Origin of the sequence: Paenibacillus sp. JJ-100 (assembly GCF_948329825.1) — a bacterium.
Taxonomy (GTDB): domain Bacteria; phylum Bacillota; class Bacilli; order Paenibacillales; family Paenibacillaceae; genus Paenibacillus.
The window spans coordinates 1-109,134 of record NZ_CAOJCM010000010.1; the positions used below are offsets into that span (position 1 = coordinate 1).

At 45.8% G+C, this 109,134-nt stretch carries 96 protein-coding genes, 3 rRNA genes and 1 riboswitch; of the genes, 76 read left to right on the forward strand and 23 right to left on the reverse strand.

Annotated elements, in window-relative coordinates:
* The 29 genes from PQG66_RS22940 to PQG66_RS23080 form a co-directional block, all read left to right on the forward strand.
* Nucleotides 1–115: ribosomal RNA gene (locus tag PQG66_RS22940) — 23S ribosomal RNA — on the forward strand; the annotation flags it as partial.
* Nucleotides 116–242: 127 nt separating this feature from the next.
* Nucleotides 243–359: ribosomal RNA gene (gene rrf, locus PQG66_RS22945) — 5S ribosomal RNA — on the forward strand.
* A 277-nt stretch (nt 360–636) separates the two neighbouring features.
* Complete coding sequence (locus PQG66_RS22950; RefSeq protein WP_272040158.1) at nt 637–1,641, forward strand: ketoacyl-ACP synthase III; 1,005 nt, start codon at nt 637–639, stop codon at nt 1,639–1,641.
* 385 nt (nt 1,642–2,026) lie between these two features.
* Nucleotides 2,027–4,156 carry a DNA topoisomerase III gene (locus PQG66_RS22955; protein WP_272040159.1) on the forward strand — a complete coding sequence of 710 codons (2,130 nt, stop codon included), beginning with the start codon at nt 2,027–2,029 and terminating at the stop codon, nt 4,154–4,156.
* Between the two features lie 168 nt (nt 4,157–4,324).
* Nucleotides 4,325–4,462 carry a hypothetical protein gene (locus PQG66_RS22960; RefSeq protein WP_272040160.1) on the forward strand — a complete coding sequence of 46 codons (138 nt, stop codon included), beginning with the start codon at nt 4,325–4,327 and terminating at the stop codon, nt 4,460–4,462.
* A 135-nt stretch (nt 4,463–4,597) separates the two neighbouring features.
* Nucleotides 4,598–4,861 (forward strand): DUF1294 domain-containing protein, encoded by a 264-nt coding sequence (locus PQG66_RS22965; protein ID WP_272040161.1) that lies wholly within the window; start codon nt 4,598–4,600, stop codon nt 4,859–4,861.
* A 176-nt stretch (nt 4,862–5,037) separates the two neighbouring features.
* The gene (locus PQG66_RS22970) at nt 5,038–5,472 is read left to right on the forward strand and encodes a universal stress protein (RefSeq protein WP_272040162.1); all 435 of its coding nucleotides are present in this window, start codon (nt 5,038–5,040) and stop codon (nt 5,470–5,472) included.
* Nucleotides 5,473–5,756: 284 nt separating this feature from the next.
* Nucleotides 5,757–5,858, forward strand: a riboswitch (purine riboswitch).
* Between the two features lie 171 nt (nt 5,859–6,029).
* Nucleotides 6,030–6,515, forward strand: coding sequence for a 5-(carboxyamino)imidazole ribonucleotide mutase (gene purE / locus PQG66_RS22975; RefSeq protein ID WP_090923373.1), 486 nt, complete (start codon nt 6,030–6,032; stop codon nt 6,513–6,515).
* Complete coding sequence (purK, locus tag PQG66_RS22980; RefSeq protein ID WP_272040163.1) at nt 6,512–7,717, forward strand: 5-(carboxyamino)imidazole ribonucleotide synthase; 1,206 nt, start codon at nt 6,512–6,514, stop codon at nt 7,715–7,717. Before purE ends, purK begins: the two co-directional genes overlap by 4 nt.
* Nucleotides 7,714–9,012: an adenylosuccinate lyase gene (purB, locus tag PQG66_RS22985; RefSeq protein WP_272040164.1), complete on the forward strand. Its 1,299-nt coding sequence runs from the start codon at nt 7,714–7,716 to the stop codon at nt 9,010–9,012. Before purK ends, purB begins: the two co-directional genes overlap by 4 nt.
* 273 nt (nt 9,013–9,285) lie before the next feature.
* Nucleotides 9,286–10,158, forward strand: a complete 873-nt coding sequence (locus PQG66_RS22990; RefSeq protein ID WP_272040165.1) for a phosphoribosylaminoimidazolesuccinocarboxamide synthase — start codon at nt 9,286–9,288, stop codon at nt 10,156–10,158.
* Between the two features lie 48 nt (nt 10,159–10,206).
* Nucleotides 10,207–10,455 carry a hypothetical protein gene (locus PQG66_RS22995; protein ID WP_272040166.1) on the forward strand — a complete coding sequence of 83 codons (249 nt, stop codon included), beginning with the start codon at nt 10,207–10,209 and terminating at the stop codon, nt 10,453–10,455.
* A 538-nt stretch (nt 10,456–10,993) separates the two neighbouring features.
* Nucleotides 10,994–11,239, forward strand: a complete 246-nt coding sequence (gene purS, locus PQG66_RS23000; protein WP_017690695.1) for a phosphoribosylformylglycinamidine synthase subunit PurS — start codon at nt 10,994–10,996, stop codon at nt 11,237–11,239.
* A 4-nt stretch (nt 11,240–11,243) separates the two neighbouring features.
* Nucleotides 11,244–11,933, forward strand: coding sequence for a phosphoribosylformylglycinamidine synthase subunit PurQ (gene purQ / locus PQG66_RS23005; protein WP_272040168.1), 690 nt, complete (start codon nt 11,244–11,246; stop codon nt 11,931–11,933).
* On the forward strand, nt 11,911–14,154 hold the full coding sequence (purL, locus tag PQG66_RS23010) for a phosphoribosylformylglycinamidine synthase subunit PurL (RefSeq protein ID WP_272040169.1): 2,244 nt from the start codon (nt 11,911–11,913) through the stop codon (nt 14,152–14,154). Before purQ ends, purL begins: the two co-directional genes overlap by 23 nt.
* Nucleotides 14,139–15,617, forward strand: coding sequence for an amidophosphoribosyltransferase (gene purF / locus PQG66_RS23015; RefSeq protein WP_272040170.1), 1,479 nt, complete (start codon nt 14,139–14,141; stop codon nt 15,615–15,617). Before purL ends, purF begins: the two co-directional genes overlap by 16 nt.
* 42 nt (nt 15,618–15,659) lie before the next feature.
* Nucleotides 15,660–16,073, forward strand: a complete 414-nt coding sequence (locus PQG66_RS23020; protein WP_334220804.1) for an immunity 26/phosphotriesterase HocA family protein — start codon at nt 15,660–15,662, stop codon at nt 16,071–16,073.
* Between the two features lie 248 nt (nt 16,074–16,321).
* Complete coding sequence (gene purM, locus PQG66_RS23025; protein ID WP_272040171.1) at nt 16,322–17,362, forward strand: phosphoribosylformylglycinamidine cyclo-ligase; 1,041 nt, start codon at nt 16,322–16,324, stop codon at nt 17,360–17,362.
* Nucleotides 17,362–17,979, forward strand: a complete 618-nt coding sequence (gene purN / locus PQG66_RS23030) for a phosphoribosylglycinamide formyltransferase (RefSeq protein WP_272040172.1) — start codon at nt 17,362–17,364, stop codon at nt 17,977–17,979. Before purM ends, purN begins: the two co-directional genes overlap by 1 nt.
* 335 nt (nt 17,980–18,314) lie before the next feature.
* A complete protein-coding gene (gene purH, locus PQG66_RS23035; RefSeq protein WP_272040173.1) occupies nt 18,315–19,862 on the forward strand; it encodes a bifunctional phosphoribosylaminoimidazolecarboxamide formyltransferase/IMP cyclohydrolase in 1,548 nt (515 codons plus the stop codon).
* A 208-nt stretch (nt 19,863–20,070) separates the two neighbouring features.
* Nucleotides 20,071–21,336 carry a phosphoribosylamine--glycine ligase gene (gene purD, locus PQG66_RS23040; protein ID WP_272040174.1) on the forward strand — a complete coding sequence of 422 codons (1,266 nt, stop codon included), beginning with the start codon at nt 20,071–20,073 and terminating at the stop codon, nt 21,334–21,336.
* 838 nt (nt 21,337–22,174) lie between these two features.
* Nucleotides 22,175–23,512: a hemolysin family protein gene (locus PQG66_RS23045; protein ID WP_272040175.1), complete on the forward strand. Its 1,338-nt coding sequence runs from the start codon at nt 22,175–22,177 to the stop codon at nt 23,510–23,512.
* A gap of 75 nt (nt 23,513–23,587) precedes the next feature.
* Complete coding sequence (locus PQG66_RS23050; protein ID WP_272040176.1) at nt 23,588–24,670, forward strand: hemolysin family protein; 1,083 nt, start codon at nt 23,588–23,590, stop codon at nt 24,668–24,670.
* A 379-nt stretch (nt 24,671–25,049) separates the two neighbouring features.
* Nucleotides 25,050–25,997 carry a ring-cleaving dioxygenase gene (locus PQG66_RS23055; RefSeq protein WP_272040247.1) on the forward strand — a complete coding sequence of 316 codons (948 nt, stop codon included), beginning with the start codon at nt 25,050–25,052 and terminating at the stop codon, nt 25,995–25,997.
* Nucleotides 25,998–26,015: 18 nt separating this feature from the next.
* On the forward strand, nt 26,016–26,621 hold the full coding sequence (locus tag PQG66_RS23060; protein WP_272040248.1) for an alpha/beta hydrolase: 606 nt from the start codon (nt 26,016–26,018) through the stop codon (nt 26,619–26,621).
* A gap of 323 nt (nt 26,622–26,944) precedes the next feature.
* Nucleotides 26,945–29,245 carry a beta-glucosidase family protein gene (locus tag PQG66_RS23065; RefSeq protein ID WP_272040177.1) on the forward strand — a complete coding sequence of 767 codons (2,301 nt, stop codon included), beginning with the start codon at nt 26,945–26,947 and terminating at the stop codon, nt 29,243–29,245.
* Nucleotides 29,246–29,550: 305 nt separating this feature from the next.
* Nucleotides 29,551–30,423 (forward strand): alpha/beta fold hydrolase, encoded by an 873-nt coding sequence (locus PQG66_RS23070; RefSeq protein ID WP_272040178.1) that lies wholly within the window; start codon nt 29,551–29,553, stop codon nt 30,421–30,423.
* A gap of 155 nt (nt 30,424–30,578) precedes the next feature.
* Nucleotides 30,579–31,880 (forward strand): threonine ammonia-lyase IlvA, encoded by a 1,302-nt coding sequence (ilvA, locus tag PQG66_RS23075; RefSeq protein ID WP_272040179.1) that lies wholly within the window; start codon nt 30,579–30,581, stop codon nt 31,878–31,880.
* Nucleotides 31,881–31,963: 83 nt separating this feature from the next.
* Nucleotides 31,964–32,569, forward strand: a complete 606-nt coding sequence (locus tag PQG66_RS23080) for a GNAT family N-acetyltransferase (protein ID WP_272040180.1) — start codon at nt 31,964–31,966, stop codon at nt 32,567–32,569.
* Between the two features lie 161 nt (nt 32,570–32,730).
* Here PQG66_RS23080 and PQG66_RS23085 read toward each other — a convergent pair whose 3' ends face one another.
* Entirely contained in the window at nt 32,731–33,705 is a 975-nt protein-coding gene (locus tag PQG66_RS23085; protein WP_272040181.1) for a hypothetical protein, read from the reverse strand.
* Between the two features lie 324 nt (nt 33,706–34,029).
* Between PQG66_RS23085 and PQG66_RS23090 the strand changes: the two genes are divergently transcribed.
* Nucleotides 34,030–37,179: a copper amine oxidase N-terminal domain-containing protein gene (locus PQG66_RS23090; RefSeq protein ID WP_272040182.1), complete on the forward strand. Its 3,150-nt coding sequence runs from the start codon at nt 34,030–34,032 to the stop codon at nt 37,177–37,179.
* A gap of 238 nt (nt 37,180–37,417) precedes the next feature.
* A complete protein-coding gene (locus PQG66_RS23095) occupies nt 37,418–38,329 on the forward strand; it encodes a helix-turn-helix transcriptional regulator (protein ID WP_272040183.1) in 912 nt (303 codons plus the stop codon).
* A gap of 99 nt (nt 38,330–38,428) precedes the next feature.
* Here the strand turns inward: PQG66_RS23095 and PQG66_RS23100 are convergent, their stop codons facing one another.
* Nucleotides 38,429–39,301, reverse strand: coding sequence for a hypothetical protein (locus tag PQG66_RS23100; protein ID WP_272040184.1), 873 nt, complete (start codon nt 39,299–39,301; stop codon nt 38,429–38,431).
* A gap of 413 nt (nt 39,302–39,714) precedes the next feature.
* Between PQG66_RS23100 and PQG66_RS23105 the strand changes: the two genes are divergently transcribed.
* The 3 genes from PQG66_RS23105 (at nt 39,715) to PQG66_RS23115 (ending at nt 41,965) form a co-directional block, all read left to right on the forward strand.
* On the forward strand, nt 39,715–39,948 hold the full coding sequence (locus PQG66_RS23105; protein ID WP_272040185.1) for a hypothetical protein: 234 nt from the start codon (nt 39,715–39,717) through the stop codon (nt 39,946–39,948).
* 293 nt (nt 39,949–40,241) lie between these two features.
* On the forward strand, nt 40,242–41,072 hold the full coding sequence (locus tag PQG66_RS23110; protein ID WP_272040186.1) for an alpha/beta hydrolase: 831 nt from the start codon (nt 40,242–40,244) through the stop codon (nt 41,070–41,072).
* 92 nt (nt 41,073–41,164) lie between these two features.
* Nucleotides 41,165–41,965, forward strand: coding sequence for a DODA-type extradiol aromatic ring-opening family dioxygenase (locus PQG66_RS23115; protein ID WP_272040187.1), 801 nt, complete (start codon nt 41,165–41,167; stop codon nt 41,963–41,965).
* 179 nt (nt 41,966–42,144) lie between these two features.
* Here the strand turns inward: PQG66_RS23115 and PQG66_RS23120 are convergent, their stop codons facing one another.
* The gene (locus PQG66_RS23120) at nt 42,145–42,357 is read right to left on the reverse strand and encodes a hypothetical protein (RefSeq protein ID WP_272040188.1); all 213 of its coding nucleotides are present in this window, start codon (nt 42,355–42,357) and stop codon (nt 42,145–42,147) included.
* Nucleotides 42,358–42,521: 164 nt separating this feature from the next.
* A complete protein-coding gene (locus PQG66_RS23125) occupies nt 42,522–43,061 on the reverse strand; it encodes a DoxX family protein (protein ID WP_272040189.1) in 540 nt (179 codons plus the stop codon).
* 348 nt (nt 43,062–43,409) lie between these two features.
* Between PQG66_RS23125 and PQG66_RS23130 the strand changes: the two genes are divergently transcribed.
* The 4 genes from PQG66_RS23130 to corA all read left to right on the forward strand — a co-directional run bounded on the left by PQG66_RS23130 (nt 43,410) and on the right by corA (nt 47,654).
* Nucleotides 43,410–44,477, forward strand: coding sequence for a DUF3048 domain-containing protein (locus tag PQG66_RS23130; protein WP_272040190.1), 1,068 nt, complete (start codon nt 43,410–43,412; stop codon nt 44,475–44,477).
* Nucleotides 44,478–44,725: 248 nt separating this feature from the next.
* Nucleotides 44,726–45,343, forward strand: coding sequence for a DUF47 domain-containing protein (locus tag PQG66_RS23135; RefSeq protein ID WP_272040191.1), 618 nt, complete (start codon nt 44,726–44,728; stop codon nt 45,341–45,343).
* Nucleotides 45,344–45,357: 14 nt separating this feature from the next.
* Nucleotides 45,358–46,347 (forward strand): inorganic phosphate transporter, encoded by a 990-nt coding sequence (locus PQG66_RS23140; RefSeq protein ID WP_272040192.1) that lies wholly within the window; start codon nt 45,358–45,360, stop codon nt 46,345–46,347.
* A gap of 347 nt (nt 46,348–46,694) precedes the next feature.
* Nucleotides 46,695–47,654 carry a magnesium/cobalt transporter CorA gene (gene corA / locus PQG66_RS23145; RefSeq protein ID WP_272040193.1) on the forward strand — a complete coding sequence of 320 codons (960 nt, stop codon included), beginning with the start codon at nt 46,695–46,697 and terminating at the stop codon, nt 47,652–47,654.
* A gap of 205 nt (nt 47,655–47,859) precedes the next feature.
* On the opposite strand, the gene PQG66_RS23150 is transcribed toward corA, so the two are convergent.
* Together PQG66_RS23150 and PQG66_RS23155 are read right to left on the reverse strand one after the other, a co-directional pair.
* Entirely contained in the window at nt 47,860–48,948 is a 1,089-nt protein-coding gene (locus PQG66_RS23150) for a DNA alkylation repair protein (RefSeq protein ID WP_272040194.1), read from the reverse strand.
* Between the two features lie 184 nt (nt 48,949–49,132).
* Nucleotides 49,133–49,765 (reverse strand): tyrosine protein kinase, encoded by a 633-nt coding sequence (locus PQG66_RS23155; RefSeq protein WP_272040195.1) that lies wholly within the window; start codon nt 49,763–49,765, stop codon nt 49,133–49,135.
* Nucleotides 49,766–50,262: 497 nt separating this feature from the next.
* Between PQG66_RS23155 and PQG66_RS23160 the strand changes: the two genes are divergently transcribed.
* Together PQG66_RS23160 and PQG66_RS23165 are read left to right on the forward strand one after the other, a co-directional pair.
* Nucleotides 50,263–50,553, forward strand: coding sequence for a YerC/YecD family TrpR-related protein (locus tag PQG66_RS23160; protein WP_017690665.1), 291 nt, complete (start codon nt 50,263–50,265; stop codon nt 50,551–50,553).
* 3 nt (nt 50,554–50,556) lie between these two features.
* Nucleotides 50,557–51,330 (forward strand): sirohydrochlorin chelatase, encoded by a 774-nt coding sequence (locus PQG66_RS23165; protein WP_272040196.1) that lies wholly within the window; start codon nt 50,557–50,559, stop codon nt 51,328–51,330.
* A gap of 184 nt (nt 51,331–51,514) precedes the next feature.
* Here PQG66_RS23165 and PQG66_RS23170 read toward each other — a convergent pair whose 3' ends face one another.
* Nucleotides 51,515–52,213, reverse strand: coding sequence for an NPP1 family protein (locus PQG66_RS23170; protein WP_272040250.1), 699 nt, complete (start codon nt 52,211–52,213; stop codon nt 51,515–51,517).
* 585 nt (nt 52,214–52,798) lie between these two features.
* Here PQG66_RS23170 and PQG66_RS23175 point away from each other — a divergent pair.
* The 5 genes from PQG66_RS23175 to PQG66_RS23195 all read left to right on the forward strand — a co-directional run bounded on the left by PQG66_RS23175 (nt 52,799) and on the right by PQG66_RS23195 (nt 59,125).
* Complete coding sequence (locus tag PQG66_RS23175; protein WP_272040197.1) at nt 52,799–53,683, forward strand: diacylglycerol kinase; 885 nt, start codon at nt 52,799–52,801, stop codon at nt 53,681–53,683.
* A 203-nt stretch (nt 53,684–53,886) separates the two neighbouring features.
* Nucleotides 53,887–55,557, forward strand: a complete 1,671-nt coding sequence (gene rlmD, locus PQG66_RS23180; protein ID WP_272040198.1) for a 23S rRNA (uracil(1939)-C(5))-methyltransferase RlmD — start codon at nt 53,887–53,889, stop codon at nt 55,555–55,557.
* A gap of 220 nt (nt 55,558–55,777) precedes the next feature.
* Nucleotides 55,778–57,421, forward strand: coding sequence for an S-layer homology domain-containing protein (locus tag PQG66_RS23185; RefSeq protein ID WP_272040199.1), 1,644 nt, complete (start codon nt 55,778–55,780; stop codon nt 57,419–57,421).
* 151 nt (nt 57,422–57,572) lie between these two features.
* Nucleotides 57,573–58,550, forward strand: coding sequence for a tRNA dihydrouridine synthase (locus PQG66_RS23190; protein ID WP_272040200.1), 978 nt, complete (start codon nt 57,573–57,575; stop codon nt 58,548–58,550).
* 236 nt (nt 58,551–58,786) lie between these two features.
* Nucleotides 58,787–59,125: a hypothetical protein gene (locus PQG66_RS23195; protein WP_272040201.1), complete on the forward strand. Its 339-nt coding sequence runs from the start codon at nt 58,787–58,789 to the stop codon at nt 59,123–59,125.
* A gap of 175 nt (nt 59,126–59,300) precedes the next feature.
* Here the strand turns inward: PQG66_RS23195 and PQG66_RS23200 are convergent, their stop codons facing one another.
* Together PQG66_RS23200 and PQG66_RS23205 are read right to left on the reverse strand one after the other, a co-directional pair.
* The gene (locus tag PQG66_RS23200) at nt 59,301–60,182 is read right to left on the reverse strand and encodes a GNAT family N-acetyltransferase (protein ID WP_272040202.1); all 882 of its coding nucleotides are present in this window, start codon (nt 60,180–60,182) and stop codon (nt 59,301–59,303) included.
* Nucleotides 60,183–60,219: 37 nt separating this feature from the next.
* On the reverse strand, nt 60,220–60,426 hold the full coding sequence (locus PQG66_RS23205) for a DUF2536 family protein (protein ID WP_272040203.1): 207 nt from the start codon (nt 60,424–60,426) through the stop codon (nt 60,220–60,222).
* Nucleotides 60,427–60,718: 292 nt separating this feature from the next.
* Here PQG66_RS23205 and PQG66_RS23210 point away from each other — a divergent pair, with 292 nt between their 5' ends.
* From PQG66_RS23210 to PQG66_RS23220, 3 genes are all read left to right on the forward strand, one after another.
* The gene (locus PQG66_RS23210) at nt 60,719–61,711 is read left to right on the forward strand and encodes a tRNA dihydrouridine synthase (protein WP_272040204.1); all 993 of its coding nucleotides are present in this window, start codon (nt 60,719–60,721) and stop codon (nt 61,709–61,711) included.
* Between the two features lie 102 nt (nt 61,712–61,813).
* Nucleotides 61,814–62,383 carry an SF0329 family protein gene (locus PQG66_RS23215; RefSeq protein ID WP_272040206.1) on the forward strand — a complete coding sequence of 190 codons (570 nt, stop codon included), beginning with the start codon at nt 61,814–61,816 and terminating at the stop codon, nt 62,381–62,383.
* A gap of 160 nt (nt 62,384–62,543) precedes the next feature.
* Entirely contained in the window at nt 62,544–63,704 is a 1,161-nt protein-coding gene (locus PQG66_RS23220) for a cobalamin-independent methionine synthase II family protein (RefSeq protein ID WP_272040207.1), read from the forward strand.
* A 162-nt stretch (nt 63,705–63,866) separates the two neighbouring features.
* Here the strand turns inward: PQG66_RS23220 and PQG66_RS23225 are convergent, their stop codons facing one another.
* Together PQG66_RS23225 and PQG66_RS23230 are read right to left on the reverse strand one after the other, a co-directional pair.
* Entirely contained in the window at nt 63,867–64,475 is a 609-nt protein-coding gene (locus PQG66_RS23225) for a GNAT family N-acetyltransferase (RefSeq protein ID WP_272040208.1), read from the reverse strand.
* A gap of 98 nt (nt 64,476–64,573) precedes the next feature.
* Nucleotides 64,574–65,377, reverse strand: coding sequence for a TVP38/TMEM64 family protein (locus PQG66_RS23230; RefSeq protein ID WP_272040209.1), 804 nt, complete (start codon nt 65,375–65,377; stop codon nt 64,574–64,576).
* A 161-nt stretch (nt 65,378–65,538) separates the two neighbouring features.
* Here PQG66_RS23230 and PQG66_RS23235 point away from each other — a divergent pair, with 161 nt between their 5' ends.
* From PQG66_RS23235 to PQG66_RS23250, 4 genes are all read left to right on the forward strand, one after another.
* Nucleotides 65,539–66,237, forward strand: a complete 699-nt coding sequence (locus PQG66_RS23235; RefSeq protein ID WP_272040210.1) for a response regulator transcription factor — start codon at nt 65,539–65,541, stop codon at nt 66,235–66,237.
* Nucleotides 66,230–67,552 (forward strand): sensor histidine kinase, encoded by a 1,323-nt coding sequence (locus tag PQG66_RS23240; protein ID WP_272040211.1) that lies wholly within the window; start codon nt 66,230–66,232, stop codon nt 67,550–67,552. Before PQG66_RS23235 ends, PQG66_RS23240 begins: the two co-directional genes overlap by 8 nt.
* A gap of 174 nt (nt 67,553–67,726) precedes the next feature.
* Nucleotides 67,727–71,101 carry a HEAT repeat domain-containing protein gene (locus PQG66_RS23245; RefSeq protein WP_272040212.1) on the forward strand — a complete coding sequence of 1,125 codons (3,375 nt, stop codon included), beginning with the start codon at nt 67,727–67,729 and terminating at the stop codon, nt 71,099–71,101.
* Between the two features lie 158 nt (nt 71,102–71,259).
* A complete protein-coding gene (locus PQG66_RS23250; RefSeq protein WP_272040213.1) occupies nt 71,260–71,838 on the forward strand; it encodes a DUF4256 domain-containing protein in 579 nt (192 codons plus the stop codon).
* Nucleotides 71,839–72,063: 225 nt separating this feature from the next.
* Here PQG66_RS23250 and PQG66_RS23255 read toward each other — a convergent pair whose 3' ends face one another.
* The gene (locus tag PQG66_RS23255; RefSeq protein ID WP_272040214.1) at nt 72,064–73,599 is read right to left on the reverse strand and encodes a carboxylesterase/lipase family protein; all 1,536 of its coding nucleotides are present in this window, start codon (nt 73,597–73,599) and stop codon (nt 72,064–72,066) included.
* Nucleotides 73,600–73,798: 199 nt separating this feature from the next.
* Here PQG66_RS23255 and PQG66_RS23260 point away from each other — a divergent pair, with 199 nt between their 5' ends.
* The gene (locus PQG66_RS23260; protein ID WP_272040215.1) at nt 73,799–74,623 is read left to right on the forward strand and encodes an AraC family transcriptional regulator; all 825 of its coding nucleotides are present in this window, start codon (nt 73,799–73,801) and stop codon (nt 74,621–74,623) included.
* A gap of 64 nt (nt 74,624–74,687) precedes the next feature.
* Here PQG66_RS23260 and PQG66_RS23265 read toward each other — a convergent pair whose 3' ends face one another.
* The 3 genes from PQG66_RS23265 to PQG66_RS25380 all read right to left on the reverse strand — a co-directional run bounded on the left by PQG66_RS23265 (nt 74,688) and on the right by PQG66_RS25380 (nt 76,515).
* The gene (locus PQG66_RS23265) at nt 74,688–74,891 is read right to left on the reverse strand and encodes a hypothetical protein (protein WP_272040216.1); all 204 of its coding nucleotides are present in this window, start codon (nt 74,889–74,891) and stop codon (nt 74,688–74,690) included.
* Nucleotides 74,892–76,061 carry a glycoside hydrolase family 27 protein gene (locus tag PQG66_RS23270; RefSeq protein WP_272040217.1) on the reverse strand — a complete coding sequence of 390 codons (1,170 nt, stop codon included), beginning with the start codon at nt 76,059–76,061 and terminating at the stop codon, nt 74,892–74,894.
* Nucleotides 76,062–76,434: 373 nt separating this feature from the next.
* Nucleotides 76,435–76,515, reverse strand: coding sequence for a putative holin-like toxin (locus PQG66_RS25380; RefSeq protein ID WP_442955162.1), 81 nt, complete (start codon nt 76,513–76,515; stop codon nt 76,435–76,437).
* A gap of 277 nt (nt 76,516–76,792) precedes the next feature.
* On the opposite strand from PQG66_RS25380, the gene PQG66_RS23275 reads away from it, so the two are divergent.
* Entirely contained in the window at nt 76,793–77,965 is a 1,173-nt protein-coding gene (locus tag PQG66_RS23275) for a DUF4317 domain-containing protein (RefSeq protein ID WP_272040218.1), read from the forward strand.
* A gap of 134 nt (nt 77,966–78,099) precedes the next feature.
* Here PQG66_RS23275 and PQG66_RS23280 read toward each other — a convergent pair whose 3' ends face one another.
* Complete coding sequence (locus PQG66_RS23280) at nt 78,100–79,086, reverse strand: AraC family transcriptional regulator (protein WP_272040219.1); 987 nt, start codon at nt 79,084–79,086, stop codon at nt 78,100–78,102.
* Nucleotides 79,087–79,263: 177 nt separating this feature from the next.
* Between PQG66_RS23280 and PQG66_RS23285 the strand changes: the two genes are divergently transcribed.
* The 8 genes from PQG66_RS23285 (at nt 79,264) to PQG66_RS23320 (ending at nt 89,031) form a co-directional block, all read left to right on the forward strand.
* Nucleotides 79,264–80,283, forward strand: a complete 1,020-nt coding sequence (locus PQG66_RS23285) for a glycoside hydrolase family 88/105 protein (RefSeq protein ID WP_272040220.1) — start codon at nt 79,264–79,266, stop codon at nt 80,281–80,283.
* 15 nt (nt 80,284–80,298) lie between these two features.
* On the forward strand, nt 80,299–82,473 hold the full coding sequence (gene gnpA / locus PQG66_RS23290; protein ID WP_272040221.1) for a 1,3-beta-galactosyl-N-acetylhexosamine phosphorylase: 2,175 nt from the start codon (nt 80,299–80,301) through the stop codon (nt 82,471–82,473).
* 233 nt (nt 82,474–82,706) lie between these two features.
* Entirely contained in the window at nt 82,707–83,414 is a 708-nt protein-coding gene (locus PQG66_RS23295; RefSeq protein WP_272040222.1) for a DNA alkylation repair protein, read from the forward strand.
* Between the two features lie 32 nt (nt 83,415–83,446).
* The gene (locus PQG66_RS23300) at nt 83,447–83,635 is read left to right on the forward strand and encodes a hypothetical protein (RefSeq protein ID WP_272040223.1); all 189 of its coding nucleotides are present in this window, start codon (nt 83,447–83,449) and stop codon (nt 83,633–83,635) included.
* Nucleotides 83,632–85,209 (forward strand): glycoside hydrolase family 43 protein, encoded by a 1,578-nt coding sequence (locus PQG66_RS23305; RefSeq protein WP_272040224.1) that lies wholly within the window; start codon nt 83,632–83,634, stop codon nt 85,207–85,209. Before PQG66_RS23300 ends, PQG66_RS23305 begins: the two co-directional genes overlap by 4 nt.
* 407 nt (nt 85,210–85,616) lie before the next feature.
* Complete coding sequence (locus tag PQG66_RS23310) at nt 85,617–85,946, forward strand: ArsR/SmtB family transcription factor (protein ID WP_272040251.1); 330 nt, start codon at nt 85,617–85,619, stop codon at nt 85,944–85,946.
* A 190-nt stretch (nt 85,947–86,136) separates the two neighbouring features.
* The gene (locus PQG66_RS23315) at nt 86,137–87,909 is read left to right on the forward strand and encodes a SulP family inorganic anion transporter (protein ID WP_272040225.1); all 1,773 of its coding nucleotides are present in this window, start codon (nt 86,137–86,139) and stop codon (nt 87,907–87,909) included.
* Nucleotides 87,910–87,984: 75 nt separating this feature from the next.
* Nucleotides 87,985–89,031: a phosphotransferase gene (locus tag PQG66_RS23320; RefSeq protein WP_272040226.1), complete on the forward strand. Its 1,047-nt coding sequence runs from the start codon at nt 87,985–87,987 to the stop codon at nt 89,029–89,031.
* 144 nt (nt 89,032–89,175) lie between these two features.
* Here PQG66_RS23320 and PQG66_RS23325 read toward each other — a convergent pair whose 3' ends face one another.
* Nucleotides 89,176–89,403, reverse strand: a complete 228-nt coding sequence (locus PQG66_RS23325) for a hypothetical protein (RefSeq protein ID WP_272040227.1) — start codon at nt 89,401–89,403, stop codon at nt 89,176–89,178.
* A 383-nt stretch (nt 89,404–89,786) separates the two neighbouring features.
* Here PQG66_RS23325 and PQG66_RS23330 point away from each other — a divergent pair, with 383 nt between their 5' ends.
* Both PQG66_RS23330 and PQG66_RS23335 read left to right on the forward strand, forming a co-directional pair.
* Nucleotides 89,787–91,160, forward strand: a complete 1,374-nt coding sequence (locus PQG66_RS23330; protein WP_272040228.1) for an amino acid permease — start codon at nt 89,787–89,789, stop codon at nt 91,158–91,160.
* A 190-nt stretch (nt 91,161–91,350) separates the two neighbouring features.
* Nucleotides 91,351–92,253 (forward strand): SDR family oxidoreductase, encoded by a 903-nt coding sequence (locus tag PQG66_RS23335; RefSeq protein WP_272040229.1) that lies wholly within the window; start codon nt 91,351–91,353, stop codon nt 92,251–92,253.
* Nucleotides 92,254–92,360: 107 nt separating this feature from the next.
* Here PQG66_RS23335 and PQG66_RS23340 read toward each other — a convergent pair whose 3' ends face one another.
* Entirely contained in the window at nt 92,361–92,492 is a 132-nt protein-coding gene (locus PQG66_RS23340; protein ID WP_334220803.1) for a LuxR C-terminal-related transcriptional regulator, read from the reverse strand.
* Between the two features lie 87 nt (nt 92,493–92,579).
* On the opposite strand from PQG66_RS23340, the gene PQG66_RS23345 reads away from it, so the two are divergent.
* The gene (locus PQG66_RS23345; RefSeq protein ID WP_272040231.1) at nt 92,580–93,038 is read left to right on the forward strand and encodes a GNAT family N-acetyltransferase; all 459 of its coding nucleotides are present in this window, start codon (nt 92,580–92,582) and stop codon (nt 93,036–93,038) included.
* A 221-nt stretch (nt 93,039–93,259) separates the two neighbouring features.
* Here the strand turns inward: PQG66_RS23345 and PQG66_RS23350 are convergent, their stop codons facing one another.
* Entirely contained in the window at nt 93,260–94,015 is a 756-nt protein-coding gene (locus PQG66_RS23350) for a GNAT family N-acetyltransferase (RefSeq protein ID WP_272040232.1), read from the reverse strand.
* A 243-nt stretch (nt 94,016–94,258) separates the two neighbouring features.
* Here PQG66_RS23350 and PQG66_RS23355 point away from each other — a divergent pair, with 243 nt between their 5' ends.
* Together PQG66_RS23355 and PQG66_RS23360 are read left to right on the forward strand one after the other, a co-directional pair.
* Nucleotides 94,259–94,918, forward strand: a complete 660-nt coding sequence (locus PQG66_RS23355; RefSeq protein WP_442955163.1) for a M48 family metallopeptidase — start codon at nt 94,259–94,261, stop codon at nt 94,916–94,918.
* Nucleotides 94,919–95,073: 155 nt separating this feature from the next.
* On the forward strand, nt 95,074–95,445 hold the full coding sequence (locus PQG66_RS23360; RefSeq protein ID WP_272040234.1) for an iron chaperone: 372 nt from the start codon (nt 95,074–95,076) through the stop codon (nt 95,443–95,445).
* A 212-nt stretch (nt 95,446–95,657) separates the two neighbouring features.
* On the opposite strand, the gene PQG66_RS23365 is transcribed toward PQG66_RS23360, so the two are convergent.
* Nucleotides 95,658–97,115: a CAP domain-containing protein gene (locus tag PQG66_RS23365; protein ID WP_272040235.1), complete on the reverse strand. Its 1,458-nt coding sequence runs from the start codon at nt 97,113–97,115 to the stop codon at nt 95,658–95,660.
* Nucleotides 97,116–97,272: 157 nt separating this feature from the next.
* Nucleotides 97,273–97,863: a hypothetical protein gene (locus tag PQG66_RS23370; protein WP_272040236.1), complete on the reverse strand. Its 591-nt coding sequence runs from the start codon at nt 97,861–97,863 to the stop codon at nt 97,273–97,275.
* 219 nt (nt 97,864–98,082) lie between these two features.
* Here PQG66_RS23370 and PQG66_RS23375 point away from each other — a divergent pair, with 219 nt between their 5' ends.
* The gene (locus PQG66_RS23375) at nt 98,083–98,532 is read left to right on the forward strand and encodes an SMI1/KNR4 family protein (protein WP_272040237.1); all 450 of its coding nucleotides are present in this window, start codon (nt 98,083–98,085) and stop codon (nt 98,530–98,532) included.
* Between the two features lie 159 nt (nt 98,533–98,691).
* On the opposite strand, the gene PQG66_RS23380 is transcribed toward PQG66_RS23375, so the two are convergent.
* Entirely contained in the window at nt 98,692–99,096 is a 405-nt protein-coding gene (locus PQG66_RS23380) for a CBS domain-containing protein (RefSeq protein ID WP_272040252.1), read from the reverse strand.
* A gap of 258 nt (nt 99,097–99,354) precedes the next feature.
* Between PQG66_RS23380 and PQG66_RS23385 the strand changes: the two genes are divergently transcribed.
* Nucleotides 99,355–100,491, forward strand: a complete 1,137-nt coding sequence (locus PQG66_RS23385; protein WP_272040238.1) for a hypothetical protein — start codon at nt 99,355–99,357, stop codon at nt 100,489–100,491.
* 23 nt (nt 100,492–100,514) lie between these two features.
* On the opposite strand, the gene PQG66_RS23390 is transcribed toward PQG66_RS23385, so the two are convergent.
* Nucleotides 100,515–101,006 carry a DUF4652 domain-containing protein gene (locus tag PQG66_RS23390; protein WP_272040239.1) on the reverse strand — a complete coding sequence of 164 codons (492 nt, stop codon included), beginning with the start codon at nt 101,004–101,006 and terminating at the stop codon, nt 100,515–100,517.
* A 157-nt stretch (nt 101,007–101,163) separates the two neighbouring features.
* Here PQG66_RS23390 and PQG66_RS23395 point away from each other — a divergent pair, with 157 nt between their 5' ends.
* The 7 genes from PQG66_RS23395 to PQG66_RS23425 form a co-directional block, all read left to right on the forward strand.
* On the forward strand, nt 101,164–103,341 hold the full coding sequence (locus tag PQG66_RS23395; protein ID WP_272040240.1) for a penicillin-binding transpeptidase domain-containing protein: 2,178 nt from the start codon (nt 101,164–101,166) through the stop codon (nt 103,339–103,341).
* Nucleotides 103,342–103,777: 436 nt separating this feature from the next.
* Complete coding sequence (locus tag PQG66_RS23400) at nt 103,778–104,920, forward strand: hypothetical protein (protein WP_272040241.1); 1,143 nt, start codon at nt 103,778–103,780, stop codon at nt 104,918–104,920.
* 12 nt (nt 104,921–104,932) lie between these two features.
* Nucleotides 104,933–106,084, forward strand: a complete 1,152-nt coding sequence (locus PQG66_RS23405) for a S1C family serine protease (RefSeq protein ID WP_272040242.1) — start codon at nt 104,933–104,935, stop codon at nt 106,082–106,084.
* Between the two features lie 195 nt (nt 106,085–106,279).
* On the forward strand, nt 106,280–106,885 hold the full coding sequence (locus tag PQG66_RS23410; protein WP_272040243.1) for a TetR/AcrR family transcriptional regulator: 606 nt from the start codon (nt 106,280–106,282) through the stop codon (nt 106,883–106,885).
* A gap of 20 nt (nt 106,886–106,905) precedes the next feature.
* A complete protein-coding gene (locus PQG66_RS23415) occupies nt 106,906–108,126 on the forward strand; it encodes an MFS transporter (protein ID WP_272040244.1) in 1,221 nt (406 codons plus the stop codon).
* A gap of 141 nt (nt 108,127–108,267) precedes the next feature.
* Nucleotides 108,268–108,435 (forward strand): DUF3934 family protein, encoded by a 168-nt coding sequence (locus tag PQG66_RS23420; protein WP_272040245.1) that lies wholly within the window; start codon nt 108,268–108,270, stop codon nt 108,433–108,435.
* Nucleotides 108,436–109,058: 623 nt separating this feature from the next.
* Nucleotides 109,059–109,134 (forward strand): 16S ribosomal RNA (locus tag PQG66_RS23425); the annotation flags it as partial.

Here is a 109,134-nt window from a genome sequence, read left to right on the forward strand (position 1 = left end):
GATGAGATTTCCCAGTATGTAAGACCCCTTGAAGACGACGAGGTAGATAGGCTGGGGGTGGAAGTGCAGCAATGCATGGAGCTGACCAGTACTAATCGGTCGAGGGCTTATCCAATAGCAGTTCTAAGCGCGTGAGTTTCGTTTCGAATCTAGTTTTCAGAGAACAACACTCTGAGTATATGCTGAACCATTGTTCCACTTGGAGAATGGGAAGGCGAACGCATTTGCACAACAAATGCCCGTTTGGTGGCGATGGCGGAGGGGTTCCACACGTACCCATCCCGAACACGACCGTTAAGCCCTCTAGCGCCGATGGTACTTGGACCGCAGGGTCCTGGGAGAGTAGGAAGCCGCCAAGCAAAGAACCACTGCCGATGAAATTCGGTGGTGGTTTTTATTTGTTTTAAATAAATTTACTTGATCAAGGCAGCTCATTAAAATATGAGCTGTTTTTTTGTTGTATCTCCATAGACGGTGCGTTTGCAGTTTCCTTGATCGAGGAGAGGAGTGTAAAGATTTAAATATAGTTATACTAACAAGTAGATGGGAAGTTATCTTGGATAAATAAAAAAATTAGTACCAAGTACTAGTACTAAGTGCTATAATGAAAAAAAAAGAAACGAGGTGATCTCTGTGATGAATCATCAATCGAAGGCAGCAATAACAGCGATGGGTACGTATGTGCCTGAACAAATTTTGAGTAATGCAGATTTAGAGAAGATGGTTGATACAAGCGATGAATGGATTGTACAACGGACAGGCATGAGAGAACGTCGCATTGCAGCAGAGCATGAGTATGTATCTGATCTGGCTACAAAAGCCGTAGAAGATATGATGCGTCGTTACGAGGTGGATATCACCGATGTTGATATGATTCTTTTTGCAACAAGTACACCTGAGTATTCCTTTCCAAGTTCGGCTTCACGCCTTCAGGCTAATCTGGGCATCCCGCACACTGGTGTGCTCGATCTGAATGCAGCTTGTGCTGGCTTCACATACGGGATGCAGCTCGCGGACAGTTTGGTGACCAGTGGGATGTATCGAAAGGTGCTGGTCATCGGGGCAGAGACGTTATCCAAAATAACGGATTATACAGATCGCACCACTTGCGTATTGTTTGGAGATGGAGCGGGTGCCTTTTTGGTAGAGCGTGCTTCGGGTGAGGGAGACTTTAAGTCGATCGTATCTGGAACCCAAGGAGAAGGTGGCATGCACTTATACAAAAGTGGACTTTCTACGGAGATGAATGGACAGCCTTTGAATGTGGAGGGGAAATTAGTTCAGAACGGCAGAGAGGTCTACAAGTGGGCAGTGCGTATGGTTCCAGAACAATTAGCTGAGCTTATTACTAGAGCTGACATGTCACCCGAGCAGATTGACTGGTTTGTGCCACACAGCGCCAATATGCGTATGATTGAAGCGGTGTGTGAGCGAGGTCCAATTCCACTGGAACGTACATTCACGAGTATGGAATATCGGGGAAATACATCAGCAGCCTCAATCCCGCTTGCACTTCAGATTGCAGTAGATGAAGGAAAATTAAAATATGGACAGAATGTTGCGTTGTTTGGCTTTGGCGGTGGACTGACATACTCGGGTCTGATCCTCCGATGGGGAATTTCAGAATCGAACAAGTCCTAATCTAAAGGGAGTTAGCCCATTAGCCCGTCATCATCTGAAATATCGGTAGCACCTGAGATCGAAATAAGAAGATTGTTCATTACTCACACTGAATATAAAAGTACACCCATCCCTATATTGGGGTTGGGTGTACTTTTTATGTTACATCCGATTACTACATAAATGTAAGGATGATTTCAATCCATTTTTTTATTAATGGCAGTAACCTTTCAAGGGGTTAAATGGGGTGCGTGGTGGTGGTTTATCCTTTCATGAGCCTGGCGACACCTGAAATAGAAGCAGTGGAATACCGAAGGGAGGTCAAAAACATGTTCCTGGTTGAAATGTTATAATAGACAAATAGATTCGCAGATCCTTAGTGTTCTGAAAGAAAGGGAGATACGAAGTGAAGACATTGGTACTCGCAGAGAAGCCATCGGTAGCTCGGGAGATTGCCCGGGTTATGGGTGCGCGTGATAAACATAAAAGCTATATGGAAGGTCCGAAATATATCGTCACCTGGGCACTGGGTCATTTAGTCGGATTGGCTGAACCAGAAGATTACGACAAAAAGTACGCGACCTGGAATCTTGAGGATTTGCCTATTTTACCGGAGCGAACCAAACTGAAAGTGCTTAGAGAAACGAATCACCAGTACAAAGCCGTACAGCAACTGATGAAACGTCAGGATGTGGGTGAGCTGGTCATTGCAACAGATGCGGCACGTGAGGGGGAACTGCTGGCAAGATGGATTATGCAGATGGCACAGTGGAAAAAAACATTCAAACGGCTGTGGATTTCATCTCAGACCGATAAAGCGATTAAAGATGGATTTGCCTCGCTGAAGCCCGGGAGTCAGTTCGACCGTCTCTATGAATCCGCACGCTGCCGCGCAGAAGCAGACTGGATGATCGGTCTTAATGTGACACGTGCGCTAACCGTACGTTTCAATGCGCAATTGTCAGCAGGGCGTGTACAGACCCCAACCTTGGGTATGATTATGGATCGGGAAAATGAAATTAACGGTTTTCGTTCACAAGAGTATGAGACGTTAACCGGAGATTTCGGAGATTTTCAAGCTGTATGGCGTGCAACCGGTGGGGATTCTAGGCTTTTTGACAAACAAGACATGCAGCAATTGAAAGAACGGGTGGAAGGGCGCAAAGGAACGATTGCCCAGGTGAAAAAAAGCGAGAAGGTCGAGCCACATCCGTTGGCTTACGACTTGACCGAGCTGCAGCGGGATGCGAACCGTAAACACGGATTTTCCGCCAAACAGACTTCCAATGTGCTGCAACGTCTATATGAACAGCACAAGCTGGTGACCTATCCGCGTACAGATAGTCGTTATCTGACATCGGACATGACAGGGACGCTGAAAGAACGCTTGGAAAGTGTGGCTGTTGGGCCATATGCATCGCTTGCGCGTCCATTGCTGCGTAAGAACCTGAACATCACGAAACGTATTGTGGATGACAGCAAAGTAACAGATCACCATGCCATTATTCCAACGGAGCAGACGGTGCTCTTGAATCAGTTAAGCCCAGAGGAGCGTAAGCTGTATGATCTCATTGTGCGCCGTTTCATCAGTCTGTTCTATCCGGCGGCCAGGTACGATTCCGTTGCCGTTACGGTACAGGTAGGGAAGGATTCTTTCCATGTAAAAGGTACTACAGTCAAGGACAGTGGCTGGCGCGAAGTATATGGCGGTGATTACACCGATGATGACGATGACCGTTCGGATGATTCTGGGGATCATGAGCGTGCACTGTTGCCAGATTTGCAGCAAGGTCAGTCGGTCACGCTTCAGCGTTGTCACATCAAGAGTGGACGAACCATGCCGCCGAAGCGGTACACGGAAGCGGCTCTGCTCTCCCAGATGGAGAAGCACGGGCTTGGCACCCCAGCAACACGTGCGGATATTATTGAGAAGCTGGTCAGCTCGGATACAATCGATCGTCAAGGTAACAGCCTGCATCCAACGGGTAAAGGCAAACAACTCATTGAGCTAGCTGCACCACAGCTGCGTACACCGGAGCTTACGGCTCGCTGGGAAGCTGAACTGGAGCGCATAGCGCGTGGACAGGGGAAGCCTGGCCCGTTCCTGGATGGCATTCGTTCTATGGCGAAGGAACTTGTATCTACCGTTAAAAGCAGTAAAGCCGAGTACAAGCCGCATAATGTGTCCAACAGTCATTGCCCGGATTGTAATGCAAGATTGCTTGAGAAAAAGGGGAAACGCGGGAAGTTCCTCGTATGTCCTACGGAGGACTGTGGTTACCGCCGCTCCAATGAGAAACGAATGTCGAATCGGCGTTGCGCCCAGTGCCACAAAAAGATGGAGATGAAAGAAGGCAAAGCAGGACTATATGTGCAATGTCTACCTTGTGGAATCACTGAAACGCTGGATAAAGGTAAGCAGCATGTGAACAAACGTGAGCAGCAAAAACTGGTTAAACAATATGCAAAACAAGAGTCCATTGGCTCCAATCTGGGAGACTTGCTGAAAGCGGCTATGGAGAAACAAGGAAAATAGGAATGAGCTGTTGCACACTTCGTGACTGCTGATTTTATATCCTCGATCCGGAGGTGTTTGCCGTTTGGAGCCGTGATAGGGAATACAAATCCGTGTCCGAATACAGAAGCCTCCTTCGTATAAGATGCTTGGTTTTCAGGCAACGTAAACGGAGGAGGTGAGCGTCAGATGCCACATAACAAACCGGAAAAGCGAAATAACCAGCAGAACAAAGACAGCATTCGAGAAGAAAACATTGCAGTAACCCCAGAGAAAGCGGCCAAACGAGTGCCGAGCCTGAACGGCATTCCAAAACAGGAATCGTAGAATTAGCAGAAACGGTTAGACAATTTAGTTATACGTAAAATACAGCGGTTCTCTTCCCGCGTTGATCATCTGCCTGACTTCAGATTATAATGGAGGCAGGGAGATGTCCCGGGACAGGGGGACCGCTAAACACATATGAAGACCGGACTTATAGTATGGTTTATTTTTATCAACGTTGTAGCCTATCTTGTTATGTCAGATGACAAGAGACGAGCGCGGCAGCGGCGGGATCGAACGCCAGAACGGACGCTATTTTTGTTGGCATTCATCGGCGGTGCGCTGGGGGTCTGGATTGCGATGTATCGGAAAAGACATAAAACGAAACATCCCAGCTTTGCCATAGGTATTCCACTTCTCGTATTTCTGAATGCCGTAATGTACGGTTACTTTTTACAATAATTCCTAAGAGTTTGTATGCAAATTCTTTCTTAATGAAAAAATGATTCATCCTAACCTGTGAAGGTTTAAGAAGTTACATGATTCCAGACTCTGTACAGGATTGACCTGTAAAGATTAAGATGTCAGACCGAAGCCTGCTTCGGATTCTACATATATAAGGAAGGGACGGGATTTATATGTTATTTTCCAAAATCTTAGTGGCTTATGATGGATCGAAGGCTTCGAACAAAGCGCTGGATCGTGCAATTGAGCTTGCCAAGGCATCTCCAGGGGCTGTGCTGGATGTCATTCATGCATTTGATTTCCCGCGCGTATTTATCGGAGAGGGTCTGGCACCGCTGCCTACTTCCCTCAACAATGATTACTACAACCTGGCTGTACAAACGACCGATGAAGCCAAAGAACGCATTCAAGCTGCGAGTGTTGAGGCAAATGTCGATCTGATTCAAGGGGCTCCAGCTGAAGTGCTGTTGGATTATGCCAAAGAGAACGATTCCGATATCATTGTAATTGGCTCTCGCGGGCTTGGTGGAATCCGTGAATTCGTACTGGGTAGTGTCAGCCATAATGTGGTACAGCACGCTCGTGTTCCTGTATTGGTTGTGAAATAAAAGGGGGTGTTCACCCCCTAATACTAAGCCGGTGTCTTCGAGAGATTGAAGAGGTCCGGCTTTTTTATTTTTGTGTAGCGGGGCCTGATTGTTCGAAAGAAATGGGTTTTTATTCATTTGCATCGACTTTATTCCCGAACAATAGATTTGTCAATAGTTTAAATGTTCGTCTTTAAGTTGACATTCGCTGTAGGGGGTTGTTAGAATGTTAGATGTGTCGATCAGGTATAAATAAGGTCGAGTAGGAACGAAAGCGATAGAAATGTGGAACATAGTAATAAAGAGGTATTGAATAGATATTTGCTCGTATAACGCCGGGAATAGGGCCCGGAAGTATCTACCCGGGAACCGTAAATTTCCGGACTACGAGGAGATACGGCTGAGACTCGCATTGATCGAGGCGGACAGCACCCCGTTTGGCATGCCCAAATATGGGGATACGTATTTCTTGGAGTCCGGTGTCCGGAGAAAATGTGATGTTTTCGCGGGTAACGGACTTTTTTGTTTTTTATTATGCAAATTTATCTAAAATGCTCAGACGGGAGTGGGATGTATTCATGTCAGTGCAAGTCGCTGTAATTATGGGCAGCAAGTCAGATTGGGAAACGATGAAACATGCGTGCGAGGTGTTGGACGAGCTGGAGATTGGTTATGAAAAAAAAGTCGTCTCTGCACATCGTACACCGGACTTGATGTTTGAATATGCAGAACAGGCGATTGACCGTGGATTCAAGGTCATTATCGCTGGTGCAGGCGGAGCGGCCCATCTTCCAGGTATGGTGGCATCCAAAACGATGCTTCCGGTCATCGGTGTTCCGGTTCAATCCAAAGCATTGAACGGTCTCGATTCCTTGCTGTCCATTGTGCAGATGCCTGGCGGCATTCCGGTCGCTACGGTTGCAATTGGCAAAGCTGGCGCGACGAATGCAGGCTTGCTCGCGGCACAGATCATTGGTGCATTTGACCCGGAGGTGCAGCGCCGCTCCGAAGCCCGCAGAGAACGGATTAAACAAGAAGTATTGGAAAGCAGTGATGAGCTATGAGTAATGAGGCAACTAGACAGGATAGAGGAGCAGGACAAGGCCAGCCTGTGTTGCTGCCTGGACAAACAACCATCGGAATTCTCGGCGGCGGACAGCTCGGACGTATGATGACGCTGGCTGGAACGGCCATGGGATATCGATTTGTCACCCTTGATCCAACCCCGGATTCACCTTGCGGTCAAATCGCGAAGCAGATTGAGGCTGGATATGATGATGTGCAGGCAGCAAGAGAACTCGCACGACAATGTGATGTCATCACCTATGAATTCGAGAATGTGGATGCAGAAGTTGCAGCTTTACTTGAACGTGAATCATCCGTACCGCAAGGTAGTACCCTTTTGTACACAACCCAGCATCGCCTGCGTGAGAAACGTGCAATTGAGGCTGCTGGTGTCCGAGTAGCTCCATACCGGGAGATTACCAGTCTGGATACAATGAACGCTGCGGTAAGTGAACTGGGCGTACCATGTGTGCTGAAAACGGTGACTGGTGGATACGATGGCAAAGGACAACGTGTGATTCGTGTGGCAGCGGAAGCTAAAGCGGCATATGAGGAACTTGCAGCAACAGGAGCAGAGCTGGTACTGGAGCAATTTATCAAGTTTGAATGCGAGATCTCGGTCATTGTTGCCCGCAGTACGAATGGGGAGATCAAAACGTTCCCGCCTGCGGAGAACATTCATGTGAACAACATTTTACATGCGTCGATCGTGCCTGCGCGAGTGGCTACGGACATTCAGCTTGAAGCACAGAAGCTGGCAGCGGCGGTTGCAGAATCGATGGAAGCTGTTGGTCTATTAGCAGTGGAACTGTTTGTAGCTGCTGACGGAAGATTGTATGTGAATGAGCTGGCTCCAAGGCCTCACAATTCCGGACACTACACGATGGAAGCCTGCGCAACATCACAGTTTGAACAGCACATTCGAGCGATCTGTGGATTGCCATTAGGAGATACAACATTGTTAAGTCCCGTTGTGATGGTCAATGTGCTTGGTGAACATCTGGAAGGGATCATCGCAAGAACAGGGCAACCTGATGAAGAGGCGATGGAACTGGGTGTTATCCCTAGACTTCATATATATGGCAAGAGCGAAGCGAAGACAGGACGGAAGATGGGGCATGTGAATTTGCTCTGTCAGGACGTCGAAGAAGGATTACAATGGATTGAACAAACTAATCTATGGAGGCGTACAAATTCATGATAGAACGTTATAGCAGACCCGAAATGAGAGCCATCTGGACAGAAGAGAACAAGTTCAAATCTTGGCTGGAAGTTGAAATCTGTGCATGTGAGGCTTGGGCTGAACTTGGAGTCATTCCGAAGGAAGACGCAGCATTGCTTCGCCAGAACGCTACGTTTGATATCGACCGGATCTATGAGATTGAACAAGAAACACGTCACGACGTTATCGCATTCACACGTACCGTATCCGAGAGCCTTGGAGCGGAGCGCAAATGGGTACATTACGGCCTGACTTCCACAGACGTCGTTGATACGGCGCTGGGTTATGTACTACGTCAAGCGAACGAGATTTTGGAAAAAGATATCATTAATTTTATTGAAATTTTGCGTGAAAAAGCGCTGACTTACCAGCATACACCAATGATGGGACGTACACACGGCGTACATGCGGAGCCAACCACATTCGGATTGAAAATGGCACTGTGGCATGAAGAGATGAAACGTAACCTGGAGCGTTTCCGCCACGCGGCAGACGGTGTACAGTACGGTAAAATCTCCGGTGCTGTTGGAACATACGCAAATATTGATCCATTCGTTGAGGAGTTTGTCTGCAAGAAGCTGGGCACCAAGCCGGCGCCAATCTCTACCCAAACGCTACAACGTGACCGTCACGCGGAGTACATGGCAACGTTGGCCCTGATTGCTACGTCTCTGGACAAGTTCGCTACAGAAGTACGTGCACTCCAGAAGAGTGAGTTCCGTGAAGTAGAAGAAGCTTTTGCTAAAGGTCAAAAAGGATCTTCTGCAATGCCGCACAAACGTAATCCGATTGGCAGTGAGAACATCTCTGGTCTGTCCCGCGTCATTCGCGGACACATGGTATCCGCCTACGAGAACGTAACCCTGTGGCATGAGCGCGACATCTCGCACTCTTCCGTAGAACGTGTAATCCTGCCGGATGCTACGATGTTGCTGAACTACATGCTGAACCGTTTCGGTAACATTGTGAAGAACTTGACTGTATTCCCGGAAAACATGAAACGCAACATGGAACGTACCTTCGGCGTGCCGTTCTCCGGTCGTGTCATGACCAAGCTGATCGACAAAGGCTTCAGCCGTGAGCAAGCGTACGATACCGTTCAACCGCGTGCGATGCAAGCTTGGGAAGAACAACGTCAGTTCCAGGACATCGTGAAGTCCACACCTGAAATTACGGCGGTGCTGAGTGAAGAGGAAATTGCAGATGCCTTCAACCCATCCTGGCACCTCAAACACGTTGATACCATTTTCAAAAAACTCGGCTTGAACGACTAATATATATCCCTTATTAGGCTAGAGAAACGAATGATGGGCTAGCAGAGAACGTAGAGGACGGAAATACTCTGAAGAAGCGAAGCTACAAGCTTTCTGAAAGAAAGCTTCATCGGAAGCATAGGCTGCGCCTTTATCCCCGGATTTTCACTTTGGAAAAGTGGATTAAAAAAGTCTGGGGATAACAGCGATCGAAAGATTGTTCTGTCATCGGAGTGGAGTCAGCACCATCAGGATTCGTTCTTAGCCTTACATCTCCTGAAAGAAGGTGAACCCATGGCACTGTCCACAGCGGCAGAACTTGTTAAAGTGCCTCTGTTATACAAAGGAAAAGTACGCGAGCTATATGATCTGGGTGAACATTATCTTATCGTGGTAACGGATCGCATCTCAGCGTTTGATTATGTGCTCGACCCAGCGGTTCCGGAGAAAGGCAATGTGCTCAATCAACTCAGCAGCTTCTGGTTTGAACTGACAGGTAGCATGATGGACAATCATGTCGTGCATACCGATGTTAATCAGCTAGGTGATCTAATCACCGATCCTGAATTGCTCAAGAACCGTATCATGGTTACTCGCAAAGCAGAACGCATTGATATCGAATGTGTGGTGCGCGGTTACATCACCGGAGGTGGCTGGAGACAGTATGAGACAACCGGGGAAGTGAACGGCATTACATTGCCAGAGGGCTTACGCAAAAACGCCAAACTTGAAGTGCCGATCTTCACACCAGCAGCCAAAAATGATGTGGGTCATGACGAGGATATTTCGATGGAGCGTATGAAGGAGCTTGTCGGAGATGCCCTTGCGATTGAACTTCAGAAGAAAAGCCTGCGCCTGTATGAGTTTGCTCGTGATTACTGCGATCAACGCGGTATCATTTTGGCAGATTGTAAATTCGAATTTGGGATCGTAGACGGCAAAGTGATCCTAATTGATGAAATCTTCACCCCGGATGCCTCTCGCTTCTGGGCAAAAGAAAACTATGCACTCGACATTGAGATCGACAGCATGGATAAAGAGCCTGTCCGTACCTATCTTGCAGGCACCGATTGGGACAAGAACAGCAAGCCGGATCCGCTTCCGCAAGAGGTTGTAGAAGCAACCACTGCTCGGTATGTCGATATCTATAATCGTTTGACCAAATAATAAATGGATGACGTTTGAGCGCGAGCTACTGGAAAGTTTGAGTGAGAGATGTTTGAGCGCGAGCTTCTGGAAAGTTTGGCCTTCGATCGCTGTTGCCCCCGGAATGTTTGGATTGGAATCCTTTTTTCAAAAGGACACATTCCGGTTGCAAAGGCGAACGCTTCGCTTCTCCAGCTCAAATCTTTCCCTCCGCCAGTGTTCAAACTGGTGGATGAGGCAATTAAGGCACAGGCTTCTGCAAGTTTGAAGCCTGGAAAGATTACAAGGATTAAAGTCGATGTTACTCAAGTAACTTGAAGATCTGTCGACGCATGCAGGTAGCTAAGGATAGGTTTAGGTTTTACCGTTATCAGCCCTGCAACGCAAAGGGTTTAGGCCATTTAAAATTTGTGCGGCAGGATCAGGGCGTAGGGGTGGAATTGTTCGAGAAGGAGCGAAGCGTCCGCCTTTGTTCCCGGGTTTTGACCGTGTTGCGGGCCAAAACGAATCAGAGAAACCTGGGAACAAGAAGCGGCCGGAGGAACAATCCACCCGGAGCCCGAGCCCCAAGGCAACACGCTTTTATTACCCGCCGTGCAACGCAAAGGGTTTAGGCCATTTAAAATTTGTGCCGCAGGATCAGGGCGTAGGGGTGGAATTGTTCGAGAAGGAGCGAAGCGTCCGCCTTTGTTCCCGGGTTTTGACCGTGTTGCGGGCCAAAACGAATCAGAGAAACCTGGGAACAAGAAGCGGCCGGAGGAACAATCCACCCCGGAGCCCGAGCCCCAAGGCTACCCTATATTTTTAACAGCATAAAGCATTTATCCCGTTCATTACTGAGGAGGAACTTTGAATCATGATTAAAGCAACCGTATATGTCACTATTAAACAAAGCGTACTCGACCCACAAGGCGTAGCCGTTCAAGGAGCTCTGCATTCTATGGGATTCAACGAAGTGGAAAGTGTACGGATTGGTAAAGTCATGGAACTCAATCTGGATACAACAGATCGTGCGGAAGCGGAGAAACGATTGAAAGTAATGTGTGAGAAGCTACTCGCTAACACCGTTGTTGAAGATTACCGCTACGAATTGGAGGGTTAATCTCATGAAATTTGCAGTTCTTGTGTTCCCTGGCTCCAACTGCGACATCGACTGTTACAAAGCGGTGGAAGATGCGATTGGACAAGAAGTAGATTATGTATGGCATACGGCAACAGATCTATCAGCATATGATTGTATTCTGGTTCCTGGTGGTTTCTCGTATGGAGACTATCTGCGCTGCGGAGCGATTTCCCGTTTCGCACCAGTAATGAACGAAGTAGCTAAGGCGGCAGAGCAAGGCAAATATGTCCTTGGTATCTGTAACGGGTTCCAAATCCTGACGGAAGCAGGTCTGCTCCCTGGAGCATTGATTCGCAATACGTCCCTGAAATTCCGCTGCCATGACACGGTATTGAAAGTGGCTAACGCGGACACGCCATTTACGCGTGACTATGCACCGGGCGAAGAGATTGTCATTCCGATTGCTCACGGTGAAGGCAACTATTACTGTGACGAAGAAACACTCGCAAGTTTGCAAGCAAACAACCAGATTGTTTTCACATATGGTAGTAACCCTAATGGTTCCCTGGGTGATATCGCGGGAATCTGTAACGAAGCAGGTAATGTCGTGGGCATGATGCCACACCCGGAGCGTGCAGTAGATTCACTGTTCGGTTCGGAAGACGGCAAACGAATGTTTACATCAATTTTGAAAGCATGGAGGGATCGGCATGACGCAGCAGCTATCCGCTAAGGAGCCAACAGCAGAACAGGTCGCAGAACATAAACTTTACGCACAGATGGGCGTGTCTGACAGCGAGTATGAGCTGATCTGTGAGTTCATGGGTCGCAAGCCTAACTACACAGAAATCGGTGTATTCAGCGTCATGTGGTCTGAGCACTGCGCATACAAAAACTCCAAGCCGCTCTTGCGCCGTTTCCCGACAAGTGGCCCGCGTGTTCTAATGGGTCCGGGTGAAGGTGCCGGAATCGTAGATATCGGAGATAACCAGGCTGTTGTTTTCAAAATTGAAAGCCATAACCACCCTTCCGCGGTAGAACCTTATCAAGGTGCGGCAACAGGTGTGGGCGGCATTATCCGTGACATTTTCTCTATGGGTGCTAGACCGGTAGCGCTGCTGAACTCTCTTCGTTTCGGTAAGCTGGAGAGCGAGCGTGTAAAATATTTGTTCGAGCACGTTGTGGCAGGTATTGCGGGATACGGTAACTGTATCGGCATTCCAACTGTCGCAGGTGAAGTGATGTTTGATGAGAGCTATGAAGGTAATCCGCTCGTTAACGCGATGTGTGTGGGTCTCATCGATCATGACAAAATCCAGCGCGGTGTAGCCAAAGGCGTAGGTAACCCGGTGTATTATGTGGGACCACCAACAGGTCGTGACGGTATTCACGGTGCAACGTTTGCATCCGTTGAGCTTACAGAAGAATCCGAGTCCCAGCGTACGGCGGTTCAGGTCGGTGACCCGTTCATGGAGAAACTCGTGATGGAATCCTGTCTGGAATTGATCGACACGGGTATCGTGCTTGGCATTCAGGATATGGGTGCAGCAGGTCTGACATGTTCCAGTGCAGAGATGGCAAGTAAGGCTGGTAATGGTCTGGAACTCTATCTGGATCAGGTGCCTCAGCGTGAAGAGGGTATGACACCGTACGAGATGATGCTTTCCGAGTCTCAGGAGCGGATGTTGTTTGTTATTGAACCGAAGGATGAGGCGCAAGCGTTGGAAATCTTCGAACGTTGGGGTGTGATCTGTGCCAAAGTCGGTAAAGTGACGGATGATGGTCGTCTGAAACTGATCCACCACGGTGAAGTTGTCGGTGATATGCCGGTGAAAGCACTCGTTGATGAGTGCCCGATATATGACAAACCATCCTCAGTGCCAGCGTATTATGAGCAAAGTGCTTCCGTCGACACGCTTCGTTATGACGAAGTGTCAGATCTTGGCGGTGCATTGAAACAAGTATTGTCTTCTCCAACCGTAGCGAGCAAAAAATGGGTATATGATCAATACGATTACATGGTACGTACAAGTACAGCGGTGCGTCCAGGCTCGGATGCAGCAGTGGTAACGATTCGCGGAACACGCAAAGGTCTTGCGATGACTACGGACTGTAATGGCCGTTATGTATACCTTGATCCTGAGGTGGGCGGACGAATTGCTGTGAGTGAAGCAGCGCGTAATATCGTATGTTCCGGTGCAGAGCCACTGGCGATCACGGACAACCTGAACTTTGGTAACCCCGAGAAGCCGGAAATTTTCTGGCAAATGGAAAAAGCAGTGGACGGTATGGCAGAAGCTTGCCGTGTGCTGGATACACCAGTCATCGGTGGTAACGTAAGTTTGTACAATGAAAACGCCAAGGGCTCCATCTATCCAACACCAGTAGTCGGTATGGTAGGTCTCGTTCATGATACAGATCATATCACGACACAAGCTTTCAAGTCCGAAGGTGATGTGATCATGCTCCTCGGTGAAACCAAAGCAGAACTCGGCGGTAGCGAGCTGCAATACGCCGTTCACGGCGTGACCGAAGGCCGTCCGCCTGAGCTGGACCTGAACACAGAGAAGGCATTGCTCAGCACTGTGCTGGAAGCGATCCAATCCGGTCTTGTTCGCTCGGCACATGACTTGTCCGAAGGTGGTTTGGCGGTTGCGCTGGCAGAGTCTTGCATCAGCGGTAACGTGGGTGCACAGGTGAATGTAGAGACTACACTACGTGCAGACCATGCTCTGTTCAGTGAGAGCCAATCCCGTATTTTGCTGTCGGCTTCGCCTGAGCAAGCAGGTAAGCTGGAAGCTTTTGTGCGTGAACGGGGTGTGCCTGTAGCTGTGATTGGACGTGTTGAGGGAAGTAACCTGACCATTGAATTGAACGGAACTTCAGCCATAAGCGAACCTGTAGGAGGTTTGGCAAAGGTCTGGGAGGATGCGATTCCATGTCTCATGAACTGATGACGGAACCGTTGTGGACAGGCGATTATTATAACGAAGGTTCTGGCAAGGAAGGACTCGATAAATTAAAGGAAGAATGCGGCGTATTCGGGGTGTATCGACACCCTGATGCAGCTTCCCTTTCCTATTATGGTCTCCATGCACTTCAGCATCGCGGGGAAGAAAGTGCAGGCATGTGTGTGAGTGACGGTACGCAATTTAACTATCACCGAGGGATGGGATTGGTGAAAGAGGTCTTTACCAAAGACTTGATGCAGACACTTACTGGCGATATCTCTATTGGTCACGTGCGTTATTCCACGAGCGGAGATAGCAAACTAACCAATGCACAGCCACTGGTATTCAAATATCGGGACGGTGACTTGGCCGTTGCAACGAACGGAAACATCGTTAATGCACCAACAATTCGGCGTGAGCTGGAGCAGAGCGGTTCTATTTTTCAGACAACAAGTGATACGGAGGTTATCGCTCACTTGATTGCACGTTCTCCCAAAGGACTTGTGGAGGCGGCTAAAGACGCGTTCCAGCGGATTGTTGGGGGATACGCATTTTTGATTATGACGAACGACAAGATGCTGGTTGCTTCGGATCCGCATGGACTTCGTCCGCTGACGATGGGCAAGCTCGGGGATGCCTATTTGTTCGCGTCAGAGACTTGTGCACTCGAAACCATTGGCGCAGAGCTGATTCGTGATATTGAGCCGGGTGAGCTGCTTGTGCTCGATGCAGACGGACTGCATGAAGATCGATTTGACAATCATAAGCATCGCAAGGCGCTCTGTGCGATGGAATATATTTATTTTGCTCGTCCCGATAGTGACATGAACGGTTCAAATCAACATGCTGCTCGTAAACGGATGGGTAGCCGGATGGCGATCGAGTCGTTTGTGGATGCGGACCTGGTTACGGGGGTACCTGATTCCAGCATCTCGGCGGCCATTGGATACGCTGAACAGACAGGCATTCCGTATGAGATGGGTATGATCAAAAATAAATACACCGGACGCACGTTTATCCAGCCAAGTCAGGAGCTGCGTGAACAGGGCGTGAAGATGAAGCTTAGCGCAGTGCGCCGCGTCGTGGAGGGGAAACGTGTTGTCATGATTGATGACTCGATTGTACGAGGTACAACATCCCGCCGAATCGTTAATATGTTACGTGATGCAGGTGCAACGGAAGTCCATGTGCGGATTACTTCGCCGCCATTCAAGAATCCTTGTTTCTATGGCATTGATACACCGGATAGCCGTGAACTCATTGCATCTGCCTTGTCGGTTGAAGAGATTTGTCGTGAGATTAATGCGGACTCACTGGCTTTCCTTAGCCCGGATGGACTGATTGCCTCGATTCAAGGAGATAATCAGGACGACTACAAGGGCGGACTATGTCTGGCATGTTTTGATAATGATTATCCGACTCGACTCGACTTCAACGGTGAAGAGAAATTCGGATGCAGCTGTTAGGAGGTCAGACTTATAGCAAGAAAAAGCTATAATGAAGGCGATATTTTTCTTATTCCGATGCATGATGGACGGTTTGCTGTGTGTCAGATTGTATGTGCACTGAGAGATCGCTTCAAAAAAGCATTTTCGTTCGGCGTGATGAGCATTCAGCGTGACGAAACCGTAAGTTTGGAAGATAGCGAATTCCTTGTCTATTCTTACGGTAAACGTAAGAGCAATGTGATCTTCACATCGCCCCAATTGCTGAAGGACGGAACATGGCAAATCATCGGTAACATCCCGCTGACTCCTGAGAAGAAGGAACTTCAAATATTCCAGTGCGCCGGTGGGGTATACAACGGTGACGAATTCATTCGAATGGTTCCACCAGAAGAGTACAGTCAGTACATTACAATGGGCGTAGCTGGTTTTGAATTGGTACAGATTCATCTGTTAGAGATGAGTAGCAATAAATGAGTTAGACTTTTCATATACACATAAACGGGAAGGACAGAAAAAACCTGTAGAAGCGAAGCTAAAAGCTTTCTGAAAGAAAGCTACATCGGAAGCATAGGCGTTCGCCTTTATCACCTGATTTTCCCTTTGAAAAAAGGGAATCAAAAAATCTGGGGATAACCGCTACTCTCCAGGTTATTCTGTCATCGGAGTGTGCGGTGTAAATATGTTCAGCTCGATTTATACAAGATACGAAGGGTGTGAGGGTTGTGTCCGAAGCATATAAAAAGGCCGGCGTGGATATCGCGGCAGGGAATGAAGCGGTTGAACGGATGAAAAAACACGTTAAACGTACCTTCCGTCCGGAAGTCATGACCGATCTGGGTGGATTCGGTGCTCTGTTCGGATTGAACAAAGATAAATATGATGAGCCGGTACTGGTCTCCGGTACAGATGGTGTTGGAACCAAGCTAAAAATTGCATTTGCCATGGATCGTCATGACACAATCGGTATCGACGCGGTAGCGATGTGTGTGAATGACATCGTTGTGCAAGGGGCAGAGCCGCTTTTCTTCCTGGACTACCTCGCATGTGATAAGGTCATCCCGGAGAAGATTGAAGCGATTGTTGCCGGGATTGCAGAAGGCTGTCATCAGTCCGGCTGCGCGCTGATCGGCGGTGAAACAGCTGAGATGCCGGGTATGTACAGTGAAGGGGAGTATGATATCGCGGGTTTCACTGTTGGTATCGTAGACAAAGCAAAGATTATTAACGGCACAACTATTGCACCTGGAGATACAGTGATCGGTCTGGCTTCCAGCGGTGTGCACAGTAACGGTTTTTCTCTGGTGCGCAGATTACTGCTTGAAGAGGCAGGTTTGGATCTGCATTCTGAAGTGGCAGAGCTTGGCGGCAAACTGGGAGATACATTGCTGGAGCCTACGAAAATTTATGTAAAACCACTGTTGTCCTTGTTAGGAAATGTCAATGTCAAAGGCATGGCTCACATTACAGGCGGTGGATTTATAGAAAATATCCCGCGTATGCTGCCAAGCAACGTGAACGTGGATATTGATTATGGCTCATGGCCGATTCTGCCAATCTTCAACTTGTTACAACAAAAAGGCAATGTTTCGAATCGTGATATGTTCACTACGTTTAATATGGGCGTCGGGCTTGTATTAGTTGTGAGCGAAGCGGATGCAGAGAAAACCTTGGAACAATTGAAGGCGTCTGGAGAAGAAGCGTACATCATTGGCCGTGTAACTGAAGGAGATGCGAGAGTAACCTTCACAGGAGCGGATGTTTAATGACAAACTACCATATTGCTGTATTTGCCTCAGGGGAAGGAAGTAACTTCCAGTCTTTGGTCGATGCAGCACGGAATGGTGCCTTGGATGCTTCGGTGGAATTGCTTGTCTGTGATAAACCTGCTGCACGCGTTGTGCAGCGAGCACAGGAGGCAGGTATAGACTGCCATCTGTTTACGCCTAAGTCATATGCTTCACGTGAAGCTTATGAAGCAGAGATTATCGAGGTGCTGGAATCAAAACAGATTGATCTGGTTGTGCTGGCAGGTTATATGAGATTACTGACCTCGGTTATGGTAGATCGTTATGCAGGTCGACTGATTAATATTCATCCATCGCTACTGCCGGCGTTTGCAGGCAAGGATGCCATTGGACAAGCACTTGATTATGGAGTGAAAGTAACAGGTGTGACAGTGCATTTTGTGGATGGTGGAATGGATACCGGACCAATTATTGCCCAGCATCCGGTTCCAGTGATGCCAGGGGATACAGTAGAAACGATCAGCAAAGCCATTCACGCAGCTGAACAGCAGCTTTACCCTGAAGTCGTATCCTGGTTCGCACAAGGCTTGGTCCAGTTAGACGGACGCCACGTCACCGTTAACAAACCGGTTTGATATAAGTTGCCCTCTTTTTACAGGTTAACGTAGAGGATAGAAAAAACCTGGAAAAGCGAAGCTAAAAGCTTTCTGAAAGAAAGCTACATCGGAAGCATAGGTTTCGCCTTTATCACCGGATTTTTCCCTTGAGAAAAGGGAATCCAAAAAATCTGGGGATAACAGCGATTGTAAGGTTGTTCTTTCATCAGAGTGTCTAGTGTAAACACAAGGTTCAACTTATATAACAGAAGTCGAAACTTGGTACGCATTTTGTGATATTTCTCGGGAAATAAATCATCTGTGTTTCGTCAGGAAACGCGAAGCTTATGGGACAAAAAAAGGAGGAGCATATTGTGAGTATCAAAAGAGCGCTGGTCAGCGTATCGGATAAAACAGGCATCGTGGACTTTTGCCGCGAGCTGTCGCAAATGGGTGTGGAGATCATTTCGACAGGAGGTACAAGCAGCTTGTTGTCGAAGGAAGGCATCCCTGTCATCGGAATCTCAGACGTAACTGGATTTCCGGAAATTATGGACGGACGTGTCAAAACATTGCATCCGGCAGTTCACAGCGGCTTGCTCGCTGTTCGTGATAACGAAGAGCATACACGCCAAATGCAGGAGCTTGGTTTGGGCTACATCGATCTGGTTGTTGTTAACTTGTATCCTTTCCAGGAAACCATCGCTAAACCGGATGTAGCCTATGAAGATGCCATCGAGAACATTGATATCGGCGGTCCAACCATGCTTCGTTCTGCAGCTAAAAACCATGCCTTTGTTAGCGTAGTTGTGGATGCTGCTGACTACAGCCAAGTGCTGGAGGAAGTACGCACTAGCGGAGATACGACGCTGGAAACACGCAAACGGCTTGCGGCAAAAGTGTTCCGCCATACTGCGGCTTACGATGCGCTCATCTCCGATTACCTGTCCAACATCAATGGTGATCCGTTACCAGAGCGCCTGACCGTTACTTATGAAAAGCTCCAGGATTTGCGTTACGGCGAAAATCCGCACCAACAGGCGGCATTCTACCGTAAACCGCTGGCTGCGCAGGACACACTGACGACTGCCGAGCAATTGCACGGAAAAGAGCTGTCTTACAACAACATTAACGATGCGAACGCAGCCTTGCAGATTGTCAAAGAATTCGAAGAGCCTGCAGTCGTAGCCGTAAAACACATGAACCCTTGCGGCGTGGGGATCGGTGAAAGCATCTATGAGGCATACGGCAAAGCTTACGCTGCTGACCCAACATCCATTTTTGGTGGGATTGTGGCAGCGAACCGTATCATTGACAGTGATACTGCGAACAAACTGAGTGAGATTTTCTTGGAAATCGTACTCGCACCTGATTTTACCCAAGAAGCACTGGAGATCCTGACGAAAAAGAAAAACATTCGATTGCTCAAAACAGGTGAACTGAGTGCAGCTCGCAACCGTGAAAGCCAGTTCGTGGTGACGTCTATTGACGGCGGCATGATTGTACAACAATCGGACGTACACTCCATTGAAGCAAGCGAGCTTAACGTCGTGACAGATCGTGCACCTTCCGAAGAAGAGTTGAAACAGCTATTGTTTGGTTGGAAAGTGGTTAAACATGTGAAATCCAATGCTATCGTACTTGCTGCGAATGATATGACAGTAGGCGTTGGTGCGGGACAAATGAACCGTGTCGGTGCTGCTAAAATTGCAATCGAGCAAGCTGGTGAGCAGGCCAAAGGCGCAGTTCTCGCTTCCGATGCGTTCTTCCCAATGGGCGATACTCTTGAACTGGCAGCAAAAGCCGGCATTACAGCAGTTATTCAACCAGGTGGTTCTATCAAAGACGAAGAATCCATCAAAGTAGCTAATGAATACGGCATTGCTATGGTATTTACTGGCGTTCGTCATTTTAAACACTAGAACAAGTGTTGAGCAGGTTAGAGAGTCATAGAATGAGCGGAAACATATGAAATTCAAATGCTCTCTCATCTACAACGGCAAGTGTAAATAAGGAGTGTCACCTGTCATGCTCATGACGAATGGGACACTCCTTTTTTCAGGAAAAGAAGCAATTCATGTGTTTCCATATTGAAAATTCAGAAAATTTTGTGTAGAGGGGATCAGACGAATGGATATATTGGTAGTCGGCGGCGGTGGCCGCGAACATGCCATTATCTGGGCACTGGCGAAAAGTCCAAAGGCAGGCAAGATTCATTGCGCACCAGGGAATGCGGGTATTGCACAACTCGCAGAGTGTCACCCGATTGCGGTGCATGAATTCGACAAGCTTAAAGCATTGGCTGTTGAACTAAAAGTAGACTTCGTCGTCATCGGACCGGATGATCCGCTCGCAGACGGCATCGTGGATGCATTTGACTCGACAGGCCTGCCTGTCTTCGGCCCACGTCGCAACGCAGCCGAGATTGAGGGAAGCAAAACATTTATGAAGGATCTGTTACACAAATACAACATCCCTACAGCTGCGTATGAGAAGTTCGATAACTACGAGCAGGCTCAGGCATATCTGGATAAACAAGTGATTCCTGTAGTCATTAAAGCGGACGGACTCGCAGCAGGTAAAGGGGTTACCGTCGCTTACTCCCGTGAAGAAGCGAACCAGGCTCTTCGCAATATTATGGTCGATAAGGTGTTTGGCGAAGCTGGAGCTAAAGTGATTATTGAAGAATTCCTCGCCGGACAGGAAATGTCGATTCTGGCCTTTGTTGATGGCGAGACGGTTCGCCCCATGGCTGCTGCGCAAGATCATAAACCGGTCTTCGATAATGATCAGGGGCCTAACACAGGTGGAATGGGTACATACTCTCCGCTTCCACATATTCCGGCATCCATTATTGATGAAGCGGTAGAGACGATTATCAAGCCAACGGCGAAAGCAATGGTATCCGAAGGACGTCCGTTCCGCGGTGTATTGTTCGCAGGTTTGATGATATCCCCGGATGGCAAACCTAAAACGATTGAGTTCAACGCTCGATTTGGAGATCCAGAAACACAAGTAGTGTTACCGCGTCTGAAGAGTGACCTGCTTGAGATTTTCTGGGCAACCGTTCATGGGAAATTGGCTGATCTGGAGATTGAATGGAGCGACGAAGCTGCTGTATGTGTCGTGCTAGCTTCAGGTGGATACCCGGGCCCGTACGCCAAAGGTGTTGTGATCGAGGGACTGGATCAAGTTGAAGAGGCTGTTGTATTCCATGCAGGAACAGCACGGAATGAAGCTGGAGACTGGGTAACGAACGGCGGGCGTATTCTTGGCGTTGTTGGTCTCGGCACAGATATTGCAGAAGCCAGAGCCAAGGCATATGCTGAGGCAGAGCGGATTCAATTCGAAGGCAAACATCAGCGCTCCGACATTGCAGCCAAAGCTTTGGTATAATTGCCGAGCATCAGTTTTTTCTTAACTTAAACAGCTAAACAGCTAAACAGCCCGTAAGATGGGATACCGAAAGGTATTTGCATCCTGCGGGCTCTTTGCTACGTATTACATATATCCCTTGAAAAAAGTTGTATTCTTGCATTTGTAAAGTCTGAGCAGGCTTGAACGAAAGCCAATGAAACTGTTTTATATCCAAACGGAACGGGTAGTAAATCAGTAAATTATCAGGAGTAATAGTCCGAAGTTTAACACTAAGATTAAAAGCTAAAGTTATAGTTATAGTTATAGTTATAGTGAAAATAAAGTAAAGTGCAAGCATACGATCTCAAAGCTGTTACAGACACAATACGCTCGTTAGCATGCCAAAGCATAACATACATATAGATTAATCTGTGAATACTATACTGTAAGCTTGTTCCAAACCATAACGTGCAACTGGATGGTTGGGTTGCAAACATGATATACTTTTCGGAAACAGGAATCGTTACGTTGGGAGGTGGATATCTATTGGGTAGGCGATATTGTAAATTGTCCAAATGGAGAATCTAGGTGGAGTTGATTAAGAAACAGTAGACACCAAAAGGGGAAGCCCGTTTTGATTAAAATCGTTTCTGCACGTCATTGACTTCATCTTGTATTCCTGTTTTTAGATTTACAAGGTCATTGTGCGACTTATACAGAAGTGATCAAAAATTGATTTTTTTATATACGTTTCTAAGCACCAATTGCCCATGGCATCTGACAACTAAAACAGCACATGAGAGGTTAACGGCATTAACGTTAACGAAGTACGCTGTAACTATCTTTGGAGGTGAATCCCTGAGAATCGGGGAAGTCTTTGGACATAATTACCATATTAAATATCGCATTGCTTATCATCTTGATCGTAGCGACTGCTTTTTTTGTCGCATCAGAGTTTGCTGTTGTTAAAATTCGTACATCAAGGGTGGATCAACTGGTTGCCGAAGGCAATAAGAAGGCTGTTCTTGCCAAAAAGGTTGTATCGGATCTGGACTATTATCTGTCTGCCTGTCAGCTTGGTATTACGGTTACGGCTCTGGGACTCGGAGCACTAGGTAAACCGACTGTAGAGAGATTGTTGTATCCGTTGTTCAGCTATTTGGACGTACCTGCCTCTGCCACGGCCATTGCTTCTTATGCGATAGCTTTTATTCTCGTTACGTTTTTGCATGTCGTTGTTGGTGAGATGGCACCTAAAACGCTGGCGATTCAGTTCTCGGAAAAACTGACGTTATTACTCTCGCCACCGCTGTACTGGTTTGGTAAAGTTATGTCCCCATTTATTTGGGCGCTTAACGGTACATCTCGTGTAATCCTGCGTGGATTCGGTGTTAAACCAGCCGGACATGATCAAGCTTATTCCGAGGACGAGATTAAAATTATTATGAACCAGAGTTATGAAGGCGATGAGAGTAATCAAACCAAACTTTCGTATCTGGAAAATGTGTTTGTGTTCGATGAACGTGACGCCAAAGACATCATGGTTCCACGTACCGAACTAATCACGCTTAATGAGGATATGACTTATGATGATATCATTCCTATTTTCGATGAGCATAACTATTCAAGGTATCCCGTGATTGAAGACGGGGACAAAGATCGTATTATCGGTGTTGTAAATGTGAAGAAGATTCTGCCGGATATGGTCGCCACGCGGGCACGACAATTAAGTGATTTCGTGCGTGAAATCCCGTTTGTATCTGAAGTGACGCCGATTCAGGATGCGATGATTAAAATGCAGCAAGAACGGGTGCATATGGCTGTAGTCGTCGATGAGTATGGCGGTACTTCAGGGATCATAACGATGGAGGATATTTTGGAAGAGCTGGTTGGTGAGATCCGGGATGAATTCGATGCAGATGAAGTGGCAGACATTCAGGAGACCGGAGAAAACCAGTACCTGATTAACGGACGTGTACTTCTGGATGAGCTGGAGCGGCAATTCGGGATTGTATTCGAGGGTAATGAAGAGATGGATACCGTTGCCGGATGGATTCAGTACCAGAAGGGTGTCGGTGTAGAAAAAGGAGATACGGTTGAACACGGTGACTATGTCTGGACCGTTGTGGATGCTGAGAATTATCACATCAAGCAGGTGTTGCTTGAGCGTGTCAATGGCCCTGAGGTTGAGGAACCTGCAAGCGATTTGGCATAACCCTAACTTGAAAGAAGCTATGTAAGTATATTTCTAAACTTAATGGAGGTGAATCCCTCATCCTGAGGGAAATCATTGGACGGAATAATAGCCTTAAATTTGTTTTTAGTAGCTGTATTTATCGGTTTGACCGCGTTTTTTGTAGGAGCTGAATTCGCTATTTTGAAAGTGCGGATGTCCCGCATCGATCAATTGATCTCAGAAGGCAATAAAAAAGCTGTGGTCGCCAAAAAAGTAGCACAACATCTGGATTATTATCTGTCTGCATGTCAACTGGGCATTACCATTACTGCTCTCGTGTTGGGGGCATTAGGTGAACCGACTGTTGAAAAGATGCTTCATCCATTGTTTCAGAGCCTAGAGGTTCCTGCGGCCCTGTCCACCGTACTTTCTTACGGTATTGCACTGGCTGTAATCACGTTCCTGCATGTCGTGATTGGTGAGCTTGCACCTAAGACACTTGCGATTCAGTATGCAGAGCGGATGACGCTGATGCTTGCACCACCACTCTACTGGTTTGGTAAAATCATGAACCCGTTCATCTATGCGCTGAATGGGGCAGCACGTGTATTGTTGAGCATATTTGGTGTTAAGCCAGCCGGGCATGACACGGTTCACTCCGAAGAGGAATTGAAGCTGATTATGGCCCAAAGTTATGAGAGTGGTGAGATTAACCAGACTGAGTTAGATTATCTCAAAAACATTTTTGCGTTTGATGAGCGTTTGCTCCAGGAAATCATGATTCCTCGGAACAAGATCGTTACCATAAATAAGGAAATGCCGCTGGATCAGATTATTGAAGTGTTTAACCAGCATGAATATACGAGGTATCCTGTTATTGCAAACGGCGATACAAATCACTTTGTTGGTTTTATTAATACTAAACAAACGTTGACAAGTGTAGCCGCTGGCAGAACGTTCAGTATGAATACGTTTATGCATTCGATGCCGAGCTTCTCGGAACGTTCACCGATCAAAGATGTACTTGTTCAGATGCAACAAAGTCGTGTGCATATTGCTTCGGTCAAAAACGATGAGGGTGCTACCATTGGTATGGTGACAATGGAGGATATCCTTGAAGAAATTGTTGGGGATATCAAGGATGAGTACGAGCATAAAGATCTGGTGAACCCACCAAAGAAATTGAAGCTGGTATAAAAAAGAGCCAAAATCAAGCTGCATGTAAAACTAATGTAATAGCTTGTGTGGTCAGAAACAGGTTCCCCTAGTGGGGAACCTGTTTTTTAATGGAGTGTCGTCCACTTTATCTCGAATGAAGCACCGACTGTCGAGATGCGCATGGAGATTATCTTAATTTTAAAGTAAAACACTTGCGTAATCTTGAGAAAAGGATTAATATAATATTAAAGAATCTTAAAATAAAGATAAATGAAGATGGATTGATAGTTCTGTTAATGCAACTAATGTATCTAATGTATCTAATGCAACTAATGCAGTAAATACAGAGCTTTAGTAAATAATAGAAGCTTACTACAACCAAGATATAGTCCATAAATAAAAAATCAAGGGAGTGGAGATTATGTTCAGAACGTCAGGAATTCATCATATTACAGCTTTTGTTGACGATGCCCAGAAAAATGTAGATTTTTACGCAGGGGTGCTGGGACTCCGTCTGGTGAAGAAGACGATTAACTTTGACGCACCAGATGTATATCACTTGTACTACGGCAATGAGCAGGGTGCGCCGGGTACGATCATTACCTTTTTCCCACAGAAGAATGCAAGAAGAGGTGTGATTGGTTCAGGACAAACCGGGGTTACCGTCTATGCAGTGCCCGTAGGCAGTATGTCATTCTGGAAAGAACGTCTCGCTTCCTTTGATATCCCGTATGAAAATAAAACCAGATTCGGTGAACAATATATTCGTTTCTTCGATAAAGGGGGATTACTCCTTGAACTGGTTGAGCGAGAGGGCGGTCAATCTAGCCAGTGGAGCTTCAACGGTGTAACTCCGGAGCATGCGATCAAAGGATTTGGCGGTGCGGTGCTTTACAGTCATGTCCCTGAAAAAACGATGGACGTTCTTGTCAGCAAGCTTGGTCTGGAGCAGGTCAGCGAAGAAAATGGACTGATCCGTCTGCGTGCGAGCGGTGATCTGGGACAGATCATCGATATTCAATCGACGGGCATCCAGCGCGGGATCGGCGGTGCAGGAACAGTGCATCATATTGCATGGCGTGCCAAAGATTACACTGAGCATGAACAGATTCAACAAGAGTTGGATCAAACGGGATATAACCCAACACCAGTGATTGACCGTCAATACTTCAATGCGGTATATTTCCGGGAGCCAGGCGGTATTCTGTTCGAGATTGCTACAGACCCTCCAGGGTTTGCGCGTGATGAGCCGCAAGAGACGATGGGTGAGAAATTAATGCTGCCTGAATGGTACGAGCCACAACGTGCGCAGATCGAACAACTATTGCCACCGATTCAAGTTCGCGAATGGAAAGGAGAGGTTTAAGTTATGAGTACATCTACAATGAAACATATCTATAGAGCAGGTGCGCAACCAGATGCACCGACGATGCTACTTCTGCACGGTACTGGCGGTACGGAGAATGATCTGATTGGGCTGGCAGAGATGATTGCGCCGGGTGCAGCAATATTAGGGGTGCGGGGTAACGTCTCCGAGAACGGTATGCCGCGTTTCTTCCGCCGCCTGGCGGAGGGTGTATTTGACGAGCAGGATCTGATCGCACGGACAACGGAGCTGGGAGCTTTTATCGATGCTGCTGCGGTGGAATACGGATTCGACCGTAAGAATGTCTATGCATTAGGTTACTCTAATGGTGCTAACATTGCGGCAAGCTTGATGTTCCATCAGGCAGAGGTATTCAAGGGAGCAATTCTACACCATCCAATGGTTCCGCTGCGCGGACTGACCCTTCCTGATCTGAAAGGACTACCTGTGTTCATCGGTGCAGGAGAGAATGATCCAATTGTGCCAAGACGTGAAACGGAAGAGTTGGCTTCTCTGCTGAGCGGTGCGGGTGCTGATGTGCATATGCATTGGGAACGTCAAGGGCACCAGCTAACGCGTACGGAGGCAGAAGCAGCCGCAGCATGGTACAAGTCGCAAGCTTAAAGAACGCTTCAAGCAATGAATGCTTCCTACAGGTAAGAACTTGAACAGCAGGGAGCATCTATTCGGAGTACGGTAGGTTTGCAATATTTATGCAATGAACTACTAGGGCATTACACAACAGTCTGATCAATAGATCAGGCTGTTTTTTGCTGAATTTAGTAAGGAGTTCAGTTGAATATCATTGGAGTTGGCTTGGGAAGCCTCGTAGGCCATTTCCATATCAGAGCATTCAAAATTGAATGAGAGTGTTATGTAAACGTAATTAACCGGGTAAACATTTGAGATGGTGGGATTACACTACAATCTGAAATGGAGGGGTTCATGTGGAACGTAACATCAAAGCACTGGTCCAGCAGATGACACTGGAAGAAAAAGCAGGGATGTGCTCAGGACTCGACTTTTGGCATCTGAAAGGGGTGGAACGACTCGGCATTCCATCCATATTAGTGACGGATGGGCCGCACGGATTGCGTAAGCAGGACGGTAGTGCAGATCATCTGGGATTAACGGCAAGTGTGCCTGCAACCTGTTTTCCCTCTGCGGCAGGACTGGCGAGTTCTTGGGATACCGAACTGGCACGTCAGGTCGGCGTGGCTCTGGGTGAAGAATGTCAGGCTGAGGATGTAGCGGTTCTGCTTGGGCCAGGGGTAAATATCAAACGTTCACCGCTGGGCGGACGAAATTTCGAATATTTCTCCGAAGATCCGCTGTTATCAACGCAGATGGCCACCGCTCATATTCAGGGGGTTCAGAGTCAAGGCGTAGGTACGTCACTCAAACACTTTGCAGTCAATAATCAGGAAGAACGACGTATGTCGGTCGATGCGGTGGTAGATGAACGGACGCTTCGCGAGATTTATTTGGCCAGCTTCGAAGGAGCAGTGAAGGACGCACAGCCGTGGACGGTGATGTGTTCCTATAACAAAGTGAACGGCACGTATGCCGGTGAAAATGAATGGCTGCTGACCGACATTTTGAAGGATGAATGGGGTCATGAAGGTTTGGTGGTATCTGACTGGGGCGCTGTGAATGAGCGGGCAGATGCACTTGCCGCTGGACTGGAGCTGGAGATGCCAGCGAGTGGCGGCATTGGTGAACGTAAGATCATCGATGCGGTAGAGAGCGGAAAGCTGCCGCTGGACAAGCTTGACCAAGCAGTGGAGCGTGTGCTGAACCTTATTTTCAAAGCGGTTGATCATAAGAAAGAAGGAGCTTCTTACGACGAGCATGAACATCATCAACTGGCACGTAAAGTTGCATCTGAGAGTATGGTATTGCTCAAAAATGAAGATGGCTTGCTTCCGCTGAACCGGGAGGGCAACGTTGCCGTGATCGGAGCCTTTGCGCGTAAACCTCGCTTTCAGGGCGGCGGCAGCTCTCACATCAATCCGACACGTGTCGACGATATGGTGGACGAGATGACTGACGTAGCAGGGAAGGGGGGCACCATTACGTATGCGCCAGGGTATCGGATTGAAGCCGATGATGTGGATGACACGCTGATGCAGGAGGCCATTCAGGTTGCACAAGCAGCAGATACAGCTGTGGTATGCGTTGGCCTGCCAGATCGTTATGAATCCGAAGGATACGACCGTACACATTTGCGTTTACCGGAAAATCACATTCGACTCATTGAAGAAGTGGCCAAGGTGCAATCTCGTGTGGTGGTGGTATTAAGCAATGGTTCTCCGGTAGAGATGCCATGGCTGCCACAGGTTCAAGCTGTACTTGAAGCCTATCTAGGTGGACAGGCCGTTGGAGGAGCAATCGCCGATGTGCTGTATGGTGAAGTGAACCCATCTGGCAAATTGGCAGAGACGTTCCCTGCCAAACTTAGTCATAATCCGTCCTATCTGAACTTCCCCGGGGAGGCAGATCGAGTGGATTATCGGGAAGGTATTTTCGTAGGATATCGATATTATGATAAAAAAGAGCTGGAGCCGCTGTTCCCATTTGGCTACGGCTTGAGTTATACAACATTCGAATACAGCGATTTGCAGGTGGATCGTACATCAATAACGGATCTGGATGAGTTGCAAGTGCGAGTACGTGTCACCAACACCGGAGAACGTGCAGGGAAAGAAATTGTACAGTTGTATGTGAGTGATGTCGAGAGTACGGTGATTCGTCCAGATCGGGAGTTGAAAGGATTTGCGAAGGTGTCACTGGAAGCTGGTGAGTCCAAAACGGTTCATTTTACTCTGAATAAACGTTCATTCGCCTATTATAATGTGGATATGAAAGATTGGCATGTGGAGACTGGTGAATTCGACATTCAGGTAGGCAGTTCTTCGCGTGATATTCGTATGCAGACTCGGGTGAACGTTGAATCCACGGCTACATTCATTCCAACGTATACACGTAACAGCACGCTTGGCGATATTCAAAAGGACCCAGCGAATAAAAAGCTGCTGGAACAGGCTTTGCAGCAATTCCAGGAAGCTAGCGGCTTCGGTGGTGGAGATGAGACTGGCGAGAGCGAACATGCGGATATGATGAACGCCATGATGAAGCATATGCCTCTTCGGGCACTTGTAGCTTTCAGCGGTGGTGCGTTGACGGAGGAAACCATGAATGATCTATTGGAACAGATGAACAACAAGAAACAGGGCATCCGTGGATAGTAGTGATGGGCGTAAGAGGCCTATGGATCGGAGTCATCAGAGGATGCAGAACGTGAATCGGAGAGTAGGGGTCCATTCTTGGATCTAGATAGAGTGAGGCTTTGGCCGAGAGTAGGCACATAGCCGAGAGGTTATATATTGTGTGGCCAGCAGCTGCAAGGCTAAGCATTAAGCCCGATCCGATCATGGATCGGGTGTTCTTTTTTGGCCAGGAAAAAGGTATAATTAACAACTGATAATGATTTTCATTTAGAGGTGGGAATAGCAAAGTAGAGTGTGGACTCGTAGAGAGGAAGGATAAAAGAATGAGCCATAGTTCTGACTTACATACGTTTGGTTCCAGTACATATATTCAAACCAGGGATGGTCGCAAGCTACACTATATGTCCAAGGGAACAGGGGAATATACCGTGGTTTTTGAGTCAGGGATGGGAGTTTCCCGATCATCATGGGGGTTGGTTGCACCGGTCATTGCGAAGTATGCGCGCGCGGTTGTATACGACAGAGCAGGAGCCGGACGAAGTGATGTTGATGCTTCGCCGCGAACGCTGGCTCGGATGGCGGAAGATCTGAATGAGCTGTTAGCAGCACTGGGATCAGGTCCATTCATTCTGGTGGGACACAGCTGGGGAGGGCCGATTGTCCGTGCGGCTGCGACAGCAGATCTATCTCGTCTGAGAGGGCTTGTCCTTGTTGATCCGTCAGATGAGCATTTAAAGTTGTATTTTTCCAGGTTAGCAAAATGGGGATTTTCGCTGAATGGTGTACTCATTCCATTTTTGGCCCGTCTGGGTCTATATCGGTTCCTTGGCTTCAAAGAGTTCCTTACTCAGCCTGCTGATGTTGCTGCAGATCATCTTCGTGAGGATTATACGGTACAAGCTGCCCAAACCGTAGCGGCGGAGACCAAGGATTTCGTGCAAGATATGAAAAGGCTACGAGAACAGCCTCCGAGATTGGATGATCTCGAAGTCAGTATCGTCTCAGGTACCCGGCCGGGCAAGGGGGAACGCAAGATCAGACCCGCCATCGTTGTAGCCCATCAACAGACGGTGAGCAAGCTGTCCAATGCGAGATGGGTGGAGGCGCCACATTCGGGACATTTGGTCATGTTCACAGATCCTGAGATCATTATTGATGAGATTTTGCGAATGATATGGGACAAGAAGAAAGCATAAGAGCCGGGACATTGTTTGGTAAAATATACAGTGTACTGGGAGCAGTGTCATATGCTGAATCAGACGCAAGGACAGACCAAAAGTGATACAATAAAAAGAATAGCAGTGTGTGACTATATAGAACAAATAAGTGGAGTGTGAGACAGTTGAAACCAATGGATCAAGAAACAACTGAGACTGGGACCGGACAAGAAAACGAAGGTTCCGGACAGGTCAGCGTCAGTATGGAAGATATCGTGCGTGCACACCATGTGCTGCGTGAAGTCATCGTAAGAACCCCATTGCAGCGTGATGCTGTATTATCAGGTAAATATAATTGTAACGTGTATCTGAAGCGGGAAGACTTGCAAGTCGTTCGTTCCTTCAAAATTCGTGGTGCTTACAATATGATTCGCAGCTTGAGTCCGGAAGAGATGGAGAAAGGAATCGTCTGTGCCAGTGCAGGTAATCATGCACAAGGTGTTGCATTCAGTTGTAATGCACTTGGGATTCATGGCAAAATCTTCATGCCTAGCACAACGCCTAATCAGAAGGTGAAACAAGTACGGCGTTTTGGTGGGAGTAACGTGGAAGTGGTCCTGATCGGAGATACGTATGATGATGCATATGCTGAAGCAATGCGTGCTTGTGATGAACACGGGATGACGTTCATTCATCCGTTTGACCAGCCCAAGATTGTTGCAGGTAACGGGACAGTCGCTATGGAGATTATGGAAAGTCTTGACGAGAATGCGGATTATGTATTTGTAACCATCGGTGGTGGCGGTCTTGCAGCTGGTGTGGGAACTTATATGAAAACGGTGAGTCCGGAGACACGCATCATCGGCGTTGAGCCGCTTGGAGCAGCTTCCATGAGTGAAGCGATGTTCCGCAAACAAGTGGTTACGCTGGAGAACATTGATAAATTCGTAGATGGTGCGGCGGTGAAACGAGTTGGGGATCTGACCTATAACATCTGTAGCAACCTTTTGGATGACATTGTGAAGGTTCCAGAAGGCAAAGCCTGCACGACCATCCTAGAGTTGTATAACGAAAATGCCATCGTTGTTGAGCCTGCCGGTTCACTGGCTGTCGCTGCACTGGAGCAATACAAGGAGCAGATTGCAGGCAAGACGGTTGTCTGTGTGATCAGCGGTGGTAATAATGATATTGACCGTATGCAGGAGATCAAGGAGCGTTCTTTGATTTATGAAGGTTTGAAGTATTATTTCATGGTGAATTTTCCACAGCGTGCAGGAGCTTTGCGTGAGTTCCTGGAGGAAGTGCTTGGACCGAATGATGATATTGCCAGATTTGAGTATACGAAAAAGCATGACAAGGAAAATGGACCTGCTCTCGTTGGAATTGAGCTAATGTACAAAGAAGATTACGAGCCGCTCATTGAACGTATGAACCGGAAAGGCATCGCGTACACCGAACTGAACAAAAACATGAACTTGTTCAATATGCTCATCTGATACAGGATCGGAATAGAGAAACAGAAACAGAAACAGAAATAGAAAAGAACAGAGAAAAGAGAGAAAAGGAGGGCCGCTCCGAAGTGAAAGCAAACACACAGCCAGATCGACAGCAGCCAGCTCCTCAGATCAGACCTGCGCGGCCAGAAGATGCAGATTCGATTGTCCCGCTATTAGTGCAGGCTATTGATGATATTGCCTATTCGCTTGCAGGTGAAGCAGATCATGAGCGGACGCTGGATATTTTGCGAGATTTCGTTATCCAGGAGAATAACCGCATTAGTCACCAGAACATCATGGTCATGGAACTGGATGAACAGATTGCCGGAATGCTGGTGGCGTATGCGGGAGATGATGCGGATCAACTGGATCAGCCGATTATAGATCGGCCCGGACGTGATCAGGATGAGAGATATGTGTTGGTAAAAGAAACCCGTCCCGGGGAGTATTATCTGGATACTCTCTCGGTAAGTGAAAGCTTTCAGGGGCGAGGCATCGGCCGTGCACTGATGGCTGCTTTTGAGCAGCATGCCCGCAGACTTGGACATACACGCACTGCCCTGATCGTGGAACAGGACAATGAGCGTGCAAGACGTCTCTATGAACGTCAAGGCTACATTCAGGATGACGTCCTTCTCATCGGAGGACATGAGTATTATCATATGATCAAATCGATCTCAGATTTGTAGCTAAACGCGAATAAAGTGAAATTTGGGCCCAGAACATCGGTCTAAACAACCATAAAAATACGATAAAGACGGAGCAATTCCCGAAAGGGGATGCTTCGTCTTTTTGATTTTCATATGGAATATATGATCCCGGGGTTCAAGCGTGTTCACATGTACTCGCGTTATGGGTTGGAGTATTTAGTTACCGGTACATGCTGTTCTAACCATTTTTCGACGGCTTCTGTTTTTTCAAACTTGGAATCGGCCACGACATCCATAAACGTCCCCAGTTTTTTCAAAAGATCACTGTCATTATGCTCGGAATTGTTATGACGTTGTAAGACAGCTTTGTAACCTTTTTGGGCCGCAGCAACCATTGTATTCGTCTCATAATCGAACAGAGGTGTATTGTTCAGGCCATAAAAGGTGTACAGGGTATAGTTATTCAGCAGGTTCTGAACCTGCCGTGTCCGGTTAGACTTCGGATAATCATTCAAGAACGTCTCCTGATTCAAGGCACGGTTCAGAATTTCCTGATATCCAATCATCAGTGCTCCATCTTCAGCAGCGATGATATTTGTTTCCACAGCCATGATGCGGATGTACTGTTTGATATCCTCGTTCACGTAAGAAGTATATTTATCAAAATCGGAATAATTCATGATAGGATACAAGGCCCCCTCCAACATAACCATGCGATATCCGCTGTCTCTGGCCTGTTGCAACAGTGAACGCAGATTCTTGTCTTTCGTGCGTGACATTAGTTGGGTGAAGCTATCTTTCGATTTGTAGATTTTCAACATCTGGTCCTGTACATTGGGCACGAGCATACGGTCAGTCATGGCGGTCAGAGCCTTGTTACGGACGTTCTCTAGCTGTAACACCATCAACGTAGCGTGATAGCGAGTAACCTGGCTAATATGAGATTCCAGATAACGGTCTGCACCGGGCAGTCCATTCTTCTGATATAGCTTGGTTTGGAATGATTCGTATATTGCGGTTGAACTGGCCGAAGTCACTTTGGCGTTTGGTGCAGGAGCGGCAGAAGCAATACCGCTGACTGTGGATAGCGATGTTTGTAACAACATGGCAATGGCTGTAGCTGCTAGAAGAGCACGAATGCCTTTATTTTTAGAAGAATCCAACGATGTGGTCATGGGTATGAACCTCCTGTAACTCTGGGTATTAGGTGAGGATTAAGCTTGTTTCGCTATTCCTTCAAGAGTAAAACAAATGGCACAGGAATTAGTTGCGGAATAGTGACAAATTCTTCTGTTTTTTTTTAACTTTTATCAGCTTGGTCTATCGTAATTTATTTATAAAAAAAATTCTCGGATAACTGGAAACTTTTTCTCTAGTGTGAACGTCTAAAATATGCACCGGAAAATACAGGAATTATTGACTGGTACAGCTAATCAAAATGTGAGAAATAATAATGGAAGATTGGGGATAGGTTGATGAGGAAAGCGGGAGGATTTCAAGTGAAAAAGGTGATGTCGGCACTGGCTGTATCAGCCATGCTCATGTCTTCACTACCAACGTCTGTCATGGACGCTGCAGCAAGAATCAGCATTTATATTGACGATGAGGTGCTGCCATCTAATCAAGCACCTGTAATGAAGGGAGGACGTGTACTCGTTCCACTTCGTTCTATTTTTGAAGGACTGGATGCTAATGTAAAATACAGCAATAAGACGAAAGTGATTACTGCAACCCGTGGTGACCAGAAAGTTACATTAACACTTGGTTCCAAGAATGCGTATATCAACGGAAAACTGAATAAGCTGGATGTGCCAGCGAGTACAATCAAAGGCAACACTATGGTTCCGATCCGTTTTGTGAGTGAAGCATTTGGGGAAAAAGTCTACTGGAATTCACGTTATCAGCGTGTAGATATTAAAACAATGTCTAACTCTACGCCTACACCTGAAACGCCAATTGACGACTATCAACCTTCCGCTTGGAATGTCTATGGTTCAGTATCTGGAAACAACGGAGATGGACGTGATCTGACCGTCAGCTTCACACGTGCATCCTCAGAGAGAAACGTATCTGCTTATCGGATTATGCTTGTGAAAACTCAGGATACGAGCAGCTTTAAGGAATCCACTGCTGCTGCAGTACCTTCGGCAAATTATACTTCAATTAATCCGAACGGAACCAATCCGAAGTTGACGCTCAATGCTCAAACACGAGACGTTAACGGAGATCTGCTGAACGAGAATGAAACATATCGAATTTATGTACTTACTGTAGGTAACAGCAACAATAACTATAGAAACACATTAGCGTCTTCTTCTCAGAATATAAAACTGGGTAATGCGCGTAATGCCGTACAACCTGTTACAAGTCTACGTATTGCAGATGTCAGCGATTATGGTGATGGCAGGGATATGGAGATCCAATTCACACAACCGAGCAGCAATTCAAATATTACGTATTACCGGGCCTTTGTTGTCAAAGCTAATGCCGCATCATCATTTAATCTGGACGCTGCTAACAAGGTATCCAGCACCAATTCGACGATTATCTATAAAGGGAATTCTACTGCGGTTAAAAGTCAGTTGAGCTCTTCAACACGGGATACTTCCGGCGAATTGCTTAAAACGGGGACGTCATATGTAGTTTTCATTATGTCTGTCAGCACGAATAGCACCATGGACAATAAACTGTCATCGGCCTCGTCTTCCTTGACACTATCCAACAATAAAGCTTCAGCTCCCGTTATTACACAAGTGAGAGATGTGGCGGACTATGGTGACGGAAGGGATATTCAGGTGAGCTTTAACCGTGCAACGGATGAGTCTAAGGTAGCGAACTATCGTGTGTTTGTTGTACGCGATACGTTATCGAGCAGTTTTAACCTGAATACAGCAAGCAATCTGTCTTCCAGTTTGTATTACACCGTAAACAAAACAGGGAATAACCTTACGGTGACACTACCTTCAAATATGAAGGATACAAGTGGATACAACATCACGAATTCCCAGGATTATCGTATTTATGTGATGGCTACAGGATATCAGAACAACGATGCTAATGCTTTGTCGACTTCCTCCAACGTGCTGAGACTGGCATCTAATCGCAACGCTGGTGTAGCGAGTAACCTGTCGGTTACAGATATTGCAGACAACGGGAATGGATCTGATCTGCGTGTAACATTTACGAAAGCAACGGATGAGTCCAATGTATCCCATTATCGTGTGTTTGTAGTGCCTTCTAATAGTAGCAACTTTGATCTGAACGCTGCCAATGGATCGAATAATTACACGCAAGTCAATAAAACAGGCGGTAACTTGTCCGTAACCCTTTCGAGCAATGCAGTGGATACCAACGGATATAGAATCTCCAATTACGTGTCTTATCGGGTGTTTGTTCTATCCGTAAGCAATAATGGGAACTGGAGCCAAAATGCTCTATCCTCTTCATCGTCCCAGATTACATTGACGCCAAATGCAGCACTTCAGGCACCGACCAATGTGAGTGCGGCTGATGTCTCCGATAATGGGAATGGCAGTGATCTGCGGGTGACATTTAACCGACCAGCAGATGAGACGAACGTGAATCACTATCGCGTGTTTGTTGTAAAAAATTCTGCTGCAGGAAGCTTTAATCTTAACACAGCGTTAAATAACGGGGCGTATACGTATAGAAGTAAAACCGGAAGTAATCAGACATTTACCTTGGAAAGTGATGCTCGAGCAACAGATGGTAGCTTAATCAGTGAAAATGTGGATTACCGGGTATACGTACTGGCGGTAAATAATAATTCATCTCAGTCTGGCGCACTATCATCCGCATCCGGCATCATTAAACTATCTGCTACATCGGCAGTAGCAGCAGTAGGCAATGTGAATGTAAATGTTAAAAGTCAGGGACAACAAGTGGGGAACCCTTCGGACATCATTGTTAATTTTACCAAAGCACCGAATGAAGCAGGCATCTCCAAATATCGCTTGTTCATCGTGCCTGTGGATCAGGTGCCTGGTTTCACGGTAAATACAGCAATGAATATTAACTCTTATAATGACCTGAGTAAAAGTAGTGCTGGGACGAATTTCGCACTGAGTGAAGGATACCGGGATATTAACAATAGCTCCCTGGAAGCGGGCAAGAAATATAGAGTATTTATTATGTCCGTATCGGATAGTACATCTCGTGCTTCCAGCCTGTCACCAGCTTCGAATGAGTTTAGTATGAGTGCAGCAGCAGAAACTGTTCAAGCCGCGTTCATTACAGCCCAGCAAAAATCAAGTACTACTACAGAGGCGAGTTACAAGTTAACGTTCATCAAACCATCCAATGAAACAGGGATTTCAGTCTATCGATTGTTTATTGTTAAAGGAAGAGGCACGCCTGATCCAACGACTGCTTTCGCTAACAATAATTTTCAGATTGGAGAACCGAAAGCTGTAGAACTGACATTAAATACCGCAGCTATAGATACAACGGGCGCTAATCTGGTGGAAGGTGAAGAGTACACGGTATATATTCAATCCGTCGTTTCGAATTCAACAACGAATAGAAATGCCATCTCGAATCCTTCGGAACCGTTCAAGCTCGAAAAGGCTCCTGCGGCACTACCACCCGTTCAGGAACAAAATGAGGGCCTTCCACCTACACAAGGGTAATCCTGAAAAGGAATCATTTCATAATATGAATGAAAAAAATCTTTCCGTTCTGGAAAGATTTTTTTCGTTTTATGATGAGAAACGAATCGTGACTATGACCATTGTCGTGAAAAATGACCTTATTTTACCAGATGTATAACATCCAAAAGAGTTCCTTAGACCATTGCTGGAGATGGATTAAACCATGGATAATAGAAGTTATAGGGTAAATAGCTCATGAGCCGAAAGGAAGGATGAAATGTTAGCATTTCGTTTGACGGGGCAGCCGGATTCACGAATGCCTCTGTATCTGTACGGTGTGGGTACGCAGGGAGAGAGAGGGCTGCACAGACCGGATGGTTTTCCAGTATACCAGTTGTTTTTGGCACGCGGTGGTGGAGGACAGTTCATAATTCCTGGAAAAGGGACATGGGTTATGGGGGGAGGACAATTGTTTGCCCTAGAGCCAGGAATTCCCCATGAGTTTATCCCTCAGTCGAAAGTGAGCGGGGAGCTTGCCTACATCGGGATTGGTGGTGAATCAGCTGCATCGGTGCTTCAGGAGGCGGGTATACTCCGAGAAGAGCCCTGTACTTTATCCGGATTCGACAAGATCTGGTCGCGTATGACAGCGTTGTGGGTGGCATTGGATCAGGGCAAAATGTCGATATGGAGCACATCGGTTCTGATATATGAACTTATTTTGGATATAACCCGGGCTATGGCTGATGTAGTACCTATGACAGGGTCGGAAGAGGCTACGCAACAAAATGGGGCTACGAGTTCGCGTGTAGAGGATACCCCGGACGCTGGCCTAGAGGGGCTTAATCGGGCAATCACCTTAATGCAGACTCACTATCAAGATGATCTGTTATTGAAACATGTGGCTAATGCGGTAGGTTATTCTGTTCAACACTTGAACCGTCTATTTCACCAGCATTATGGGGTGACTGGACATCAGTATATGCAACGCTGGCGCTTGCAAAAGGGACTAGAATGGCTGAACAATCATCCTCAGGCCAGTGTGAAGGAAGCAGCAGAGAATGTAGGAATGGAAGTGAACTACTTTATCCGTATGTACAAGCGTGAATTCGGGGAAACACCAGGCAAAGGCATGAAACTGCGCAAACAGATCGAATTGGAGCGAAGTCCCCGCCATCAAGACGACTAGATCTCGAAATAAGAAAAGGGACCCATGGGTCCCTGAGGAGTTGTACTTCCTAGTACTGGAGCAGATGCTTATAGACATCCATCCATAACAGATTTCCGTTTAGTTATGCTTCTTTTGTCCGAAGAGAGGGCGGATCAGAACAAGTCCGGCGATGCCGATGACAGCACTTAACCAAGGAGCCATGTAAAACACAGGGAGTTTATCTCGTAGTGGGTAACCGACAAATAAAACCAGCACAACAACGGTTATATAGATGGCGATGCCTCGAATGTTGATCTTGGGCTTTACATGTTTGTCCGCACCCTCGTCATCCGGCCGTTCTGCTAATCGGCGGAGCATCTCCACCAGTGCAATCCCGCCTACAGCGGCAATGATGAGAGAAAACAGGCTGATATGCTCAAAAGGTTCGGTATTGCCATCTGTCCAGCCAAAGAAGAGACCAGCACAGCCCTGAATGAATAGCACAACGGAGATAGCAGCCCAAGCAATCATCACATACCACTTAGGCGTGCGTTTCACAGGCTTGGGTGTTTCCGCAAGGTCAGCAGACTGTTCAGAGCCAGCTTTTGATTTTTTAGTGGACTTCTCCGTGGCTTTGGAATTCTTTGACGGATGGGTTTGTTTTTTCTCAGAATCCGTACTTTTTCGCGTGTTTTCTCTTGTGGCATCTGTCTGTGTACCCGGATTGGGCGTTGAGCCAGAGTATGTATCACTTAATCCGAGCTGGGCATAAACAGCCTGTTGCAGGTCGGGACCATATAGTTCTCGGGCAGATTTATTCTCTTGCTGTGTTTGTACAATAGCTTTCCCTGCAGAGAGAATCCATTCTTCCTGCGTTTTCTGGTCTGCTGGAGACTGCCTTGCGATGGCACTGATCTGGTTATACAATTTTGCATTGTCTGGTGTCATGCGGCTCATCTCTGTGATTTGCCGATTTTGTATTTCTTTCAGCTTTTTATAGGAAATCCCCAATGATTGCTCCCCCTGTCTTAACACGTTCTGATCTTCCATATCCATGAAGACCCTGACGGTATTTTAGTATACGGGAAGGGCTCCTGATTCGCAAAGTCATTCCTTATAAAATATCTGCTTGTGGTGTACCCATAGCCAGACGCAGGCTAGCACAACACAAGTGCATAAGAGCACCAGTTTTCCATGATGCTGAATCCATTCAAGTAGATATGCCATGAGTATTCATTCCTTTCAGGAAAGGGATACGGGACGAAACAGCTGTAAATTTGGTTTTATTTTCCCCTATGCATGGCTGATTATACATGATGTGGTCTGAGAAGTAACGATTCTGTGAACCATGAATAAAGAACTGCTTAATCCATCACAATAGTAGCATTTCCAAACTGAACTAAGGGATAGGAGTGTGCTCAACTATGGATAAGCAATCTGATTTAACGCGAAAGCTGTTGCTCAATAGTAACTCTCGTGGTGTGCTGGATGAAGTGGTACCGATGGACGAAGCAATGGGAGATACGGAATTCAGCGAAGAGCTGAACGATGACAATTGGCAGGGCAAGAGCTTCTGGGACAGCGGTGATGCGGGTGAGCAGCATGAATGGAATGGCCGAATCGAGACACATGCGATGTTCCGTAGAAGCTACGAATAAGATGTGAGGAATCTTCCTTTACCGAAGGTAAACCGTAAATATGTCGGGGCCAGCTGAATGCAGCTAGGCTCTTTTTTATAGGATGGCGTTTTGAAAAGAGAACAACTAGAAAGAACAACTACACATTAATAAAAGCTTCATTTCTCGCGTTGACTTGCGGGTGGAGGGATGATAATATACTAATATCTTCTTAATACACACTAAACTCATCGGATTAAATACAATTAACGATTGAGCGTTGAATATAGAACAAGAAACGGATTACAGGTTTATCATGGGAAGGGGAAATCGATATGGAACGCCAGATCAGCATCCGTCACGGGGAAGAGGAGTTAACTGCGACCATTCATTATCCGGTTGTAAAAGATATTAAAGAGGAGACACGTCAGCAACGTGTCCCATTGGCAATCATCTGCCACGGCTTTGTGGGAAGCCGAATCGGGGTGGATCGATTATTTGTGAAGACAGCTCGTGAGCTCGCTGAAGACGGATATCTGGTGCTGCGTTTTGATTACATCGGTTGCGGAGAGAGTAGCGGTGAATACGGAGCAGAGGGACTGGAGTCTATGGTGCTTCAAACTCGTTCTGTGCTGGACTATGCTGTGAATTGCAGCGATGTCGACCCTAAACGTGTAACCTTGATTGGACATAGCTTAGGCGGAGCTGTTGCGCTGTTGACTGCTGTGCGTGATAAACGTGTGAAAAATCTGGTTATGTGGTCGGCAGTGGGTTATCCGTTTAACGACATTGTGAAGATTACGGGCCGGGATGTATATGATGAGGGTGTTAGAACAGGTGCTGCTGATTATTTGGGTTACAAATTCACGCCCAAGTTCTTCGAGTCACTGGCAGAACACCAGCCATTCCAGGAGGCAGTGAAATTCGGAGGCGATGTGCTGGTTGTGCACGGTACTTCGGATGAGGTTATCCCTGTAGATTATGCATTCCTCTATCAGAAAGTCTTCTGGATGCGTCAGGAAGGACGCTGCGACAAGGAAATTATATTCCAGGGCAATCATACGTTTTCGTCGGGCAAAGAGCGTGAACAATTAATCACCCGTACCCGGGAATGGCTAGGAGAGCGGCAGAAGATTGAAGAAAACTGGCAGCACTGGATGATCTAAGCGAAAAGTCACGGGTGTTAGCTTGGAAAAGCGCCTTCTTCGAGGTAAAATAGAGAGGTAAGCATCCTATCCGTGTCTGGAGGTTGGCAGCAATGACATTACCCGCACTATTCATTGCACATGGTTCTCCCACTCTGGCGTTGGAGAGCAGTGACTACACTCAATTTTTGAACGAGCTTGGAGACAGGCTGCCAGCTCCAAAGGCAATCGTTGTTTTTACCGCTCATTGGGATTGTCCCGAGCCTTCGGTGACGATGGATGAGTCCCATCAGATTTTGCATGATTTTTACGGATACGCCCCAGCTATGTATAAGATACAGTATCCTGCAGCTGGACAGATCGATATTGCGAGCGAGATCTGTGCGTTATTTTCCCGCAGCAACTTGCCACATCGGCCTGTGCGTGGGCGAGGACTCGATCACGGTGTATGGGTGCCGCTGCTGCATATGTATCCTGAAGCTAACATTCCAGTGATTGCCGTGTCAGTGGACTCTCTGCGTTCCCCGCAGGAACAATATGATATTGGACGCATGCTGGAACAACTTAGACATGATAATGTGCTCATCATCGGTAGTGGTGGGACGGTTCATAATCTGAGAATGATTGCACAGGATAACGAGCCACAGGACTGGGCCATGGAGTTTGATGACTGGCTTGATGAGCGTCTGCAGCAATGGAATACAAGAGAATTGTTTCAATATGGTAAAAAAGCGCCTCATGCCCGGACGGCGGTTCCGTCCTACGGTATGGAACATATGGCTCCATTGTTCTACGCTATGGGCACAGCAGATATGTCTCGCACGGCGAAGCGATTATTTCAATCGTATTCCTGTGGCACGCTGAGTTTGAATTGCTGGCAGTTCGGAGACGACATATCACTCGTAGCAGAGTAAATCAATCAAGGTTCATATCCGTGGGATATGAAATAATCACAACATACATGCATTAGTTAAAAAAGGTTCCTGGCAGTCCATTGGATGACTGCGGGAACCTTTTTTCGATTGCATCAGTGGCTGAACCACTGATGGATATAATTGTAGTTTACAATCGCTCTCATGCAGGAGACATAGAACTATTTACGAATCTCAAACAATTCACAAGCGGAGCGAGAGTGGTAGGCGAGTTCACTGACACTGGATTGCACCACAACTGTATTTTCATCAAAACGGATAATAATGCCACCGGAATCAATCTGGTGATTGTCTTTGAATACCCGGATTTTATGTTTCAAGGTCATAGCTTCCTGAAAATCGGCGTCAGTTTCAAGACGGCGTTGAATGGGCATGGGAAACTCCTTTGTTAAAATGGACTTTATATCCATCATAATATGGGAAGGGCAGGTGAGCAAGAGAGCAAGGGGGTACTCTTCAGCTGAGGTGAATCTGCGTAAATAAAAAAGTCCTGCTCCAAGGGAGCAGGACTTGATGTACTGTTATCTAGTGTTAGTGGTTAAGCTGTTTTTTTAGTCGGTGTGATGGTTGGTGTGTCTGTTGGATGAAAGCTTGCATTCTTCTTGAACAATCCGCGAAGGTAAGGCAGTACCCAGTGATCCAGACCGATTTTACCAGCATTTGCGCCAGCTACCACGATGAAGATTTGCATCAGAACCAGTTGTGCGTTGGTGCTTACTGTACCCGAGAAGAGGAACGCGAAGTTCATGACCATTGCCATCAGTGCTGCAAGTGTTGTGAAGCATCCGAGGATAAGTCCCAGACCTACCAGGAATTCACCGAGCGGGATGATGAAGTCGAACAATCCGGCATTTGGGATTGCGAATTTTTCAAGGAACGTTGCCCACCATGCTTGAACGGCTGGGTGATCGCCTGTTGCTTTTTCAAGTGCTCCTGCGAGGAAGCCACCAGCTTGGAAACCGCCAGTCAATTTGCTCCACCCGTGAGTCATCCAGTCGTAACCGATATACACCCGAAGTATTGTTAAAATCCACATTGCCACTTTGTTTTCTCTAAGCCATTGGTTGAAGCTGAACATATAAACCACTCCTTTATGGAATCTAGTGTGTGTTGTTTTTTTGTTTTTCTAAGTGATCACCTTTGATGTCTTTATTGTATATTCCGATGGTGGTTTTGTTTGTGATAAAAATCACAATCTACTTTAAATTTTAAGTAAGGTTTGAGAAGTTCACATTTAGGACATATTTTTGTTCCGATTCAATGTTTCAAAAGTGATTTCTGTGCTCAGACAAGGCCTTTCAGGCGCAGACAAAACGGAACCATTATGATTAAATGGAAAGAAATACGTGAAATGGTTGTCTGTATGAGAGGTATGTCACATAAAAGTGCAGCACCGAGTCAGCCATATCGTTCAGGAGGTTCTATATTGAAATCTTTTTCTTGGAATAAAGCCGTAGCGTCAGCATCGATCTGCCTTCTTGCCATAAGTCTTGCAGCTTGCCAGAATAAGGAGGTTGCCGAAGTTCTCCAGCCGGAGCCAGCACCTGCTCCTGTTCAGGAAGAGCAGGTCGCCCAGGAGCCAACAGCTCCTACTATTACAGCACCTTTCACCGGACTTGGTGTCGAGAGTCCTGCTACTCAACGACCGTTGGCCGTTATGATTAATAATGCACCTGCAGCCCGGCCTCAATCTGGATTAAGCGCTGCTGATATTATCATTGAGGTACTTGCAGAAGGGGGTATCACCCGTTTCATTGCGATTTTCCAGAGTGAAGGCGGTGCTGAGACCGTAGGTCCTATACGTAGTATTCGTCCGTATCTGATTGAACTGGGCGAAAGTTATGACGGAGTACTTATACATGCAGGGGGAAGTACGGAGGCATATTCTATTTTACAGAATCAAAAGAAACAGCATATGGATGAAATCTCGAATAGCGGCCCTTACTTCTGGCGTTCTAAAGACCGAAAAGCACCGCACAATTTATATACATCTGTGGACAAGCTTAGAGAAGGAGCTGACAAGAAAGGATATAGTCATGAGTTCAAGTCTCCTGTGTACAAGTTTGATGAGGCAGGATCTACGGCAACGGGGGAGAGCGTGAAGCAGTTTGGTATTCAGTATTTATTGGATAGTTATAAAGTGGAGTATGAATATGATGATGTTAGTGGACGATATATGAGAATGGTGAATGGGAAGCCAGATGTAGATCAAGGTAATGGCAGTCAGCTTGGCGCCGCAAACATTATTGTAGTTGGAGCAGATCATAAGGTGCTTGATGATGTAGGAAGGATATCCGTTAATCTCGATCGCGGTGGTGAGGCCATGTTGTTTCAGAAGGGCAAGATGATTCGCGGGCAATGGGTGAGAAAGAAAGGGGATATTATCCGTTTTGTGCAGGATGGACGTGAGGTAAATCTTGTACCAGGGAAGACCTTCATTAATATTGTTCCGAATGATCCCCAGTTTGCCGATCATGTGAAGCTGACACCGTAGTGATGGAAATGAAAAAAAACATGGACTTCCGGAACAATTTTCTCCGTTTGTAAACGCAATGTAAAATCTGAGTCTGATTTTGCCATAATTCCAAATAATTAAGATTCATTTCAGGTTAATATGAGAAGAATATAAAAAAGGATCGCGTCTTTTGTACAAACTATGAAACAAATGTGATAAGATATCAAAGGTTGTCATTTCATGTTTCATCGGTTATCAGCGCAATTTCTCGAAGAGGGGATAGAGCTATGAAGATTAAGAAGAAGAAGGATATATTTTTTGAAACACTGGAGAACATGGCAGATACAGTTGTTCAAGCAGCTGATTATTTCTCCCAGCATGTTTCCAACCTTCAGGATGTGACTCTTTTTGCTAATGAAATGAAAAGATACGAGTCGAAGTGCGATGATTACGTGCACACGATCATTACTGAACTTAATAAAACATTTATCACGCCGATTGAACGCGATGATATTATGGAACTGACAACGACACTTGATGACGTATTGGACGGTATCGAAGCAACAGCTTCTCGTTTCTATATGTACCAATTGGTTGAACCGGACGAATTTATCGTTCAATTTGCAGAGATTTTACGCCAATCGGCTTATGAAATTCAGAAGGCGATTCATTTGCTGTCCCAGAAAAAATTGCTGGCGATTCGTGAATATACGATTCGTTTGAATGATCTGGAAAACCAAGGCGATGAAGTATTGCGTAACTGTATCAAGAATCTCTTCGCTACAGTGTCTGATCCGATTGAATTGATTAAGCGCAAAGAGATCTACGAACGTCTTGAGACAACAACGGATGCTTGCGAGCATGTTGCGAACGTTCTTGAATCCATCATCATGCGTAATTCTTAAGGAGCCAGAGAATAATGGAAACAACGATTTGGGTATTAGGTATAGTCGTCTTCCTGGCACTGGCGTTTGACTTCATCAACGGTTTTCACGACACGGCTAATGCCATTGCAACTTCGGTATCCACGCGTGCACTGACGCCGCGCCGCGCCATTATTTTGGCAGCTGTGATGAACTTTGTCGGTGCGATGATGTTTACGGGCGTTGCGAAGACTATTGGGGGGAGTGTAACAGACCCCACCAAGCTCGATAACGGGGTGCAGGTCGTCATCGTCACCTTGATTGCCGCGATCATATGGAATTTGGTGACCTGGTGGTTCGGGATTCCTTCTTCCTCTTCACATGCGTTGATCGGAGCCCTCGCGGGTGCTGTGTTTGTTGGAGCAGGATCTGACAAATTAAAATGGAGCGGATTCACAGATATCGTGGCAGGTCTGCTGTTATCACCTCTGATTGCTTTTGCCATAGGTTATATCGTGATGATTATTCTTAAATATGTGTTTGCCAAGCGCAGTCCACATAACGTGAATAAGGGTTTCCGTACAATGCAGATCTTCACGGCAGCACTACAGGCGTTCACTCACGGTACCAATGATGCACAGAAGGCGATGGGGATCATTACATTTGCGCTCGTTGCAGCCAAAGTACAGGATAATCTGGATGTGCCGCTATGGGTTAAAATTTCTGCTGCGACAGCTATGGCATTGGGAACATCGGTTGGTGGATGGAAGATCATCAAAACGATGGGAACTAAAATTTTCAAAATCGAACCGATTAACGGCTTTGCTGCCGATTTTTCTGCTGCATCCGTTATTTTCTCAGCAACATTGTTGCATCTTCCGGTGAGTACAACACATGCGATCACATCCGCGATTCTGGGGGTAGGTTCGGCTAAACGTTTCTCAGCTGTTAAATGGGGAGTTGCTGGACGTATTGTTGTGACATGGTTCATTACGATTCCAATCACGGCTGTACTTGCTGGGCTGCTTTACTGGATTATTTACTAAAAAAGTTGTCAACAACCGAGTCAAGCACGTCGCTAGAAAATAGGCACGTACGATAAAGACCTGTTTATAACGATGTGAATATCGGGATATGTGGACAATTAATCAATGATAAGTAGAATTGCCTGTGCATGAATGTGTGGACAGGCTGAATATGTGGATAGCCATCCGTGGAATGATAAACCAAAAGAAATAATTCCTGTGGATACAGGGGACTGTGGATAGGGAAATGAGAGAAGCCAACCAGATTGGCTTTTTTTGTTTTCACGCCAAGTAAACTGATTTTACCGGGATGTTGTATGTTATATAATGGGGGAACATCGATAAGAGACAAGGACGTGGTCTGATCCATGATTCGTACACTTGCCATTACCCGGGAGCACCAAGTCACTGTAAACATGCCACTTGAGCAGCTTGACCTAAAAGATTATGCATGGGTATGGGCAGATTTCAACCAGCCTACAGAAGAAGAGAGCCAGCTGCTGGACACCTATTTTCATTTTCATCCGCTTGCGATTGAAGACTGTCTACATGTATTGCAGCGGCCCAAATTGGATTATTATGAAAATTTGCAGTTTCTCGTGTTACATGCGCTTCATCCGGTCACGCTCGAGGCAGAGGAAGTAGATCTGTTTTTGGGGCAGAATTTTCTAGTATCTTATCATCATGGACCATTGGAAGAAGTAGACGAGGCCTGGGAACGACTGTTGAAACATGCTCATGAACGCACGGTCTGGGCAAGAGGACCGGTTGCAGCAGCCTATACATTGATGGATAAACTGGTTGATCATTATTTTCCGGCGCTATTTGCCATTGAGGATGAGCTGGCTGAACTGGAGAATCGCGGTGGTCAGGAATCGGTGGAAGAACTGATGAATCAGGTGTTCGACTTGCGTAGTCGACTCCTAAAATTAAGGCGCACTGTCGTTCCGATGCGTGATCTGCTCTACCGAGTCATCAATTCGCAGCATGTGCAGCGAACAGGGGAACATACCGCGTATTTTACAGATATTTATGATCATCTACTCAAACTGACGGACATGATCGAAGCGGATCGCGAGATGACCTCAGATCTTCGCGACAGCTATATCTCGCTGAACTCGAACCGGATGAATCAGATTATGAAGACATTGACGGTGATTACAACGGTATTTATGCCACTGACCTTGATAGCAGGTATCTATGGCATGAATTTCGCTTATATGCCGGAGCTTCAGTGGAAATATGGATATGCCGCTGTCTTGTTGCTAATGTTTGTTCTTGGTGGATGTATGGTTGCTTGGTTTGTGAAGCGTGGCTGGTTTAAGTGAACAGGATGTAAGATCATATCAAAGGCCGTCTGGCAAACCTTGCGGGCAAATGCTCGAAGGGGTTGCCTGGCGGCCTTTGCTGACGAGTACAGAAGTACAGCTACTTCTTCATTTCCTGCATCTATCCACATGTGCATAAGTGATTCGTTCGTATGACTTGTACACAGGTCAAAACACAGACCAAGTGAGTCACATCCTCAAGATATTAGTCTACCTTTAGAACGAAAGAAACGCTTTCTGTCTCCTGTCCATTGACAACGATTGTAAGTGAATGCAGACCTGCGTAATATTTACGCGTCGTTATCGGTTTGAATGATTGTTTTGTTCTGACGGTGCTGCGGCCTTCGGGATACATTTTGTCAGAGCACTTAAAGCGTTTGGGTGCTTGTTTGCCGTTAGCCTTCATATAACCTATCTCGTATTCAATTCTCAGCATCTGCGGTTCACCACTACGATTGACCACATCGAATGAAAAATGAAGATCCTCACCTGTGACCAGTTGATCCTGTTCCAGCTTCATATTCTCAATATGAACAGCTTCCTGCTTGTGGTAACCGAACAAGCTCAGTGCAGCGGGATGTCCTTTCTTCAGTAACGAACGACTTGCATGCCGGATGATCCAGTCGGTATGGGGATGCTGACCTTGCCATACTTGAGCGAGATCAAGAACAAGATTGGGATGATCCTTGGAGATATCGTTTAGATGATTGGCTACACTTTTTCGTACATAGAGAGACTCGTCTTGTCGCAACGCATACAGAATCGGAAGCACTGGCGTAGGATCAACTATGAACTCTCCGAGTTTGGCTCCCCAAGGCAAACGAGGGCGACTACCTTCGCTGGCAAGTCTGCGAATATGTTCATCATGACTCTTCGTCCATTCCATTAAATATTTTATTGTCTGGTTTGGATAACGCTGAATGAACGGCCGCACCGCGAACTCGGAACTAGAATAAGGTGTAAATACGGTAAGATACCTCATCGACAGCTCGTACCTTTCTGGTGCAAGCCCATTCAATTCAATGAAATCAGGCACAAAAAGATACTCAACACCTCGCAGCTGAGGCGCTGCCTGCTCAAGGATATGTAATGCTTTTTCATAGTCCGCTGGCAGTGCTCGGGTCAAAGATTCTGTAATTCGGCGAATCCTTGCCTTGAACTCCAGCGCTTCCCAGCCTTCAGCAAACACCAGTTCCTTGAATTGCTGCGTATTGAACTCAGGATAGAATTGACGCATCTGATCACCGATCCGATCAATGAGTACCGGTGTATATTTGTCTTTGAACAGTTCCATAGCCGCCTCCTTTATGTATTCATCTAGTATACCTTATTTTGTAGGTTTAAGAACATAAGTTCTCAAAAAATTACTTAATATAATATGAACGTAGAATGCCGCTCATAGTGGAGATGGGGGATGTAATTGGTACTCGAAAAAGGGTTAAGGCACCCACCTTTGCCAAGGGAGTGCCTGAATCAAATTAGCTTTTGCGTCTTTTGGGACGTGGTTTAGCGGATGCCGCTTTTCGGCGGGATGGAGTCGAGGTGCGTTTGCGCTGCGTGCCCGTTGTTTTTTTTCGGCGTTTGCGTGGTCTAGGTTGCGAATATTCTTCATAGTCCGCGTCAGCCTCAGTGCTGGTCTTTTTGTTTTTTCCAAAAGGCAGAATGCCCATCACGAGCTTCATCATCGGAGCCATCTGTTGAATACCACCAACGACTTTTTGCATTTTGGCAACACCGTTCATGATGCCGTCAATGCCGCCAAAGCGGTCAATCATGCCTTTAAGTTCACTCAGATTGGCAAGAGAGAAGCCTGAGCTGCCTGAGGAAGCAGAGGCTGGGGCTGGAACAACAGAAGAAACGGGAACACCACTTCCATAGATGTCTCCGCCGGATACACCTTGCCCATAAGGCACTAGACCAGATGCTTCAACTTCAGCTAAGCCCGGATATTGCGAATCAACACCTGGGTATATCGGCTGGATCTGGGTCTCATTTAAAGAGCGCGGGACACTTCCGTACGGTGCATAGGCCGAGGTGCGTGCCTGCCGATGACCATGAGAAACCGGACGTTGCCGTGTCCCTGGCTGACGATGGTAATAATGCTGTGGCATGAACGATCACGTTCCTTTTATATTAGATTTTCGGAATTGCGTTCCACCACAGATTCCCGACTTCCATTCCATTTGAAAATCAATTGGGTAAGATACGGCAATAACAAGCAGGGTGGAACTCCTTTTCCTATACTGTATGTCATTCGCGGAGAGGCGGCGTAGGCGAGTGTCATGGGAAACGGGATATTTGCGGATTTGGGCGCGGGTCACGCCAGAGTATACGGAAGAGGTTTTAGGAAGAAAAATGAAGTTTGGACATAAAATTGTAACAATTAAAGAGGATGAAATTCTGAATAAATAAAAGGTTTTTTTTACCACTAAAGGATAGGATCAAGCCATATTCCTTCTGGATGTCCACCGGGGAAGGACAATAGTGCTATATGTAAGCGGTAACATGTGTTTTTGTTCTGTAGTGCGTGAAATCGTTAACGCTTGAAATACCAACTCAGGATAGGTACAATGTAGGTACACAGTAACCGCTAGGGGATGATAATAAAATGCAGCTGAAAAAGCTAAATGATAAAAGCATAGAACAATTATTTGAGGCCATCCTGACACTGAAGGATATTGAGGAGTGTTACGTCTTTTTTGATGACCTCTGCACCGTGAATGAGATTCAATCCATGTCCCAGCGGCTGGAAGTAGCACGTATGCTTGGCAAAGGAAACACTTACAACCAGATCGAAGCAGAGACAGGTGCGAGCACAGCTACGATATCACGTGTTAAGCGTTGTCTGAATTACGGTAATGACGGTTATAAAATGACGCTGGAACGCCTGGGGCGCTAATTCATGAAGAAGCCGGGTGTACTCATCATAAGTCACGGTTCTCAGGAGAAGACCTGGGTAGAATCCGTCGATGACGCGATTTCCCGGTTGAATCTGCCTGACCCGTTACCTGTTGAAGCCGGATTTCTGGAATTGGTGGAGGGGCGTCTGATCCAGGACGGTATTAACCGACTGGAGGCTCAAGGCGTAACCGATCTGTTGGTCGTGCCCCTGTTTGTTTCCTCAGGTAGTACCCATGTGGATGAGATAGAATATGCTATTGGGGCCAAGGATGCGCCTGAACGTGAAACCGATCTCGAACCATTCGAGGTGAAGGCTCGGGTTCATTTTGGTTATCCAGTGGACAATGATCCTGATATTGCTGTTATGGTATGGGACAAGGTACGTTCACTATCGAAGCAACCTGAGCAGGAAACTATTTTGCTTATCGGACACGGCAGTATCCATGATGGATTCCGCCAGCGCTGGGAAGCAGGCATATCCTCTCTCGCAGAACGAGTGAGACAAATCAGTGGAGTTGCTCACACCGACTATGCGTTGCTGAATCCGGATAGTGTATCTGACAAGGTGAAATACTGGAGCCAGGAGCGAGAATGCCGCGTAATTGTGGCGCCGCTGTTTTTGAGTGCCGGTTATTTTACGCAGCGTGCCATTCCAGGTCGTCTTAAGGATCTGCAATACGCATACAGCGGGGAAACATTGTTGCCTCATCCTCTGCTAGGTCAGTGGCTGGAGCGGCAGATTTACTTTTTGCTGGAGCAGTGTAACAAGGCGTAGATGGAAGGATTCATGGAGTTGTTCTATGATTCTAACTAAACGTATTCTAAATAACGTAAAACCACGTCAATTGACGTGGTTTTTTGTGTAATCGCTTCTATTTTAGAATTAAGTATTCAGAAGCAGTGGTAGCAGGTGTCTGACCAGAATATGAAATTCTTATCTAATTATCTAATCCGACTTATTATCTAAACCATGCTTTGTTCAGATTGTTCGCAAAGTTGTTATCGTTAAAAGGGACATTGGCACTGCCAAAGTCTGTTGTATTCAGAGCATTGCGGGCTGCTGGAGTGAGGTCTTCCCAACCGATAAGAGGCTGAGTTCCTCCAACAACGTTGGTTACACCTAACTCATGGTTGAGCGGCCAGGTGCTATTATATGAGATTTTGGGATGATCACCTTGCATATTGCTCGAACTTGGCGTAACGTTGGTGAACTTCCCATGACCAGAATAGGCAATGGACAGCACTTTTGGATTAGCCACGGCCGGGTTGTCTACCCATACCACGATGCCCTCCCAGTCATGGCGATGTCCGAGTCCCGGAGAAGGATTGTCTTTAGGAAAGTACCATGCATACATAATCGCCCATACGCCATTATGCCAAGCGGAACGGGAATAGACTTGACCCAGGTTGGAGCTGCATCCCCCATTGTGTGATCCCGATGTTGCTAGGCCAGCACTGGTGTTGCCCTGTGCATCCACGGCTGGAAAGGGTACGCAACCATGATAGACTTTCAGGAAAGGCTGAAAACGTTTCGCAGTAATCTGCGTGACTGTCACGGGTGTGACTTCTTGGAAGCCGACGACCTGGTCATGATTAATGACGGCTGCTTCTACAACTGTAACCATAGGGAAGGAAGCTAACAAGGCAACCATAAGCATAAGTACAAGTTTCCTGGCTTTTAACATCGTTCAATTCTCCTTTGCAAATGTAGTTGTGTGAAGAAGTATCGATGAGTACATAGAACATCCTGTTGCTTGAATGATATCGGAAAAGTATTGAATGTACTTAACTTTTTATGTTGAGATTTGTAAATTTGCTGTATATTTATGTCATATTTATAAATAAGGACAGCCGAACGCAAGAAGATTAATTCCTGTTCAAGCGGGCAGAATGGGAGATTAGTGGGTTCTTTTGGCAAATAGAAGAATGAAAGATCAGTCTCAAAATGGTCAAAGCCTGTTTATTAGAGTAAGGGCAAGGGACTTTTCGGGTTAATAATTACGTGGAAATCACTGCTGGAATAGGCTAGGACATCTGTACATTTGATGATATGATAGAAGCAATGGCCGTTGGAATGAGACGAAATTCCTCTGGCATAGATATAGATCGAACGAATGATTCGGGCAGAATTAACGGAGATCCAGAATTGTGTTAAGTTATATGATGCCCCTTAATGGAAGATACAGCGTAAGAGGGTGAGGTCTTTTGGACTCATGGATAATGTGGAATAGGTGGCGTGTCAGATGAAAAGAGCTCGATTAATATACAATCCGACTTCAGGCCGGGAAGAAATGAAAAAACGTTTAGCAGATATTTTGCAGCGTTTGGATCAGGGTGGCATTGAGACTTCGTGTCACGCAACAACGGGAGAAGGCGATGCAACCCGGGAAGCGGAACTGGCGATTGAACGCGGCTATGACATGATTATTGCTGCTGGTGGGGATGGTACATTGTATGAGGTCATTAATGGTATGGCTGAACGAGACAATCGTCCTCCGCTGGGTGTATTTCCGCTAGGAACAACGAATGACTTCGCTCGTGCGTTAGGTATTCCAAGACAATGGGAAGATTACGTAGATCTGGTCATTCAGCAGCAGACGCGCCCACTTGATCTGGGGAAGGCCAATGATAGGTATTTTATCAACATCGCCGGCGGCGGATCGTTAACCGAGCTAACCTATGAAGTGCCGAGTCGTCTGAAAACGATGATCGGGCAACTGGCCTATTATATGAAGGGTATTGAGAAAATGGCAAGCTTGTCCCCGCAGGAATTAATCATTCGTGCGAACGGTCAGGAAGAAATTCATGATGAATTCATGCTGTTCCTCATTGCAAATACGAACTCCGTTGGCGGCTTCGAGAAGCTGGCGCCTGGAGCAACGATCGATGACGGGCTGTTCGATGTCATCGGTGTACGCAAATGCAACCTGGCCGATATGATTCGTCTCGTTACACTGGCGCTGCGCGGCGAGCATCTGAACGACAAGAAGGTCGTGCATTTCCAGACGAATCATGTGGAAGTCACATCGCCGGGCTATGTACAATTGAATCTGGACGGCGAGCTGGGCGGCACACTGCCAGCAACGTTTACGAATTTAAGGCACCATCTGCAATTGTTCCATCGGTAGATCTTCCATCGAATAACGTCTCTGAGATTCGTTAGAATTTCGGAACGTTATTTTTGGCGTGAATTAGTTTGCTTGGAATGGCTAAGAATTGAAGTAATATAACTGGACTTATTCGTTATAAGGTTATGATAGGATGCTTGTCAGAAGGCTAAACTCACTGTCTTAGCAGGCAGTATAATATATAAGAAAGAAGTGAATGTACGTTGTCTAATACGAACCGCAGCGGTCGTGGAAAAAACCGCCGGAATTCGGCTGCCCCACAAGGAAAAGGGAAGGCCTCGTCCTCTCGTCAGCCAGGTCAATCAACACAATCAAGTCGTCCATCTATACGTCAGTCTGATAAAGAGGTGCGACCAAACGGTGCATCTCAGTCTGGTGTGCGTTCCAAAGGTAGAAATCGTGAATCCGCATCTATTGAAGGACTGCCGGTGAGCAAAAATGACGAAACCATCATCGATATCATTGGCATGAATCATGATGGTGAGGGTGTGGGGCGTGCGGACGGTTACACCTTATTTGTGCAAGGTGCTCTTCCAGGTGAAACCGTACGTGTACGCGTGATGAAAACCAAGAAGCAATACGGCTACGCAAAGCTACTTGAGATTGTCAAAGCCAGTCCGGATCGGGTATCGGCGCCATGTCCAATCTACGATCAGTGTGGCGGCTGTCAGATTCAGCATATGAGTTATGCTGGGCAACTTGCATGGAAACGTCAGCTTGTGATCGATAACCTCCAGCGGATCGGGAAGTTGAATGTGTTGGTGGAGGAAGATGCTCAGTTAGCTCAATCGGAACAATCTCAATTAGAGGAACAAGTAGAACCAGAGCACGCAATTCGTGTACTGCCCACGATGGGTATGGATGAGCCATGGCGCTACCGGAACAAGGCACAGGTACCGATTGGTGTGACCGAAGGCGGTTTGGTGGGTGGTTTTTATGCCAAAGGAACTCACCGAATCATCGATATGGAGACTTGTCTTATTCAGCACGAGCACAATGACGAAGTTGTGGCGAAGGTGAAGGAGATCGGCAGTCACTTCGGAATCAGCGCATATAACGAAGAAACAGGACGTGGCCTGTTGCGTCATGTCGTGGTGAAGAAGGCGTTCCGTACAGGCGAGATGATGCTCGTCCTGGTGACGAATGGTCGGGATATTCCACACAAAGACGAGTGGATTGGCAGTATTCGCGAAGCGATCCCGCAAGTGGCAAGCATCTGCCAGAACGTAAACAAAAAGCAGACGAACGTTATTTTTGGTGATGAGACCCGTGTCCTGTGGGGCCGTGATGTGATCTATGACTTTATTGGGGATGTACAATTTGCAATCTCTCCACGTTCGTTCTATCAGGTCAATCCGGTGCAGACCGAAGTCTTGTATGGCAAAACGGTAGAGTACGCTGGACTCAGCGGTAGAGAAACGGTGATCGATGCCTATTGCGGCATCGGCACGATCTCTCTTTTCCTCGCACAGCATGCGGATCAAGTGTACGGGGTCGAGATTGTACCTGAAGCGATTGAGGATGCACGCAGCAATGCGATGCTGAACGAGATGCGTAACGTCAAGTTCGAAGTTGGCGCCTCCGAGGACGTTATTCCACGTTGGAAAGAACAAGGCATCGAAGCCGATGTCATCGTGGTCGATCCACCACGTAAGGGCTGTGATCCACGCTTGCTCGATACCATTCTGGAGATGAAGCCGGAGCGTGTGGTGTACGTAAGTTGTAATCCGAGTACGCTGGCGCGTGACCTGCGTGTGCTGGAGGATGGCGGGTATCGCACGGTCGAGGTAACGCCAGTGGATATGTTCCCACATACGGTGCATGTGGAGTCGGTGGCGATGTTGGTAAGAAGAGAGAAGGGACAGATTCTCTAAAGAAAGTAAAAGGACAGGAAGTCAACACACGTTGAATGCGTCTCGCAGATCGTCTTAAAAGAAGAAGCAGGCACCCGATAAGGGATAACCTGCTTCTATTCAGTTAGCAGAGAAGCGTAACCTCAACTACACTCACAATATCTTAAAAGAACTGGAAGTTCTATAAAGATAAATTAAATGAGTAAAAGAGAAAAACACAAACATCTAGGAGGTAAGTTCTTTGTTGAAATTCAGATTTAAGACATTCTTAAATGCGTTAATGGTCACTCTTGTAATGTTATTGATGGTTATTCCCACTTCTTTTGCAAGTGTTGAAAGTGCAGGGGCTGGCTTTAAGGATGTAAGCCGAGACCATTGGGCATATGGCTCAATTCAGGATGGGTACAATAAAGGGATAGTTACTGGTTATTTGGATGGTACATTTAAGCCAGATAAACCTGTCAATCAAGCGGAGTTCATTACTATGCTAGTAAGGGCTTATCCCGAACAGATCGTTATTGTGGGTCTGGAAGATATATGGTACAAACTATATTATCAGGTCGCTGATACTCTAGGTTGGGATTACAGGGATGGAGATCCTAGCAATTTTAAGTTTACTAGGGGAGATACGGCACGCTTAATAAGCTCAGTACTTTTTGAGAAGAAATCTGAACAAGAGGCTGTTGAAGCTCTCATACTGGAGGGGGTCGCAAAAGGCGTAACCTCTCAGACATATGAGGGATTCCAACCAGACAAGACATTAACTAGAGCAGAAGCTTTAACTTTTGTCAAAAGGGTACAGGACTACGTAGATACGCATTATTCTTCTGATTTGCTTTCGATAACCAATCACAGCACTATTTATGTGTACTCTCTTAATGCACCTATAGAGATTGAGTATTTGATAGGAACAGATTACAAGCCGATCTACGGAAAATATGACCCTGTAAGGGGCTTTGAGCTAGATTCTTATGTTATCCCACAAAAGGCAATCGACCACTATATTAAATTAAAAGAACTGCAAGGGGAACAAGAGCCAGAAGACTTACCAACTGACAACCTTATTAAAGGTGTCCTAGGCAATGTCGCCTTCAGAGGGGTAAAGTTGGGTGATTCGGAGGGCACTTTGAAATCCCTCTTAGGGAAACCTAATAGGGTAGACCCCGATTTCCTAGGGCACGAATGGTACGTTTACAACAGCGATTATTCTAAGTACGTTAAATTCGCAGTAAGGGATAACAAGGTAGTTGGAGCCTACACGAATTCTAAGGGTGTCATGACAACGGAATACAACTTAGAGATAGGGATGTCTAAGAGTGAAGCTGAACTTTCTGTTGGAAGAGAGATAAGTCTTACATCATACGAAGAGTTTTCTGACGGAGATTACATTAAGATTAGTCTTGATAAGAATGATCAGGGGCAACCTATCGAATCGGTGTATATCCTCAAAGGAATCGAAAGTATTGGATGGGAATTAACTAAAGAGCAGAGGAAGATAGCTAATTCAGAGGAGTACCTATTGTCGCAAGCTAAGAGTATCTTAGACATAACAAATGCATTCCGAGTGAAGCATGGGAAAACAGTCTTAAGATGGAGTGACAATGCCTACCGTTCAGCACAAGCCCATAGCGTAGATATGTCTGAAAACGTCTACGTCAGTCATGACAGTCTGGACGGAAGAACCGCATTTGACCGCATGACTGCAGCGGGAGTCAAGTACACCACAGCAGGGGAGAACATCGCAGCAGGGTACTTAAATGATACAGATGCAATGACAGGATGGATCAACTCCTCCACAGGACATAGGGAGACAATGCTTCATGATTTTTCCTTCCTAGGGGTGGGGGTCTACGATTACTACTACACTCAAAACTTTTATAGGTAACAAGGAGACAGGGGGCGAGATTCGTTCCCTGTTTCCTTGTTAATATATCTGCTTAACAATACAGTATGAAATAGTTACACATTCCTAAGAGAAGGAACTTCTTATGTTATAATATTATTTTAAGTTAACGTATGGAAACGAGAGGAATGGAATGAAATTGATCGAAAATTTTTGGAAGGATCTACCTAAGCCTTTTTTTGTACTGGCACCTATGGAAGACGTAACCAATGTTGTGTTTCGTCACGTTGTGGCTAAAGCAGGTAGACCTGATGTGTTTTTTACTGAGTTTACGAATACGGATAGTTACTGTAATCCAGATGGTATATATAGTGAACGTGGCAGATTATTCTTTACGGAAGATGAACAGCCTATGGTTGCACATATTTGGGGAAACAACCCTGAATATTATAAGGAAATGAGTATAGGCTTGGCTAAGCTTGGCTTTAAGGGAATAGATATTAATATGGGTTGTCCGGCTCATAATGTCGCAGCTAAAGCTAAAGGTAGTGGACTGATCCTGCAACCTAAGCTTGCTGCAGATATTATACAAGCGGCTAAAGCGGGCGGATTACCTGTAAGTGTAAAAACTAGACTTGGCTATACACATGTGGACGAATGGCGTGAGTGGTTATCACATATTTTACAGCAAGATATTGCTAATTTGTCTATTCATCTGCGGACCAAGAAAGAAATGAGTAAGGTAGCAGCGCATTGGGAGTTAATTCCTGAAATTAAACAACTTCGAGATCAAATTGCACCACATACCTTATTAACGATTAATGGAGATATTGCTGACCGGAAAACAGGCTTAATGCTTGCTGAACAATATGGAATAGATGGAATTATGATCGGAAGAGGTATCTTTCATAATCCATTTGCTTTTGAGGAAGAACCTAGAGATCATAGCAGAGACGAAAAAATTGAGTTGTTAAATGCCCATATCGATTTATATGATAAATACTCAAAAGAATTCGAACCGAGACCGTTTGTTCATCTGCTTCGATTTTTTAAGATCTATATTAACGGATTTGATAAGGCAGAAGAATTGAAGGATGAACTCATGCAAACAAAGTCTACAGATGAGGTTCGGAAAGTGCTGCAAGATTTTTATGATGATTTAGGTAAATAAACGTTTTTTACGAATAAAGACGTGATAAATAGGGAAATGGAATAATGGAGAACGGGGATAACCCGGACTCATCAAGCCTCTTCCCTGTTTTTCTATCAAGACATTGTTCAGATTTTAATAAAGTTGTGACAGAAAAAGTGGAGTAAATAAGATCCTTAATAACAGCAGATTTACCAACATGTCTAACGATGAGAGGCGTCGTTGCGGTTTTATAATGAATAATAGGGAGGATCGTCATGAACAGTGTTATTCGCATGCTAGAAATAAAACGTGAACTATTGATTCAGGAGCTCAAAGTTGCCCAAGGCGAGGCTCATAGTCGAATTTTAGAAGGAAAACGAGAACTGGACACTGCAATTCTGTGGCTTAAGAAGATAGAAATACTGCAATTACATAATCCAAATGATTATATCTTCACCAAATTACCAGAGACAAAAACTACATTTTCAGAATACAAAATCGTTGAAACGTTAGAAAGCGATGATCCAAAAGACTGGCAGGAAGTTAAATTAACGAATGAAGATGAGGAGCTATGGTTGTATGAAGGAGACTGGGTACTTAAAAGTAAAAAGTAGGGAGTAGACCCTTTGCCGATCAGCTTAATGAATGAAAAAGTGTTACGTTCAATAACATAACAACGGTTCACATAGCGAAGGAACAGGGTGAGCCTGCTCCTTTTTGATCTTTGATCTTTTTTTAAATATGAACGAGACATTATTAAGTTAATCATGGTTAAATAACCTACTATGCCTATGCAATCGACGTAATCGGGTGTTTAACATGCGTAGGGTAAAGGTGATCATCAAGGGTCTTTACAAATAGCCCATCATTGTTGATCGCCCTTTTTAAATCCAGATCTTTATCATCATCGGGTGTGAAATGAAAATTTATTTTCTCCGTAGTTGCATCTGCAACCGCTCTAAGGATATCTCCCATATGGATTTCGTTCAAGCTGACAACATCGAAGAGATCCATATGATTGTCTCCTTTCTGATAGATGACAATGACGTCTTCCTTTTCCAAGTAATAGATGTCATTACTAAAAACATTCAGGCAATAAAACATGAATATGCCTGAAGTATGATTGGTCGCAAAACGTTGAGAAACAGGCAATCTTTGCGAAGCAAACTTTTTGATAAGATTTAGATCCTCTGCGTTGGTGATATCTAGTTTTCGAAGTCCCGCAGCAGACGTCAACGGCTTTGCAGTAAAGTCCATTGAAAATAGATGCTCTTCCACCGCTTTGAACCCGAATTTCGGGTAGAAATCAAGAACGGATTCATTGGCAAAAAGGTACATGAGGTCGCATTTGTTCTCGTATTCCTCTAGAATCAGGTTCATCAAACGTGTAGATAGTCCCTTCCCGCGATAGTCGGGATGTGTCATCACCGTGCCAATTTGTAAGGCTTTTTTCTTCTCCCCGTGGATGATGAGCTCAAGGATATTGACGGAAGCATTCGCAACAACCCGATCTCCATCAACCAATGAAAAAGGGATATATCCCTCGCCCCAGCATCCTTGTTGATACCAATGTTCAAAATGGATATCAAACGTACTCGCAGCGAGATCGAAAAAACTTTTCCGAAGTATGTCATTGTTTTTATAGTTCTTCGCAAAGATTAAATTCGGCATGGTATGGTCTCCTAACTTATTAATTCACATCTACCCATCAATCTACGGCAAAATGCACCACAGCACTATACAGCATTTTGTTACGAACAGGGTCAAACGTGACCTGATGTTGAACTTGCTTCACGCGTAAAAGAAGGGCTTTGTTCACGCCGATTCGTTCATCGATCGCTCGTTCGAGCTCCTGTAAGTTATAAGCTTGAAGACATTCAACCTTGTCCTTGATCATATCTAGTGAAATTTCCATATGTGATGTAGACCTCCATTTTGTAAATGTGCAATAACAACTCACCCGAGCTTCATTGTAGAGGAGCTTGCGAAGCGTAGCAAGTGGGGAACAGGAGAGACATCGTCTAAACAGATTATAGCGGTAAAATAAGGACAAGGTATATATTATCGAAGATGGCTGAAAATCAAATACAGACGTGATAGAATCGGAAAAGGGCCAAAAGCCCCATCACGAAGCCGAACCATAGAGGAACGATTCACTTATTATTTTACGGGCGATCAAGGCCCTGATATATAGAGGAGTTTTAGAAATGACACAAGACAATTTCTGGCGTGAATTGCCACGACCATTTTTTATACTGGCGCCGATGGAAGATGTGACCGATGTTGTATTTCGGCATGTCGTCAGTGAGGCGGGCAGACCGGATGTGTTTTTTACCGAGTTTGCGAATACGGAAAGTTACTGTCACCCGGAGGGCAACAAAAGTGTGCGTGGACGGTTGACCTTTACGGAAGATGAACAGCCGATTGTGGCGCATATTTGGGGGGACAAGCCGGAGTTTTTCCGCGAGATGAGCATCGGGATGGCGAAGGAAGGGTTCAAAGGCATCGATATTAATATGGGCTGTCCAGTAGCGAATGTGGCGGAAAACGGCAAAGGCAGCGGTCTGATCTGCCGACCAGCCCTTGCGGCGGAGATTATTCAAGCGGCGAAGGCCGGAGGCCTGCCGGTGAGCGTCAAAACAAGGCTCGGTTTCACCGAGGTCGATGAATGGCGCGACTGGTTAACTCATATTTTGCAGCAAGACATTGTGAACCTGTCCATTCACCTGCGCACAAGAGAAGAAATGAGCAAGGTGGATGCCCACTGGGAGCTGATTCCCGAGATCAAAAAACTGCGGGACGAGATCGCACCAAATACGCTGCTAACTATTAACGGGGATATCCCTGACCGCGAGACTGGCCTGAGGCTGGCAGAGCAGTACGGTGTGGATGGCATTATGATTGGACGAGGGATTTTCCAGAATCCATTCGCTTTTGAGAAGGAGCCGAGGGAGCATACAACAGAGGAATTTCTTCATCTCTTGCGGCTGCACCTGGATCTGCATGATCAATATTCGGAGCTGGAACCACGTCCGTTCAGCCCACTGGCTCGTTTTTTCAAAATCTATGTTCGTGGATTCCGTGGCGCAAGTGAGCTGAGAAACAACCTGATGAACGCCAAAACGACCGCTAGAGTACGTGAATTGCTGGAAGAGTTCGGAAGGAATCATGTAGATGAAACAGGCGAAGACGAGAATTAATGGAATGAGAGTTTGGGTTGGAGAGACATAGCCTGTGCGGCTATGTTTTTCTTTTGAAAAATGTTGGGCTTGTGATAAATGAGTAGGAAAGGGGTGAATTTGATGTCCTGGAGTAAATTAAAACAGCAGCTGGAGAGTTTCCTGAGTCCCGCGCTGTCCGAAAAAGTAGCGTACGGGGCGACCAGCTATCGCTATTCGCCAGACAAATCAGGGAGTTGTTACCTGACCGTGGATCAGAAGAATATCCTTAATATGAGGGATACGACCACCCCCATCCGGTGGTATCAGACCGATCAGGAGATCAAGAATGATCCGAATATCGTGATCTCAGTCAGTGATGCAGAGATTGAGGCGATTCGCAAGGAAACGAAAGGGGCTGTGCCTGAGGAACGGCTAGAGATCATGGTGCGAGGTAGAAAAAGCACATCTCATGCCAAAGAGCTGTTAGCCGCTCAAACGGCATTAAGCAAATCCAATTTTACGGCGGCAGCGACTACGTTTTTAGCGACTTCCATTGAGGATAATCTGGAGAGCACAGACATCCTGCTCAATATTCTGGCACTGATCGACCGGCGAGTTGGCAAAAAGCGGATTCTGAACATGTCAGATTCGATTAAAATGAAGCATCCTGCCGTGCAGTATTTTTATGAACTGCGCCGCAGGACGGTGTGAAATTCACTTTTTACAGGAGACTGCGACCTTTGCAAGGAGCAGTCTTTTTTGTGTTTATCTGCTATAGCTAAAAGCTATAACCAGTCATACTCTTTTGGTATCTCTTCTAACCTCGCATTGCATGGTATGATGACCATATACATACGAGGGGGTTATTCACATGACAGATAAGTTTCAGATCGTAGGAAGTTTATTGCGGCCAGAAGAGCTGCTGACATATAAAACGCAGATCGAGCACCGGGATGATATCAAGTATCCATTCTATGAGAACTTTGAAGGATATCAACAATGTGAGACCAAGGCGATCGAACAAGTGATCCAAAAAGAGATCGAGAACAACATATCCGTTATTACAGACGGAGAGTTTTCCAAATCGATGTGGCATCTGGACTTTGTCTGGGGTTTTGGTGGAGTGGAGCGTTACATCGCAGATCATGGTTACTTTTTCCGGGATGTGGATGGCACTTCAAAATATGAAACTCGCAAAGACATCGGGCTGCGCATCACAGGAGAGTTGAGCGGTAAGAATCATCACTTTATTCAACTGTTCAAGCAGCTACAAGACCAAGCGGGTGATCAGCAAACGAAGCTTTGCATTCCGTCACCGTCCCATATTTTTGGTGAATTGTCCTGGTCGGATAATATTGGTGGTAAGGACGCGGTATACCAGAATCTACCGGAGCTCAAAGCAGGTCTGGTGAAGGCGTATAAAGAGTTTATAGAAGATTTCGCGGCTGCGGGCGGCCAAATTCTGCAGATGGATGACTGCCTGTGGGAGCTGTTTGCGGACGACAATCCAAACTCACCGTTTACCGGGGAACATATTAATCAAGAGGAAGTACAAGGCCTCGCTACGGAGTTCATTGATATCAACAATACGGTCATTGACTTCGGTCATAGCCTGGGTCTGAAAATGTGGACACATAACTGCCGCGGCAACTATGATTCCCGCAACATGGGTGGTGGATCATATGCGAAGATTGCGAATCTGTTCCTGAAACAGTTGAAGTACGACCGTTTCTTCCTGGAGTGGGATGATGATCGTGCAGGTTCCATCGAAGCATTGGAAGTGTTCAAGGATCGACCGGATACTGAAATTGTACTGGGCCTGTTGTCCTCCAAAACAAGTACACTCGATGATGAAGAACGTGTAGTTCGTTTGCTGGACGAAGCCTCCAAGATCATCGACAAGGACAGACTGTTATTGTCTCACCAATGTGGTTTTGCCTCTTGCGATGGTGGTAACGAACTGAGTGAAGCCCAGCAGTGGGCGAAGATTCATCAAGGTCAGCAGATTGCGAAGCAATACTGGGGCAGCTAAACGAAAAAAAAGCGATCTTTTCTGAACAGGATTCAGGAGAGATCGCCTTTTTTATGTGACCAAACCATCGATGTTCCGAACCGACGTAGATCTGGTGACTGTGGACGTTGATCTTATGACTGTGATCGTGATGTCTTTCATGTGATGAATGAACGAAGCCCGTTATTCGGCAATAGCCTGTTGCGCTAGCCATTCTTTCTTCAATATCGCATATTGATACGTGTTCTCGTATTTCGACGTGCCATCTTCATTTTTCACAAAAGAAATAAACTCCAGAAACAGACCTTCTCGGCGCATCCCCAACTTCTCACACAGCTTCTGGGAACGGAAGTTATCCTCTTCGACATAGGCGTATATTCTGCGTATACCTTGTTCCATAAACAGATGCTCGATGAACGCACGGGCGCTTTCGCTTGCATACCCTTTTCCTTCGAACCTTCCATTGAAATTCCAGCCGATACTATACGTATCTGAATCCGATCTGTTTGAATCCGAAAAATTCGAATCCGTTTCCGGTTTCTGTTCCGGTTCATTACCCTCTGTCATACCAAACAGCTCTCCAATGATTTCATTGCTGTCTTTCAGGCAGACCGCGATGTGAGAGTCATCTGTGATCCGTTTTTTGACCTCTGCGGCTGCTTCTTCAAGCGTTGACATGCGTTGATCCATGAAGCAGTTCACTCGTGGATTCACGGTGTACTCCAATAATCCTGCCGCGTCGGATGGGGCAAAATTGCGCAAAATCAAGCGACTTGTTTCGATCGGTTGCATGAATCATTCCTCCAATGATGATAGAAATAGATAAATGAGATCTACTCCGTATTCTTTATTTTGTATTGCATCATACGTATCCAAATCGTCCGTAATTGCTATCCCTTTTTAGGTGCCAAGTCTCTTGACTTAACTAAAGCAGGTGCAGTTTTGGCTTTGATTGTCGTGCTGACTTCCTTTGTCTCGATTGTTCCACTCGCCTCATTTGTCTTGTTGGTTTTATCCACTTTGGAGAACAGGTTCATTAACTTGTCCTTATAGATGTATCCGAATATAAATCCAACCACAGCAATGACCGCTATGATAATGGCGATGGTATACTGCTGCATATGAAGGTTGGAACCTAGCGCGGACGAAGCGATAATCCAGGGCAAACGTCCAATAAGCAGAATGGTGAAGAAGCGCAAAGAGCTGATTGATGTCAGAGCAGCGACAAATACGAGCATGTCTTTGGGTAGACCGGGGATGAGGAAAAAGATAAATAAAAAGGCACCAAATTTTTGCTCATCATGCATGAACGATATCCATTTCACATTTTGCTTCTGCAGCAGACGCGATATAAAATCACGACCGATAAAACGGGTGAAATAGAAGGCGATCGCTGACCCTATGATTAGACCGACCGTTGTATAGAAGGAGCCCAGTGCAGAACCGTAGATATATCCCCCGGCAATCTGTACGACCTCTCCCGGAATAGGTGCCACGACAATCTGCAGAATCTGGAATAAAATAAACATGATCGGACCCCAGTGTCCCGTTGAATGAATATATGCTCTGAAGTTGTCCATTGACGACATGATTTGAATGATGGCAGGCGCGTAACAGATCAGCAAACCAATGGATAAGGCAGCGAACAGACCCAGCACGATTTTCATGACAATACGTTTCGAAGATTGTTGCATAAACGAACGACTCCCTTGATATATGACATTCACTATTCATAGTATAAATCGAAATCGTTAAGAGATACCTACATAACTTCTGAAGAATTCTTAAGTTGAACTTGCTTCACTGGCTCTGCCGAAACGCGCAGATTATACTGATAGGAGCGGAGGGATTACCAATGAATAACAGCAAGCAGATTTTGATTGCAGACGACAACAGTGAAATTCGTGAGATCGTCAGGATTTTGTTAGAGAGTGAGAATTATGAAGTCATTGAAGCCATTGACGGCCAAGATGCGATTGATAAAGTAACGGAGGAGACGGATCTCATTATTCTGGACATGATGATGCCCAATAAGTCGGGACTGAAGGCCTGTCTGGAGATTCGTGAAAAAACAAGTGCCCCAATCCTATTTCTTACAGCCAAAACACAGGATTCAGATAAACAATTAGCTTTTTCATCAGGGAGCGATGACTTTTTATCCAAACCCTTTTCCTATACGGAACTCGTGGCAAGGGTCAAAGCGCTACTTCGCAGATATTATGTCTATCGGGGCAAGGAGAAGATGGAGGAAACCAAACATATTGTTGTGAAGGATCTGACAATTCATCCAGATTCTCAATCGGTACAGATCGGCAATAAAGAAATTTTGCTGACGGACATTGAATATCAAATTTTGAAGCTGCTAGCGTCCAAGCGAAGAAAGGTGTTCTCCGCCGAAAATATATATGAGAGCGTGTGGCAACAGCCTTACTTTTATACCTGTAACAACACCGTAATGGTTCACATCCGCAATCTGAGAAACAAGCTCGAAGACGACCCGCAGCAACCTAAATATGTGAAGACCGTTTGGGGAAAGGGATACAAAATTGAATAGACTGCTCATCGGAAAAAAATTAAAGCTCAAGCTGGTACTTGCCATTATTCTCTCCTTGTTCATTGCCGTAGGTACGTTCATCGTATTACAGGTAGTTGGCGAGACGGTGCTTGACAGTTATCTTAATAAATCAACGTTTATGGAAAACCGACAGAAGGATGCGCTGGAACGTTTCCAGGCTATGGTAAGTAACGAGCGCTTGTCCATTCAGGATCATGAAAGGCTCTCTGAATGGATACGTGGGGAACGTTATTTGGAGCTGTTCATGTTTGAACAGGATCGATTGATTTATGCTTCTAACACTGAAGCGGATGCTACGATTAACGAAGAGCTGTTAACTCAATTTTTTCCGTCCAAAACACCAATGACGACAGTTCAATTCGCGGATAAAGCGGCACAGATTTATCTGGTCGGTTTCTATGAATACCAATACTATAATTTACTTCTGATCTTGACCGTGTTTGTTGCGTTGATTGTGTTCATTGTATCCTTCTTGCTGATCATTAATCAGAAAATCTCTTATATTGGCAAGCTGGAACGCGAGATTAAAATTCTAGAAGGCGGCAACCTGAATTACAGGATCACCGTGTCTGGTAAGGACGAGCTGTCATCGCTGGCGTGGAGTATTGATGAGATGCGTCAATCCTTTGTAGAACGGCTCCGCAGTGAGGAAAGAGTGAGAACCGCGAATCGAGAATTGATTACCGCCATTTCCCATGATTTGCGCACACCGCTCACGATCCTGCTTGGATATATGGACATTATCGAACTGGGAAAGTACAAGACACAGGAGGATCTACACCAGTATATTCACAATAGTCGGGAGAAAGCTTATCAGATCAAAATTTTATCGGATAAATTGTTCGAGTATTTCACGGTATCTTCTGCTTCCGAGGAAGAAGAAGTAGAATTTGAGTTCTATGAAGGTCGGGAGCTGATCGACCAGTTGCTAGATGAACAACTGGCTGTTATGGAAGATTTCAATGTGCAGATACAGCCCAATCATGCGGAGCAGTCCTTCGTGCTAGAGATGAATCTAGTCGCGATTCGCCGGGTGTTCGATAATATTTTTTCCAATATTAAAAAATATGCGGATGCATCGTACCCTGTTCATATCGAGCTACTCATTGAACAGCAGACCTTACTTATGATCGTGCGGAACCGAATTAAACCTGTGAATAACATGAAGGACAGCAACGAGATCGGACTGGTCAGCTGCCAGAAAATAATGGAACAACATAACGGAACGCTGAGCACATCGCAGCAGGATAACACCTTCAGCTTAGAGATTAAATTGCCAGTCGTTCTGAATTAATACATGTCTGAAAAGGCCTTCTTGACACGGAGGGGAAGAACGAAGAAACGGGGGAGTAGTAAGATAATCTCGTTTTTCGATGAAACCTAACGGGCATAGGAGTGGTTATATAAGAGAGTAGAGTAAAAGGGTTAGGTTATTAGGTTAGATCGACAACGTGAGAGGAGAGGCTTCATGAAGAACAATCAGACTCCACTGGATAAACATCAAGTCTTACGCGAACTGGATTCGCTGGGGTATTCGAATCGAATGAAAGAAATTGCACGACTGGGGCGAAGTTATGCAGCTACGAAAGAGTATACTAAGTTGCTTGTCGAGCTGCTAGACAGTGGGACAGCTTACGAGGCACATCTGGCGTTAACAGGGGCTGGCGCGATACAGGATGCACAGGTGGTTATGCATGCCTTAGAGCATCCCAAAGCGGGTGTAAAGGGCCGCGCAGCCTGGATGCTGGCAGAGGTGGTCCATGATCCGGGTTATGCGATTGAATCCGAGATTATCTCTATGTCGTATCATGGCCGTCATCTGCTGCTGCGAAGCATCGTGAAAAATAATAGGCAGGACTGGGCAGAGCGACTGTTACCGCTTGTGTTGGAGCGCTGGGGGGCGAAGGAGGCGGTTCTGCTGCTGTCCATCTGCGGGGAAGAGACCGCTCGCATGCGGCTACCGCAGCTAGGATATGCCATTCGTAACTGGCGGACCCTTACCACCCGACATCCAGATTTGGTGGCCGCTTATTTGCAAGATTCTTTGCAAAAGGCTCCGGATAGCGGCAGATCCAACGTCTGGTGGATGATGGATACGGCGGTAGAGAAGCTGAGCACATTCAGACCTGCCATCGTACTGGATTATGCATTAACGTACGGCCCTAAAGAGTTGATTCATCCTGTTATCAAGTTACATCTGGGGACGCTGATTAAGAGCAGTCCGGAGCGAGTGTTCGAGCTGCTGACGCGTCGAGAGTCTAGGGCATATCTACTGAATAACGGGGTACCAGCGAGCGTGTTGAAAAAAAGAAGATACTTCAAGGCAGAGCACTGGACCGAACTGGTAACCATGCTTGCGGAAGCGCCTCTTCAAGTGGCTAAAGTGCTGGATGCACTCGCTCCTTCCAGCCGTGAAGCGCTATTTAACGCAGCCTATCCGGTAGACGAGCGGAAGAATCGAATATTCCCAATGGCTTTGCTCGATGTATTGCCGCATCAGCTACGTGACAAGGAAGCGGCTCGTATGCTTACGCTGCGTGAAGTTCGGGAAGGCCGGGACAGAACGCTAGCACTAACGGCACGTCGTCTACTTGCTGAAGCCAGAGAGACGCTGGAGAAGTCAGCTCAGGTAACCAATGCTGATGAGCGAGCAGTAGCGTATGCTCTTCTGATCCAGAGCACGGCTCTATCCAGACGTGGGATGGAGGAGACACTACGTTTTCTGACAAGGGTGAAGAATGATCAAGACCCGGTACGCTTCAGGGTTATGTCTGAGTTAACGAACTGTCCTGTTCCGATGTTCCAAGAAGAACATGTGGAGCATCTGACTATTCTGGTTGATAGTGTTATTGAGGCTAGAGATACTTCACATGGAACGAGAACGGCAACGGAGAGACTGGCTTTTGCTATATTGCGCGACCATGCACATGAGCCGCAACATCCACTATTTCAATTTGCGCTGAGAACCATGAAGCGAATGGCGATGCGGGATGGACGGTTTATGCTGCATGCCAGAGATTGGGACAGTCTTCCGCAATCTGCACTTGAAACTTTATTTGACGAACTCTATGCCATGGGGATCGAGGCGAATAAGCGGGAGAGTGATTACGTCGTTCTACGGATGGCAGATGCCTTCGGCAAAGCGATTGATCGTTTGCCTAAACTGCATCAATTGCTGAGTGAACTGGTGAATAGTAAAAATTCAGCTGCTCAGGCCGTCCGCTACTGGCTGGCTCCATACAAGACAAGGGATGAGCGCGTGAGGGAACTGCTTGATCGTGATCCAACCTTTATTTCATTCCATGAAGTGTTTGCTCATCTGCATCTGAAACGTCAGGAATGGCTGGACCCGTTCATCTCGGGCAAAGTGCTTAAGGGCAAGCATTTATCGGGAAAAACAATCTATCTCGTACCCGCATATGACGGCTTTTACCGCTGGTTGCCTCGTCAGCAGCATGCACTGGCTGCAATGCTCGAGCGTGTCGCCCAAGACAGCGAGCGAAGCTTCCATGAGCGCGCACATGCGATACGGAGTTTGGCGGGCATGCCGGATTATCACGCGAAGCCGCTGCTGGAGAAGCTACTACTTGATCCGGAAGTACATATCGTGGAGGCCGTGTTACATGCTTTATCGTTAACGGAGGAACCCGATGAGGTTCTTCCAGTGCTGTTAAACAATCTGGACGGAGACCGCGCACGAGTGTCCATGTACTCCATTCCAAAGTGTGCACGCAGGGTAAGCCCGGTACTGCTTACATCGGTGCTCTCGGAACTGCTGGATCGTGAGAAGCTGAAGATCACGGTGAGGAAGGAAGCCGTTCGCCTGCTAGGGGCTTATAAAAGCAGTGAGAGCATGACTTTACTCGTCCGAGAATACGAGAAGCCGAACAGGCACAAGGACGTCATCATTGCGATTGGTCATGCGGCCAGACAGTGTCTGGACGATGAGCGAAGCTGGGCGATGATGAGTGTCATGGCAACCTCTACCGAACGGGATATCGCGCGAAGTTTGCTGAATCAGTCCCCATATGAGCTTCCGGTGGAAGCACGCTTGCGATACTTACAATGGATTACGGAAATTGCAAATCATGATGATCCTGTTGTATCCACCGAAGCTTTTCGCGCCATGATCCGTTGGAAAAATGTAAGTGCTGAGGTCATTGCGGATTGTGCTGGCCAAGCACTGGTCAATCTGCAGGATGGGCCACGCTGGAGAGCCGCCCTGTTTGCTCTGGTTAGTGTTTGCCAAGACGGAAAGGTGAATGATCAGGTTGTACACGCCATTCGGGAGTTGGTAGAAGCAGACATTCCGGATAACTGGAATGCGGGCAGTGAGCGAGATTTACCGCATCGCCAGCGCTTGCTGGAGTTCATAGATCAGCTTATCGCATGTTCTCCACCTGTGAGGACCCTGCTTGCACCTCTATTTGCAGCGATCATCGAGACCCTACAGCCTCATGATACCTTGAAACTCGTGGTGATTCGTCTGCGCTTGGCTGCGATAGACTGGAGCCAGCCGTCTAAGGCAGCAGATGGACTGCACCACATCATTGATTTCGTGAATGCAACCCCGTATGTCCTGGAATCGGTGAGTTGTGAAGTTAGGGATGCTGCACTTGCATATAAAGCATATTGGAAAGCGGAAGATCTTCTCGCCATTATCGATATATTGAGCATGCGGACGGATATGGCATCTTCCTATTTCGGGCTGTCCTTGCTTCAGCTTGCTGGAGAGGCATTACTCTGGAATCAGGATTGTCGTGTGCGTCTAAGATTGTACCGACAGCACGAGCATGAAGCCGTTCGGTTGCTGGCACTCAATCGTTTTACTACTTTTGAATAACCTGAAGGAATAGGGGTACGGAGATTATTCTGTGCCCCTTTTTTTATATGGCGAAGATATTAAACATCAGATTTGCTTGAATGTGGTGTTCAGTGGCAATATTAGAATGGAGACAGCTTTGGATACCCATATCAAAATGGAAGCGGGGGAGAATAAAAATGACAATGAACTCCATCGAAAATGATAAGGAATTGTCACAGGAACAACGTGATGAATTGTTTGAAGTATTAAGGACCCGTTTTGAAAAAAACATGAATCGTCATCCTGACCTGGAATGGACTAACGTAAAGGCAAAGCTTGAAGCACAACCGGATAAGCTATGGTCCCTTCACGAAATGGAGAAGACTGGCGGCGAACCGGATGTCGTTGCATTGGACAGTGAGCCAGGAGTGTATATCTTTGTGGATTGCTCGGTGGAGAGTCCGAAAGGCCGCCGCAGTGTGTGTTATGATCAGGCTGCGCTGGATGCCCGAAAACAGAACAAACCCAAACACAGTGCTGTTCAGATGTGCATCGAGATGGGGATTGAGCTTTTAGATGAGACCCAATACCGGGAGCTACAGCAGCTAGGGAACTTCGATATGAAAACCTCCAGCTGGGTGGCGACCCCGGAACATATTAGACAGCGGGGCGGAGCAATCTTTTGCGACTTCCGTTATGATACCGTCTTTATGTACCATAATGGTGCGGATTCCTATTACGCTGCAAGAGGTTTCCGAGGTTTGTTAAGGGTATAAAAGAATGAATTAACATGTCTTTAGGTTGGTGCAGATAAATTAGAATAGTCTTAACATTAAAAAAGGGGAACGATTCGGTATGGTGCGAATCATTCCCCTATTTTTGAGCTGAGTTGATTTAGTTTAGTTCATTTCAAGTTTATTAAGTTATTTCAAAATTAGTTAAGTTAAATCTCATTTTCGCTTGGCCCTTCTATGCAAAAGAACATTGCTTATAGATCTAGCTTAAACGACAGGTTCGTTCTGTTTTTTGAAATACTGCTCAATGATCAATTCAAGTACAGGTTCTAATTGTGTACGTTGTAACTGGGAGAGATCACCGAATTCCATGCGGTACGGCTGCTCCGTACTGCTCGGAATCCAGTAGGGAAGCGGCTTGCCTGTCGAATCCAATCCGTTCGGGTCACCTGTCGCAATGAAGTTGGATAGATAGTTACACATCTGGCGTGCCAGATCGTAATGTTTACCTGTGAAAGGACGCCAGCATTTGGCGAGGGTCTCGAAAAAGAACCACAGATCAACGGAGTGGAACGTGCCTGGCTGATCCCAGCCCGGAATCTCTGCGTCGAAATTATAATAATAGAGCGGTGTCTGGGACGGATGACCACTATTGGAGCGAATAACAAGTTGAATGGCATGTTCGATCATGCGGACAGAAGCTCGCTCCAAAGCATGATCCAGATCACCGGTATCGGCTTCACATCGTTGCAAAAAGGCGGGAGCATCCTCGCCAAACAGCTCTGTAGCCATCTGTTTCAGTTCCTCCATACTATTTACCACAGGTCGGGTCCAGAACTCTGAGGACGTATGTCCAAGCATGACGGGTACGAGTTCACGTTGGTGTTGCATGAAACGGGCGAACGAGTCTCCTATGCAGAACTGATCATCAATGACCGTTCCCCAGAAGCTGCGATACTCCAGCATTTTATCCCGTAAAGTAATTGCATCCAGCTGTCTGGCTTCATCCAGTGAAGAGACGCCAAGAAAACGGAAAAATTCAACGCCTTTCTGCTCGGCATCCCGCAGCGTGCTTCGAACGGCAGGTACATGCACATTCGGATATAACCCCGTTGCGATACCGCTCATGATCACAGCTCGCTGGAAGAGGCCTTTGTTTTGCGGGGAAGTCATCTGACTGAGCACACTGCCGCCGCCAGCAGACTGTCCACCAATCGTAATCTGACCCGGGTCACCCCCAAATGCGGCAATGTTACGCTTCACCCACTGTGTTCCCGCTTGCTGATCGAGATGTCCAAAGTTCGCCGGGGCGTGTGGTGATTCCGCGCTGATCTCAGGATGGCACAGGAAACCAAACGCATTCAGACGATAATTGATCGTAACGACTACAATGCCTCTACGGGCGATGCGCTCGCCGTCAAACTCCATTTCAGCCGTGTGACCGACTTGGAGTCCGCCACCAAAATACCAGACAAATACAGGCAGCTTCTCATCCGTTCGTTTCGCAGGTGTCCAGACATTCAAGTAAAGACAGTCTTCATCCATGGGCAGGTCGGGGTCCACCGCCCATTCCCGTGTATAGATGTTATTATCATCAATTACGGTTGGAGCTTGCATGGAGGTGGGAGCAAAATCAAAAGCTTGCAGTATGCCATCCCAATCGGAAGCAGGCTGTGGCGCGCGCCAGCGGTTTTGGCCTACCGGGGGGGCAGCGAATGGGATACCTTTGAAGCTTGTAATACGCGGGTCTGCGGCAGGCAACCCTTGAACTTGACCATTTTCTACCGTAACTATTCTAAGCAACACAACATTCTCCTCTCTGAATTGAACAGTAGTATTCATGCCGATTCAAGATGTATGGTTGCGCTTACAATTCTGCTGGGTGATGAGCCCTCTGTCTCTATCATAAGCAACTCGAAACATTGTTTCCAGCATCAAAATTAAACCATTATCACCCTAAAATGATATATAATTGCTGATATCTGTAAGGGAGGTGCTGAATGTGGACACTTTATGGAGAGATGGGAGCAGGGCGAGTCAGGTTTATTTTATTAGCGGCGGCCACAAACCAGTCAATCTCCATCAGTGGGGACCGGGCGTGCGTGACGTCTATGCGCTGCATTATATCATTCAAGGACGAGGCACATTGGAAACCGGAGGCCAGCAGTTTCGGCTGGGTGCCGGAGAGAGCTTTATCCTTTTTCCGCAAAAAGAAATCTATTACTACCCCGATCCGGCTGACCCGTGGGAGTACGTATGGATCGAATTCAACGGGCGGGACGCCGGGCGATTCGTAGATTTGACACAGCTATCGGTTCAACACCCTGTACTGCCTGTTGCACCCGAGAGGATGGAGCCATGGTTTCATCTAGGCTGGAATGCAGGCGCATCACCCAGTGAAGTTCTAAGAGCGGATGCACGTCTGCATCTGTTATTGTCCTATTACATGGAATTTTACCCGAGTGAGAAGCAGGAAGACGTTAGAGATGATGTATGGCTGGCGAGAACCTATATTGAGCAGAACTACTGGCAATCGTCCTTGACGGTGACGGAGATTGTACAGGCTGTGAACTTAGAGCGAAGCTACCTGTTCCGCAAGTTCAAGGAAGCTACTGGCGAATCGATATCAGCGTACATCACAGCCTGTCGCATTCGGCGTGCCTGCGAACTGCTCAAGTCGTCCCGATTGTCTATTCAATCCATAGCCTATTCAGTCGGATATAATGATCCGCTTTATTTTTCCAGAGTATTCAAAAGGACAACATCCCATACACCTTCTGCTTACATGATGCTGCACCAGAAACGAGCAGAACGTGGGGAAAGATAACTTCGTATCAGTACGCCAGTGAGTCGATGCGACGCTAATTAGTAAGACAGATTACAGATCGCATTTAACGAAAAAGAGCACAGTTTCCTGACTCACGGTAATAACGAATGAGCTTCTCAATCGGCTCCCGCCCGCAATTCAGCTTCACGCCAAGACAATCGATGCAGAGGAATTGCTGGGCTGTGCGTGAGATTAATTTCAGATAAATGCCCACATCGTCGGAAGAGAGTGGAACCTGACAGGTTGTACACAGACGGTTCTGAGCCATTTATTTTACCAGTTTGGCTCGTACAATGAGACAGTCATGAGCTGCTACTACGGGCGCATAACGTTCACGGAATACACCGAGTTCCTTGTGTCCCCAGCAGTCATAGAGGGACAGAGAGTAACCTGATGCGTAAGGCAGTCCCATATCCCAGAATTGCAGGGACAGTTCCCGCTGGTTGTCGCTCAGATTGAAGAAACCTATTGCCAAATCTCCGTCCGTAAGCACCTTCACCAGCATGAACACATCATCGGTGTGGAACCATTGCGGCTCGGGTTTGATGCGATAAGCCCCACGTGCCTCCGGGTCTTGATTGATCGCAAGCAAATCCGGATTGAGCAAAATGTCCTTCGTGACCTGATTGGCTGTGCGCACATCACATCCAATCATGAGGGGGGAACCCATCATCGACCAGAGGGAGAAGTGGGTTTTGTATTCCGTATCGTTGCAGCCGCCAATGCTGCCGATAAAGTCACTGTTACTCCCGCCGTACATACCTACGATGAGCATATCCATGTCATTGTGGCAGAAGGAGCCGGTGTAGCTTTGTTTTCCAAGCTGAGAAAGAGCCAGCTCTTTGACCGAATCCCAGTTATCGCGGATATCTCCGGTGGAACGATACATATGCGCACCCGATTCACGAATCCATTCATAGACATTGTCCTCTCCCCAGTTGCAGGCAGAGAAAAGAATATCACGGCCGCAGTTTTTGAGAGCAAGACTCATGCGTTTGTATAATAGCTCACCAGAGATGTGACGAGGCTTGAAGCAATAGTCATATTTTAAATAATCCACGCCCCACTCGGCGAATAAGGCCGCATCCTGGAATTCATGCTCGAAGCTGCCTGGATAACCGGCACAAGTGTGTGTACCGACACAAGAGTACATGCCAAACTTCAGACCTTTATCGTGGATATAATCTGCAAGCGCCTTCATTCCACTCGGGAATTTGGCAGGGTCTACGACCAGATTGCCCTCTGCATCCCGCTCCTTCAGGCTCCAGCAATCGTCAATGACAATATACTCGTACCCGGCATCCCGATATCCTTCCGTAACAAATACATCGGCAACATCTCGAATCAACTGCTCATTGATATCCCACGTAAACGTATTCCATGAATTCCAGCCCAGCGCAGGGGTGAATCCCATCATTACATTTGTATTATCGCTCATGACCTGACTCGCATCCTTCCTCGTCCTGTTTTTTTTGAAATAACGAAATGCTACTTATCGATGTTGGGAGTGCAGTTATTAACTATCATGAACTTAACGAATCAAAGGCATTTCAGCCATGGCTTGACGTTGCTTGGACATGGACAAATGTTGTTTTGATAGACATAATGGAAGGAAGATGATGTAAAATGAACCTGAAGCACCAATTGAAATATCAAAGCACCATGTTATAATAAGGGCAGAAAGAGCTTATAATGCAGAAAGAGCCGTGCGCTAACACGACTCTCCATGCAATAGCCGCTTTTAAGGGCGGTGGGCTTTTAAGCAGAGGTACGAATCAATTGGTAGACCGCATCCTTCGCTGGGGGGCGGTCTACTTGTCTTTATTGGACAGTAGTGCTGTAATTAGCAAACCAAAGGTCAGCATCAGCATCATAGATTCAAATACTGTCACAAGGCATCACCTCCCTTCCGGGAGATTAGCCGACCGCCCATATAGCCTTTCCATTGCTATGTGATTGTACCACATATTTCCTGGAAATTGAACGGATATCTAGCATATACAGTTTGGTATTAATCGGCTATACTGCACGCCTGTGAAGGCGTGTTTTACTATTTTAGAGGGATGCACACTGTTAAAAATCACGAACAAGAAAGCTCCTTCTAGCGAAGCTTTTTTTTATCGTTTATACTTGTAAAGCCAATTAACTTGAGGAGTTGTCTAACGAATCATGAATAAAAAAGAAGTCGCGCACATTCGCAAACAATTCAAGCTGGATCATGATCTGCTGAACATTTACGACATCTTGAATGTCTATATTACGAAAGAAACCAACGAAGTCTATCACTGGGAACGTCATCCGTTTGAATTGGTAGATCGAGAGAAACAAGAGTTATACATGGGCAATTTCAAAAAACTGCTCACAGGTGAACTGGATCAGAAACTGTTCGAACTGAAGTTTCAAGAGGAAGCGGAGGAGCCAGCACAGGTGATGCTTCACCAGGCGCTCGTCACAGGGGACCCTGATGAGTGGCAGGATCTGATGCTGCTGCTCGTGGATCGCATGATGGCTGATGCCAAGTATGAACGGGATATGGTCGTCACGTTTATCAAAGGACAGTATTATCTGCCAACGAAGGCCAGAAATGATGAAGCCGAGGAAAGTGAGAAAAATGAAGTATTCGCACATCCTTTCATCCTGTGTAGTGTGAACTCCACCGAGAAACAACGGAAGACGTTGCTCTTCGATTATGTAGAGCGGGAATTCAAATACAACATTATCGTTGATCCGATCATCAAATTAAGCACGCCGGAGCAAGGATTCTTGTATCCGAGTGTGACGGACAACTATTCCGACGTGAACCGAGTGCTGTACTGCACAGGAAAATCCAATTTTCCGGACCCTCATTTTGTAGAAAATGTGCTGAATGGTGAACGTTCCGTAACGGCGCTGGAAGAGCGGGCGATTTTCGAGGATATCGTCAAAGAAATTACGGGGGAGCAGATGGATGCCACAACGCTGGCCCATGTGTATGAAGAGATCAACCGGGTTATCGAAGTGAATGAAGAGTCCCATGAAGAAGAGCCGCCAAAGCTGGATTACAAAGACGTGGAACGGCTGCTTACTGCAAGCGGTGTAGAAGATCTGACGACCGAGAAAGTCGAACGAGCATTCGAAACAATCGTCGACAACAAAAACTATGAGCTGAAGGCCAACAGTGTGATGCCGAAGTACACTTCCAAATCCATCAAGATTGATACGAAGGTAGCAACAATCTCCATTAGTCCACAGGATCTCAAGTATGTGAGACAAGTGAACTATCAGGGTAGACGCTGTATTATGATTGAAGTGGATGAAGACGCGGTGATCGAAGGATTCACGCTGGCAACAGAGAATCTGTAATCCTGGCCAGAATGCCAGAGATTCAGGATTCCCCCATATCAGTTCTAGTTTGATGAGTAGCATAATGTTTAGAAAAGCCCAAGACCATGACAAGTATGTCAAGGCTTGGGCTTTTACGCGTTTGTATTTGTACTTTACACCCAACCTGTAAAAGCCAAAATGGAGGCTTTGGCTGATTGAGCTTCCATATGAGCCCCTGTGCGCCAAGCCTTCGGCGACTCCCCCATTAATCTGGCGAAACAGCGGTTGAAGCTAGAGATAGATCTGAAACCGACCTGCTCGGAGATCGACAGCACAGAAGCATCTGTACTTTTTAAACGTTTGCAGGCCTCTTCTACTCGTGTGCTATTCAGGAAGTCGAGTGGTGTCGTGCCCATAATCTCTTGGAATTTGCGGCGGAAATGGGTGGTGCTCAGATGACACAGCTCTGCCAGCTCGTCAATGGTCACCGGCATCATATAACTTCTCGTAATAAATTCCAGAGCAGGGGAGATCACAAGATCAGGCTGGCGGCTATGCAGTGTCTGTTCCGGTGCCTGTTCTCGCATCTGTTCTATGTCCAACTCCTGTTCCCGGCTGAGCGCGTTCTCATCGTTTGCATGAATTCGTAGTAACTCAATATACAGTGACATCAATAGCCCATACGCACTCTCCCGATAAAATGGGGATTGCTGCTGAATCTCCTCCACAATGGATGTTGCCAGCGTATACACCTTCGGATATTGATCCTTATGTAAGACACAACGTCTTGCTTGAATGGCACGCAGATTCGGTTCCATGTTACTCTGCGGCGTTTTTAATGAATGCTGGAAGAGCTCTTCCGGTGAAAAAAAGAGATAGGCCCACCTGCTTGCGGTATTCGGTGAACTGTAGGTGGTATGAGGCAGATAACGAGGCAGGAATGTAACATCGCCTGCTCGAAAAGGAACGTTCTCTCCCTTGATCTCCATGATCCCTCCATCGGAGTAACAGATGCCGATCTCCATATGATTATGAAAATGAAGATGTTCACTCTTGATATCGGATATTTTCCAGCGATCCCCGCTAAGGAGTAAAACCGGAAAATCCATCGGCAAGCTGTAATGGCGGTATTCTATGACGGGTTTCTTGGATTTGGGCATGCTCGGCTGCTCCCATTCGTCGGATTATAAATGATCGAAATTGCGCAGTTTTGTTACGAATATGCTTAGATGCAAACTATTTTACTGCGTACAATGAAATAAGTAAAGCGTTTACATCACAGGACGGTCACTTCTCATATACCATCTGAGGAGTGTGCGCAGGAGAGGGGAATTTGAATGCTGCAAGTAAATCACGACCGTGAACAAATCTTAAACGTGATTCAGAACGTAACGAGAAAAACACTGGATATGGATTTAACTTGGGATTGGCCCTGCGGCGTAGCCTATTACGGGGTATCGCGAGCTTACCAAACGACAGGAGATCAAGAGATTCTGGACAGGCTGGTGAAGTGGGCAGATGAATATATCGAGCTTGGCTTACCGAGCTGGACAGTGAATACTTGTGCAATGGGGCATGTGCTGATTACGTTATACGAAGAGACGGGAGATCAGAGGTATTGGGATATCGTCATGAGCAAAGTGGATTATTTGCAAAATCATGCCCTCCGCTTTGGCGATCGAGTGTTACAGCATACGGTATCGACAGCAAATGATTTTCCGGAACAGGCCTGGGCAGATACGCTGTTTATGGCTGCTTTTTTCCTGCTCCGAGTGGGTAGCAAGTTGAAGGACGAGGCGATGATTCAGGATGCACTGAATCAGTATTACTGGCATATCAAATACCTTCAAGATCCGAGCACTGGCCTGTGGTATCACGGCTATAACAACGTCAATAAGGATCACATGTCAGGATTCTACTGGGGACGGGCGAATGCATGGGGAGCTTATACGATGTCTCAAGTGAAACCGCAGCTCAAAGAGTGGTACTTGTATCCACAGTGTATGGACGTCGAATGTTCCTTGCGGGATCAGCTCGCAGCGCTCAAACTACTTCAGACGGAGAATGGCTTGTGGCGTACGGTACTGGATGACCCGGAGTCGTACGAGGAAGTCTCTGCATCATGCGGCATTGCCGCTGCCATGATTAATAACGGCAACCCGCTGCATACGAAATATGTGCAAAAGGCTCTTCAAGGCATCCTGAACCATATTAGCGAAGATGGCCGTGTTCTTGGGGTCTCTGGTGGAACGGCAGTGATGAAGGATCGTGATGGGTACCGTAACATTCCAAAAGACTGGATTCAAGGCTGGGGGCAAGGCTTGGCACTGGCATTTCTGTCTGACATGTTGAGATAAGGGGAGGGGAACATATTGCTGAAATCAACCAAAGGCTCCTTCACGTTACCGGGAGAATCAGGTTATGAGGCGTTAACACTGGAGCTGGCTGAGCGCTGGGGCGCCGATGTCATCCGTGACAGTGACGGGACCAAGTTGTCAGATGAGATCATTCAGGCTGGATATGGTATTTATTCGACGATCTGTATCATCCGAGATCATAATGAGTGGGCATCGAGAAATCCAGACAAGCTGCAGCAATGTTTTCTCATTACCCAGCCTAAGGTGGCCGTGCAGGATTATATCTCCATCTATCTGATGGAAGACTTCTTTGCCGAACAGTTCAAGGTGAACGATTCCAAGGAAGCATTGAAATATTGGCAGGTGTACGACCGTACAACGGGACAGGAAGTGCCAAGAAGTCAGTGGAATTACGAAAGGGAATCGGGAAACGTAGTCATTACTGGCATACAGCCTTGGCACAGATACACGGTAAGTTTCATGGTATATCGGATCTGGGAAGAAATCTCCATGTATAATCACACGACCAACAACTGGGACAAAGAGCATCTGATGCAGATCGACCCGATCTATACAGACACACAGACTTACCTGCTGGACTGGATGGAAAAGTGGTGTCTTGCTCACCCGGAAACAACGGTGGTTCGGTTTACGTCGCTCTTCTACAATTTTGCCTGGATCTGGGGCAGTGATGAGCGGAACCGCCACCTGTTCTCGGACTGGGGCTCTTACGATTTCACGGTGAGTTCAAGAGGGCTCGATCTATTTGCTGAAAAATATGGCTATGCACTCACGGCAGAGGATTTTGTGAATGGTGGAAAGTACCAGGTCAGCCATATGCCTGCGGGGCAGCGAAAGCTGGACTGGATGGCGTTTATCAATGATTTTGTCATTGATTTTGGCAGGAAACTAATCGATATCGTGCACCAGCATGGCAAGCTGGCTTACGTATTCTATGATGATAGCTGGGTGGGTATGGAGCCATATAATGATCGTTTTGAAGAGTTTGGCTTCGATGGCATGATCAAATGTGTATTCTCCGGGTATGAGGCCAGAATGTGTTCCGGTGTTAAAGCGGATACTCATGAAATTCGCCTTCACCCCTATCTGTTCCCTGTCGGACTGGGTGGATTACCTACCTTCAAGGAGGGGGGGAACCCGACCCTAGATGCCAAAAATTACTGGATCAATATTCGGCGTGCCCTGCTGCGTGAGAAGATTGATCGCATTGGACTAGGCGGATATCTGCATCTGGTGGAGCCTTATCCTGATTTTGTGGAATACATCGAGAGAGTCGCAGATGAGTTTAGAGAGATCAAAGCGCTGCATCAGGCAGGCAGACCCGTTCAGCTTCAGACGCGGGTAGCAGTGCTGCATAGCTGGGGGCGTTTGAGATCGTGGACGTTATCGGGGCATTTCCATGAGACTTACATGCATGACTTGATTCATGTGAACGAGGCGTTAGCCGGGCTGCCGGTTGACGTACGTTTTATCGACTTTGAAGATATTCGTCAGGGTGTACTGAATGAGGTAGATGTAGTTATTAATGCCGGAAAGGCTGGTTCTGCATGGAGCGGGGGCGAGCACTGGCATGACACGACATGTGTGGATCAGCTCACTCGTTGGGTGCACGAAGGAGGCACGTTCATCGGTATTAACCAGCCGTCAGCGTTGGAAGGTTATGATACCTTTTTCCGAATGGCACATGTGCTTGGCGTAGATGAGGATACAGGTGCGCGAGTGGTGCATGGGAAATGGGCCTATGATGTGCAGGATCGGTATAAACTTATGCCGGAAGATGCAACCATGACGGGGAAGTCGCAACTCTATTTGACCGACGGTACAGCTGAGGTGGTGCAGGAAACGGAAGGCAACATTGCACTGTCTGTACATGCTTTTGGCAAAGGAAAAGGGATCTATCTGTCTTCATTTGAGTTCAACTGGGCGAATGCCAGGCTGCTGTTGAATCTGATCCGCTTCGCGGGTAATGAGCAACACAACACCAAATATATTACTGATAATGTATATACCGAATGTGCCTACTATCCTGAGAGCGGCAAGCTGGTTGTAATCAACAACAGTGACCAGGCCCAAACAACAACGATTGACACGGAGCATGGAATGAAGACGCTGGATATCGCTCCATTTGATACCATCATCACCCGGATTGGAGCACAGACATCTGTATAACAAAAGGCAAGACTACTTCTCTGGAAGAGAGCTCAAGGCTCGCAGCACTTACGCTGCCAGGTTTTGGGCTTTTTGCTGTGCTAACATACTTTAAATTGACTTCCATACGTTGCATGTATGGGTGTACGGCCTGATGTGCTAGACTGATAAAAGTGATTACAATCCATAACGTGGAGGGATTCCGTCACCGGAATGCACGTGTAAACTTATTCATTATAAAAGGAGATACTCACATGAATATAAACGAGGTCATGCAAGAACTTGAAGCCTTAGGCAAGGAACGCACGAAAAAAATCTATCTGTCCAATGGTGCACATGAACCTTTGTTCGGTGTTGCCACTGGAGCGATGAAGCCGATGGCTAAGCAGATTAAGAAAAATCAGCCACTTGCGGAGCAGTTGTATGCGACAGGCAATTACGATGCCATGTATTTTGCAGGCGTTATTGCTGATCCCCAAGCGATGACTCATGCTGATTTTGAGCGGTGGATGGATGCGGCATATTTCTATATGCTTTCCGATTATGTCGTTGCTGTAACTCTGGCGGAGACGGATATTGCCCAAGACGTTGCAGATACTTGGATTGCCAGCGGAGAAGAGCTACGAATGTCCGGTGGATGGAGCTGTTATTGCTGGCTTTTGGGTAGCCGCAAGGATGCCGAATTTGAGGAAGATAAACTTAGACAGATGCTTGGCCAAGTAGAGCAAACCATCCACACCGCTCCCGAACGGGCGAAAATAGCGATGAATCTATTCATCTACACCGTTGCTATGTCGTATGTGCCGCTGCATGATCTGGCCGTAGAAACAGCCCAGAAGGTAGGTCCTTTGGAGGTGAGCCTAGGCAAGCCGAAGAGCAAGCTGATCAGTGCCTCCGATAATATTCAAAAGGCAATGGATCGCAATCAGCTTGGATTTAAACGTAAATATGTAAGGTGTTAATATGAAGCCGGGATAACTCTGAATTTTCGTCAATGAATAGCATATTTATGTTGCTTGTTATGCTTGTTCCGTTATATCCTTTTTTAAACATGGTTTCCGTATCCTTCAATAACGATCTAGAACTGATTCAACATCATCAGCGGGATGCCTATCATGTTGAATTATCCGATCTTGCAAAATATGTTGTCACTGGACCTACCATTGGAGGGGTAAAAGAATGAACAATGCAAACCAAGGCGAGCAATGTGCGTTTCACAATCCAATTATGCCCGGCTTTTATCCAGATCCATCCGTCTGCCGGGTGGGAGACGATTTTTATCTGGTTACCTCGACGTTTGCCTATTTTCCCGGCGTACCGATCTTCCATAGCCGTGATCTGGTTCACTGGAAGCAGATTGGGAATGTGCTGAATCGTGCCTCACAGCTCAATCTACAAGGAGCAGGCCATTCTCAGGGTATTTTTGCACCGACACTTCGGTATCACGATGGGCTCTTCTACATGATCACAACGAATGTATCCCATGGTGGGAATTTTGTTGTAACCGCTGTAGACCCGGCAGGGCCGTGGTCTGATCCTTATTTTATTGAAGGCGCAGAGGGTATTGATCCAACCATTTTCTTCGATGAAGACGGCAAAGTGTATTATGTGGGGACACGCCCTTGTTCCGAGGGAGTTCGTTATGATGGAAACTGGGAAGTGTGGCTGCGTGAATTGGATCTGGGCAGCATGAGACTGGTGGGAGACAGCTATGTTCTATGGCGCGGAGCGATGGTCGATGTGATCTGGCCGGAAGGCCCGCATCTGTACAAAATAGGTGAGTACTACTATCTGATGATTGCAGAAGGAGGCACAGGTCTGAACCATGCGGTAACTATTGCACGCAGCAGTAGTCTGACCGAAGGGTATGTGGGTAATCCGAATAACCCGATTATTACCCATCGTCATATGGGCAAGCATTATCCCGTAATCAATGTAGGACATGCTGATCTTGTACAGGCACCCAATGGTGAGTGGTTCATGGTCATGCTAGCTTCGAGGCCGTATGGTGGAGATTTTAGCAATCTCGGTCGTGAGACATTCATTGCCTCGGTCGAGTGGGAAGATGGCTGGCCTGTCGTTAACCGAGGGCTTGGCAAGCTGGAGGAGCATGGTGTACTTAACCTGCCGGCAGCACCTGTTGAGCCAGAATTACGATGTGATCATTTTGATCATGATCGTCTGGGCTTGCAGTGGATGTTCCTGCGGAATCCTCAGGAAGATCTGTATTCGTTAACTGAACGCAAAGGATACTTACGTTTGAAGTTGAAACCGCAAACATTGAAAGAATTGGACAACTCCAGCTTCGTCTGTGTGCGGCAGAGACATATGAATTATGTAGCTGCAACTGCGATGGAATTTGAGCCGCAACATGATTATGAAACGGCGGGACTTGTAGTTATCCAGAATGACCAGTATCATGTGCGGATCGAACGAGCATTAGAAGGGAAACAGCAGGTACTGCGAGTAATGACTTGGCTTGGTGGTGAGGAAACACAGATTGCTCGAGTTGTGCTGGATGGGGATGTTCCTCGTGTATACATCAAGATGGCTGCACTTGGACAGCAACTTAGCTTTTATTACAGTACTGATGGCAGTGAGTATCATCTGGTTGCAGACCGAGTGGATACGACCAGCTTGAGCACGGAAGTCGCTGGCGGTTTTGTTGGGTGCTGTATCGGCATGTTCAGCAGCAGTAATGGTAAGTCTTCCGATCAGGTAGCCGACTTTGACTGGTTCGAATATGGCTCGTACTAATGTGTGAGGATTAACAAAATATCAACACAAGAAAGCTCAATCCAGCAGCAGATGCGCAAAGGATTGAGCTTTTTATGTTCGTTATGAAGATCATACGAATGAATGATGAATATCAGGCATCCTCGCAGGTATTGACTCGGCTTACGTCCAAAATTTCGTTCACATGATGTTCTTCAAATCGGATTCTACATAAGAAGTAGATTGCCACTCACGCTCCATATCTTTATAACGAAGAATAGGAGCGCCAGAAGGTGCATATTCGGATGATTTAGACATGTTTACCGCTCGCTTGCGCCGTATAATCTACTTGCTTTTTCATCTTATCATATCACGTGAATGGAAGTCTGAACCTCGTTGTATGGTATGATATGAGCATGTTGATAAGTTCGATTGAAGGAGCAAAGGGTATGAATCAGAGCGTGCAGCATTTCAAAGCCGATTTCTTCAAAGCATTGGCACATCCGATGCGCATTCGCATTTTGGAGTTGCTTAGTGAAGGCGACAAAAGCGTCAATGAACTGCAAAGCATTCTTGGAACGGAAGGTTCTGCGGTCTCCCAGCAGCTGGCTGTACTGCGCAGCAAAAATGTAGTACAGGGCAGGAAGGAAGGTACTACAGTCACCTACTCCCTTCGTGATCCGCTGATTAAAGATTTGCTGGTAGTTGCCAAACAAATTTTTGATAACCATTTGGTCGATGCGATCTCCATGTTGAAGGATATGCGCAAAGACAGTTGACACAGAGAACAAGAGCAACCGTGGATCATGCGGAAACTCTTGTTTTTTGGTTTCATTGTATACGAGGATTGTATACGAGCCTCAATCCTGCGAAAGTGTGATATTTGCGATTGACACGGCATATATCAGGGAGTAGTGTTTGCTTTATATTCAAATATTCAAATATATGAAGAAAAGAAGGTTATGGAGCATGAAAGGCATCGGAAGATATGCGGGTTATCGAATGGCTGATTTTCGTAAGGATCTGGTATCGGGGCTGATTGTAGGTATTATAGCGATTCCGCTTGGTATGGCTTTTGCCATCGCTTCAGGCGTTAAGCCGGAATATGGATTGTATACAACCATCATTGCGGGGATCTTGATTTCACTGTTAGGCGGTTCCAAATTTCAGATTGGTGGGCCTACGGGGGCGTTTATCCCAATCCTTTTTGCCATTGTCATGCAGTATGGTTACGAAAATTTGCTGATTGCTGGCATGATGGCTGGACTGATGCTCATTGTGATGGGTATGTTCAAGCTGGGGGCATTAATTAAATTCATTCCAAGACCCGTGACGATTGGCTTTACGGCAGGTATTGCCGTGCTGATCTTTAGTGGACAGATTGTGAATGTGTTGGGACTTACGGGCGTCACAAAACACGAGGATTTTTACTCCAATATGAAGGAGATCGGGATGCACATCAGCACGATTAATATATACAGTTTGCTGACAGCGGGGGTGTGCCTGGCTGTTCTTCTGCTTGTGCCGAAATTTGCTCCTAAAATGCCTGCTTCACTGCTGGGTCTGATTTGTTCGACTGTTATCGCCGCTATCTTTTTTAAAGATCAGGTAGCTACGATAGGCTCATCCTTTGGAGAGATTCCGGGGACTTTACCTGGGTTTCATCTGCCGGAGATCACATGGGAACGTATCGTGAATTTGCTGCAGCCTGCTTTTGTCATTGCTATGCTGGGTGGTATTGAATCGCTGTTGTCCGCCGTTGTCGCCGATGGCATGACGGGCAGTCGTCATAACAGCAACCGGGAACTGATTGGGCAGGGGGTTGCCAACCTTGTTACACCACTCTTTGGTGGTATCCCAGCGACAGGAGCGATTGCACGTACGGCAACGAATATTAAATCCGGTGCGGTATCTCCATTGTCCGGCGTGATCCATGGTGTTGTTGTTCTGCTCGTTCTGATTCTGTTTGCACCGTATGCATCCCATATTCCGCTTGCCAGCATGGCACCTGTTCTGATGCTGGTAGCCTGGAATATGAGTGAACGAAAATCCTTTGCTTATGTATTGCGAACCAGAACGGGGGATTCGCTTGTGCTGCTGCTGACCTTTCTCCTTACAGTATTTGCGAGCCTTACGACTGCGGTTGAGGTGGGATTGATACTGGCGGTCATTCTGTTTGTGAAACGAATGAGTGAGATGTTGAAAGTGGCCAAGGTACTGCCCGATCCAGATCATAAACATAAGAAGGTCATGGCTCACATGGTACGGGAGGGACATGATTGTCCACAGATCAGCCTGTATACGATCGAAGGGCCGTTATTTTTTGGTGCAGCGGATATGTTTGAAAAATCGGTTATGGATTCACTTCCAGAGCGTCCAGGCGTGTTATTGTTACGCATGGGGAAAGTTCCTTTTATCGATACAACAGGCGAGGCTAATCTGGCGAGTTTAATCAAGCATTTTGAACGTTCGGGCGGGATCGTACTGTTGTCGGGTCTTCAGGAGCAGCCGCTCGAAATGCTGAGACGAACAGGTTTGCTGGAACGGTTAGATTCGGCACATCGGTTTGAACATACGGGAGAAGCTATTACTTATGCATTAAGGCATCTGAACGAAGAGAAGTGTAAGGGATGCAAACATTTTGCCTTTCGGGAGTGCGCGGCTTTATCTGGTTGTGGGTTGGAGTCTAAGCCTGAGCAGCAGCAAAAGTGGAAAGTCGTGACCGCTGAAGCGACTCCTTAATGACCGTTCCAATAAATCCCAGTATGGTATATATTAAGTATATTCATTGCATATCATACAGGAAGGAACTTGACTATGTTTAATCATCCAACGGCTTTACGTTCGGTGCTCAGTCCGGCATATCTGGAGTGGGCATTACAAGCACATTATGATATCGGAACGTGGCAGGAATGCAAGTTTTGGCTGCGAGGTTTGAATGATACTTACCGGGTACGCACAAGCACAGGAACTTATATATTGCGTATATATCGTACCGAGGTAGTGGAAGCGGATGTTCGTTATGAACTGGGCGTGCTGACTGCACTGAAAGAAGGTCTCGGTTCGAGTGCGCATACAGAGGTTGGAGGCTTTATCCCGACGAAAGATCAGATCGGGTATACGATGCTGGATGCGGCTGAAGGAAAGCGAGCAGCTGTGCTCTTTCACTATATTGATGGAACAGAAAATAATCTGGAGGATGAGGATTCCTGCTACGCTTTTGGCCGGTCTGCTGCTGAACTGCACCATGCTATGGATCACATTAAGTTGGAACAGGAGCGAGAACGGGCCTCAGAGTTGGAAACGAAGTCGAAGCCGGAACGGAGTAACGAAAGGTTTGAGCTGGATATTAAATTTCTCATCGATGAGCCTCTTGAACGAATTATGCGTTACATCGGAGAGGATTGTGAGGAAGCAGCATTTCTGCAAACGTTTGCTAACGTATTAAAAGAAAAGATTCTTACCGTCTCCAGTACCGGGCTGGATTATGGTTTGTGTCATGGCGATATGCATGGAAACAACAATGTGTTTGAGCAGCAAGAACGGTTTATTCATTATGACTTCGAATGGGCCGCTCCGGGATGGCGTGCGTATGATCTGGCTCAAGTGAAAATTCGGAAACGGCAGTCGGGTGATTCGGAGAAGAAGCAGCAGTTATGGAATGCGCTGATGAAAGGCTATCGCTCGGTTCGGAGCTTCACAGATGCAGATGAACAGGCGGTCGACCTGTTTATTATCGCTCGCAGGTTCTGGGTGATGGGTCTGGATGTGGCCTTTATTGATAGTGATATGGGCGCGCTGGATTATGGCGAGAATTGGCTTAATGATTTTATTGAGGAGTTTCGTGATACAGGTATTGTGTAGTGAACTAATTCATATGAAATAAAAAGTAACTGTCCTTAAAAAACGATTATGCCGGTTTACTCGCATAATCGTTTATTTACCTGTTGGTGCTATATGATCAATCCATTATTATAGCAATATTCAATTTCGTAATACCGATATCAACTATGATTGCGTGGAGGAGGCGATGGCACCTGCGGCTACTCCAGCAGCAGCTGCACTCATAGCGGCTTGTTGGGCAATAATAATATGGGTAGCCGTTGCGGACATAGACGTTGTGAGGATACCATTCTGTAGACTCTCCACCTGCTCCATTGCAGTCAATGCAGAGGAGAACAGCAGTAACTCCTGCTTGTCGATGGTTGTATGTTGATCCGTTGTCAGCGAGAGCATAGCTGCGATGTAAAAAGAAGAAAATCCTCTAAATGCGGAGAAGCGTTTGGTATATGTTGCTTAAACAACTCGTTGCTTAGCTGCATAGCTTTTTCATGTACACTTTTGTTCTCGACAGCATAGAGCAGCGCTACCAGACGATGCATGATCGGATGCTGCCATTTGAATGATTTTTTAAAGAGTTTGGGTGTTAGAAACGAATAATTCGGCTCTTTCCATCGGTTGTGGTTGTATGTGAGGTTTACTTCCTCATAATCCATATTGTATTTCTGCTCCACATTTCGTACAATTTGATGAAGTAATTCTGCATTGCGTTAATGTAGATTGGCTTGAATGAAATCCTCTATCAGAGGAAGCTTTTTATTAGAAAAGGAGAGAATCACTTGGAAACAAAGGAATTATCGAGAGGACTTAAACCACGCCATGTTGAGCTCATTGCGCTCGGCGGTACGATTGGTGTCGGGTTGTTCATGGGATCGGCGAGTACGATCAAGTGGGCAGGTCCATCCGTATTGCTGGCCTATTTAATGGCTGGTATCATTATCTTTTTTGTCATGCGCATTATGGGTGAGATGTTGATCCAAGAGCCGGTTACCGGTTCGTTTGCTACATTTGCTCATAAATATATCGGTCCACTTGCTGGATTCCTCACGGCCTGGAGTTACTGGTTCTTGTGGGTCACGGTGGGTATGGCCGAGGTTACGGCAATCGGTATCTATTTCGGTTATTGGTTCCCAGATATCCCCCAATGGATTCCAGCACTTGCCGGTGTTCTCATAATCGCTGCAGCCAACTTGGCGGCTGTCAAATTTTACGGAGAATTCGAATTCTGGTTTGCGATGATCAAGGTGGTTGCAATTGTGGCGATGATTGTCATCGGAACAGGTCTGATCTTCTTCGGGTGGGGCAATGGAGGGCAACCTATCGGTCTGTCCAACCTGATTAGTCATGGGGGATTCTTCCCAGGTGGCATTAAAGGTTTTCTGTTTGCACTATGTATTGTAACGGCTGCGTATCAAGGGGTTGAGATGGTCGGTATTACGGCTGGTGAAGCAGAAAATCCGAAATACACGTTACGCAAAGCGATCAAAAACATCGTGTGGCGTATTCTTATTTTCTACGTTGGTGCGATCTTTGTCATTGTTACGCTGTATCCATGGAATGAGGTAGGGGAGACAGGAAGTCCATTCGTACTTACCTTTGCCAAAGTTGGCATTGTTGCAGCTGCCGGTATTATTAATTTCGTAGTGCTGACAGCAGCAATGTCGGGATGTAACAGTGGGATTTATAGCGCAGGGCGAATGTTATACACGCTCGCAGAGAACGGTCAGGCGCCGGCCTTTTTCAAAAAGTTGTCCAAAGGTGGGGTGCCCCGCAACAGTATTGTGGTCACTATCTCTCTGCTTCTGATCGGAGTTATACTGAACTATCTGATGCCAGATTCTAAGCTATTCCTATACATCTACAGTGCAAGCGTACTTCCAGGAATGGTGCCTTGGTTTGCACTAGCATTCAGCCAGTTCCGTTTCAGAAAGCGCTGGGGACAGGAGCTGGCAGAGCATACCTTTAAGTCCAAATGGTTCCCGATCAGCAACTACATTATTATTGTATACCTGATTCTAGTTATAATTGGGATGGCCTTTAACGAGGATACTCGTGTGCCGCTAATTGTAGGTGCAACGTTTATGGCGATTGTGGTGGCTGGTTATTACGTATTTGGTATAGGCAGTCGGCAGTCCAAAGCCAACGATGAATAACGATGATAAACTAATATAGTGGTAATCAAGCACTCCTTTGAACACGTATGGTCACCTGAGAAGGGTCCAAAATGTTCAAGGAGTGTTTTTTGCAGTTTAAATGTCCGACATCTCGGTTACAAAGGAGAGAGTGAACCTTTACACAGATCAAATTCACAACAAATCAATACGAACCGAGGAGGATTTGAATATGGCGACGCAAGATCAGCATTCGATTCAAGATCCAACGACACAATATCCAAAGGCTAACCCGAGCTGGAAGCAGCAGCAGGAAGAGCCTGGATTGCAGCGTGAGATGACTCCTGTTCCGGATTGCGGTGAAAAAAGTTATAAAGGCAGCGGACGACTTACAGGTCGTAAAGCGGTAGTAACCGGTGCAGACAGCGGAATTGGCCGAGCGGCGGCAATTGCTTACGCACGGGAAGGCGCAGACATTGTACTCTCCTATCTGCCGGAAGAAGAAGCGGATGCGAAGGAAGTCGTGCAGCTTATTGAAGAAGCTGGCCGAAAAGCCATTGCGGTTCCGGGTGATCTGAAGGATGAGAAATACTGCGAGCAATTGATTGAGACGGCCGTTAGAGAACTGGGCGGCATTGATATTCTGGCTAATGTGGCAGGGAAGCAGCAGTTTGTAGAGCAGATCGAAGACCTGACCACGGAGCAATTCGACGCAACGTTCAAAACGAATGTCTATTCCATGTTCTGGCTCTGCAAAGCAGCAGTTAAACACATGAAGGCAGGCGGTTCGATTATTAATACATCATCAATTCAGGCGTATAAGCCGTCTCCGATTTTGCTGGACTATGCCACGACCAAAGCTTCAATCAACACCTTCAGCAAAGCACTTGCCCAACAGGTGGGTAGTAAAGGTATTCGTGTGAATGTGGTCGCCCCAGGACCGGTTTGGACGCCATTACAAGTTGTAGGTGGACAACCAGTAGAGAAGTTAGCCGAATTCGGAAGCAATACTCCGCTGGGACGTGCAGGTCAGCCTGCAGAGATGGCTCCGGCGTATGTATTCCTCGCTAGCCAAGAATCCAGCTATGTGAGCGGAGAGACGTTGAATGCCAATGGCGGTACGGTTAGTCCATAGATAAGCTGAAAGATTATAAACTTTGGAAGTTATAAATGAAGCGCGTATCGAATCTATATCGATACGCGCTTTTAATATTCACAGGTCCTTCTAGAGTATGATCTGATTTATAACAATTTAAGAGCCTTACATTTGTGAACAGCATATATTCTTGAAGTGACCCTCAGCTTTTTATAGACTCTTCCTAAATGGTATTCTACATTTCGTGTGGACATGAAAAGAGGGAGAGTTGAGTCCATTCTGCACAAACTGGATCAAAAATACGAAACACGATATGCGAACTTTATAACATGCAGGCTCAAAAATATAGGTAAGAGGTGAGTAATATGAGTAATGTATCGATTGACATCCTTCAGCCATTAACGAGACGTGATCTCACATTGCTGCAGGAATGGTTTGAAGATGCGGAAGTCCATAAGCGTTTAGAGGGGATGCTGCCTTTATCGGAATGGTATGGACACGTTGAGCAGCACCCGGGATATGGGGTTTGGATGGCGTTCTCGGACAATAAGGCTGTGGGCATAATCATGATTGAACAGGAGGAAGACAATACGGGTAGCATTGCTATTGTTGTCGATCCATTAGTTCGGGGGAAAGGTTATGGAAAGAACATAATTAGCAGAGCTATGAATTTGCCAGAGCTTGACAGGATACGGAAGTGGTATGCCGGAATTGAGGCTGACAATACGGCTTGTTTAAAGTGTTTTGAATCGGCTGGTTTTACATTGGAACATGCTGTTCCAGATGAAGATGGATATTACTCCTTGTGGTATATCATGGAGTAAAGGAGTAACAGGAAAAGGAGAGAAGACAATGAAAAGAACTATACGGCTTCTCGTATGCTGCTTACCAGAAACTAGGTTTCGGTAAAAATTATACTGCCTTCATTACGATGTACTCGGCGTTATTGTCGACACAACCGTAATCTGATGCAGATAATATATCTAACACCTCACTTGTTGGGAAGGTTGGTTCTTTTATCAAGGGCCAAACAAGGGAGATGTTATTATTTATTTTTTATGCGGTACCAATAAGAATAAGCATCGGTATATCCCAGCTTTGTGTATAATCGCCGTGCGGGAGCATTTTCTGCCACCACTTGCAAATAGCTTGAAACGGCACCTTGGCTTTTTCCCCAATACAGCAGATGCAAAATCATCTGTTCTGCTAGGCCGCGGTTTCGGTAGGCTGGATCTGTAATGATATCATGAAGTCCAATGAATCCCTGCTCAACCACACCAAGCCCGCAAGCCACTACGAGGCCGTCAACGGACAGGGTAATGAATCCTGTTGTTGCACGGAGATTTAATAACATCTGTGTCATAGTTCCTCGGAACTGTTCGGCTACCACATTCAAACGGCAAAAATGGTGCAGCCATTCATCAGTCAGCTGCTCGTCGATGTGAATGTCCGCAGATTTTGGCGTTTGCAGATCCTGAAGATTTCGAAGCTGTACGATGGTCCGGTCCAACACGACATAACCTTTATCCTCTAATAGCTGGTCCAATGTCTCTGGTTGAACAAATGGGGTGATTTTAAATATCGTATTCAACTGGTTTGACGTATAGATGTGCTCACATGCCAGCACTTTTTCATGTACATCCAGAGTGGAGGGATAGATTGCTTGAACTGAGTTGGCACGCTTCGTATATCCTTTGGCAAAACGCAACACCCACCCATCGTATAGTGATGTCGATAACGGTTGCCAGTGATTGAGGGTTAGTTCTTCAATCAGGCGAAGATTATAGTCGTTTGAATACATTTATTCAGCCTCCAATATAACGACGAAATAAGAACAGGATTGATTAGAATATTTAAATAATTATACATATTAATGAATAAAAATACAAATAAAAATATCCGTTTAGATTTTAAATCATGGAGTATTGGTATACAATCTGTAACAGAGTATAATGGGGTCGCAACAAGCAAGATAACCAAGCCTACTTCGAGGATCGGCGGATTGTAGTAGGCGTTTTAATTTAAAGAAATGGAGTATAGCATGATTACCATTGAAATCCAGGGACACATCATTACATGTCATATCGAATTCGGCAAACGAAAAAAAGCCTCTATTACCATGGATCTGCCCTATATGGTTACCATGAAGGTGCCAAACGGCACAAATGAGGATGTGATTCGGCAGCTCGTCATGCAGCATGGAGACGAGATTATCCAAAAGTCAAAACGGATGCAGCAGGTGCTGGACGGTCCCCAGGCGAAGGAATACGAGAAAGAAGGCAAGGGGGCCTTCCTGCTCTTTGGTGAAAATTATGCCCTGCATGAATTAATACCAGTAGAGGGGTACACCGAAGCGGAGTTACGTGCGAATCTGAAAAAGTTTTATTTTGCAGAATGTAAACGAATCATTGGGCAGCGAATCACTCGTTATCAACAAGAGTTGAAGGTGAAACCCAAATCAATCTATATCGTGGATTCTCCTACGAAGTGGGGGAGCTGCAGCTGGGATAAAAAGCTGACCTTCAATTACCGCCTCGCCATGGCACCGCCAGAGGTTATAGATTACGTTATTATTCATGAGCTATGTCATATTCACCACATGAACCACGACCGCTCCTTCTGGCGGAGAGTAGGGAGCATAATGCCAGATTACAAGGAAAAAGAAGATTATCTAATGCGTAACGGCCGAGCCATGACGCTGTAAATTAGCCTATTTGAACAACACGTACTGTGTCCTCCAGGAAAAATTATATTTTCATAAGGTAAAAAATGGTATTCCTTTGTATAAATCAAGTATAAAAGAGCCAATATGATAAGCTGCGAAGGACAAGATAACATTCGTGGCTGAAGGAGCGCGAAATGGATCAAAACAGAAAACATTCGGTGCTTGTAGATGAATATATCGCTGCATTTCCAACAGATGTACAACTGAAGTTACAAAGGTTAAGGCAGATTATCCGTGAAGCAGCTCCGCTTGCTGAAGAGAAGATCAGTTACAAGATGCCTACATATGCCCAGCATGGGAATCTGGTTCATTTTGCCGCGTATACGAAGCATATCGGTTTTTATCCTGCACCCAGTGGTATTCTGGCGTTCAAAGAACAGCTCTCCAAGTTTAAGGGGGCGAAGGGCTCGGTCCAATTTCCACTTGATGAACCGTTACCAGAAGAACTGATTCGCCAGATTGTTGAATTTAGAGTGAAAGAGAATGAGGAGAGGAGCGAGAAATGAATTAAGCTCTGATTGTGATTGACGTCCATAGATGAAAGGGCTGGATATCCCTGATTTTATCGGTTCGATTCTCAATTGGTCAGGGTGTGTAGAAGTGTTATAAACAGATGAGTTCAGGGACATGTATTACCAAGGAGTTTAGAAAAGATCAAAAAATCCAGATGAATTATCATCCGGATTTTTTAGTGTGTTTGCTTTTCCCCGTACCGTTTCTATTCAAAGTAATACGTAACATTAGAGTTGCTGGCCACAGGGATCAGATACATATAATAAGGATTCACTTGTAGGTAGATGTTCAGATCCGATTCACTGAGATTACGAGTTGTCAGTTTGAAACGGCCATTGGCATCGAGTGTAACGGTTTCCGTGCGGAGAAGCTTCTCCTCTGGTGAAGATCCATGAATCTGGAAGGAGAACGTCTGCCCTGCATAGGCTTCGAGAGTTCCACGGACATTTAAGGTACGATCCGCAGTATATTCAAATTGCACATGATGATTGTCGAGAATGATGTCATCGTCCACATCTGGCTCCTGAGGCTCCGTTCCGGGGTCTTGAGGATCAGTGCCTGGATTCTGTGGATCAGTCCCAGGTTCCTCTGCGGTGGGACTAATCGAGAAAAAGTTGGTTTGATACACAATCTCTGCGCTCGAACCGTCCTTTTTCTTCAATCCGGTAACGCGAACGTTAAATGTGTCGCCATCTTTCAGTGATTTCAAGTTATCTGGACGGAAAATAACAGCATAGTTATATCCATAGCCATCGGAATTGACATTAAAAAACGCCTTTGAAGGATCACTGCTGACAGGTGTTTTGGCACTGAAATTCCAGGTCTTCTGGTCTGAAATGCGTGTCAGTTCTACCTGTACTTCTGCGTTGGACGGTTTTGCAAAAATGTCCGGGTTCAACTGCACAGACCAAGCCTGCGCCGCGTTGAAAGCTTCAATCGGGAATGCTCCTCTGTTCGGATACAGGCTGTAGTTATAACGCAGCTTTCCGTTACGACTAGTATCCATCACCTGCATGGTGCTAAACTGACTCGCATAGTTTTTGTTGTCCCGGGATGCGACGCCGAAGCCCACTTTCTTTAACTGCGGACTCAGAATCCAGCGACGGTGACCCAACGCACTGATATTGCTGGCATCGGAATCATCCATGTAAGCTTCAATACTTTTAACGGCCAGATTACCCGTAGTACCATAAGCAGCAAACAAGTTGGAACTGGAAGCCGATTTGGCACCGAGGTCAAAAAAGTCTTTAGCCATATCCGCTGGACGCGCTGGAAAGTGGCTTAGTGGGCCAGTGGAAACAAGTACAGCGCCGTGCTGGGCCTGTAGATTAAGTGCAGAATCCAGCACAAGGTCACCCTCCAGCCCCGACAGGTAACGATAGAAGTTAGCTGCACGGAGTGCTGTTTCGAGAGAAGAGTCACTAACTACACCAGCCACATAAGGTGCTGTAGTCGAAGGTTTTTGGGTATATGTAACGGGTTGATCCTTGTTGCTCATCCATTGTGTCCATTTTTGATTGATCTCTTGCTCAGTTCGTTCAGGCAACAGACTGTCAATCGGGGCAGCGTAGGTCTGCTGTGCACCTAATAGTACAAACAATAGCCCTGCCAGAGGAAGAGATAACCATGCATGGAACGCTCTTTTTTGAATCTGAATAAACATCTTCTAATCTCCTTCTGTTGATAAAATGTAAAAATTATACTTTACATGTATTTTATCGACATTAGAGGATGTATTAGTTATATTTTTTAATAAAATGATACCTTGGTACTAGGCGATATAGTTCTATGTATAGAACTTGCTTTTTCCAATATTTCGTTCAGTCCAGATGCAGATCAAAATCCGGCTGACACATATAATCCATAGGGTACAGGTCGTCCCGAGCCGAGATCAATGCGCGGAAGTGAAGGAACAGGTTATTGGGCTGCTTTACAACTTCCCCCACTCGAAAAGGGACAAGCTCAGCCACAACGAACACATCTTCGGCATGTGTACATCTGAAGAGAACATTATTTGGATTAATGACTTCTTCCATATAACTGTAGGTCATTACATGAAAAGACTGTCCACGCCAGTTCGTATGAATGACACGATAAGACTGGGTTCGAATCAGATCGAAATAACGCTCCAGTGGGAAGGTATGCTCGAACCGTGTGATATAACCTTTATGATCTACATCGATCGTAAACTCGACGTCATAGCTCTTGTGGAATTCTTCTTGATATGTACCTTCCATGATCTTCATTGCATCGAAGTGTGAACCGAAATTCGGATCGGTCACATAGGGGATGGCAATCAGCTCTGGGTCAATATGAGCTGTAATTTGAGTTTTTGAACTAGGTTCAGTTGGACTAAGATGAATGGAACCAATCATACTTCCTGGAAAACCGGGGCTGCAGCTTATTCGCATAGTTATCTCCTTTGGTGTGTAGTCTTCTAATTAGACGGAAATATAGAGGGCGAAGTTTCATTAAGTTTCATCACTTTCCTTGATTTCTTCATAATCGATAACAAGTGATCTTCGAGTCATTTGTGCAGGCCTCTATAATCATGCTACTCTTTTAATAGAGTAACGTTAGAGTTACGATGCAATATTAGACAACGTATAACATGAATTAGGGGGCTTGTGATGTTATCCACCAAAGTCATTGAACATTGCCGCGTGAAAGGCTGGTGGCATGAAGATGTACCGTCTGAATACGAGGAAGCTCTGCGTAAACTGGACATCGATCTGGACTCGGATTTTGCACAGTTCTACCTGCATGCAGAGGATGGACCAACGTTTTATAGTCGGCATCAGGAGCTGTATCAGATCTGTTGGGTGATCGAGAACACGGTATATCTGCAGGATATGCATATATCCCAACTTACACTTGGATTGCCTGAGGCTTATATTCCGCTGGACAGCTTTGAAGGGGAAGGTGGATTTTTCTATAATCGTCAGACAGGAGAAGTTGTGCTGGTTGAGCTGGGCGAGTCGATTGAACTATTCCTGAACGGGGAGAGTAAGCCGCAGTGGGCGGATTTTAACGCGTTCCTGGAGTGGTATTTCGAACTTTCAGATGTGACGGTGCTGTAGAGGCACGAAACAGATGACCACTTCATTTGGAATGCCTGGTAAGAGAGCTCTTATGTTTAGAAAAAAAGCATAAACAAGACGAGCCCAAGCAGCTCGTCTTCGCAGTGGTATTTCAGCATATGTAGTTCATGTAGCATCACGACGTAACTACTGTAGCCATTAATCAGATATGTTGCGGGTGTAATATTCAATAATATCTTTACGACGAATGATTCCGAGAAAGACACGATCAATATCCACTACAGGCACAAAGTTTTGATCTGCCGCAAGAGTTAGCATATCCTCCATCTCTGCTTCAATGTACACGCATTCATTATAGATGCGATTACTGATCTCATGTACCTGCACTTGATCCATCGTATCAAATGTCAATCCAGGCGTATTACGCATTTTCCATAACAGATCACCTTCGGACAGAGTAGCAACATATTTTCCATCCGGATCAATTACAGGAATGGCGGTGTAGTGGTGCGATTCCAGCTGCTCAATAGCATCTTTCATGGAAGCGGTAGACTCGATATAGGCCACTTCGGCTTTTGGGAGTAAAAAATAGCTGATTTCCATCATCGGGCTCCTTTTCAGCCTTTTGCATCGCAAAAAAGCTTTAGTATGTAATTCACTATCCTTATTTAAACATATTATGTGAGCCTAAGGCTATTTTTAATGACAAAGGATTCAAATTTTTATTTTGATCTATCTCTCCCTTCAGTTAAATTAAAACGTATAAATTATAAATATAGGCCTTGTGTGTAGAGGTATGTGTTATTATTTTGTTAAGTATTCGAAAAAAATATTTAAAATAAAATGAAATGAGGGAATATTTTGTTGTTAGAATTAAAGGAAAAGCTAGTCCAGCTTGATTTAGATGTACTGACTACATTTATCACAACTTTAGCAATAATTTTTTTCGGAGTTTCCCAAGATGTTCGTGACAAAGCATATCAATTGAAGAATGTACTTGTGATGTATCTAATTTTGTTTTTATTAACAATTTGGGTTGTTCATCCAATATCTATAGTCATAATTTACATTTCTATTTTTTTTGCTGGGGGGGTAACACTACTGAATGATAAAGAGAATGATCTCGAAAAAGAGTTGGGGTTTCTAAGATTCTTTTTTTATGCTACTTTTGCGTGGATTAGTTTGGTGAAAACTTACATATGGCTTATAGTTGGAGTTGCTACTTATATAGTCTCTATATCAATTCAAAATTTTGGGACAACACTTCTAAAAGAGAATCAAGATTATATTATTACAGTAGTTATTTTATTAGGGACAGTATTCCATTACATAAGAGTATCTATGGACTATTATAATTTTAATAACTTTAAGGATACAAATAAAATTTTATTTGAACCTTCTGAAAGTGTGGAAAAGAATGATTTACTTAGTTTTGTTTTATTTATGGAAGATAGAAATTTATTTAATAGGAGAGGGACTGTCTTTGGATTATATGACATAAAAAGTTCATATTACCTCAATAATTCTAAACCAAGTTTTTTGAGCGATATTAAATTGAATGACGAGCCTAGAAAGAGATTTGTAAGAGGTTACTCAACAATTGAGCAACAAATATTTAGAACTATTGCCCTTAAAGACAACTCCTATAGATACTTTTTCAGAAGGAAAATTTTTATAGAAAACATTTATAATGTCTTTTTTACTAGAGCAATATTAATTAGACGTTCTAAATCTTACGGCAGAAAAAAAAATAAACAAAAGCAGGCTTATCAGAATCTAATCTCGAGCTTTAAACTGAATATCTTGGAATATTATTTCAGAGTTATCCTTAAAGATCCAAATAATGAAGAAGAGTTATTCTTGATAATGTCGAAAAATTCAAGAGTTACTAAACAGTTATATAGAAAAATTTATTGTAGATATATTGGAACAACAGAACATTTGGAAAATCTTGAGAAGATAAGAACTATAAGAAATTCAAAATATAACTTATCTTAGTGGTCCTAGTTGGACCACTCTTTTTATATTATAACATTATCAATAAATACCATTGAATGATTGAATTCTTTATCAGTATATTTAATACCTTTTAATGTAATATTTCTATCTTCAATAGAAATATCAGTAACTTGTATATCTAGTGGGAAAGTTTTTAATAATTTTCTCTCATTATTTTTGATATTGAACGAATACAAATCTCCTCCTATATTAACCGTACCCCAAAGGGAACCAATAATTAGAAGTAAATTGAATTCATCAACCCAAGCGATAGCTTTTATAGATTCATCATCCATCAAAGGAATTGGTAATTTTAAAAGTTCAAAACCTTCATTTGTTTTTATTAGATAAACTTCTCCTTGACATTCCCATTCATAAGGTGATATTAAAGCAATGCTATCTTTAAATTGAACTGGATGTGAAGAGCTTTCAATAATTTTAGAATTATTCGTAATTGAATGGTCACTACTTATCAATAACATTCTTTTATTTTCCAAGTAATTAAATGTAATCATTTTTTCAACTCCCAATTTTAAGTATGTTTATTAATACTAACCTAAGCGCCAACATTTTAAAATGTGAGAAACTACATTATAATGACAAATTCATCAGATTTGTTGCATTGTTAAATTCATGCTGGAAATCTATAGTATAGAGTAGAGGTGATGTGACATGAAATCCAAACGTAAGTTATTGTACGGATTGCTGCCTATCTTGTTTGCAGGCGGCATCGGAATGTACTTTTATATGCAGAACAACAAACCGGAAGAGGTTAAACCTCAGCCTGTTGTGAATCAATACATAGAGCATTTACAAAAGAAAGAGTTCGACCAGCTCTATTCATTGATGTCACCCGCTTCGTTGGCCGAGGCGGGCATGACGAAGGAACAGTTTGTGGAGAAATATAATGCCATCTATTCGGGAATGCAGGTCTCTGCTGTTAAAGTAGAGTTGAAGACAGCGAATACAACGGGAACTCAGGGGGACAGTGGCAGTCAAACTACAGAAACCGCAAGCCGTGCCGAAACCGAGAAGGAGACGAAGGTTGAATCCGAAGCAACGACGGACGACGAGGTGAAGAGTACGGCAGAAGATGCTGCAAGTAACCCTGACCTTTATAACGCTGACTATGATATACACCTGACAACGTTTCTGGGTGAAGTAAGCGAGACACATTCGCTAAAGCTGGTTCGACAGGAGCTTGAGGACGGAAGCAAAATCTGGCAGATTGATTGGCAACCATCACTTATTCTCAATGACATGGTCAAGGGAAGTAAAGTTCGGGTGAAGACTCTATTCCCGAACCGTGGAAAGATTGTAGATCGTGATGGGTTGCCGCTAGCGACTCAAGGCACCATGAATGAGTGGGGGATTGTACCTGAGAAGCTGGGAGAGAACCCAGATCAGATGATTGCACGTATTGCCGATCATTACAAAGTATCTGTGGAAGCGATTCAAAAGGCACTTGGTCAGGCGTGGGTGAAGCCCGAATTTTTTGTACCTATGGGTTCTACGGAGGAGTTTGACGTACCCGATTCGTTACGTGGTGTTTCTCTGCAAAGTAAGGAAATTCGTTATTATCCGCTTGGTGAGGCGGCAGCTCATCTGATCGGTTACGTACGAAAGGCTACCAAGGAAGATTTGGAGAAAGACACCGAAGGATATTACCGAGCGGAGGACTGGATTGGCAAAGCCGGACTGGAACAGTCGATGGAGAAACAGCTGCGCGGAGAACGTGGCGGTTTAATTGAAATCACCGATGAGGCGGGTAACACGCGTTCCGAATTGATCCGTAAAGATGCGGTCGACGGCGAGGATGTGCAACTGACGATCAGCTCTGCACAGCAGAAAAAACTGTATCAAACGCTGGCAGGTGGCGGTGATGCAGGAGCGATGGTGATGATGAATCCGAAAGACGGAGAGATGCTTGCACTAGTAAGTGCACCTTCCTACAATCCGAACAAAATGGTTACAGGGCTGACTCAGGCGGAGTGGGATGCCTATTCGGCCAACGAAAAGCTTCCTTTTATTAACCGAGTGACGACACGATATGCTCCAGGCTCGACCTTCAAGGCAATTACTGCGGCAGCAGGGTTAATGGAGGGTGTAACGACAGCTGACAAAACCCATGATATTCAGGGTCTGCAATGGCGGAAGAACGATAGCTGGGGCGGGTATTACGTTAAACGGGTGAAAAGCCTGAGTCCTGTGAACATGGTCGATGCCCTCGTGTATTCTGACAATATTTATTTTGCAATGGAAGCGACGGAGATGGGCAGTGCCAAGTTTATTAAGGGCATTGAAAAGTTTGGGTTCGGTGACAATTTCGGACTAGATGAACTGTATCTGAAACCAAGTCAGTATGCCAATGAGGCTAATAAAGACTTATCCTCCGAAGTGTTGCTAGCTGATACTTCTTATGGTCAAGGTGAGATGTTAATGTCACCTATACATCTTGCGGCTGCATTTACGCCGTTTGTCAATGAAGGCAAGCTAGCGAAGCCCGTGCTGATCGTGCAAAAAGAAGCCTCTGCTCCTGAGGAGATCATCTCACCAGAGGTGGCGAATACAGTCAAAAACGCACTGAGAGAAGTGGTGTCTCGTCAAGGCGGAACAGCACATTCGCTTCATTCTATAGCTGGTGGTCTTGCTGGCAAAACAGGAACCACTGAACTGAAAGCGAAGAAGGGAGAGAAGGGGAGGGAGAACGGATTTTTCGTCACCTTTGATACCGAATCACCTTCATTCCTGCTGGCAGCTGTGATTGAAGAGGTGAATGGCCGCGGGGGCAGTCATTATGTGATGGATCGCCTGAAGCCTTTCCTGGAACAATTACAGCTTGAGCCGTAATCATTCCATTGAAGCATTACTATTCGTATCTCGATGGGAAAGTAGAGAACGCCAGATTCGTTAACTATTTAGCTAAAATACAGGATATGTTCTCTTAATTGGACTAAATGATATATAATCAAAAACGCGCTCTTGATTGAATCCATACGGGTTCGCCAAGGCGCGTTTTCTATGTTGATTTCGTTTAACCCAACCTAACTTAACTCATGAGTATATGGTGCATTTTCCCTTTTTGCTATATGATAAATGTCGATTCACCTCGAGATTAGGCAGCTCATATTCTGGAGTGGTATCAAGGGTGGCAATTAACAATAGAACAACATCAGATAACAATCATTACATACGTTTGAGGTTTGGAGGGATCAGGGTGTACTGTCACGTATGCGGGACGAAAAATGACTCCGGGGAAGAAACATGCCAGAAGTGCGGAATCCGTTTGAAACAAGTTAGCTCTACAGAGGAACAAATTTGGTCGGAGCCAGCGGGGCTGGAATCCCGCAATGGATCTGCATCCGGAACGGTGAGCATACCCAAAAGCATCGGTCCGTTCCTGTGGATCATTCCACTGCTGCTTGCAGCAATTATGGGTGCATTGCTAACGTACTACTATAATCAAGAGAGTCTAACTAATGCTCATGTGAAGACGTTGCATCTTGAGGCGGAACAGGCTGCGCTGAATGGGAAATATGCAGAAGCTTTGGAGTTGCTGGACAAAGCTCTCGCCCAAAGACCGAATATAGAGGCGCTTGTTCAGGATCGTCAAGTTACGGAGCAAGCGAACCAACTGCTGAAACAGATGGATGAATCCGCCAATCTACTCAAGACAGGCAAGTTGTCCGAAGCGGACAAAATCATTCAAGCGGCAGAAAAATCATTAAGCAAGCGGCAAGAGCCGGTGTTTGATAAGGCAAAGGCAGCTTTGAACAATCGCAAGGTAACCTTATCTGTGCTGAAAGTAAAAAAGGAAATTGATCAGTTAACCACCGTGGATGCACTCGCAGATAAACTCAAAACGCTATCCAAGCTGTCCGGTGAGGAAGCCGAAGCAGTGAAAAAACAAATTACCGACAAGCTCGCATCCATCAGCTACAAGCAGGCGGAGCAGCAAGTGAAGAAACGTGATTTTACGGCAGCACTGCAAACTGTGGATAACGGATTATCTTATGCTCCGGATGACCAGAAGCTAACCAAGTACCGGGATGAAGTACTGCGTGAGAAGAAGGCCTTTGAAAAAGCAGAGGAAGAACGTATTCGTCTTGCGGAACAGCAAGCAGCCGAGGAGGAGCTTCGAAATCGTACAGGAGCCGTATATGTAACGGATCTGTCTGTTGAACTTGATGAGTATGGGGACTTGTATATCAGTGGATCCGTTATTAATCAGGGGACACGCCCGATTTCGTCTGTGGCTCTTATGATCGGTATCAATGCCTCAGATGGTGATTATATCGGTGAGACAGATGCTTATGTATACCCAGTGGTATTAGATGTAGGAGAAGAGGGATATTTTGAAACCTACTATTATGGGGTGTATGAGGCAACGAATGTAACTGTTACGAATGCATCTTGGTATGTAGAGTAGGAGGACGGCAGAATGAGTAAACGTGTGTGGGGAACGATTATTTCCAGTGCGATCATTATTGGGGCTGGAGCTGGAGGCGTGTTTTGGATTCAGCAGCATACATTGGATGAGTTAGCGATTGCGCCCAAACTGGCTGTTGCTTCCTCCAAGCAGGCAGATCAACCCAAAGCAAAAACAATGCCCGGCACCAAGGAGAAGAGAACCCGCAAACAGATTATTGAAGATAGTCAGAAAAAGGTGGTTACGATTGAAAGCAGTGATGGTCAGGGTTCTGGCTTTTTATATAATCATCAAGGGGACATCATCACCAATGCACATGTCGTGGAGGGCTCCAAAGAGGTGACGATTCGCACCCTGGATCATCAGGAATATCGCGGCACAGTGATTGGCTTTGGCGAAGAAACGGATGTGGCGGTCGTCCGGGTTCCTGATCTTGCGAAAATGGAACCTTTACCAATCGCTTCATCTAAAGCGGAGGTTGGTGATGAGATTCTTGCCCTGGGCAGCCCACTGGGCTTTGAAAATACGGTGACCACGGGTATTATTAGTGGGCTTGATCGCAGTTTTGAGATTCCACCTTATATTTACACCAATCTATATCAGATCTCTGCCCCGATTACCAATGGAAACAGTGGGGGCCCGCTGATTAACGCTGAGACGGGAGCGGTGCTTGGCATTAATTCCACCGTTGTAAAACAGGAAGGCGGAATCGGATTCAGCATCCCGATCACTAGTGTATTGAAACAGGTTCAGCAATGGTCGGAAGGTTCACCTGATGCCAAAGGCGTGCACACGGTACGTGATTCATCCTCGCAGACCTCCTCGGTGGCTTTATCCGAAGGGGAAGCATTGGTTGCTGATTTTTACGACGCTCTAAACAGGAGTGATTATGTATATGCTTACGCGTTGCTCGGTAGTGACTGGCAGAGCGGCACAAGTTACGCCAAGTTCCGTGAAGGCTATACGTATACGAGCTATGTTAGTTTGGAGGAAATCACTTCAAAAGGCACAAGTAAGGAAGAGGTGGAAGTAATCGGTGTGATTGCTGCTGAAGAGCGCAAGAATGGAGAGTACGTAACGACTCGCTATAAAGTGACGTACCAGGTCGGATACGAGAATGGTCAATTAAAAATATTGCATGGGCAAGGTAAGAAGATAAAGTGACAAAATCAGTAAAGGATCAATAGTATTAAATAGTCACCAAGATGAATGACTTAATGAACTTGGGCACAAAATATAATCTTAAATTAGAGAGAGCTCACGGAATTGTGGGTTCTTCTTTTTTATATTGCCGATCAGTTTTAAATTTGATAAGATACAGAACGAATGTTCAGTATATAAGAATGGAGTGCAGTAATTTTGAATAAAAAAAAGCTCCAGTCCGAGCAGACAAAGAAAAAACTTGCGGATGCATCCAAAGCCCTTTTTGTGCAAAAAGGATATAAAGCAACTTCTATTGAAGATATCGTTACTGCAACAGGAAGTAGCAAAGGGAATATATATTATCATTTTAAAAGCAAGGAAGGGCTTTTTCTTTATCTTATTGACGAATGGGATCGCGAGTGGGAAGAGAGTTGGATTGCCAAACAACATTTGTATCAAACTTCTACAGAGAAGATTTTTGGGTTGGCAGAACAGCTGATCCTGGATGATATAAATCATCCTCTAACCAAAGCCGCTGACGAGTTTTTCACCGGAGAGAAAAAGGAGAATGATATCGAAGAGCGGATTGCTGTCATGTTTGAGCGTCATATCCAATTTAACAAACAGTTGATACAGGAGGGAATAGACAGCGGAGAGTTCAACGATCAAAATGTAGAGCATCTCGCACTAATTTTGGAAAGTACCATTATTGGGCTTAGTCAAATGTCAAGGAAGTTGGATCCCGATCAAGCTCTTGGCTTATATCGTCAGGCCGCCAGTGTATTTTTGTACGGGATCGCTAAAGATAAAAAGCACAATTAAATAACGATGGAGGATGGAATATGGCTTTGCTAACACGTAACAGGGGCGCGCTGCTGCTGTTAATGGTTAATATTTTTCTGGTATTTATGGGTATTGGTCTGGTCGTGCCTATTATGCCTGCTTATATGAATTTACTTCACATTACTGGGTTCACAATGGGACTTCTGTTTGCAGCATTCTCTTTCACGCAGTTTCTGTTCTCTCCGGCTGCGGGCAGATGGTCGGACCAGTGGGGGCGTAAAAAGATTATCGTTTTCGGCATGTTGATCTTTGCAGTTTCTGAGTTTATGTTCGGGGCCGTTAATGTTCCCTATCTGCTCTTCGCAGCCCGGATGCTGGGTGGCATTGGTGCAGCGATGATTTTTCCGGCGGTCATGGCCTATACAGCGGATATTACAACGGAAGAGGAACGTGGTAAGGGGATGGGGCTGATCAATGCTGCCATCACAACCGGTTTTATTATTGGGCCGGGAATCGGCGGTTATATCGCAGAGTTTGGCATACGGGTTCCTTTTTACGCAGCTGGGGTTGCCGGGTTGCTTGCAGCGATTATCACTCTCATCATTTTGCCTGAATCCGAACGGAGCACGAGTGAGCAGACGACACCAGAAAAACGTGTGGCTAAAGTAAAATCGCCAGGTATGGTGACTCAACTTATAAACTCTTACCGTGAACCTTACTTTTTCAGTCTAATCATCGTATTTGTTATGGCCTTTGGTTTGGCTAACTACGAAACAGTATTTTCCTTGTTTGTGGATCACAAGTTTGGTTTCACGACAAAAGATATTGCATTTATCATTACATTTGGTTCCATTGCCGGTGCTGTTGTGCAGATATCCCTGATCGGCTGGTTGCTGAATACATTTGGTGAAAAGAAAGTCATTGCGGTGTGTCTGCTGTTTGTTTCTGTATTTGTGTTATTAACTCTGTTCGTACACACCTATTGGCTAATTGTTGTTGTGACGTTTATCGTCTTCCTTGGTATGGATATTTTACGCCCTGCCATCAGTACTCAGATGTCCAAATTAGCTGAGGAGCAGCAGGGCTTCGTTGCTGGATTGAATTCCGCCTATACCAGCCTGGGCAATATTGCTGGACCAATCGTAGCGGGAGCATTATTTGATGTAAACATTAACTATCCTTATGTATCGGCTGCAGCCGTTCTTGGTATCTGTTTCTTGTTATCCTTACGTGTAATGAGAAGTGTAAAATCGGTCCAGGAACCAAAAGTTCAAGTGTGAAGCATCGACTTCCAAACGTGAACTCTTCAAGTTTGCTATAATATGAAGTGCTGGAAGTGAATCACGTGGACTGAGCTATATTGGAACATGACCGAGGAAAGATCATTTTTAGACATAGGCAGGATTAATTGGAGTGATAACATGAGCAAAGCAAAAGGTAAAGGCGGTACAGGTCGGGGGACAGGGAAAAAGGGATGGAATCGCTGGCAGGCTAGTGCCAACCGTGCGAAAAGTGCCCCGAAGCCTTATAAAAGCAAAGGAACCAAGAGCAAAGAAGGTTCCGAATCTACGGCTGACAAGTCCAAGTAAGACGACACCGAAAGAGATAGATGAATACAAGAGTGAGATGATCGAAGAAGCAGGGATCCTTAAGATACATTTAACGTATCTAAAGGATTGCTGTTTTTTTATATGAAGAGTGAGTGAATTACGAAGCTAAAAGAGAGACCTATTAATGTAGAGAGAAGAAACGTAATTAAAATGTCTAGCTAAGTTATGAAGACAAAGGACTAAAATAATGAAATGGATATTTTGAAATGTGGTATGCATAATTATGGATTATAAATTTTTAAATATATACTTTACAATTGGGGTGGGAATATGGTATATTCTAATTCCGGCCAAGAAAACACAGTTTACATCGTGTGGCAAGCCAAGTGAAGACATACAAGATTCGAAAGAAACTTGAAAAAAGAGCTTGCAAAGTTGGTTCGAAAAGTGGTAAGATATAAGAGTTGCTGAAATGAACTGGTTTCGGTAATGAGTAAAAGTTTGATCTTTGAAAACTGAACAACGAGTGAGTAACGATCTTGCTTGCAAGATCGAATGTGAAAGTTTTTGGTACATGCCATCAGGCTGTATGAAAACTGGAACAACAATGAGATTTATAATCTCGTCAGATTCAAAATGAGCTAATCGCTCTTTTCAATACTTTATTGGAGAGTTTGATCCTGGCTCAGGACGAACGCTGGCGGCATGCCTAATACATGCAAGTCGAGCGGAGTTTGA

Bases quoted from the DNA above. Each gene is read 5' to 3' on its own strand.
- PQG66_RS23175 (WP_272040197.1), top strand. From the start codon at position 52,799: ATGAAAAGAGCTCGATTAATATACAATCCGACTTCAGGCCGGGAAGAA.
- PQG66_RS23070 (WP_272040178.1), top strand. From the start codon at position 29,551: ATGAGCCATAGTTCTGACTTACATACGTTTGGTTCCAGTACATATATT.
- PQG66_RS22950 (WP_272040158.1), top strand. From the start codon at position 637: ATGAATCATCAATCGAAGGCAGCAATAACAGCGATGGGTACGTATGTG.
- PQG66_RS23365 (WP_272040235.1), bottom strand. From the start codon at position 97,115: ATGTTTATTCAGATTCAAAAAAGAGCGTTCCATGCATGGTTATCTCTT.
- PQG66_RS23150 (WP_272040194.1), bottom strand. From the start codon at position 48,948: ATGGAACTGTTCAAAGACAAATATACACCGGTACTCATTGATCGGATC.
- PQG66_RS23295 (WP_272040222.1), top strand. From the start codon at position 82,707: ATGAATATAAACGAGGTCATGCAAGAACTTGAAGCCTTAGGCAAGGAA.
- purD (WP_272040174.1), top strand. From the start codon at position 20,071: ATGGATATATTGGTAGTCGGCGGCGGTGGCCGCGAACATGCCATTATC.
- PQG66_RS23170 (WP_272040250.1), bottom strand. From the start codon at position 52,213: ATGCTTATGGTTGCCTTGTTAGCTTCCTTCCCTATGGTTACAGTTGTA.
- PQG66_RS23190 (WP_272040200.1), top strand. From the start codon at position 57,573: ATGAAATTGATCGAAAATTTTTGGAAGGATCTACCTAAGCCTTTTTTT.
- PQG66_RS23300 (WP_272040223.1), top strand. From the start codon at position 83,447: ATGAATAGCATATTTATGTTGCTTGTTATGCTTGTTCCGTTATATCCT.
- PQG66_RS23140 (WP_272040192.1), top strand. From the start codon at position 45,358: ATGGAAACAACGATTTGGGTATTAGGTATAGTCGTCTTCCTGGCACTG.
- PQG66_RS23220 (WP_272040207.1), top strand. From the start codon at position 62,544: ATGACAGATAAGTTTCAGATCGTAGGAAGTTTATTGCGGCCAGAAGAG.
- PQG66_RS23345 (WP_272040231.1), top strand. From the start codon at position 92,580: ATGAGTAATGTATCGATTGACATCCTTCAGCCATTAACGAGACGTGAT.
- ilvA (WP_272040179.1), top strand. From the start codon at position 30,579: ATGGATCAAGAAACAACTGAGACTGGGACCGGACAAGAAAACGAAGGT.
- PQG66_RS23285 (WP_272040220.1), top strand. From the start codon at position 79,264: ATGCTGCAAGTAAATCACGACCGTGAACAAATCTTAAACGTGATTCAG.
- purN (WP_272040172.1), top strand. From the start codon at position 17,362: ATGACAAACTACCATATTGCTGTATTTGCCTCAGGGGAAGGAAGTAAC.
- PQG66_RS23135 (WP_272040191.1), top strand. From the start codon at position 44,726: ATGAAGATTAAGAAGAAGAAGGATATATTTTTTGAAACACTGGAGAAC.
- PQG66_RS23155 (WP_272040195.1), bottom strand. From the start codon at position 49,765: ATGCCACAGCATTATTACCATCGTCAGCCAGGGACACGGCAACGTCCG.
- PQG66_RS23320 (WP_272040226.1), top strand. From the start codon at position 87,985: ATGTTTAATCATCCAACGGCTTTACGTTCGGTGCTCAGTCCGGCATAT.
- purS (WP_017690695.1), top strand. From the start codon at position 10,994: ATGATTAAAGCAACCGTATATGTCACTATTAAACAAAGCGTACTCGAC.
- PQG66_RS23270 (WP_272040217.1), bottom strand. From the start codon at position 76,061: ATGAGCGATAATACAAATGTAATGATGGGATTCACCCCTGCGCTGGGC.
- PQG66_RS23235 (WP_272040210.1), top strand. From the start codon at position 65,539: ATGAATAACAGCAAGCAGATTTTGATTGCAGACGACAACAGTGAAATT.
- PQG66_RS23215 (WP_272040206.1), top strand. From the start codon at position 61,814: ATGTCCTGGAGTAAATTAAAACAGCAGCTGGAGAGTTTCCTGAGTCCC.
- purL (WP_272040169.1), top strand. From the start codon at position 11,911: ATGACGCAGCAGCTATCCGCTAAGGAGCCAACAGCAGAACAGGTCGCA.
- PQG66_RS23250 (WP_272040213.1), top strand. From the start codon at position 71,260: ATGACAATGAACTCCATCGAAAATGATAAGGAATTGTCACAGGAACAA.
- PQG66_RS22965 (WP_272040161.1), top strand. From the start codon at position 4,598: ATGAAGACCGGACTTATAGTATGGTTTATTTTTATCAACGTTGTAGCC.
- PQG66_RS23370 (WP_272040236.1), bottom strand. From the start codon at position 97,863: ATGCGAATAAGCTGCAGCCCCGGTTTTCCAGGAAGTATGATTGGTTCC.
- PQG66_RS23380 (WP_272040252.1), bottom strand. From the start codon at position 99,096: ATGGAAATCAGCTATTTTTTACTCCCAAAAGCCGAAGTGGCCTATATC.
- PQG66_RS23205 (WP_272040203.1), bottom strand. From the start codon at position 60,426: ATGGAAATTTCACTAGATATGATCAAGGACAAGGTTGAATGTCTTCAA.
- PQG66_RS23085 (WP_272040181.1), bottom strand. From the start codon at position 33,705: ATGACCACATCGTTGGATTCTTCTAAAAATAAAGGCATTCGTGCTCTT.
- PQG66_RS23230 (WP_272040209.1), bottom strand. From the start codon at position 65,377: ATGCAACAATCTTCGAAACGTATTGTCATGAAAATCGTGCTGGGTCTG.
- PQG66_RS23165 (WP_272040196.1), top strand. From the start codon at position 50,557: ATGAAGAAGCCGGGTGTACTCATCATAAGTCACGGTTCTCAGGAGAAG.
- PQG66_RS22995 (WP_272040166.1), top strand. From the start codon at position 10,207: ATGTTTGAGCGCGAGCTTCTGGAAAGTTTGGCCTTCGATCGCTGTTGC.
- PQG66_RS23305 (WP_272040224.1), top strand. From the start codon at position 83,632: ATGAACAATGCAAACCAAGGCGAGCAATGTGCGTTTCACAATCCAATT.
- PQG66_RS23110 (WP_272040186.1), top strand. From the start codon at position 40,242: ATGGAACGCCAGATCAGCATCCGTCACGGGGAAGAGGAGTTAACTGCG.
- PQG66_RS23160 (WP_017690665.1), top strand. From the start codon at position 50,263: ATGCAGCTGAAAAAGCTAAATGATAAAAGCATAGAACAATTATTTGAG.
- PQG66_RS23405 (WP_272040242.1), top strand. From the start codon at position 104,933: ATGAGTAAACGTGTGTGGGGAACGATTATTTCCAGTGCGATCATTATT.
- PQG66_RS23210 (WP_272040204.1), top strand. From the start codon at position 60,719: ATGACACAAGACAATTTCTGGCGTGAATTGCCACGACCATTTTTTATA.
- PQG66_RS22990 (WP_272040165.1), top strand. From the start codon at position 9,286: ATGGCACTGTCCACAGCGGCAGAACTTGTTAAAGTGCCTCTGTTATAC.
- corA (WP_272040193.1), top strand. From the start codon at position 46,695: ATGATTCGTACACTTGCCATTACCCGGGAGCACCAAGTCACTGTAAAC.
- PQG66_RS23115 (WP_272040187.1), top strand. From the start codon at position 41,165: ATGACATTACCCGCACTATTCATTGCACATGGTTCTCCCACTCTGGCG.
- PQG66_RS23265 (WP_272040216.1), bottom strand. From the start codon at position 74,891: ATGGCTCAGAACCGTCTGTGTACAACCTGTCAGGTTCCACTCTCTTCC.
- PQG66_RS23315 (WP_272040225.1), top strand. From the start codon at position 86,137: ATGAAAGGCATCGGAAGATATGCGGGTTATCGAATGGCTGATTTTCGT.
- PQG66_RS22960 (WP_272040160.1), top strand. From the start codon at position 4,325: ATGCCACATAACAAACCGGAAAAGCGAAATAACCAGCAGAACAAAGAC.
- PQG66_RS23280 (WP_272040219.1), bottom strand. From the start codon at position 79,086: ATGCCCAAATCCAAGAAACCCGTCATAGAATACCGCCATTACAGCTTG.
- purQ (WP_272040168.1), top strand. From the start codon at position 11,244: ATGAAATTTGCAGTTCTTGTGTTCCCTGGCTCCAACTGCGACATCGAC.
- PQG66_RS23060 (WP_272040248.1), top strand. From the start codon at position 26,016: ATGAAACATATCTATAGAGCAGGTGCGCAACCAGATGCACCGACGATG.
- PQG66_RS23340 (WP_334220803.1), bottom strand. From the start codon at position 92,492: ATGGACTCAACTCTCCCTCTTTTCATGTCCACACGAAATGTAGAATAC.
- PQG66_RS23325 (WP_272040227.1), bottom strand. From the start codon at position 89,403: ATGCTCTCGCTGACAACGGATCAACATACAACCATCGACAAGCAGGAG.
- PQG66_RS23105 (WP_272040185.1), top strand. From the start codon at position 39,715: ATGGATAAGCAATCTGATTTAACGCGAAAGCTGTTGCTCAATAGTAAC.
- PQG66_RS23415 (WP_272040244.1), top strand. From the start codon at position 106,906: ATGGCTTTGCTAACACGTAACAGGGGCGCGCTGCTGCTGTTAATGGTT.
- PQG66_RS23125 (WP_272040189.1), bottom strand. From the start codon at position 43,061: ATGTTCAGCTTCAACCAATGGCTTAGAGAAAACAAAGTGGCAATGTGG.
- PQG66_RS23120 (WP_272040188.1), bottom strand. From the start codon at position 42,357: ATGCCCATTCAACGCCGTCTTGAAACTGACGCCGATTTTCAGGAAGCT.
- PQG66_RS23395 (WP_272040240.1), top strand. From the start codon at position 101,164: ATGAAATCCAAACGTAAGTTATTGTACGGATTGCTGCCTATCTTGTTT.
- PQG66_RS23310 (WP_272040251.1), top strand. From the start codon at position 85,617: ATGAATCAGAGCGTGCAGCATTTCAAAGCCGATTTCTTCAAAGCATTG.
- PQG66_RS23195 (WP_272040201.1), top strand. From the start codon at position 58,787: ATGAACAGTGTTATTCGCATGCTAGAAATAAAACGTGAACTATTGATT.
- PQG66_RS23200 (WP_272040202.1), bottom strand. From the start codon at position 60,182: ATGCCGAATTTAATCTTTGCGAAGAACTATAAAAACAATGACATACTT.
- purB (WP_272040164.1), top strand. From the start codon at position 7,714: ATGATAGAACGTTATAGCAGACCCGAAATGAGAGCCATCTGGACAGAA.
- PQG66_RS23350 (WP_272040232.1), bottom strand. From the start codon at position 94,015: ATGTATTCAAACGACTATAATCTTCGCCTGATTGAAGAACTAACCCTC.
- PQG66_RS23420 (WP_272040245.1), top strand. From the start codon at position 108,268: ATGAGCAAAGCAAAAGGTAAAGGCGGTACAGGTCGGGGGACAGGGAAA.
- PQG66_RS22970 (WP_272040162.1), top strand. From the start codon at position 5,038: ATGTTATTTTCCAAAATCTTAGTGGCTTATGATGGATCGAAGGCTTCG.
- purK (WP_272040163.1), top strand. From the start codon at position 6,512: ATGAGTAATGAGGCAACTAGACAGGATAGAGGAGCAGGACAAGGCCAG.
- purF (WP_272040170.1), top strand. From the start codon at position 14,139: ATGTCTCATGAACTGATGACGGAACCGTTGTGGACAGGCGATTATTAT.
- PQG66_RS23225 (WP_272040208.1), bottom strand. From the start codon at position 64,475: ATGCAACCGATCGAAACAAGTCGCTTGATTTTGCGCAATTTTGCCCCA.
- PQG66_RS23095 (WP_272040183.1), top strand. From the start codon at position 37,418: ATGTTAGCATTTCGTTTGACGGGGCAGCCGGATTCACGAATGCCTCTG.
- purE (WP_090923373.1), top strand. From the start codon at position 6,030: ATGTCAGTGCAAGTCGCTGTAATTATGGGCAGCAAGTCAGATTGGGAA.
- PQG66_RS23375 (WP_272040237.1), top strand. From the start codon at position 98,083: ATGTTATCCACCAAAGTCATTGAACATTGCCGCGTGAAAGGCTGGTGG.
- PQG66_RS23335 (WP_272040229.1), top strand. From the start codon at position 91,351: ATGGCGACGCAAGATCAGCATTCGATTCAAGATCCAACGACACAATAT.
- PQG66_RS23275 (WP_272040218.1), top strand. From the start codon at position 76,793: ATGAATAAAAAAGAAGTCGCGCACATTCGCAAACAATTCAAGCTGGAT.
- PQG66_RS23360 (WP_272040234.1), top strand. From the start codon at position 95,074: ATGGATCAAAACAGAAAACATTCGGTGCTTGTAGATGAATATATCGCT.
- PQG66_RS23390 (WP_272040239.1), bottom strand. From the start codon at position 101,006: ATGATTACATTTAATTACTTGGAAAATAAAAGAATGTTATTGATAAGT.
- PQG66_RS23245 (WP_272040212.1), top strand. From the start codon at position 67,727: ATGAAGAACAATCAGACTCCACTGGATAAACATCAAGTCTTACGCGAA.